Annotated in this window: 102 protein-coding genes, 1 other RNA gene and 3 pseudogenes; 48 read left to right on the top strand and 58 right to left on the bottom strand. The window is 39.9% G+C overall.

Going from position 1 to position 109,435, the window contains the following annotated elements:
- A partial coding sequence (locus ACKI4H_RS05675; protein WP_407304383.1) for a citrate/2-methylcitrate synthase occupies nt 1-646 on the bottom strand: 646 nt, incomplete at its 3' end.
- A 23-nt stretch (nt 647-669) separates the two neighbouring features.
- Entirely contained in the window at nt 670-1,545 is an 876-nt protein-coding gene (gene prpB / locus ACKI4H_RS05670) for a methylisocitrate lyase (RefSeq protein WP_407304382.1), read from the bottom strand.
- A gap of 248 nt (nt 1,546-1,793) precedes the next feature.
- On the opposite strand from prpB, the gene ACKI4H_RS05665 reads away from it, so the two are divergent.
- The 3 genes from ACKI4H_RS05665 (at nt 1,794) to ACKI4H_RS05655 (ending at nt 4,040) form a co-directional block, all read left to right on the top strand.
- Nucleotides 1,794-2,444: a TetR/AcrR family transcriptional regulator gene (locus tag ACKI4H_RS05665; RefSeq protein ID WP_407304380.1), complete on the top strand. Its 651-nt coding sequence runs from the start codon at nt 1,794-1,796 to the stop codon at nt 2,442-2,444.
- A 112-nt stretch (nt 2,445-2,556) separates the two neighbouring features.
- On the top strand, nt 2,557-3,477 hold the full coding sequence (argF, locus tag ACKI4H_RS05660) for an ornithine carbamoyltransferase (RefSeq protein WP_407304379.1): 921 nt from the start codon (nt 2,557-2,559) through the stop codon (nt 3,475-3,477).
- 98 nt (nt 3,478-3,575) lie between these two features.
- On the top strand, nt 3,576-4,040 hold the full coding sequence (locus ACKI4H_RS05655) for a hypothetical protein (RefSeq protein ID WP_407304378.1): 465 nt from the start codon (nt 3,576-3,578) through the stop codon (nt 4,038-4,040).
- A 27-nt stretch (nt 4,041-4,067) separates the two neighbouring features.
- On the opposite strand, the gene ACKI4H_RS05650 is transcribed toward ACKI4H_RS05655, so the two are convergent.
- From ACKI4H_RS05650 to rpiA, 9 genes are all read right to left on the bottom strand, one after another.
- Complete coding sequence (locus ACKI4H_RS05650; protein WP_407304376.1) at nt 4,068-4,421, bottom strand: YnfA family protein; 354 nt, start codon at nt 4,419-4,421, stop codon at nt 4,068-4,070.
- A gap of 113 nt (nt 4,422-4,534) precedes the next feature.
- Entirely contained in the window at nt 4,535-6,811 is a 2,277-nt protein-coding gene (gene clpA / locus ACKI4H_RS05645) for an ATP-dependent Clp protease ATP-binding subunit ClpA (protein ID WP_407304375.1), read from the bottom strand.
- Between the two features lie 9 nt (nt 6,812-6,820).
- Entirely contained in the window at nt 6,821-7,234 is a 414-nt protein-coding gene (gene clpS / locus ACKI4H_RS05640; RefSeq protein WP_407304374.1) for an ATP-dependent Clp protease adapter ClpS, read from the bottom strand.
- A gap of 18 nt (nt 7,235-7,252) precedes the next feature.
- Nucleotides 7,253-8,008, bottom strand: a complete 756-nt coding sequence (locus ACKI4H_RS05635) for a DUF6776 family protein (RefSeq protein ID WP_407304373.1) — start codon at nt 8,006-8,008, stop codon at nt 7,253-7,255.
- Between the two features lie 78 nt (nt 8,009-8,086).
- On the bottom strand, nt 8,087-9,142 hold the full coding sequence (argC, locus tag ACKI4H_RS05630) for an N-acetyl-gamma-glutamyl-phosphate reductase (RefSeq protein WP_407304372.1): 1,056 nt from the start codon (nt 9,140-9,142) through the stop codon (nt 8,087-8,089).
- Between the two features lie 175 nt (nt 9,143-9,317).
- On the bottom strand, nt 9,318-10,913 hold the full coding sequence (locus ACKI4H_RS05625; protein ID WP_407304371.1) for a rhodanese-like domain-containing protein: 1,596 nt from the start codon (nt 10,911-10,913) through the stop codon (nt 9,318-9,320).
- A gap of 71 nt (nt 10,914-10,984) precedes the next feature.
- Nucleotides 10,985-11,977: an aliphatic sulfonate ABC transporter substrate-binding protein gene (locus ACKI4H_RS05620; protein WP_407304370.1), complete on the bottom strand. Its 993-nt coding sequence runs from the start codon at nt 11,975-11,977 to the stop codon at nt 10,985-10,987.
- A 208-nt stretch (nt 11,978-12,185) separates the two neighbouring features.
- Nucleotides 12,186-12,863: a M48 family metallopeptidase gene (locus ACKI4H_RS05615; protein WP_407304369.1), complete on the bottom strand. Its 678-nt coding sequence runs from the start codon at nt 12,861-12,863 to the stop codon at nt 12,186-12,188.
- 128 nt (nt 12,864-12,991) lie between these two features.
- Nucleotides 12,992-13,663, bottom strand: a complete 672-nt coding sequence (gene rpiA, locus ACKI4H_RS05610) for a ribose-5-phosphate isomerase RpiA (RefSeq protein WP_171539367.1) — start codon at nt 13,661-13,663, stop codon at nt 12,992-12,994.
- Between the two features lie 107 nt (nt 13,664-13,770).
- Between rpiA and ilvA the strand changes: the two genes are divergently transcribed.
- From ilvA to ACKI4H_RS05595, 3 genes are all read left to right on the top strand, one after another.
- Nucleotides 13,771-15,309 carry a threonine ammonia-lyase, biosynthetic gene (ilvA, locus tag ACKI4H_RS05605; RefSeq protein ID WP_407304368.1) on the top strand — a complete coding sequence of 513 codons (1,539 nt, stop codon included), beginning with the start codon at nt 13,771-13,773 and terminating at the stop codon, nt 15,307-15,309.
- Nucleotides 15,310-15,898: 589 nt separating this feature from the next.
- Complete coding sequence (locus ACKI4H_RS05600) at nt 15,899-16,549, top strand: potassium channel family protein (RefSeq protein ID WP_407304367.1); 651 nt, start codon at nt 15,899-15,901, stop codon at nt 16,547-16,549.
- A 3-nt stretch (nt 16,550-16,552) separates the two neighbouring features.
- The gene (locus tag ACKI4H_RS05595) at nt 16,553-17,893 is read left to right on the top strand and encodes a TrkH family potassium uptake protein (RefSeq protein WP_407304366.1); all 1,341 of its coding nucleotides are present in this window, start codon (nt 16,553-16,555) and stop codon (nt 17,891-17,893) included.
- Between the two features lie 69 nt (nt 17,894-17,962).
- Here the strand turns inward: ACKI4H_RS05595 and ACKI4H_RS05590 are convergent, their stop codons facing one another.
- From ACKI4H_RS05590 to ACKI4H_RS05580, 3 genes are all read right to left on the bottom strand, one after another.
- Complete coding sequence (locus tag ACKI4H_RS05590; RefSeq protein ID WP_407304365.1) at nt 17,963-19,117, bottom strand: phospholipase A; 1,155 nt, start codon at nt 19,115-19,117, stop codon at nt 17,963-17,965.
- 19 nt (nt 19,118-19,136) lie between these two features.
- On the bottom strand, nt 19,137-22,076 hold the full coding sequence (locus ACKI4H_RS05585; RefSeq protein WP_407304364.1) for an insulinase family protein: 2,940 nt from the start codon (nt 22,074-22,076) through the stop codon (nt 19,137-19,139).
- 641 nt (nt 22,077-22,717) lie between these two features.
- On the bottom strand, nt 22,718-23,167 hold the full coding sequence (locus ACKI4H_RS05580) for a GNAT family N-acetyltransferase (RefSeq protein ID WP_407304363.1): 450 nt from the start codon (nt 23,165-23,167) through the stop codon (nt 22,718-22,720).
- Between the two features lie 137 nt (nt 23,168-23,304).
- Here ACKI4H_RS05580 and ACKI4H_RS05575 point away from each other — a divergent pair, with 137 nt between their 5' ends.
- From ACKI4H_RS05575 to ACKI4H_RS05565, 3 genes are read left to right on the top strand one after another with little or no spacing between them, the layout of a single operon-like run.
- Nucleotides 23,305-24,309 carry an adenosine kinase gene (locus ACKI4H_RS05575; RefSeq protein ID WP_407304362.1) on the top strand — a complete coding sequence of 335 codons (1,005 nt, stop codon included), beginning with the start codon at nt 23,305-23,307 and terminating at the stop codon, nt 24,307-24,309.
- Between the two features lie 14 nt (nt 24,310-24,323).
- Nucleotides 24,324-24,635 (top strand): Rieske 2Fe-2S domain-containing protein, encoded by a 312-nt coding sequence (locus tag ACKI4H_RS05570; RefSeq protein WP_171535016.1) that lies wholly within the window; start codon nt 24,324-24,326, stop codon nt 24,633-24,635.
- A gap of 27 nt (nt 24,636-24,662) precedes the next feature.
- Entirely contained in the window at nt 24,663-25,280 is a 618-nt protein-coding gene (locus ACKI4H_RS05565) for an OB-fold-containig protein (RefSeq protein WP_407304361.1), read from the top strand.
- 93 nt (nt 25,281-25,373) lie between these two features.
- On the opposite strand, the gene ACKI4H_RS05560 is transcribed toward ACKI4H_RS05565, so the two are convergent.
- Complete coding sequence (locus ACKI4H_RS05560) at nt 25,374-26,033, bottom strand: YidB family protein (RefSeq protein ID WP_407304360.1); 660 nt, start codon at nt 26,031-26,033, stop codon at nt 25,374-25,376.
- 110 nt (nt 26,034-26,143) lie between these two features.
- Nucleotides 26,144-26,614: a DUF6231 family protein gene (locus tag ACKI4H_RS05555; protein WP_407304359.1), complete on the bottom strand. Its 471-nt coding sequence runs from the start codon at nt 26,612-26,614 to the stop codon at nt 26,144-26,146.
- Between the two features lie 34 nt (nt 26,615-26,648).
- On the opposite strand from ACKI4H_RS05555, the gene ACKI4H_RS05550 reads away from it, so the two are divergent.
- Complete coding sequence (locus tag ACKI4H_RS05550) at nt 26,649-27,521, top strand: DUF2797 domain-containing protein (RefSeq protein ID WP_407304358.1); 873 nt, start codon at nt 26,649-26,651, stop codon at nt 27,519-27,521.
- A gap of 59 nt (nt 27,522-27,580) precedes the next feature.
- Here ACKI4H_RS05550 and ACKI4H_RS05545 read toward each other — a convergent pair whose 3' ends face one another.
- The 3 genes from ACKI4H_RS05545 to ACKI4H_RS05535 all read right to left on the bottom strand — a co-directional run bounded on the left by ACKI4H_RS05545 (nt 27,581) and on the right by ACKI4H_RS05535 (nt 30,481).
- The gene (locus tag ACKI4H_RS05545; RefSeq protein WP_407304357.1) at nt 27,581-29,449 is read right to left on the bottom strand and encodes a SurA N-terminal domain-containing protein; all 1,869 of its coding nucleotides are present in this window, start codon (nt 29,447-29,449) and stop codon (nt 27,581-27,583) included.
- A gap of 133 nt (nt 29,450-29,582) precedes the next feature.
- On the bottom strand, nt 29,583-29,855 hold the full coding sequence (locus ACKI4H_RS05540; RefSeq protein WP_004651791.1) for an HU family DNA-binding protein: 273 nt from the start codon (nt 29,853-29,855) through the stop codon (nt 29,583-29,585).
- 158 nt (nt 29,856-30,013) lie between these two features.
- Nucleotides 30,014-30,481 (bottom strand): phasin family protein, encoded by a 468-nt coding sequence (locus tag ACKI4H_RS05535; protein WP_407304356.1) that lies wholly within the window; start codon nt 30,479-30,481, stop codon nt 30,014-30,016.
- 192 nt (nt 30,482-30,673) lie between these two features.
- Between ACKI4H_RS05535 and ACKI4H_RS05530 the strand changes: the two genes are divergently transcribed.
- The 8 genes from ACKI4H_RS05530 (at nt 30,674) to fdx (ending at nt 36,832) form a co-directional block, all read left to right on the top strand.
- A complete protein-coding gene (locus ACKI4H_RS05530; RefSeq protein WP_407304355.1) occupies nt 30,674-31,321 on the top strand; it encodes a hypothetical protein in 648 nt (215 codons plus the stop codon).
- A gap of 112 nt (nt 31,322-31,433) precedes the next feature.
- Nucleotides 31,434-31,907 carry an Rrf2 family transcriptional regulator gene (locus ACKI4H_RS05525; RefSeq protein ID WP_131214394.1) on the top strand — a complete coding sequence of 158 codons (474 nt, stop codon included), beginning with the start codon at nt 31,434-31,436 and terminating at the stop codon, nt 31,905-31,907.
- 1 nt (nt 31,908) lies between these two features.
- Nucleotides 31,909-33,126 (top strand): IscS subfamily cysteine desulfurase, encoded by a 1,218-nt coding sequence (locus ACKI4H_RS05520; protein ID WP_407304354.1) that lies wholly within the window; start codon nt 31,909-31,911, stop codon nt 33,124-33,126.
- Between the two features lie 86 nt (nt 33,127-33,212).
- Nucleotides 33,213-33,599, top strand: coding sequence for a Fe-S cluster assembly scaffold IscU (gene iscU, locus ACKI4H_RS05515; RefSeq protein ID WP_086188738.1), 387 nt, complete (start codon nt 33,213-33,215; stop codon nt 33,597-33,599).
- A gap of 37 nt (nt 33,600-33,636) precedes the next feature.
- A complete protein-coding gene (gene iscA, locus ACKI4H_RS05510; RefSeq protein ID WP_407304353.1) occupies nt 33,637-33,957 on the top strand; it encodes an iron-sulfur cluster assembly protein IscA in 321 nt (106 codons plus the stop codon).
- Between the two features lie 106 nt (nt 33,958-34,063).
- Nucleotides 34,064-34,579, top strand: a complete 516-nt coding sequence (gene hscB, locus ACKI4H_RS05505) for a Fe-S protein assembly co-chaperone HscB (protein WP_407304352.1) — start codon at nt 34,064-34,066, stop codon at nt 34,577-34,579.
- A 38-nt stretch (nt 34,580-34,617) separates the two neighbouring features.
- The gene (gene hscA, locus ACKI4H_RS05500; RefSeq protein ID WP_407304351.1) at nt 34,618-36,480 is read left to right on the top strand and encodes a Fe-S protein assembly chaperone HscA; all 1,863 of its coding nucleotides are present in this window, start codon (nt 34,618-34,620) and stop codon (nt 36,478-36,480) included.
- Between the two features lie 13 nt (nt 36,481-36,493).
- Nucleotides 36,494-36,832: an ISC system 2Fe-2S type ferredoxin gene (fdx, locus tag ACKI4H_RS05495; protein WP_407304349.1), complete on the top strand. Its 339-nt coding sequence runs from the start codon at nt 36,494-36,496 to the stop codon at nt 36,830-36,832.
- A gap of 91 nt (nt 36,833-36,923) precedes the next feature.
- Here the strand turns inward: fdx and ACKI4H_RS05490 are convergent, their stop codons facing one another.
- The 6 genes from ACKI4H_RS05490 to ACKI4H_RS05465 all read right to left on the bottom strand — a co-directional run bounded on the left by ACKI4H_RS05490 (nt 36,924) and on the right by ACKI4H_RS05465 (nt 45,768).
- Entirely contained in the window at nt 36,924-38,387 is a 1,464-nt protein-coding gene (locus ACKI4H_RS05490) for an adenylate/guanylate cyclase domain-containing protein (protein ID WP_407304348.1), read from the bottom strand.
- A 65-nt stretch (nt 38,388-38,452) separates the two neighbouring features.
- Complete coding sequence (locus ACKI4H_RS05485; protein WP_407304347.1) at nt 38,453-38,887, bottom strand: HIT domain-containing protein; 435 nt, start codon at nt 38,885-38,887, stop codon at nt 38,453-38,455.
- Nucleotides 38,888-39,120: 233 nt separating this feature from the next.
- Nucleotides 39,121-42,579, bottom strand: a complete 3,459-nt coding sequence (gene mfd / locus ACKI4H_RS05480; protein WP_407304346.1) for a transcription-repair coupling factor — start codon at nt 42,577-42,579, stop codon at nt 39,121-39,123.
- A 135-nt stretch (nt 42,580-42,714) separates the two neighbouring features.
- The gene (locus ACKI4H_RS05475; protein WP_407304345.1) at nt 42,715-43,086 is read right to left on the bottom strand and encodes a hypothetical protein; all 372 of its coding nucleotides are present in this window, start codon (nt 43,084-43,086) and stop codon (nt 42,715-42,717) included.
- A 141-nt stretch (nt 43,087-43,227) separates the two neighbouring features.
- Complete coding sequence (gene aspA / locus ACKI4H_RS05470) at nt 43,228-44,670, bottom strand: aspartate ammonia-lyase (RefSeq protein WP_407304387.1); 1,443 nt, start codon at nt 44,668-44,670, stop codon at nt 43,228-43,230.
- Between the two features lie 606 nt (nt 44,671-45,276).
- Entirely contained in the window at nt 45,277-45,768 is a 492-nt protein-coding gene (locus ACKI4H_RS05465) for an Lrp/AsnC ligand binding domain-containing protein (RefSeq protein ID WP_407304344.1), read from the bottom strand.
- A 119-nt stretch (nt 45,769-45,887) separates the two neighbouring features.
- Between ACKI4H_RS05465 and putA the strand changes: the two genes are divergently transcribed.
- From putA to ACKI4H_RS05445, 4 genes are all read left to right on the top strand, one after another.
- Nucleotides 45,888-49,664 (top strand): trifunctional transcriptional regulator/proline dehydrogenase/L-glutamate gamma-semialdehyde dehydrogenase, encoded by a 3,777-nt coding sequence (gene putA / locus ACKI4H_RS05460; protein WP_407304343.1) that lies wholly within the window; start codon nt 45,888-45,890, stop codon nt 49,662-49,664.
- A gap of 301 nt (nt 49,665-49,965) precedes the next feature.
- Nucleotides 49,966-51,048: a tRNA (uridine(54)-C5)-methyltransferase TrmA gene (gene trmA, locus ACKI4H_RS05455; protein ID WP_407304342.1), complete on the top strand. Its 1,083-nt coding sequence runs from the start codon at nt 49,966-49,968 to the stop codon at nt 51,046-51,048.
- 251 nt (nt 51,049-51,299) lie between these two features.
- Entirely contained in the window at nt 51,300-51,527 is a 228-nt protein-coding gene (locus ACKI4H_RS05450; RefSeq protein ID WP_407304341.1) for a hypothetical protein, read from the top strand.
- Nucleotides 51,528-51,750: 223 nt separating this feature from the next.
- On the top strand, nt 51,751-52,995 hold the full coding sequence (locus ACKI4H_RS05445; protein ID WP_407304340.1) for an outer membrane protein transport protein: 1,245 nt from the start codon (nt 51,751-51,753) through the stop codon (nt 52,993-52,995).
- 166 nt (nt 52,996-53,161) lie between these two features.
- Here the strand turns inward: ACKI4H_RS05445 and ACKI4H_RS05440 are convergent, their stop codons facing one another.
- On the bottom strand, nt 53,162-53,920 hold the full coding sequence (locus ACKI4H_RS05440; RefSeq protein WP_407304339.1) for a phosphodiester glycosidase family protein: 759 nt from the start codon (nt 53,918-53,920) through the stop codon (nt 53,162-53,164).
- A 162-nt stretch (nt 53,921-54,082) separates the two neighbouring features.
- On the opposite strand from ACKI4H_RS05440, the gene ACKI4H_RS05435 reads away from it, so the two are divergent.
- Nucleotides 54,083-54,619: a lecithin retinol acyltransferase family protein gene (locus tag ACKI4H_RS05435; protein WP_407304338.1), complete on the top strand. Its 537-nt coding sequence runs from the start codon at nt 54,083-54,085 to the stop codon at nt 54,617-54,619.
- A 185-nt stretch (nt 54,620-54,804) separates the two neighbouring features.
- Here ACKI4H_RS05435 and ACKI4H_RS05430 read toward each other — a convergent pair whose 3' ends face one another.
- On the bottom strand, nt 54,805-55,254 hold the full coding sequence (locus tag ACKI4H_RS05430) for an SRPBCC domain-containing protein (RefSeq protein WP_407304337.1): 450 nt from the start codon (nt 55,252-55,254) through the stop codon (nt 54,805-54,807).
- A 191-nt stretch (nt 55,255-55,445) separates the two neighbouring features.
- Nucleotides 55,446-57,170, bottom strand: coding sequence for a glutamine--tRNA ligase/YqeY domain fusion protein (locus ACKI4H_RS05425; protein WP_407304336.1), 1,725 nt, complete (start codon nt 57,168-57,170; stop codon nt 55,446-55,448).
- A gap of 166 nt (nt 57,171-57,336) precedes the next feature.
- Here ACKI4H_RS05425 and ACKI4H_RS05420 point away from each other — a divergent pair, with 166 nt between their 5' ends.
- From ACKI4H_RS05420 to ACKI4H_RS05410, 3 genes are all read left to right on the top strand, one after another.
- Nucleotides 57,337-57,846, top strand: coding sequence for a peptidylprolyl isomerase (locus tag ACKI4H_RS05420; protein ID WP_171539389.1), 510 nt, complete (start codon nt 57,337-57,339; stop codon nt 57,844-57,846).
- Between the two features lie 118 nt (nt 57,847-57,964).
- Complete coding sequence (locus ACKI4H_RS05415; protein ID WP_407304334.1) at nt 57,965-58,684, top strand: UDP-2,3-diacylglucosamine diphosphatase; 720 nt, start codon at nt 57,965-57,967, stop codon at nt 58,682-58,684.
- A 177-nt stretch (nt 58,685-58,861) separates the two neighbouring features.
- Complete coding sequence (locus ACKI4H_RS05410; RefSeq protein ID WP_407304333.1) at nt 58,862-59,281, top strand: hypothetical protein; 420 nt, start codon at nt 58,862-58,864, stop codon at nt 59,279-59,281.
- Between the two features lie 75 nt (nt 59,282-59,356).
- On the opposite strand, the gene hpaI is transcribed toward ACKI4H_RS05410, so the two are convergent.
- A complete protein-coding gene (gene hpaI, locus ACKI4H_RS05405; RefSeq protein ID WP_407304331.1) occupies nt 59,357-60,151 on the bottom strand; it encodes a 4-hydroxy-2-oxoheptanedioate aldolase in 795 nt (264 codons plus the stop codon).
- A 346-nt stretch (nt 60,152-60,497) separates the two neighbouring features.
- Between hpaI and nfsB the strand changes: the two genes are divergently transcribed.
- The gene (gene nfsB, locus ACKI4H_RS05400; protein ID WP_407304330.1) at nt 60,498-61,151 is read left to right on the top strand and encodes an oxygen-insensitive NAD(P)H nitroreductase; all 654 of its coding nucleotides are present in this window, start codon (nt 60,498-60,500) and stop codon (nt 61,149-61,151) included.
- Nucleotides 61,152-61,461: 310 nt separating this feature from the next.
- Here nfsB and ACKI4H_RS05395 read toward each other — a convergent pair whose 3' ends face one another.
- The 4 genes from ACKI4H_RS05395 to ACKI4H_RS05380 form a co-directional block, all read right to left on the bottom strand.
- The gene (locus tag ACKI4H_RS05395; RefSeq protein WP_407304329.1) at nt 61,462-62,325 is read right to left on the bottom strand and encodes an EamA family transporter; all 864 of its coding nucleotides are present in this window, start codon (nt 62,323-62,325) and stop codon (nt 61,462-61,464) included.
- Between the two features lie 96 nt (nt 62,326-62,421).
- Nucleotides 62,422-63,459, bottom strand: a complete 1,038-nt coding sequence (gene fba / locus ACKI4H_RS05390; RefSeq protein WP_407304328.1) for a class II fructose-bisphosphate aldolase — start codon at nt 63,457-63,459, stop codon at nt 62,422-62,424.
- 121 nt (nt 63,460-63,580) lie between these two features.
- Nucleotides 63,581-63,853: a hypothetical protein gene (locus tag ACKI4H_RS05385; RefSeq protein WP_407304326.1), complete on the bottom strand. Its 273-nt coding sequence runs from the start codon at nt 63,851-63,853 to the stop codon at nt 63,581-63,583.
- Between the two features lie 165 nt (nt 63,854-64,018).
- Nucleotides 64,019-65,206: a phosphoglycerate kinase gene (locus tag ACKI4H_RS05380; protein WP_407304324.1), complete on the bottom strand. Its 1,188-nt coding sequence runs from the start codon at nt 65,204-65,206 to the stop codon at nt 64,019-64,021.
- A 140-nt stretch (nt 65,207-65,346) separates the two neighbouring features.
- On the opposite strand from ACKI4H_RS05380, the gene ACKI4H_RS05375 reads away from it, so the two are divergent.
- Genes ACKI4H_RS05375 through ACKI4H_RS05365 form a run of 3 tightly spaced genes read left to right on the top strand, consistent with a single transcriptional unit; the run spans nt 65,347 to nt 67,508 of the window.
- Nucleotides 65,347-65,730, top strand: a complete 384-nt coding sequence (locus ACKI4H_RS05375; RefSeq protein ID WP_407304386.1) for a DUF2237 family protein — start codon at nt 65,347-65,349, stop codon at nt 65,728-65,730.
- A complete protein-coding gene (locus ACKI4H_RS05370) occupies nt 65,730-66,323 on the top strand; it encodes a Maf family protein (protein ID WP_407304323.1) in 594 nt (197 codons plus the stop codon). The genes ACKI4H_RS05375 and ACKI4H_RS05370 overlap by 1 nt, the downstream gene beginning before the upstream one ends.
- A gap of 15 nt (nt 66,324-66,338) precedes the next feature.
- Nucleotides 66,339-67,508 carry a JmjC domain-containing protein gene (locus ACKI4H_RS05365; RefSeq protein ID WP_407304321.1) on the top strand — a complete coding sequence of 390 codons (1,170 nt, stop codon included), beginning with the start codon at nt 66,339-66,341 and terminating at the stop codon, nt 67,506-67,508.
- A gap of 115 nt (nt 67,509-67,623) precedes the next feature.
- Here ACKI4H_RS05365 and ACKI4H_RS05360 read toward each other — a convergent pair whose 3' ends face one another.
- From ACKI4H_RS05360 to ACKI4H_RS05335, 6 genes and pseudogenes are all read right to left on the bottom strand, one after another.
- Entirely contained in the window at nt 67,624-68,085 is a 462-nt protein-coding gene (locus ACKI4H_RS05360) for a hypothetical protein (protein ID WP_407304319.1), read from the bottom strand.
- A gap of 110 nt (nt 68,086-68,195) precedes the next feature.
- Nucleotides 68,196-70,075, bottom strand: a pseudogene (locus ACKI4H_RS05355) (ATP-binding protein).
- A pseudogene (locus ACKI4H_RS05350) lies at nt 70,072-70,755 on the bottom strand (response regulator). Before ACKI4H_RS05350 ends, ACKI4H_RS05355 begins: the two co-directional pseudogenes overlap by 4 nt.
- Nucleotides 70,756-71,065: 310 nt before the next feature.
- Nucleotides 71,066-71,842 (bottom strand): glutathione S-transferase N-terminal domain-containing protein, encoded by a 777-nt coding sequence (locus tag ACKI4H_RS05345; RefSeq protein ID WP_407304317.1) that lies wholly within the window; start codon nt 71,840-71,842, stop codon nt 71,066-71,068.
- Between the two features lie 22 nt (nt 71,843-71,864).
- Nucleotides 71,865-72,377 (bottom strand): ribonuclease E activity regulator RraA, encoded by a 513-nt coding sequence (rraA, locus tag ACKI4H_RS05340; protein WP_407304316.1) that lies wholly within the window; start codon nt 72,375-72,377, stop codon nt 71,865-71,867.
- Nucleotides 72,378-72,389: 12 nt separating this feature from the next.
- Nucleotides 72,390-73,055 carry a nucleoside-diphosphate sugar epimerase gene (locus tag ACKI4H_RS05335; RefSeq protein WP_407304315.1) on the bottom strand — a complete coding sequence of 222 codons (666 nt, stop codon included), beginning with the start codon at nt 73,053-73,055 and terminating at the stop codon, nt 72,390-72,392.
- 215 nt (nt 73,056-73,270) lie between these two features.
- On the opposite strand from ACKI4H_RS05335, the gene rpsT reads away from it, so the two are divergent.
- Together rpsT and ACKI4H_RS05325 are read left to right on the top strand one after the other, a co-directional pair.
- Nucleotides 73,271-73,537 carry a 30S ribosomal protein S20 gene (gene rpsT, locus ACKI4H_RS05330; RefSeq protein WP_067724582.1) on the top strand — a complete coding sequence of 89 codons (267 nt, stop codon included), beginning with the start codon at nt 73,271-73,273 and terminating at the stop codon, nt 73,535-73,537.
- 400 nt (nt 73,538-73,937) lie between these two features.
- Nucleotides 73,938-74,381 carry an META domain-containing protein gene (locus tag ACKI4H_RS05325; protein WP_407304313.1) on the top strand — a complete coding sequence of 148 codons (444 nt, stop codon included), beginning with the start codon at nt 73,938-73,940 and terminating at the stop codon, nt 74,379-74,381.
- A 398-nt stretch (nt 74,382-74,779) separates the two neighbouring features.
- Here the strand turns inward: ACKI4H_RS05325 and ACKI4H_RS05320 are convergent, their stop codons facing one another.
- Together ACKI4H_RS05320 and ACKI4H_RS05315 are read right to left on the bottom strand one after the other, a co-directional pair.
- Nucleotides 74,780-75,517: a histidine phosphatase family protein gene (locus tag ACKI4H_RS05320; RefSeq protein ID WP_407304312.1), complete on the bottom strand. Its 738-nt coding sequence runs from the start codon at nt 75,515-75,517 to the stop codon at nt 74,780-74,782.
- Nucleotides 75,518-75,573: 56 nt separating this feature from the next.
- On the bottom strand, nt 75,574-76,428 hold the full coding sequence (locus ACKI4H_RS05315; RefSeq protein WP_407304311.1) for a 3'(2'),5'-bisphosphate nucleotidase CysQ: 855 nt from the start codon (nt 76,426-76,428) through the stop codon (nt 75,574-75,576).
- 13 nt (nt 76,429-76,441) lie between these two features.
- Here ACKI4H_RS05315 and ACKI4H_RS05310 point away from each other — a divergent pair, with 13 nt between their 5' ends.
- The 4 genes from ACKI4H_RS05310 to ACKI4H_RS05295 all read left to right on the top strand — a co-directional run bounded on the left by ACKI4H_RS05310 (nt 76,442) and on the right by ACKI4H_RS05295 (nt 79,439).
- Complete coding sequence (locus ACKI4H_RS05310; protein WP_407304310.1) at nt 76,442-77,128, top strand: HAD-IA family hydrolase; 687 nt, start codon at nt 76,442-76,444, stop codon at nt 77,126-77,128.
- Entirely contained in the window at nt 77,121-77,561 is a 441-nt protein-coding gene (locus tag ACKI4H_RS05305; protein WP_407304308.1) for an RNA-binding S4 domain-containing protein, read from the top strand. The genes ACKI4H_RS05310 and ACKI4H_RS05305 overlap by 8 nt, the downstream gene beginning before the upstream one ends.
- A 144-nt stretch (nt 77,562-77,705) precedes the next feature.
- Nucleotides 77,706-78,749, top strand: coding sequence for a recombinase RecA (recA, locus tag ACKI4H_RS05300; RefSeq protein ID WP_407304307.1), 1,044 nt, complete (start codon nt 77,706-77,708; stop codon nt 78,747-78,749).
- An 87-nt stretch (nt 78,750-78,836) separates the two neighbouring features.
- On the top strand, nt 78,837-79,439 hold the full coding sequence (locus ACKI4H_RS05295) for a regulatory protein RecX (RefSeq protein WP_407304306.1): 603 nt from the start codon (nt 78,837-78,839) through the stop codon (nt 79,437-79,439).
- Between the two features lie 44 nt (nt 79,440-79,483).
- Here ACKI4H_RS05295 and ffs read toward each other — a convergent pair.
- An RNA gene (ffs, locus tag ACKI4H_RS05290) (signal recognition particle sRNA small type) lies at nt 79,484-79,580 on the bottom strand.
- A gap of 295 nt (nt 79,581-79,875) precedes the next feature.
- Between ffs and ACKI4H_RS05285 the strand changes: the two genes are divergently transcribed.
- Nucleotides 79,876-80,739: a YbgF trimerization domain-containing protein gene (locus tag ACKI4H_RS05285; protein ID WP_407304385.1), complete on the top strand. Its 864-nt coding sequence runs from the start codon at nt 79,876-79,878 to the stop codon at nt 80,737-80,739.
- Nucleotides 80,740-80,792: 53 nt separating this feature from the next.
- Here ACKI4H_RS05285 and lpxA read toward each other — a convergent pair whose 3' ends face one another.
- The 12 genes from lpxA to rimO all read right to left on the bottom strand — a co-directional run bounded on the left by lpxA (nt 80,793) and on the right by rimO (nt 93,190).
- Nucleotides 80,793-81,581, bottom strand: a complete 789-nt coding sequence (lpxA, locus tag ACKI4H_RS05280) for an acyl-ACP--UDP-N-acetylglucosamine O-acyltransferase (protein WP_407304304.1) — start codon at nt 81,579-81,581, stop codon at nt 80,793-80,795.
- Nucleotides 81,578-82,063 (bottom strand): 3-hydroxyacyl-ACP dehydratase FabZ, encoded by a 486-nt coding sequence (gene fabZ, locus ACKI4H_RS05275; RefSeq protein WP_171458399.1) that lies wholly within the window; start codon nt 82,061-82,063, stop codon nt 81,578-81,580. Before fabZ ends, lpxA begins: the two co-directional genes overlap by 4 nt.
- A 6-nt stretch (nt 82,064-82,069) precedes the next feature.
- Complete coding sequence (lpxD, locus tag ACKI4H_RS05270) at nt 82,070-83,137, bottom strand: UDP-3-O-(3-hydroxymyristoyl)glucosamine N-acyltransferase (RefSeq protein ID WP_407304303.1); 1,068 nt, start codon at nt 83,135-83,137, stop codon at nt 82,070-82,072.
- Between the two features lie 3 nt (nt 83,138-83,140).
- A complete protein-coding gene (locus tag ACKI4H_RS05265; RefSeq protein ID WP_407304302.1) occupies nt 83,141-83,638 on the bottom strand; it encodes an OmpH family outer membrane protein in 498 nt (165 codons plus the stop codon).
- A gap of 76 nt (nt 83,639-83,714) precedes the next feature.
- Nucleotides 83,715-86,198 carry an outer membrane protein assembly factor BamA gene (gene bamA / locus ACKI4H_RS05260; RefSeq protein ID WP_407304384.1) on the bottom strand — a complete coding sequence of 828 codons (2,484 nt, stop codon included), beginning with the start codon at nt 86,196-86,198 and terminating at the stop codon, nt 83,715-83,717.
- Nucleotides 86,199-86,284: 86 nt separating this feature from the next.
- A complete protein-coding gene (rseP, locus tag ACKI4H_RS05255) occupies nt 86,285-87,640 on the bottom strand; it encodes an RIP metalloprotease RseP (RefSeq protein WP_407304300.1) in 1,356 nt (451 codons plus the stop codon).
- Between the two features lie 3 nt (nt 87,641-87,643).
- Nucleotides 87,644-88,840, bottom strand: coding sequence for a 1-deoxy-D-xylulose-5-phosphate reductoisomerase (gene ispC / locus ACKI4H_RS05250; RefSeq protein WP_407304298.1), 1,197 nt, complete (start codon nt 88,838-88,840; stop codon nt 87,644-87,646).
- The gene (locus ACKI4H_RS05245; RefSeq protein WP_407304296.1) at nt 88,841-89,665 is read right to left on the bottom strand and encodes a phosphatidate cytidylyltransferase; all 825 of its coding nucleotides are present in this window, start codon (nt 89,663-89,665) and stop codon (nt 88,841-88,843) included. It lies immediately after the preceding gene.
- A gap of 3 nt (nt 89,666-89,668) precedes the next feature.
- Entirely contained in the window at nt 89,669-90,421 is a 753-nt protein-coding gene (uppS, locus tag ACKI4H_RS05240; protein ID WP_407304294.1) for a polyprenyl diphosphate synthase, read from the bottom strand.
- 6 nt (nt 90,422-90,427) lie between these two features.
- Nucleotides 90,428-90,982 carry a ribosome recycling factor gene (gene frr / locus ACKI4H_RS05235; RefSeq protein WP_067724542.1) on the bottom strand — a complete coding sequence of 185 codons (555 nt, stop codon included), beginning with the start codon at nt 90,980-90,982 and terminating at the stop codon, nt 90,428-90,430.
- Nucleotides 90,983-91,059: 77 nt separating this feature from the next.
- Entirely contained in the window at nt 91,060-91,788 is a 729-nt protein-coding gene (gene pyrH, locus ACKI4H_RS05230; RefSeq protein ID WP_407304292.1) for a UMP kinase, read from the bottom strand.
- A 58-nt stretch (nt 91,789-91,846) separates the two neighbouring features.
- On the bottom strand, nt 91,847-93,190 hold the full coding sequence (gene rimO, locus ACKI4H_RS05225; protein WP_407304290.1) for a 30S ribosomal protein S12 methylthiotransferase RimO: 1,344 nt from the start codon (nt 93,188-93,190) through the stop codon (nt 91,847-91,849).
- A 360-nt stretch (nt 93,191-93,550) separates the two neighbouring features.
- On the opposite strand from rimO, the gene glnL reads away from it, so the two are divergent.
- Together glnL and glnG are read left to right on the top strand one after the other, a co-directional pair.
- A complete protein-coding gene (gene glnL, locus ACKI4H_RS05220; RefSeq protein WP_407304288.1) occupies nt 93,551-94,660 on the top strand; it encodes a nitrogen regulation protein NR(II) in 1,110 nt (369 codons plus the stop codon).
- The gene (glnG, locus tag ACKI4H_RS05215) at nt 94,647-96,128 is read left to right on the top strand and encodes a nitrogen regulation protein NR(I) (RefSeq protein ID WP_407304286.1); all 1,482 of its coding nucleotides are present in this window, start codon (nt 94,647-94,649) and stop codon (nt 96,126-96,128) included. The genes glnL and glnG overlap by 14 nt, the downstream gene beginning before the upstream one ends.
- Nucleotides 96,129-96,186: 58 nt before the next feature.
- On the opposite strand, the gene ACKI4H_RS05210 is transcribed toward glnG, so the two are convergent.
- The 3 genes from ACKI4H_RS05210 to mnmG form a co-directional block, all read right to left on the bottom strand.
- Nucleotides 96,187-96,513, bottom strand: coding sequence for a hypothetical protein (locus ACKI4H_RS05210; RefSeq protein WP_407304284.1), 327 nt, complete (start codon nt 96,511-96,513; stop codon nt 96,187-96,189).
- A gap of 149 nt (nt 96,514-96,662) precedes the next feature.
- On the bottom strand, nt 96,663-97,868 hold the full coding sequence (gene mhpT, locus ACKI4H_RS05205; protein ID WP_407304282.1) for a 3-(3-hydroxy-phenyl)propionate transporter MhpT: 1,206 nt from the start codon (nt 97,866-97,868) through the stop codon (nt 96,663-96,665).
- Between the two features lie 315 nt (nt 97,869-98,183).
- Nucleotides 98,184-100,064 (bottom strand): tRNA uridine-5-carboxymethylaminomethyl(34) synthesis enzyme MnmG, encoded by a 1,881-nt coding sequence (gene mnmG / locus ACKI4H_RS05200; protein WP_407304280.1) that lies wholly within the window; start codon nt 100,062-100,064, stop codon nt 98,184-98,186.
- Nucleotides 100,065-100,319: 255 nt separating this feature from the next.
- Here mnmG and ACKI4H_RS05195 point away from each other — a divergent pair, with 255 nt between their 5' ends.
- From ACKI4H_RS05195 to ACKI4H_RS05155, 9 genes are all read left to right on the top strand, one after another.
- On the top strand, nt 100,320-100,748 hold the full coding sequence (locus tag ACKI4H_RS05195; protein ID WP_407304278.1) for a hypothetical protein: 429 nt from the start codon (nt 100,320-100,322) through the stop codon (nt 100,746-100,748).
- Nucleotides 100,749-100,911: 163 nt separating this feature from the next.
- Nucleotides 100,912-101,802 (top strand): bile acid:sodium symporter family protein, encoded by an 891-nt coding sequence (locus ACKI4H_RS05190; protein ID WP_407304276.1) that lies wholly within the window; start codon nt 100,912-100,914, stop codon nt 101,800-101,802.
- A 285-nt stretch (nt 101,803-102,087) separates the two neighbouring features.
- The gene (locus ACKI4H_RS05185) at nt 102,088-102,966 is read left to right on the top strand and encodes a bile acid:sodium symporter family protein (protein ID WP_407304274.1); all 879 of its coding nucleotides are present in this window, start codon (nt 102,088-102,090) and stop codon (nt 102,964-102,966) included.
- Between the two features lie 134 nt (nt 102,967-103,100).
- Nucleotides 103,101-104,006 (top strand): 50S ribosomal protein L11 methyltransferase, encoded by a 906-nt coding sequence (gene prmA / locus ACKI4H_RS05180; protein ID WP_407304272.1) that lies wholly within the window; start codon nt 103,101-103,103, stop codon nt 104,004-104,006.
- Between the two features lie 15 nt (nt 104,007-104,021).
- Nucleotides 104,022-104,903, top strand: coding sequence for a DUF3426 domain-containing protein (locus tag ACKI4H_RS05175; protein WP_407304270.1), 882 nt, complete (start codon nt 104,022-104,024; stop codon nt 104,901-104,903).
- Nucleotides 104,904-105,288: 385 nt separating this feature from the next.
- Entirely contained in the window at nt 105,289-105,558 is a 270-nt protein-coding gene (gene fis, locus ACKI4H_RS05170) for a DNA-binding transcriptional regulator Fis (protein ID WP_001086304.1), read from the top strand.
- A gap of 94 nt (nt 105,559-105,652) precedes the next feature.
- Nucleotides 105,653-107,227, top strand: coding sequence for a bifunctional phosphoribosylaminoimidazolecarboxamide formyltransferase/IMP cyclohydrolase (gene purH / locus ACKI4H_RS05165; protein ID WP_407304268.1), 1,575 nt, complete (start codon nt 105,653-105,655; stop codon nt 107,225-107,227).
- 131 nt (nt 107,228-107,358) lie between these two features.
- Nucleotides 107,359-108,642 carry a phosphoribosylamine--glycine ligase gene (purD, locus tag ACKI4H_RS05160; protein ID WP_407304267.1) on the top strand — a complete coding sequence of 428 codons (1,284 nt, stop codon included), beginning with the start codon at nt 107,359-107,361 and terminating at the stop codon, nt 108,640-108,642.
- A 129-nt stretch (nt 108,643-108,771) separates the two neighbouring features.
- A complete protein-coding gene (locus ACKI4H_RS05155) occupies nt 108,772-109,329 on the top strand; it encodes a hypothetical protein (RefSeq protein WP_407304265.1) in 558 nt (185 codons plus the stop codon).
- Here the strand turns inward: ACKI4H_RS05155 and ACKI4H_RS05150 are convergent.
- A pseudogene (locus ACKI4H_RS05150) lies at nt 109,307-109,435 on the bottom strand (IS5/IS1182 family transposase); the annotation flags it as partial. The gene ACKI4H_RS05155 and the pseudogene ACKI4H_RS05150 sit on opposite strands and share 23 nt — an antisense overlap.

Below are 109,435 nucleotides of genomic sequence, written 5' to 3'. Positions count from 1 at the left end.
AACCAATCGCACCGGTAATACATGAATGCATATCAGATAAGGTCGAAGCACATACACGTGCAGTAAATGTTGAAGCGTTAAATTCATGCTCAGCATAAAGAATCAGCGATACATTCATCACCTGTTCATGCAATTCATTCGGCTTTTCCCCACGAAGTAAATGCAGGAATTGCGCGCCGATTGAATCATCATCAGTATTTTCTTCGATACGTATGCCATCGTGGCTAAAACGGTACCAATAGCAAATGATTGCAGGCAAAGTCGCTAAAATACGATCTGCAACATCTTGCTGCTCATCGAAAGATTTTTCTGTTTCCAGATTACCGAGCATAGAAACACCGGTACGCATCACATCCATGGGATGCGAATCTGCTGGAATACGTTCCAATACTTCTTTCAATGCCTGTGGAATCGCACGTAAAGATTTTAATTTGGCTTTATAAGCGGCAAGCTGTTCTGCTGTTGGCAATTCACCAAAGAAAATCAGGTAAGCCACTTCTTCAAATTGACAGTTTTCAGCCAGATCTTGCACATCATAACCACGATAAGTTAAGCCTGCGCCGCTCTTACCCACTGTGGATAGTGCTGTTTTACCTGCCACTTGTCCGCGCAATCCTGCACCTGTCAGTACTTTTCCTTCAGCCATTTTAATTCTCCATTTTGAATTATTTATTTAAACAATTTATCCAAAGTATTTTCAAAGGTATGATAATCAAGGAATTCATACAGCTCTTTACGTTGTTGCATCTTGTCCAGTACGTTGACTTGCGTACCATTTTCACGAATAGAGCGCATCACTTCCAATGCTGCTTTTTGCATTGCACGTGTTGCAGAAAGTGGATAAAGCACCATGCTGATGCCTTGTTCACCCAGCTCATCGACGGTGTAATAAGGTGTATCACCAAATTCGGTAATGTTTGCCAATACTGGAACACCGACCGCATCACAGACTGTGCGATACATGGTAATGTCAGTCATTGCTTCAGCAAAAATAGCATCCGCACCGGCTTCAACACAGGCACAGGCACGGTCAATGACCGCTTGCAAGCCTTCTTTTTGTAAGGCATCTGTACGTGCCATCACCACAAAGTTTGAATCGGTTTTGGCATCTACCGCTGCTTTAATACGATCGACCATTTCTTGCTGGGTGACGATTTCCTTGTTTGGTCGGTGACCACAACGTTTTTGTGCCACCTGGTCTTCAATATGAACTGCGGCCGCGCCAGCTGCAATCATTTGCTTAACACTGCGGGCAATATTGAATGCCCCGCCCCAACCCGTATCTATATCCACCAACAAGGGAGTATCTACCCGTTCAGTAATACGTCGGACATCTTCCAGAACATTGTCTAAACTGGTCATCCCCAAATCGGGTAAACCATAAGAATAATTGGCAACACCTGCACCCGAAACATAAATCGCTTTGTAACCCACTTCCTTCGCCATCATGGCTGCGTAGGCATTTACTGTGCCGATAATTTGTAATGGTTTTTCCACTTCCAGTGCTTGTCTAAATCTTAAGCCTGCAGACATTTGTTGTGTCATATTCCTTTCCACAGTTTTCACTTTACTTATCGAAATCCGAGTATATCTATAAACATCCTCATATCTATGGCTATTTAGAACTTATACTCTAAAACTTTAGTCAAATATTCACCAAAGCTATAGTATTATTTTGATTCTTCATAATTGGGAGAAAATAAGACAAAACAGTTATTTTAAAAAAATGTGTAAATATTTTTGCTATCATTGCAAATGATTTCATTTCTTTGATTATTGACGCTATAGCCCATATGCAAGAACTCGCTCAGTTAGAACCATTAGGTCGCGACATACCACAAACCAAACGTGGTCATGAACGATGCATGGCACTTTTGCTTAGCGCAAATGAGCTATTTCTAGAACGCGGTTATGATGCGGTATCTTTAGATGATATTGTCAATCATGCCGGAGGCTCAAAAGCATCAATCTATAAATTTTTTGGCAATAAAGAAGGCTTGTTTACTGCTATTTGTGATTATCGCCGTGAGCAATTTTTTAAAGATATCTGCCTACCATTTGAACAAGATAAAGATAATCTAAGATCCTATCTGATTAATACCTTGCTTAATTTTCATAATCATTTATTACAACCAGAAAATGCAGCATTTATGCGCCTGATTTTAGAACGTACCCAGCATAGTTCAGAACTTGCCCTGTATATTCATGAACAAGGCCCGAAACATATTCAAACGGCTATTGCTTGTGCCTTGGAAAAGGCGCATAACAAGGGTCTATTGAAATGTGAAAACCCTATTTATTCTGCCCAATTCTATTTTGGTATTTTACGAAATCTGGAATGGCGGATTTTAATGGGCATTCCAATTCAAGAAAATGATCAGGAAACGTTCAAATACATCGAATATTGTGTTGATCGCTTCCTAGAAGGCCATCAAAAAGTCTAGTTTTTTTGCAATTCTGCTCGCTTATAGTATATTAATCGATTCCCTTTTTACTTAACCAACCAACAACTAATTGTTGTTTTGTTTTCTATTCAGCAATTATTGTGGAGTAACCATGGCTCTACGTCACTTTCTGACCTTACGCGATTTATCGACTTTAGAACTTAACCAAATTTTGCAGCGCGCGATTGAACTTAAACGCAAACAACAGAGCAATGAGGTGTTCCAACCTTTTGTCGGTAAAGTTATGGGCATGATTTTTGAAAAATCGAGTACCCGCACACGTGTTTCGTTCGAAGCAGGTATGAGTCAATTCGGTGGCAGTGCAATTTTCCTTTCTTCTCGCGATACCCAACTAGGTCGTGGCGAGCCGATTGAAGATTCTGCACGCGTGATTTCAAGCATGCTTGATATTATTATGATCCGTACTTTTGGTCATGACATCGTAGAACGCTTTGCTTCTTATTCAAAAGTGCCGATCATCAATGCATTAACTGATGATCATCATCCTTGCCAGCTGCTTGCAGACATGCAAACTTATTTAGAACACCGTGGTTCTATTGAAGGTAAAACGGTTGCATGGATTGGTGATGGCAACAATATGTGTAACTCTTATATTGAAGCCGCACATATGTGGGGCTTTAAATTAAAAGTCGCTGCACCTAAAGGCTATGAACCACAAGAGAGATTCTTGTCTGAGTTTGCACACTGTGTAGAACTTGTTGATTCAGCTGAAGATGCCGCTGTGAATGCCGACCTGATCGTGACTGACGTTTGGGCAAGCATGGGGCAAGAAGAAGAGCAAAAAATTCGTGAAAAAGCATTTGCTGACTTCCAGGTCAATGAAAAACTCATGGATTTAGCACATCCAGATTGCCTGTTCATGCACTGCTTGCCTGCTCACCGCGGTGAAGAAATTTCTGAAAACATGCTTGATCATAAAAATGCAGTAGTTTGGGATGAAGCAGAAAACCGTTTACATGCTCAAAAAGCTTTGGTTGAATTTTTACTGAATGAAAATTTAAAGAAAGACTAATTGATTAGAAAAAACCTTAAAAATTAAGCACCTTCGGGTGCTTTTTTAAATTCAAATGACTACAATAAATCACATAAAATTTATAAGTGTTTATAACCATGTCTTTAAAAATAATCGTTTTATACCTCAGCAGTTTACTGTTAGCCACTTCAACACAAGCCACAGAATTTGACCAATATTTAGTTAAAAAACAAATTCTTGACCAAACTTATAAAATTAAAGACACCAAAGCATTGAATGAAATTTTAGATGTCATCAATAGTGAAGACTCTCGTACCATGCCCTATCAAGTTGATCAAAATACGGTGATTGAACAATTGCGTCTATATACCGATCATATAGATCTTCAAGGCATCATTACGACATCAGATTTCACTCAGTTTGCTGAAGATTTGGGTGATAAAAAAGTAAAAAACCTGATTAAAAAAAATTTAATGCAAAATTGTCATTTATTCTTTGAGCATGAATTCCAACGTATAAATCCCTATCATGTGGCAATCAAACTCAGTTCAGATAACAAAAATTATAAGCTGAAAATTAAAAATGATGAGTGTAAGCTTTAATTTTTTCAGTATTGATACGTTAGCTCTCTAACGTATCAAACCTTGCGGTTGTAAAATAATCATCAGTGCTCCCAACAGGACAACTAGCCCACCCAACAAATCCCAGCGCGTTAAGACTATCTGATCGACATAACGTAGCCACATCAAGGCGGTAAAAATATAAATTCCGCCATAAGCTGCATAAATTCGACCTGATGCAGCAGGATGCAAAGTTAGTAACCATACGAACATTGCCAAACTTAAAGCCGTAGGAAGCCAGAACCAGTGCGATTTCCCCTGATTTAAAATGAGATAAGGAAAATAACAGCCTAAAATTTCTGCGATTGCTGTAATAAAAAAAAGAAAAAAAGTGGTAACCACCTTAGTAATTTGAATATCCATAAATTCTTATATCATTTTGATTCGCTTCCTCTCGCTTGCGAGAAGGTCGAAATAAGGGTGGATTGAAACAAAATAACCCGTGCGAGCACGGGTTATTTTTGAAATAAGAGCGATTATGCAGGTTCAGCAGTTTGATCTTCAAACACTTCCAGTTTCAAGCCGACTGCTTTACCATTTTCTTTCTTCACAGAAACAGCAACATTACCACCGTGTTCAGCGAGCTCACCAAATAAAATCATCTCAGCAAGCGGTTTCTTCAAATGTTCCTGAATCAAACGTTGCATTGGGCGCGCACCCATCAACCGGTCATAACCATGTTCTGCCATCCATTCACGTGCACTCTGATCGACTTCAAGAATCACTTTTTTATCATCAAGTTGTGCTTGAAGTTCAGTTAGGAATTTATCCACCACATTTTCAATAACCGTGGTTGGTAATGCATTGAACTGAATCACACCATCTAGACGGTTGCGGAATTCAGGCGAAAATGCTTTTTTCATTGCATCTTTATTATCATTACTGTTGTCTTGTTCCATAAATCCGATACTCGCGCGAGAAATACTTTCTGCACCAATGTTGGTAGTGAGAACAAGAATCACATTACGGAAATCAGACTTGCGACCATTGTTATCGGTCAATGCACCATGATCCATAATTTGCAATAACAGATTAAATACATCGGGATGTGCTTTTTCAATTTCATCGAGTAGTAATACGCAATGTGGATTTTTATGAATCGCATCTGTCAGCAAACCACCCTGATCGAAACCAACATAACCTGGAGGTGCACCGATTAAACGCGAAACAGCATGACGTTCCATATATTCAGACATATCGAAACGAACCAGCTCCACACCCAACAGTTTAGCTAACTGCTTAGTGACTTCAGTTTTACCCACCCCAGTAGGACCTGCAAATATAAAGCTACCGACCGGTTTATCTGGTGATTTTAAGCCTGCACGCGACAATTTAATCGCAGAACTAAGCGCTTGAATTGCATCGTCCTGGCCAAATACCACACGTTTAAGATCACGCTCAAGATTACTCAATACAGTTTTGTCATCTTTCGATACGGTTTTCGGTGGAATACGCGCAATTTTAGAGATGATATCTTCAATATTTTCAACTGTAATTAACGTATCATCCTGCTCTGCTTTCAAACGGCGCTGTGCACCGGCTTCATCAATCACATCAATGGCTTTATCCGGCAGGAAGCGGTCATTGATAAATTTCGCTGACAACTCTACTGCTGCAACCAAGGACTTATCGTCATATTCAACATGGTGAAAATCTTCAAACTTAGACTTTAAGCCACGTAAAATATCAATCGTTTCAGCAATAGAGGGCTCATTAACATCAATCTTTTGGAAACGGCGTGATAAAGCATGATCTTTTTCAAACACTTGACGATATTCTTGAAAAGTCGTTGAACCGATGCAACGCAATGAACCATTCGACAAGGCAGGTTTAATCAGGTTTGATGCATCCATGGTACTGCCCATACTTGAGCCTGCACCAATAATCATGTGAATTTCATCGATAAACAGAATCGCTTCTGGTTTCTTTTTCAACGCATTCAACAATTGTTTCAAGCGTTTTTCAAAGTCACCACGGTATTTTGTACCTGCAACCAATGCGCCAATATCCAGGCTATACACTTCTGCATGCGCAAGTGGTTTAGGTGCTTTACCATTCACAATCAGCCAAGCCAAACCTTCAGCAATCGAGGTTTTACCCACACCCGGATCACCGACCAACAAAGGATTATTTTTGCGACGGCGACATAAAATTTGGGCAGTACGTTCGATTTCTTTTTCACGCCCAATTAAAGGATCGGTTTTTCCTTTTTGAGCTTCAACATTTAAATTAGTGGTATATAAATCCAGGGGTCCTGCATTTGAAGAACCCGATGTTTCACCATCTAACTCTTCCACTTCTTCTTCGGCTTGTGCTTCTTCTTTGCGCGTACCGTGAGATAAATATTGAGTTAAAGTTAAGCGGTTAATTTGATGACGTTTAAGCAAATAAACAGCAAAAGAATCTCGTTCAGAATACATTGCAACCAGAATGTCTGCACCTTCCACAGTTCGATCACCACCGCTGGATTGCACATGAAAAATCGCACGCTGCAGAATACGATCAAAACTTTCAGTCGGATGTGGCGCCTGATCACTATGTTCGCTTAATTTAGGGGTGTGCTGTTCAACGTATTCTTCTAGCTCTTTACGAAGAACGATAATGTCCGCACCACACGCTTTAAGCGCATTTACAGCAGAGTCATTATCAAGTAAAGCCAACAATAAATGTTCAACCGTGAGAAACTCATGTCTCTTTTGACGAGCCATGCTTACAGCCAAACGTAAAGATACTTCTAATTGACGACTGAGCATGTAATCCCCTTAATCTTTTGGCTCAATCTGACAAAGCAATGGATGGCCTTGTGACCGAGCGTAATTATTGACTTGGTTCGCTTTCGTTTCCGCAATGTCTCGTGGATAAACGCCTGCAACACCTTTCCCTTCATAATGTACAGTTAGCATTACTTGGGTCGCTTGGTCAAGATTCAAAGCAAAGTATTGTTGTAAAATTTCAATTACAAAATCCATTGGAGTGTAATCATCGTTCATCAAAACAACAGCATACATAGGCGGACGTTTTAATTCGGGTGGTGCAGTCTGTATCGCGATTTCACCCTCAGAATCATCTTGCGAGTCATTGCTCAAGCGTGGACTAATATGCCAATCGACATATCCTGATTGATGAAAAGAACTTTTGATGGCATTTAAACAATTTTGACGCTTATTCATTCGCATAGGATTTAAAATTCACATTTATTGTGCATTTGCTTCTGCTTGAGGAATTTCAGAAATAAATGCAGATTGACTCTCAATCGGTTTACCACGGCCCCAACTAAAACGTTTAATTACCGGCGTACTGGTTCCACCTGTTAAACGGACTTCAATAAATTGTGGAGTAAAACCTTTAGGCATAGTCCAGCGCCCAGTTAAACGCTCATAATCCTGAAAATTAAAGTTCTTGTCTTCCATTGGAACAACCAGAACTTCTATCCCCTGAATCAAGCGCAATTCCACCGCTCCAGAGATGCTACGTTTATTCGGGCTAACCTGGACCAAATCCAGCTGATATTCATAAGCATTGTCGGGCAAAGGTTTAATTCCGATATTCTGGATCGTCAAGCTTAAACCACCTCGTTGGCGGAGTACTTCACGATAAATCGCACCTAAACCTTCAGCCTGAGCTTTATCTTCACGAGCCTGATTCAGCGCAGTAAACAGATCATTTGAATTACTCACGGCAACATCACGCTCTTGCACAGCCAGATTCAAATTTTTATTCAATGTTTCCAAGCTGGCCTTTTGCTTTTGCACAACTTCAACCAGTTGTTCAGCATCTGCCTCATAGCCAACAACAGTCAAACCTTGCCGATGCCCAACTGAATAGCCCAACACGCTACTCCCCGCAACCAGAATTGCAGCCCCAATGGCTAAAGGTAAATTACCCTTAGCAAAAAGCTTTTTACTCAGTAGAGCATGTTGTGAGGAAGTATTTGATTCAGTGTTCGACATCGTCATCTCTTATTTTGATTCATTCAAAACACACATTTAAATCCAAATCCAAATGTGTGGGAAGCTGAAAAACGTTTTTTATGGTAATAAACCAATCCCTGCCAGACCGGTATTTTCAGTAAAACCGAACATCAAGTTCATATTTTGCACAGCTTGACCCGCAGCGCCTTTCACTAAATTATCCTGTACAGATAAAACAACCAGTTTTTTCGGCTGTGGTTTATACAAAGCAATTCGAAGCTGGTTTGCACCGCGCACAGAACGCGTTTCAGGTGAACTGTTTGCTGGCATCACATCAACAAATTGTTCATTAGCATAGAACTGTTCATATAAGCTTTGAAGATCTGCTGCATCGCCTGCATCGGTTAAATCGACATAAATGGTACTAAGCATGCCACGAATCATAGGAACCAAATGCGGCACAAATAAAATGTGATTAAACACATCTTTAAGACCAGAAATATTTTCCAGGGCTTCCACAATCTCAGGATGGTGACGGTGACCTGCCACGCCATAAGCTTTGAAGTTATCGGCATTTTCAGAATAAATCATGCCGAGGCTTGCTTTACGACCTGCACCAGAAACACCAGATTTCGCATCAATAATAATGCTTTCAGGTTTTACTAACACCTCAGCTTGTTTAAATAATGGCGCAAGACCCAGTTGTACCGTAGTTGGATAGCAACCCGGGTTACCAATCACGCTGGCTTGTTTGATTTTGTCACGATTGAGTTCTGATAAACCGTAAACTGAATCTTTTAAAATATCTGGGCAGGCATGTTCAAGGCCATACCATTTTTCAAACTGTTCTAAGTTCTGCAAGCGGAAATCCGCTGCCAAGTCGATGACTTTAGTATTTGCTGCAACCAGTTCTGCCGCATGTTTCATTGCCACGCCATGAGGGGTTGCAAAGAAAACCACATCGCATTTTTTTAGTTCATCAATGCTTAAATCTGAATATTCAAGATCGGTATGACCGCGTAGGCTTGGGAACATATCATCTACACGGCGACCTTTTTCGGTACGTGATGTTAGTACATTGACTTGCACATTTGGGTGTCGTAGTAAAAGACGCAACAATTCAACGCCTGTATAACCTGTACCACCGACAATACCAACAGTAATCACGATCACTACCTCAAATTTAAAGTGTTCATTTCATAACTGCGTAGTATGACAGGAAGTTTTGGTTTTCTGAACTGTTTTAGGGGTAATTGGCTGTTTTATTAGCAATACAAAAATTGAGATGAGTCGTTTGATTAACTCAAAAAGAATCAAGCCGCTTCAAAGCGGCTTGATGATGACTCGGTTAGACGACAAAGAAACCATGTGTTCCATCTTTTTTAAGTTGATCCACTAGACCATATTCCCAATCCAAATAGGCTTGCATAGCTTCTTTAGAATTATCCGTGCCTTCATAAGGACGTTTATAACGGTCAATTTGCGCTGACAATGCAATAACAGTGTTTTCAATTAACTCAAACCCAGCCGCTTTCCAAGCTGTATTTCCTCCTTGAAGTACATACAGTTCTTGATTTTTTGCTAGATACGGCGCGACGTCTTCAGCAGCAAACTTCGCTAAATTTGATTTACCACATGTCAATACAATCGCTTCTTTGGCTTGCCATTCTGGCTTTTGAATCAGCTTAATAGCATCGACTTTAAGTAACCATGCAGCATCTGGAATATGTCCTTTTTTGTACTGTGCAAAAGGTAAGACATCCCAGATTGCAATATTTTGCTGTTGTTGCAGCTCAAACAATTGCTGTGGCGTAATGATCTGGATGTGCTTTAAAGCAGGAACATTAGGTTGCCAAGCACCTTGTTCTGTGAGCGCGGTTTTAAAATCGTTTTCTAAGACGTAGACTTCCCAATTCATCTGTCCTAACCAAGAAGCAGTCATATAGGCACGAATCAGTTGATCATCCACAAGAACAATACGTGCCCCGCGAACAGCAGCATTATGATCGACTTCTTGAACGAGCTGACCACCTGCTACCCAACGTGAATTCGCTAAATGCCCTGCAATATATTCATCTTCATCACGTACATCAAAAATATAGGTTGTACGTGTTCGATCTGCTTTTAAGGTATTTAACTCTTCTAGAGAAATGGTTTTGACATTCGCATGCTTAGCCAAATCTTTAGCATTATCTAATAGCTCAGGTCTAAGCTGAGTTTCTTTATCTTTAAAAGATTGCTGCTGTCCATGCGCTAGTTTCTGTCCAGCAAGTGTCCAACCGATTGTTCCATTTCTAAGTGCATATACAGGATGATTGATCTGTGCATTCACTAAAGATTGCGTACCAATAATGCTGCGTGTACGCCCTGCACAATTGACGATAATGGTGGTATTTTCATTATTTACCAATGATGGCGCACGAAGCACCAACTCAGCACCCGGTACACTTTGCCCCGTTGGAATACTCATGGTGTTGTATTCATCAAAACGGCGCGCATCTAAAATGACAATATTTTCGTGAGCATCTATCTTTGCCTGAACTTCTTCAGCACTCAATGACGGTGTATTTTTAAAGTACTCAACCCATTCACCAAAAGCTTTGGTTGCAGAGTTCACATCAATAAAAAGCTCTCCACCATCTCGCTGCCAAGCTTCTACACCGCCATTTAACACGTACACTTGACTATAGCCATAACGTAATAATTTTTCATATGCACGTTCTACTCGACCATCACCATCATCGTAGATTACTATTGTCGTGTCTAAACGTGGAATACGGTTAAGTACTTCGACTTCTAATCGAGAAAGTGAGATATTACTGGTAAATAAAGGATGCGCTTGGGCATAAATATGCTCTTCACGTAAATCGACGATGGCGATCTCTTCGCGTGAGAGTAATTTTTCTCGGATTTGAACAAAGTTCAGTTCAGGAAGGTTAGACATGGAAAATCTCTAATTTGCTTAGGCTATTTATGTGAGTTGAAAAGCCTCGAATGATTCGAGGCTGAGTTAAATTACTGAATGTGAAAAATATCTGAGGATTTAGCATCAATGGTATTGGGAATCAATTTTTCATTGAAAAATGCATCTGCAATTTTTTGCTGTTCAGGCATATCTTCCAATACAACGCCTTGTACATCGTAACTACGGTTGGCATTGGCTTTGAGTACCACCCCTTGAGGTAAATCCCCCCAAAGCGGTGCAAGTACTTTCGCGGCATCATCAGGATGTTGTTTTACCCAAGTGGCTTTTTCTTTTAATGTGTTGACAATATCATTCAAAATTGCTGGATTATCCTGAGCAAATTGATGTCCTGTTAAGTAGTAACGGGTATAACTTGCCAAGCCCTGACCTGATGCTAAAATTTTGGCATGCTGTACCACCGTGCCGCTAGATACATAAGGCTCCCAAGTCACCCATGCATCTACACCACCATGTTCAAATGCTGCACGACCATCGGCTGGGCTTAACCAAGCAGGTTGAATGTCTTTAAAGTTCAAACCCGCTTGATTTAATGCAGCAATGAGTAAGTAATGACTCCCTGCCGCTTTGGTGACTGCAATTTTCTTACCTTTTAAATCTCCAATCGTTTGAATTGTTGAGTTTTTAGGAATTAAAATCGCCTGTGCATTTGGCGATGCCGTTTCTTTTGCATAATAGGTCAGATTGGCTTTAGCTGCTTGCGCAAATACAGGAACGGTATCCGCCACATCTGCTGTAACATCTACACTGCCCACATTGAGTGCTTCTGCAAGCGGTTGACCACTGGTAAATTCATGCCAACTCACTTTCACTTTCTTATCTGCTAATTTCTGTTCCAGTTCGCCACTTTCTTTCAGTAATGTCATCAAGGTCGATGAACGCTGATAGCCAATACGCACGGTATCGGCTTTATAACTTGCTTCAGCCACTTGTTCATTTGCTTGTGGTGCTTCTGTGTTATTACACGCTGTTAAAAATAAACTCGAAATAATTGAAAAAGTGAATAATAGCTTTGATCGAACCACGACTTAACCCCTTTAAAGCACATTTGAATGAGCACTCTTATTTTTCAAATCAATAACTAAGAAATGCTCCATTTGGCGCTATTCTAGAAAAGGCGAGATTGATTTAAAAACAATCAAAACAGATAAGTTATGAAGAATTTATTCCATGGCGAGTTATATTTTATTGTCGTTTTTTTAGCACTAAAAATGCTTTAGTACTATTAACCACTTATGATTCACACCACCAATATGGCATGGGTGTTTTTCTTAATATTTGGCGGTGTTGTTTATACTGTGGATCAAACTTTTCAACCAATGACCAAAAGCGCGCACTATGATCAAAATGTCTAGTATGCGCAAGCTCATGTACACAAACATAACGCGCGACATGCTTCGGAAATAACACCAAAGCACTATTCAACATAATGTCATGCTTGGAGGTACAACTCCCCCAACGTGTTTTGGGTTGACGAATCGCACATTTACCAAAACTCAGATTACATTCTTGACTTGTTTGATCTAAACAAATAGGCAAATGATGCTTGGCATAATCAATCACAAAAGCTTTCAAATATTGTTCGGGCTGATGATCGCTAATTAAAAGTTGATTTTTTACTTCATCAAAAATAAATGACTGCTTTTGGGTTTCATAAACAATTTGTAAAGGCTGATCTAGATTAAAAAGCTTTAATTCTTTGGGTAAAGTCTGTTGCTGTATATTCTGTGTTTGTTGTTGCCAGGTCTTTAGCAACCATTCTTCGGCTTGATCAATAAAATTTTGAATTTTTCGTTTGCTGCAAAGTACCGGTACAGTTAAACGAATTTGAGTCGAGTCAACACGTAAGCGTAAACATTTCGCTCGCGCATGACGGACAATTTTAATTTCTGGTAATTCGTTTAGAGTCATTTTTCTTTTATTTAGAGTTGTCTAAATCCTCCCAACCCTGAGCAAATGTTAAAGTATTGCTTTAACATTTAGCGCAAGGAAAAGAGGAGCTCCCCCCTTTTTTACAAAGAAGGCTCAGGGAGGATTTATTAAATCGCAGTACGTTCTTCAATACCATTATCAGTTGCAACAACAGCAATATCCGCTTTATTAATCGCGAAAATACCGTTACACACCACACCCGGAATGTTATTGAGGGTTTTTTCTAGTTCAAGCGCATTCAAGATATTGAAATTATGCACATCTAAAATCACGTTACCGTTATCAGTTACTACACCTTCACGGTAAACCGGATCACCACCGAGAGACACAATTTTACGTGCTACAGCAGAACGCGCCATTGGAATGACTTCTACAGGTAATGGGAAATCATGACCCAATTGTTCAACCCATTTGGAATCATCAACGATACACACGAATTTTTTCGCAATTGAAGCGACAATTTTTTCGCGAGTTAGCGCAGCACCACCGCCTTTAATCATATGCATATGACGGTCAATTTCATCTGCACCATCTACATACGCATCCAAACCGCCAACCGAGTTCATGTCGACCACTTCAATACCTAATTTTTTAAGGCGTTGTGCAGTCGCTTCAGAACTTGCCACCGCAGCTTCCAATTGCAATTCAGGTAATAATTCAATGAGGAAGTTCACAGTACTTCCTGTACCTACACCCAAAATCCCGCCTTTAGGCAAGTGCTTTAAAGCAGCTTTCGCGGCAGCTTGTTTCTTTTCATCTTGGGTCGCATACAGACTCATAACTTGGCTCAACTATTTTTTGACATTTGTTGCTGATTAAGCAGGCCAAATGTACAGGGGTTTGTTACAATAAAGGCCTATTTTAAACTGTTAGATGGAAAATTAACATGCTGTCTCGTTTGGTTCGACAAATATTACAAGCAACGGTGTATGACGTTGCAATCGAAACTCCACTCGAAGCAGCGCCACGAATTAGTGAGAAGCTAAACAATAACATTCGCTTTAAACGTGAAGATTTACAACCTGTCTTTTCCTTTAAACTACGCGGTGCCTATAACCGTATTAGTCAATTACCGAAATCTCAGTTGCAACGTGGCGTTATTACAGCTTCAGCAGGCAACCATGCGCAAGGTGTGGCTCTATCTGGTAAAAAACTGGGAATTCGTGCAATTATCGTAATGCCAAAAACCACCCCTGACATTAAAGTCCAAGCAGTAAAACGCTTAGGTGGCGAAGTGGTATTACATGGCGATTCTTTCGATGTTGCCAATAAATATGCCATTCAGTGTGCGCAAGATGAAGGCATGACTTTTATTCCGCCTTATGACGATGAACTGGTCATGGCGGGTCAAGGCACCATTGCCAATGAAATTTTGCGTCAATGGCGTGATGTTGAATATGTATTCGTTGCTGTAGGTGGTGGCGGTTTAATTGCGGGTGTTGCTGCTTACCTGGGCGATGTTGCGCCACATGTCAAAGTCATTCCTGTGGAATATGATGAATCTGCGTGTTTAAAAGCAGCCTTTGAAGCCAATGAACGTGTGATTCTGCCATCTGTAGGTTTATTTGCTGATGGTACGGCGGTAGCACAAATTGGTGCAAAACCATTCGACGTGATTCGCCTGCAAAAATCAGATAATTCAGGTCCAATTGTTGAACGCGATGTGGTCTTGGTCAACACAGATGAAATCTGTGCAGCCATTAAAGACACTTATGATGAATGCCGTAGTATTGTTGAACCTTCTGGTGCTATGGCACTTGCAGGAATCAAGAAATATGTAGCTGAACATGGCTTAGAACATAAAAATATGGTGTCAATTGTTTGTGGTGCCAACATGAACTTTGACCGTTTACGTTATATTGCTGAACGTACTGAACTGGGTGAACGCAAAGAAGCTATTTTTGCAGTCACTATTCCTGAAGAAAAAGGTTCATTCCTGAACTTCTGCCGTGCTCTGCAAGGTCGCAATATCACTGAGTTTAACTACCGTGCCAGCACGTCTAGTGCCGCTCAAGTGTTTGTCGGGATCAGCTTAAAAGGTGGCGAAAAGGAACGTCATGACATTTATGACACCTTGGCAGCGCAATATGATGTTGATGATTTGTCTGATGATGAAGTGGCAAAACTGCATATCCGCTATTTGGTCGGTGGTCATGCGGATATTGAAAATGAGCGTTTATTCCGTGTCGAGTTCCCGGAACGTCCAGGCGCATTACTGACTTTCCTTGAACGCCTGGGTCCAACACATAACATTACCCTATTCCACTACCGCAACCATGGCGCAGCGGAAGGACGGGTACTCGTTGGCTTGGAAGCAAGCGATGCAAAACAGAATCCGGATGGTTTAATTGAAACATTGGAAAATATCACTTATCCATATGCAGAAATTACCAATAACTTGGGTTATCAGCGTTTCTTAAAATAAGACTTAGAGATTAAGAAAAGAGCCAAAAAAATGGCTCTTTTCTTATTTTTATGTTGATATTACGCTACGGTAAAACATCTCAGCCCTATCCATTTCCATAAGGCTTTTCAGACTTTATACACCATTAATATCTGGACATGCTTAGCCCTTTTTTCTGCTGCACTTTACGCCAAACACAGTACTGAAAGATATTCTGGTTTTCCTCTTTTAGATTTCCAGCTGCTCCCCCCAGCAAGAATCCTGCCTGTCATATCTTAAAAATCAGTTTAGCGTCGATATTAACGTGTTATAAAAATAGAAAATTATTTGTATAAAATATTACGTTTTTTTGAAGCTTTTATCAGCTTATTTAATCAGCAAACACATCTTTATCTGCATAAATAATTAAGCAATAAAAATTTCAAATACTTATAAAGTCCTGCATATTAATATTGTCCGCATGTGATTCTATTCATTTAGAAATAAACCGTTGTTATATGCAATTTTGTAAGCCTGATAGCTGAATAAATAATAAAATTATAAAATGAATGCAGAATTACATACCCCTCTTGAATCAAATCCACAAAAAATGGGTTAAGGAATACTTCGAATGGCATTATTTGCAGTCATTGGTTTAGGTAGTTTTGGTGCCACCGTTGCAACCCAATTGGTCAGTTTAAATCACGATGTGATTGGGATCGACAACAACAAAAAATATGTGGAAAACATTTCAGATCAAATTACTCATGCTGTGATTGCAGATGCCACCGATGAACATGTGCTCAAAGAACTCAATATTCAAAACTGTGAAGCCGTTGTGGTAGCAATTGGCGAGGACATAGAAGCCAGTATTTTATGTGTGCTGCATTTAAAAAATATGGGAATGAACAAGATTTGGGCCAAGGCTAAATCCAAAGCCCACCACATGATTCTCACCCATCTTGGCATCAATAAAATCATTCATCCAGAAGAAGATATGGGCACCCGTATTGCCCAGTCTTTAAGCTACCCGATGGTCAGTCGTTATATGGATTTGGAAGACAATCATTTCATTGTCAAAATCGAAATCAAGGCTAGCCTGCAAGGTAAACATTTTAATCATTTAATGGATCATGCTTCGGAAATAAAAACACTTTTATTTAAACGTGGCAATCAAGTTCTGTTTAATATTGATCCCGATTTAATTCTGCAAGAAGGTGATATTGTGGTGGTTGAAGGTGAGCTCGAGCCTTTACGAAAACTATCTGCCCGGTTTAAATAAAATATGAATCAACCCCAGAACAACAAATCTCGTAATGTCAATTTAAGCCCCCCCAGCTTACTTGCCTTTGGGTTCTTGAGTTTTATCTTTATAGGCACATTATTACTCAAACTCCCCATTTCTCATCATGGGGAATTAAGCTGGCTCAATGCCTTATTTACTGCGACCTCTGCCGTGACCATTACCGGACTTTCTGTGGTCAATGTTGGAGAGGCTTATACCACCTTTGGCCAAGTGGTGATTATGCTTTTATTGCAGATTGGCGGCTTGGGTTTTATGACGTTTGCCATCCTTGCCGCACTCAGCCTGTCTTCCAATATCAAATTGAAACAGCAAATGATGGCGCAAGAAACCATTGGTCAAACCAGTCTGGCCAAAGTATCTTTCACCATTAAGGGCGTGCTTCTATATTCCCTGTTTTTTGAAGCTGTAGGTACAGTTATTCTTACCATTGCCTGGATGCAGGAATATGATTTCTCCCATGCCTTTTTTTATGCCGCTTTTTATAGTGTTTCTGCCTTTAATAACGGCGGCTTTTCCCTATTCCCGAATAGCTTGATGAGTTTTACCGATCAGTATTTGATTACTTTTACCATTAGCATGCTCTACATTATTGGCGGAATTGGCTTTGTAGTACTGATGGACATTAAACGTGCCCATCGCTGGAGAAAATTGAGTACCAATAGCAAATTAATCCTCTCCACTATTGCAGGGCTAAACCTGGCTGCCTTTATCGTCATTTGGGCACTGGAAGCAAATAATCCTCTAACACTGGCCAGCATGAGCTTGGGCGATCAAGCGATAAATGCCTGGTTCCATGCTACCGTTCCACGATCATCAGGCTTTAACAGCTTGGATATGTCTAGCATGACCGATGCTTCAACCTTGGTCACCATGATCTTGATGTTTATTGGCGGAGGTTCTTTAAGTACAGCGGGCGGGATTAAAGTCGGTACTTTTATTATTGTGGTTTTAAGCGTGATCACTTTTTTACGCCGTTCTGAAGAGTTGCGGATCTTTAACCACTCAGTGCCCAACACCACCTCATTTAAAGCCTTAGCCGTCGTTTCAATCACAGCAATTTTAATCTTTTGTGGATTTTTTACCCTGCTTATTTTAGAACGCGATAAAAACTTCCTGGATTTACTCTTTGAGGCGGTTTCTGCTGCATGTACCGTCGGTTTATCCCGGGGCATCACCAGTGAACTTCAACCTGCAAGCTTGATTGCTTTAATCCTGTTAATGTTCGCAGGCCGTTTAGGACCGCTGACCTTAGCCTACCTGATTGCCACGCCTAAAAAGAGCCATTTGAAACATCCTTCGGCAGATATTCAAATTGGTTAACTGCTCTTAATTTTCAATATAAAAAACCACTCTTTCGAATGGTTTTTTATATTGATGTATTGATAAATTTTAGTACCAGTTCATCAATGACACACCTAACCCTACATAAGTGGCGCGGTGGTTATAATCAATCAGGCTTTCACCATAACCATCAAATAACTGGAAATGGCCACGCAACTTGCCACTAATCGGGAATGCCCAATCAAACTGGGCAGCCCCATGGGCATCATCACCGCCTTTAAGCGAGTGACGCAGCATCAGTGAAAATTCATGATCATTTTTACGATAGAAGGCAGTTAAATCACCACGTCCGATGTAGTTTTTAATGTCGGGATTGTTATCGTCTTTGGCATCTTCTTCAATGCGATACCAAGGACGCACCATCAAGGCAAAGTTGTTGCGCTCAAAGCCCAAGTTCAACATCACGCGATTCCAGCTACGAGATAAAGGATCTGCGCGCCCATTAGACTGGTGGTTCAAGGTTAAACCCAATAATCGTGCATTTAATCCCAATATTTCATAATTGGTGCGAAAAATCAGGCTGGCTTCAGGTTCATAGTTAGTTTCACGAAAAGGACGAGATTCATCCACATTATAAACCTGCCAACGTGAGGATTGCGTATAACCAAACCAGATATCACCATTATCACCAAACAGGTTTTCAACTGCTTTGGTTTTTAATGACAACTGGAATTTTGCTTCCACCGATTTTAGATTTTGTTCCTCCCCCACTTGTACCGTATTATTTTCATTCGGACTGGAAGGACGTTCATTTTTATCAGAGGTCCAAAACCCGGGCATTAGATAAACGGGTTGATGCGCACGAATGTTCCAGGTACCCAGTTTACTGTCGGAAGATAATTCCCAACGCTTATCGAGCAACGATCGATTTGGGTCTATTTTCGGGCCCTCAGCAGAAAATACGCTACTTACCCCATGACTTATTTTTTCCTGAATGGTTTCCGGTTCAGTGGGTTTAGGCGCAATTTCATTGGCTGCTTGGCGTTCGGAAAGCAGCGGTGTTTTATTGTCCTCCGAAACTTTAAACAAAGTATCGTAACAAGCCAACCGATCGGCATTGGAGTCTAATGCCACACAGGCTTCAGGACTAGCTGGAGTAATCAAAGATTCTGGATTTACCGCATTTACATTCGTCACATACAAAGAACTGAGCATGATCATGCTCAGTTGCAAAGTAGTGCGTTCAATTGTTTTGAACGCCATATGGTCTTACCTCAATTTTTTAATTTACTTGTTTTATATCAAAGCCAAGTTCAAGCAATATATCTCGTTTTGCAACGGGCGCAACCACAGCCTTTACAGGTTTTTGCTGCACCAGATAGTGTTCTGCAACGCGTTTTAAATCATCCAAAGTGACAGCAAGCAAACGTGTACGCAATTGTTTTCGAACTGCTGGCGTACGTGCATGCAATAAGGCATAGCAAGCACTAATAGCTTCACCCGCAGGAGAACCCGGTTTATCCATGCTCGCAACCAAGCCCAAAATTGCTTCTTCAAGTTGATGCTCTAAATGCTCAATATTCAACAACCAGTCAATGCTTGCTTCAAAGTCTTTAAATGTTTCTGTCAAGCGTGGATCACGGTAGCTATAAAAACGGAACGAACACGCATTACCGTCATAACTCGCACCACCACCATACGCCCCACCTTTTTCACGAATCGCACTATGTAAGAAGCCATTACGCAAATATGCAGCCAACACCATTAAAGGTGCTGCATCAGGATGAGAAATTTCTACAGCAGGATAAGCTGTAGCACAAAATTGAACATTGGCCTGAATCAACCATGCTTCGTCTTTATTGCTATTTTCCGTGAAAACTGGCGTTAATTCTACTGGGGTTTTATCAACAGCCAACTTATCCCAAACATCTTGAATTTCTTCAATCAAACGATCTGATTGATGCTCTTCACAGACCAGCACGAACTGTTTTGGTGCTTGTAAAAGTAGACGATGAATGGCTTTTAATTCCGCAATTAAAGCATCGTATGCAGCTTCATCATTTTCAATTTTAGCCACCAATTCAGTTAACCAGTTCAGTGCACCCAAACCGGTATTTTGATAATCGCGCTGTGCCAAAGCACTGCAATTACGTGATGCAATTTGCATTGCATAACTATGACCCGAACCTGAAATACGTGATTGCCAACGTGTTTTACGTTGTTGCAATAATTCAATAATACGGTCTTTTTCATCAAAACGCAGTTGTTCAAATGCCAACTTCAATATGCGGATCGCTTCGAAATTATTCACCAGCGATTTGGTGGTCAAGGTTAACCATGCGCTAATTTTATTTTTATCATCCACTTTTGAACGTAAAGATGCTCCCATCCCAACACCACCGCTTACCGCTGTTTGCAGTTGCTGAAGTTCAAGATAATCGTACTCGCCAGCACCGACTTCACCCAATAATACAGACAGCAAGGTGAAATATGGCGATTGCACCACTTCATCTGGAATTTTAACCGTCACTTGCTGATAATAAATACCATTGGTGCCGGCATGGTACAAATTCAAAGGGGTATCGTGATTATTACTGATAATTTCACGCAACTGACCCTGTACAATATGCAGATCAGCAGGTACATCTTCCAGTCCTACTTTCGGCAACAGGTTCATGTCATCCGGCGTATCTTGACGAACTTTTAATGCTTCAGTTTGCTTGATAATTTCAGTTTTTTGCTCATCAGTCAGTTTGGCCCCAATTTCAGCTAAACGTGCTTTTTCTGCTTCCGCTTCTTTTGCAGATTTAGTTGCATCGGGTACCAACGTCATTTGCACACGATGTGGATTATCAAGCAAATGTTCTTGAATCAGATTCGACAACCACATTGGATCTTTGAGCTCTTCCTTGACTTGCTCAATCGCGGCATCCACATCCCAGACATGAATCGGGTCACTGTGATGAATCACGCTGCCCAAGCCATTTAAAATCAGGCTTAAACCATATGGCATGCCGTCGCCATTAATTTCACGTTGATGCAATTCAATCTGATGCAAAATGGCATCGACCATTGCTGAATCGACAGGTTTAGAGGCAACATCTTGCAGAATCTTAAATACGCCATCTTTAAATTCTTGTGCATGTTCAGGATTTGACCCTTGAACGCCACAGAAAAAATTCATTTCAAAGTTAGAATCATCTACCCCCATAAGTGGGCCAGTAGACTGTGCGTAACCACAGGTTTCCAGATAATGACGTAATGGCGAAGCGGAATCTTCAAGCAAAATCCCTTCAACCAGACGCATGCCTAGGCGCAATTTAATATCGCTCGCTTCCGGCAATAACCATGAAATCACATGATAAGTTTTATCTGTTAAATCTTCTGCATCTAATGCATAAGTTTCTGTAACTTCAACTGGTGCAGTCAAGCGTGTTTCAGGTGTTGAATAGAGCGTTTGGCCTTTCTCAAATTTAGACAAGGCTAAAGTTTCAAATTGTTCTTGTAAGTGATAGGCAGATTGATCACCAAAGGTCATAAATACTGCATTACTGGGATGATAGTGTGACTTGTAGAAATTGACTAACTCTGGGTAAGTTAAATCAGGAATATCTTTGGGATCGCCACCTGAATTGTAATGATAAGTGGTTTTCGGAAATAAATGATGCGCCAATTGATGATACAGCTGATCTGAAGGAGAACTCATCGCTCCTTTCATTTCATTAAAGACCACGCCTTTATAGACTGGCTGACCATCTTCAAGCTCAATACGAATACCTTCTTGAGCAAAGTCCAGTTCGTTTAAATTAGCAGCAAAAGCAGCATCTAAATACACTTCCAGCAAGTTTTGAAAGTCTTTTTTGTTTTGCGTCGCAAATGGATAAGCTGTCCAGTCAGCTGAGGTAAACGCATTCATAAAAGTGTTCAGTGAACGGCGAATCATCAGAAAGAATGGGTCACGAACAGGGAATTTTTCAGAACCGCATAATACGGTATGTTCTAAAATATGCGCCTCACCTTTTGAATCCATCGGTTGAGTACGGAACGCCACCAGAAAGACATTTTCGTCCAGATCACTTGCAAGATGATAATGCGTTGCACCTGTCACTTTATGTTTATATTCAGAAACGAAAACGTCTAAGGCCTCAACATGGTGTTGACGTATCAACTGAAACGCGGGATGAACAGTTTGAGTAATGGTTTCAGTGACATCTACAGTCATGTGATCTCCTCATGTATACATATTTATCAGATGTATTGATTATACCTGAATCTTCAACTATATGGATTCGTACAGTTACGAAATTCCAAGCATTTTAGTCCAGTTTCAACCTTGTTCTTTTTTAATGAAAATTATCACTGTTTTCAATACAAAAAATACAACTAATCATTTTTTAAATCACGTTATCAAATATCTAGATATCTTTAAGATCTGTTTTTCAGGCAATTTTATTGCTTACATATATAATAAATAGCCATAAATATCACAGCCCAAGCCAGGGAGCCGCATAAATAAAAATTGCTCAAAAACCACAAAAGACAATCGGTATATCCAGAATCTCCCCGTTTCCCCCAAATTGTGACAATAGTGTTAAGTAAGTCACTAAAGCACGATGACTGAGGAGTTTTATCAATGTAAGCTGCAATATTTATTATTAATTTTTCAACCCACCCCATCAAAATTATTGTTGATCTTTTCAACTGATGCGCTTAATTCAAGATTAAAATTTAAAGTTATTTTTTAATTTTATAAAATCTATTCAAATAATTTAAGACTCATTTTAAGAATTAAAATTAAGCGTAATCATGATGCTGATGCATCTACTCGAGTACCACAGCATCATAACAAAATGTAATCAATAACTAGAGCAGATATTTGAAGTAACTATAATTCGGATGATTCTCAACAAACACATAATTTTGTTTCTGATAAAAATTTGCTGCAGATTTTGTGTCGGTATTCAAGCAAAGTGCAGAAAAATCTGTACGGGCATTTTTTTCCAGATGCTGCAAAAGCTGTTTACCCACACCATGCTTACGGTATTTCGGCAATACGTAAAAACGACGTACACGACCAATACGGGCATCAATTTCGTTTTCATTCCATTGCTGATTTAAGCCACCACAGGCGATCAGTTTCTCATCATCATAAACAAAAAGAAGAAATTCTCCGGGCTGATCAAACCTATTTTTGCCACTTACATACTCTTCGATCAATTCATCAATAAGCAGGAATCCTTCTTTATGAGCTTGCTTGGCTAATTCTGTGATTTGTGCAGGTAATTGTTCAGCTTTAGCAATCGTAATATTCATCTAACCTTCCTAATCCTTGCCTATTGTGCATTTTGTACGAATAAATCAGCCATATATTGAATTTTATTCATCAATCTACAGCAATCATGAGCATTGGTGTAAACTTAGTGCTTTAATTTAAAATGTGAATGAAAGACATGGCAACTGTTGATCTTTTTGCAATTGGTAATGCATTAATTGACCAAGAATTTAAAGTCTCTGACGATTTCCTGATTCAACAAAATTTGCAAAAAGGCACTATGCAGTTGACTGATGGTGAAACACAAGCAAATTTATATAATAATTTAAAAGAAACGCAAGTATACAAAGGTCAAGCATCAGGCGGATCTGCTGCAAATACCACCGTTGCTTTTAGCGCTTTAGGCAGTAAAGCATTCTATGGATGCCGTGTTGGTAATGATGAACTTGGCCGCATTTATCTCCAAGGCTTAAATGAAGCCGGTATTCAAACCACTGAAAAATCAGTCAGTGAAGGTGTAACCGGTACCTGTATGGTTCTGGTTAGCCCGGATTCTGAACGTACCATGCACACTTTCCTCGGAATTACTGCAGAACTCAGTGAAGAACAAATCAATTTTGAGCCCTTAAAAACAGCAAAATGGCTGTATATTGAAGGTTATTTATCGACCAGTGATTCTGCACGTAAAGCGGTTAAACAGGCACGTGAAATTGCCAAAGCCAATGGTGTAAAAATCGCTTTAACTTTATCTGATCCAGCGATGGTGCAATATGCCCGTCAAGGTTTAGATGAATTGCTTGATGATGGCGTAAATCTATTGCTGTGTAATCAGCATGAAGCTTTGATGTATACAGAAACCGATTCAATAGAAGCGGCATTGGCTAAATTACAATTGAAAAGCAAATACACCGTCATTACACTATCTGCAGAAGGTGCTTTAATTTCCGATTCAGAACAAAGCTTTAAAGTTCCAGGTCGTACAGTAACAGCAGTCGATGCCAATGGTGCCGGAGATGCCTTTGCGGGTGCTTTCCTTTATGCATTGAATGCTGGATTAAGCCTTAAAACTGCTGCTGAACTGGCAATTTTGATTTCAAGTGAAGTGGTCTCACAATTTGGCCCACGGCTAAATGTCGAAAGTTACGCGGAATTATTAAATAACTTTCAAAAGGAATGTGCATAATGATTAAAATTGCGATGATGGAAGAAATTCCTGAACGTGAAGCGCGTTCATACGAAACGCCGAATGGTGACACCATTTTTATTACCCAGCGTGACGGTGCATTTTATGCCTATCAGAATCTCTGTCCGCATTTGCAGGTTGAACTGGAGTTTTTAGAAAATCAGTTCTTGGACCGCGATCAGGAATTTATCGAATGCTCCACCCATGGAGCACTATTTCTGGTTGAAACAGGTGAATGTATTTCTGGTCCTTGCCAGGGACAATCACTTGAAAAAGTAGCGATCAACGTACATTCTGATGGTGGAATTTACCTCAACGAAGAATAAATAAAATACCCTCAATGGAATCTTGCCATGCTTGAGTTTTTACAGAACTATGACTTAATCCCGTTTCATTTAAGCTTACTGGCTTTAGTTTTACTCAGCATGGCAGAAACCATTGGTTATTACTTTAATATTCGCCCTACAAAATATCTAAAGAGACTGTCTCCAAAAAAAATCTCTGAATCACCCTTACTGAATGTTAAATTTTCCAAAACACTGATTGTTGTATTTTTACTGATGAACTTTAGTTTCTCAGGCTATTTTCTTCAGCTTTGTGTTTATGCCCAACATCAAAAATTTCTACCAGCTTTCTACCTGGTAATCCCCGCACTCATCATTGCGATTTTCTTCACCGTTTTTATGATTCATTGTCTTGATCAAGTTATTAAACCCACACTCACCAGACAACAGGTTAGTCTGCTTGGACGCCTCGCAACAATATCAAGCGGCAATGCCCGCCCGGGATTTTCTGCACAGGCACGGGTAAGAGATAGTTTCGGGCAACTGCATTATGTTCAAGTTGAGCCAGAATTTGGTGAATTGGAATTTCAATCGCAGATTATTTTAATTCGCTTAAAAAAATCCCACTATATTGCTAAAAAAATATCTAAATCCAATTCCCTTTTTAGTATGGAAAATTATCAGTAACATTTGAGTAATTTAACTAAATTATCAAAATTAATTTTTAAATATAAAAATCCAGTCAAGTCATCAACTTAACTGGACTCAAAAGCTACAACATTAACGTTTAAGCAAGCCAGAAATCGTGTTCATCACTTGTTGAATATCTGCATTAGCTTCTTGTTTATTGGTTTGCTCACCCTGGGGAGTTAAGGAATCAATAATTTGCGGTAAAACTGTTGAAATCGCACTATAAATATCTTGTTTAGGGACATGTGCTTCTTGGGCAACCTGCTCTACTTCCTGCTCATCAAATAAGCTTTGAACCTGTTGCTGATTCACACTTGCATTTTCACCCGGGCCTGTAGACACCCAGTCATCTACCTGCTTATTTAAGCCCATGCCTTTTAGTTTATCCAAAGCGCCTTGTATACCACCTTGCTTTTGAATCCATGCTAAAATCAAAGGTAAAACTGCAATTAATAAAGTTTTTGTACCACCACCGCCTAAACCGCCAGTTTGTTGCCTAGGCTGATTTTGTGGTGAACCACTTAAATGCCCTAATACTGATCCTAAAATTCCACCTAGACCGCCTTGTTGATGTTGTCGGGATTGCTGGTTAGGCTGAGATTGTTGCTGCGTATTATTGCCACCCAACTGCCCCAATACTGAAGCTAAAATCCCACCTAAGCCGCCTTGTTGAGGTTGTGACTGATTTTTCGGGTTACCACCTAAAGCCTGTTTAGCCAGTATTTCCACAATATTACTCAGATTTGTCATCGTATCGTCCTTTTATCGGCTTAAGAAAAGCATACGATGCTTTCAAAACCTGTAATGCGGGCAAATTGTTAAGTTTTGCAAGATTTAGAAAAGAAAGAAACAGTGGAGCCTTACCAGCGAAATTTATTCCAGTTTTCCGGATTCGCCCAAAACTTGGAATTAAACCAGTCTGGTATATGCTTATAGGTCAGGATATTAAATTGCCACAAAGCAAAATTGCGATCATGTTGGGTTTTATCAATCAGCTGGGTAAACCCTAAAGCACGCAATAATTTCTCATCTTGTAACTGGCTCACTACCACAATACGTTTTGCCATCAAATCACGTAGCTTGACGAGTAGTTGCGATTTTTGAACATTTGAAATATCAAGTAACTCTGATGAATCAAGCAATACCATACCCAAGTCATATCGCTGTGTAAAAGGCAGACTTAAAAACTCAGTTACGGTAAAATAGTGCCATTGAATTGATTGATTGTTGTCGTATTGTGCAAGATTTTGGCCAATACACAATGCAGTTTGAATAGGCTGTTCTTTAGATAAATCGTCTAGCATTGAAGCAATGACATTTTGTTCAGCCATAACTGCATCCTTATTATTTGAGAGAGTATTCTTCATGGAACTACAAGGCATTTGCCATAAAATGCATGCAGGTTTAAAGGACCCTATTGTAACTGATCAACAGACCTGTAAGGCAAATGTAGAATATAAATTTGTACTGGATCGCGCTGCAATTGATCTTCCATTTACGTTGGGACAAGAAGTCGAAATTGAATGGACAGGTAATATTTACTGTGTTTCCTGTGAAAATAAAACGCCCAAATCCTATGCACAAGGTCACTGCTTTAAATGCTTTAAAACTCAAGCTTCATGCGACATGTGTATTATGAAGCCTGAAACATGTCACTATCATTTGGGTACCTGCCGTCAAAATAGTTTTGCACATGACGTTTGTTTTCAGCCCCATATTGTTTATCTGGCCAATTCCAGTGCATTAAAAGTAGGCATTACCCGTCAAGGACAAATGCCGACACGCTGGCTTGATCAAGGTGCAACTCAAGCCCTTCCAATTATGAAAGTCGGGTCACGCCGCCTATCCGGTCAACTGGAAATCATGTTTGGAACCCAAGTCGCTGACAAAACTGACTGGCGAAAACTACTGAAAGGGGAAGCTGAACCACTCAATTTAATAGAAGTTCGTGAGCAACTGATTGAAGAATTTGCACCGAAAATTCAAACCATTCGTGATGAATTTAGTCAAAACCTTGAATTTAATGAAACTGTTGAAGTGATGGAAGATGAGCTTCCACGTGAGTTTGTTTATCCAGTCGATGAATATCCTGAGAAAATCAAATCACATAATCTGGACAAAACTCCGATCATTCGCGGAAAATTATTGGGCATCAAAGGTCAATACCTGATCTTGGATACCGGGGTGATTAATATTCGTAAATACTCCGGCTATGAACTAAAGCTACGTGCTGAATAAAACTTGAATGAGTCCATAAAAAACCTGCATAAATGCAGGTTTTTTTATTTCATACGAAATTATTTAATTTTGGCATGCGCTTTTAGATATTCAGTGTAATCATCAAGTTCTTGTTGACCACGAAGCTGTTGATACAACTTAGACAATTCATTCAACTGATCATCCGTTAAAGCATTCGACATGGTCTTGTTCACATTCGACACAGCCACAACCACTAACTCATCTGGTAAAGAAGCTGTTGTAACCGACCACATGCCTGCTTTTGGTGCCGGGACACTAAATGCTGCACGTTCAATCTCACGTTTCAAACCTTGTGAACGTGTAAATACACCTGCATTTTCAAATGTGATGTTACTTTGAGCTAAGGCAGTTGCAGCAGGTTGTGATTTAAAGCTATTTAAAGCAGTTTGAATTTTGGCTTTTGCAGCATCAGTTGCTTTTTGTTCAATCAGTTTAGCTTTAACACGAGGTGTTGCTTCTGCCAAAGTTTGCACTCCAGCCGCATGATAATTACGTACTTTTACCCAAACGGTATCACCATTGGCTAACTGGATACTGCTTGAAGCATTACGGTCACCATTTTTCACATCATCATTAAATAGCTTAACTTTTACATTCGCATCGCTCAATACAGGATGCTGAGTCGATAAAGTCATACCCTTGATTGATTGTACGGTTACCCCCTTCACTTCTTGGGCTACTACATCCAGCGCATCACTCCCTACCACCATTTCATTCAGCGCATTTACAGTATCTGAAAAGGCATTTGCAGACTTGTTCTTTTGCAATTCAGCCAGCAAACGTGGTTTTTCCGTTTCAAACGTTGGAAGCTTAACCGAAGCCGCTTCTGTTTCAATTAAATGATAACCATACTGTGTTTTAACAGGAGCGGAAACTTGCGCTGATTTCAAAGAAGTTACAGCTTGGTCAAATGCATCACCAAATACACCTTTGGCATATGCGTCTACCACACCACCTTTGGCTTTGGATTCGGTATCATCTGAATATTGCGCAGCAGCTTGAGCAAAGCTCATCCCTGCTTTAATTTTTGCAGCCACATCATTGGCTAATTTCTTTGCTTCTGCATCTGAACGCGTATCTGCCGAAATTAAAATATGCTTCACCAGTGGTTTAGCATCTTTCTTTTGCGCTTCCACAAATGCTGCATAAGCTTGCTGTAATTCAGCCTCTGTGACTTGCGTATTCACCGGTGCTACATTCGCTGGTGTCAACACAACATAATCTACATCCACACTTGCAACTTGTTTAAATGAATTTTGATGTTTGTTGTAATAAGCCGCAATTTCTTGAGGAGTTACTTTTACATTTTTTTTATAGTCATCCAGTTTAATGCTCGCAAGATGTAATGTACGTTGTTCAGTTTGCAAGTTTGCAATTTGTTCAATATCAAGCTTACTCACCAAAGCATAATCCATAAATGTTGAAGTCAACATTTTTAAGGCATGGTCTTGACGCAAATTTGCAATTAAAGCTTGACTGGTCATACCCACTGAACGCAAATAGTTTGCATACAAGCTTTCAGAAAATTTACCATTTTCTTGAAAGTTAGGTTGTTGGGCAACCATTTGTTCAATCTGTGCATCACTTAAAGAAATCCCTAACTTTTCTGCTTGTTGCAATAACAAGGTACGAGCCACCAGGGTATCCATCGCTTTATTTTGAATAAAAGATTGATTCAATAAAGTTTCATCGCCATTGGCATACGCCAGATACTGTTCTTTAAATGATTTAGTCAGTGTTTCTAGTTCTTTTTTAGAAATTTCTTGGCCATTGACTAATTTTGCCGTGTCTTCCGACTTCCCGCCACTAAAATATCCTTCAATACCTACAAGTGCTAAAGGGGTCAAAAACAATACAAGCAGAACTTTGCCTAACCAACCCTTAATAACTTTACGAAAAGATTCCATAAGTATTCCAATATTTTATTTGTGAGGGATTTTACCCGAAAACCCACAATGAATGAATGCGTTCAACTTGAAAATTGCCACTATTAATAAAAAAACGCGCCTAATGCGGCGCGTTTATCGGTTTTAAAAAAGATTAAGCAACAGAATCTTTTAAACCTTTACCAGCTTTAAAGCTAGGTACTTTGCTTGCTTTAATTTCTAAAGCTGCACCAGTCTGTGGGTTACGACCAGTACGTGCTGCACGTTCTTTTACATTGAATGTACCAAAACCAACAAGTGTTACAGTATCACCAGATTTAAGTGCTTCAGTAATTGAAGCAATTGTCGCATCTAAGGCTTTACCTGCATCAGTCTTAGACAATCCCCCTTTCTCTGCAATTGCATCGATTAATTCTGATTTATTCATGAAGATTACGTCCTCTTAATATCGTTTATTTAAGGTCTAAGGATTCCATAACACCTTTATAGCAATGGTGCAGGGCAAAACGCAATACTCCGGATATCAAATTCTGCAAAATAAATGCGAAAAAAATTGTTGAAAAATGCAGAAAAAGCAAAATTGTTTCATTTTTTTACAATTTTCGCTTTTAAAAGCTTGTTTTCTTCAACCAAAAAATCGACCTTGCTATGTAGCTGTAATATGAGACTTTCTAGATGTTGAATATCTTTTACCGTAACCAAACCAATCCGGTTTAAAGAATGGTTCACACTATGGTCAATTAGCTTCTCAACTTTATCTTTAGTATCCGTGACTGACTCTTTGGCTTTTTCTGAGACTTTTTCTACCGTTTGATCAGCAATTTCCGTGGTTTTAGACTCCAGCTCTTCACCAACCTTGACTAAAGAGTCAAATAATTTATTTCCTTCTTCTTCTGCACGTGAAAAAGCACCTAAACCGGCGAGCCAGATTTGTTGAGTATATTTACGAAAATCCAGTCCTGACTTACGCCCTACCCGTAATCTATTCTTTGTTTTATCAGTATTTTCCTGTATTTGTTGATCCTCATCCTGATCTTTTATTTGCTTATCCATTAATCCTTATCTCCTGATTGTTTTATGCACTGTTAAACATATTTATCCACAAAATACACTCATAATAGCAAATTAAATACTTGATCGATTTGTTAAACTGTTCTACAAAGCAAGATTATTATATATTTGGCGTAAGTCCTGAAGCATATTTTACGAGCTGGGATGCTCTATTTCAGGTAAGGATTGAGTTTTATGAGTGAATCGCAACAAAATCAAAAGCAAAAGCATTTGTTGCTCACAATGGCTATGATTGTTCTTGAAACAATTTTCACACTCATTTTGAAGCATGATCACGTTATTGGTTTACAGGCTAAAAAATTTATAGATCAAAAAGTTGCGATTAAAATTAATAGTTATTTGCCTTACTTTGATTTTTACATCCAATTTAATGAACATGGAATTTTATTTGATACAAAAGCGCCAGAGTATCCCGTTGATCTGGATATTCGCACCACCCTTATGGATTTAATAAAAGTCTTTGTGTTTGCCAATCGCAGCAGTCTCAAAAAAATGCGTATTGATGGCGACCTGACTTTAAAAGATGAGTTCCGTGATTTAGCTTTGCTCTTCAGCTTTCCAAAAGTTTTATCGGACTGGAAACAGTGGTTAACTGAACCTACTGATCAACAAGACATTGTTGCGTCTAAAAAACGCATCGCACCGCTTTTAGAAAAAATTGACCTCCAACGTTCAAAAATCAATAGCTTAGAAGTGGAAGTTAAACAATACCGAAATCGGATTCGTCGCATCGAACAAAAACAGAAGAGAACCAATATATCGTTTATTGTAACGACCGTCCTTTTGATTGCGTTATTAGTGTATAATTTATGGCTAGCATAAATATATAATTTTTCTTATAAAAAGAAACAATTTAAAGCCGCATAAAAAACTTGACTATTTTAGTCAGGATTCTTAAAATCAACACATCTAGTCTTAACATGTGTATCGAATCATGCGTCTTACTACTCGCGGTCGCTACGCAGTGACTGCTCTACTTGATTTAGCTTTGCAGCCAACTGAACAAACGATCACGCTCGCTGAAATTGCAGCCCGTCAAACTATTTCTGTAGCTTATCTTGAGCAGTTATTTGCAAAATTAAAGCGTCACGGCTTAGTTTCTAGTGTACGTGGTGCCAACGGTGGCTACCATCTTGCTCGTCGCGCTGATGAAATCACTGTGTTAGAAATTATTGAAGCTGTAAACGAAACCGTCGATGCAACGCGTTGTGACCATAAAGGCAACTGTCAAAATGGTGCAATGTGCTTGACTCATGATTTATGGCAAGAACTCTCCCACCACATTGCCGATTATTTAGCAAAAATTACGCTTGCTGATCTTGTAGCACGTGACAACGTACAAACCGTTGCAATCCGCCAAAATTCACCAAGTTTTGATTCAGCCCTTTTATCGGTTACAGGTATTTGACATGAAACGTCCGATTTATCTTGATTATGCAGCAACCACTCCTGTAGATCCTCAAGTTGCAGAACGTATGATGGAGTGCTTAACATTCGATGGTACTTTCGGCAATGCTGCATCTCGTTCTCATGCTTACGGGTGGCAAGCGGAAGAAAAAGTAGAATATGCACGTGAACAAGTTGCTAATTTAATCAAAGCAGATCCACGTGAAATTGTGTGGACCTCTGGCGCAACCGAATCTGATAACCTTGCATTAAAAGGTGTTGCACAATTCTATGCCTCTAAAGGCAAACACATCATTACCAGTAAAATTGAACATAAAGCAATTTTAGATACTTGCCGTGAACTCGAAGAAGAAGGTTTTGAAATCACCTATCTTGAGCCAGAACCAAAAACCGGTTTAATCACCGCGGAAATGGTTAAAGCTGCGATTCGTCCAGATACCATTCTTGTTTCCCTGATGATGGTGAACAACGAAATTGGTACCGTGACTGATGTTGCTGCAATTGGTGAAATCACCCGCGCAAATAAAACCTATTTCCACGTCGATGCGGCTCAAGCTGCGGGTAAAGTTGAAATTGATCTTTCAACCATGAAAATTGATTTAATGAGTTTCTCTGCGCATAAAATTTATGGCCCCAAAGGTATAGGCGCACTGTTTGTACGTCGTAGCCCACGTGTTCGTCTTAAAGCTCAAATGCATGGTGGCGGTCATGAACGCGGTATGCGCTCGGGTACACTTGCAACCCATCAAATCGTGGGTATGGGTGAAGCATTTGAACTTGCAGGCAAAAACCTAGAATCTGAACAAAAACGCATTCGTGTATTACGTGACAAACTTTGGAATGGTTTACAAGGTTTGGAACAAGTGTTCTTAAATGGCCACCCTGAATACAACGTTGCAAACTACCTCAATGTCAGCTTCAACTTTGTTGAAGGCGAATCATTGATGATGGCATTGAAAGATGCTGCTGTATCATCGGGTTCTGCTTGTACTTCTGCAACACTTGAGCCTTCTTATGTGCTTCGTGCATTAGGTCTGTCTGATGAGCTTGCTCACAGTTCGATTCGTTTCAGCTTCGGTAAATATACCACTGAAGAAGATATCGACCATGTACTTGAAGTGACCAAAGCTGCTGTACAAAAATTACGTGATCTTTCTCCTCTTTGGGATATGTACAAAGATGGCGTGGATCTGTCTACAGTAGAATGGGCTGAACACTAATTTATTCTTGGCATCTTATAGAATTTCAGTAAGATGCCCCCATATTAATTCTTATCAAGGCTGACCCCGAGGTTTGGAGACGCATCATGGCTTATAGTGAAAAAGTAATTGATCATTACGAAAACCCCCGTAATGTTGGTGTTTTAGATAAAAACGCTGAAAATGTTGGTACAGGTATGGTTGGTGCACCCGCTTGTGGTGACGTTATGCGTCTTCAAATTCAAGTGGATGACAACGGAATTATTGAACAGGCACGTTTCAAAACTTATGGTTGCGGATCTGCTATTGCATCAAGTTCGCTTGTCACTGAATGGCTTAAAGGTAAAACTTTAGATCAAGCACAAGCAATCAAGAACATTGATATTGCAACTGAACTCGCGCTTCCTCCAGTAAAAGTACACTGTTCTGTACTTGCTGAAGATGCTATTAAAGCTGCTGTTGAAGACTACCGCAGCAAAAAAGCTAAAGCCTAATCGCTTTAAGTTTTGAATAAGGAATAACGGAGTTTTCATGATTCACTTAACTGAAAATGCTGCAACTCATATCAGCAATTACTTAAAAAATCGCGGTAAGGGTGAAGGCATTCGCGTTGGCGTGAAAACTTCAGGCTGTTCTGGCTTGGCATATGTACTCGAATTCGTTGATGAAATTGACACACATGATCAAGTGTTTGAACAGCTTGGTGTTAAGGTTTTCGTTGATCCCAAAAGCAGTGTCTATTTAGAAGGTTTGGAAATGGACTATGTAAAAAATGGCTTAAACGAAGGCTTCGAATTTAACAATCCCAATAAAAAAGGTGAATGTGGTTGCGGTGAATCTTTCACTGTTTAATCAACCTCATCCCTTCTTTTAAAAATTAAAACAGTGTGAAATACACTGTTTTAATTACATTTATATTTGCAGTTATTTTATAGAACTTTTGCGGATCAAATCTCCCATGAATCATTTTGAGTTGTTCAATCTTCCTGTAGCACTCGATATTGATTTAGCAGCTTTAAAAAATGAATTTTTAAAATTGCAGCAACAATATCATCCCGATAAAGCTGAAGACAAAGATCAGGCATTAATCAAGTCAAGTGAAATCAATCAGGCATTTAAAGTTTTATCTCAAGTTGATAGTCGTGCGGGATATTTGCTTTCGTTGAAAAAGCAAGATCATCTACTTGATCAGTCCATCAGCGATTTTGAATTCTTGCAATCTGCGCTAGAAATTCGTGAACAGTTAGATGAAGCTCACGCTGCCGACGATTTGATTTCACTTAAACAAGAAGTCCAACAATGGATTGACAGCTTGGTTCGTGAATTTAAAATTGACTATACTGAAGAAGACTGGGCTGAAGCGCGCGATACAGTGCGTAAGTTACGCTTCTTTCAAAAAGTCATGGCGGATATCGACAAAGCTGAGGATCGCTTCTTAGATGATGATTCTTTCGATCTTGATGATGATTTTTAATTTATTTTTACTTTTAGACGTTCAAAGGATGTAACACAATGGCTCTCTTGCAAATTGCAGAACCTGGTCAATCAAGTGCGCCCCACGAACACCGTATTGCCATTGGTATCGATTTAGGTACAACACACTCTTTAGTGGCTACGGTTTTATCAGGCAAAGCCAAAGTTCTTAACGATGAACAAGGTCGCGTGTTACTTCCGTCGATTGTGCATTATGCAGATGACGCAACCCAATATGGTCATGAAGCCAAAGCCTTCATGACCAGCGATCCTAAAAATACCATTGTTTCTGTTAAGCGCTTTATGGGTCGCTCAAAAGCCGATATCAAATTCCAGCATCCATATACTCTGGTGGGTGAAGACCACCAAATGCCAGCTTTTGAAACCAACCAAGGGCGCAAAACCCCGGTTGAAGTTTCGGCTGAAATCTTAAAACAACTGAAAGAACGTGCCGAATCCAGCTTACAAAATCCAATTAATGGTGCAGTCATTACTGTTCCTGCCTATTTTGATGAAGCGCAACGTCAAGCCACGCGTGATGCAGCTCAGCTGGCTGGGTTAAATGTACTACGTTTACTGAATGAACCGACTGCTGCTGCAGTCGCTTATGGTCTAGATCAAGAGAGCAATTTAGCTTCTGATCGCAACTATGTGATTTATGACCTAGGCGGTGGTACTTTTGACGTTTCGATCTTGCGTTTTACTCAAGGCGTATTCGAAGTTTTAGCGACGGGTGGTCATACCGCACTTGGCGGTGACGATTTAGACCGCTTGATTGTAAAATGGGTGAAGAAACAGCTCAATATTGAAAGCTTGAATGATTCAGATCACGCACATCTGATGGTTGCAGCACGTACTGCCAAAGAAGCATTAACAGAGTTAGAGTCTGTTGAACTTCAGGCGCTAGATCAAGTCTTGACTTTAGATCGTGAAACATTTGAAGACATCATTAAAATTGCTTTAGATAAAACCATTAGCGTATGTAAACGCGTGATGCGCGATGCCAAGATTGAACTGGCCGATATTCAAAATGTCGTTCTAGTGGGTGGATCAACCCGTTCATATGCGGTCCAAAAAGCAGTTCGCGATGTGTTCAATCAAGAGCCTTTATGCACAATCAATCCAGATGAAGTGGTTGCCATTGGTGCCGCTATTACTGCAGACCAGCTGATTGGTAACAGCAAAGATGGTTCGCTACTACTGGATGTTACCCCACTCTCTTTAGGTTTAGAGACCATGGGTGGTCTGGTTGAACGCCTGATTTCACGTAATACCGCTATTCCCGTAGCACGTCGCCAAGAGTTCACTACCTATCAAGATGGTCAAACTGCAATGCTGATTCACGTGGTACAAGGTGAACGTGATCTGGTTGAACATTGCCGAAGTTTGGGGCGTTTTGTTTTACATGGCATTCCACCGATGACTGCAGGCCAGGCACGTATTGAAGTGACTTTTCAGGTTGACGCAGATGGCTTACTGACTGTTTCTGCCAAAGAGACCACCTCTGGCGTGCATGCACAAATTGATATTAAACCATCTTATGGCCTATCAGATTCTGATACTGAACGCTTATTGATTGAAAGTTTTAAATTTGCTGAAGAAGATAAAAATCTTCGTCACTTGCAAGAAACCAAAGTTGAAGCACAACGTGAACTAGAAGCCCTCACCCAAGCATTAAAAGTTGATTCAAACCTACTTAGCACTGAACAACTTGTTGCTTTAGAGCAAGCCAAAACTCAACTTGAAAATCAGTTATCAACGACTGATATCAAGACGATTGAAGAAGCAATACAACAGCTTAAAATACATAGCGATGCCTTTGCTGCAGTACGTATGAATCAACATATTGATGCTGCGCTTAAAGGTACTCAACTTGATGACTGGTCAAACTCACCCGAATAAATAGGTAAAAATTATGCCACGTATTAAAGTTCTTCCACATGCGCAAATTTGCCCGAACGGTGCTGAGTTTGAAGTCGAACAGAATGCCAATCTTTGTGAAAGCTTATTGAAAAATGGCATCAAGATTGAGCATGCCTGTGACATGTCTTGTGCATGTACCACTTGTCATGTTGTGGTTCGCAAAGGTTTTGATAGCCTAGAAGAAATGACTGATGTCGAAGCCGATTTACTTGATCGCGCCTGGGGTCTTGAGCCTGACTCACGTCTTTCATGCCAGGTTAAAATTGTGGATGAAGATTTGGAAGTTGAAATTCCAAAATACACCATCAATCATGCTTCTGAGAAGCATTAATTGATTTAAGGATTCATAAAAAACCACGCTTAGCGTGGTTTTTTATATGGAGCTTAGTATGTTTTTATATGAAATTTCATAGTAAAGATGCTTAATGATATTGCTCATCTTTCTGATCTTCAATTATTTCATCTTCTAAATTCAGCTTAACAATGCCTTGAGAGTTGGTCATTTTTTGCTGTTTTTGTATGCGCTTGATCATTTTTTCCAGAACATTGATCAGCTCTGGATATTCGTAATTTTGCACTTCATCCAGATTCAGCAATAAATGGAAACCTTTATACTCATAATCAAACCAGCGCTGATAATCCGATTTACGTGAAGTATATTTCTCCATCACTTGCCAGGTGTTTACCGGACCTTGAATACCTTTCAGCTTAATTGGGGCTTTAGGTGCACACAAATAATCATTTTTAATTAAATTATAGGTATCATCAGAAATTAATATTTCATCGATTTCTGCCGCACTTTGCAAACGTGCCGCCAAATTCGCATCACGCCCAACGATGGTATATGCCATACGATGAGCCGCACCATAATTCCCAACGTGACAATATCCAGTACTGATTCCCATACGAATATGTAAAGCCGGATAGCCCATTTTAATCCAGCGCTCTCTTAATAATTTCATTTGCTGACGCATATCAATCGCCATGTCCAAACAAGTTTTTGCATCTTGTTCAACACCTTGCGAAATTGGATCACCAAAGAATATTAAAATCGCATCTCCCATAAACTTATCCACAGTCGCTTCATACTGTTTCGCAATTTCTGTCATATGACTTAAATAGTCATTGAGCAAGAATGCCAAGTCATCCGGGATAAGGGTTTCAGAAAGCTCGGTAAAACCTTGAATGTCTGAAAAGAAAATGGTCATTTTCTTACGTTTGTATTCAATTTTGGCTTCCGACTCACCCTTCATGATCGATTGCCACAATTGTACCGGTGCATAACGGCTGAGCTGGTTGGCAAATTCCATATAACGATTCATTTGCTCATAATAATAAGCTTTACGATCGGTAATATACTGGATTTGGCTACGTTGATAAAAACTTCCCACACCCAAATAAGTGATGAGACAAATAAAGCCCAGAACGGTTAATTCACCTGTCGTTTGTTCAAAATATTCGCCAAATCCAAAAATAAAGATGTTACACAGATAGAAAATTGCGATTCCAATCAGACTCGCCAACGACACCATGAGAAATGAAATTTTATTACTGATTGCTGTATACAGAATGGCAAAAAGTGAAATAAACGTCAGCACCAAGTTTAAATGAATGGCCGATAAAATAACTGAAATAGCTACAACATCAACCAGAAATAATAAACTGCGTTTTGTTTTGGAATTATAACGGTACAACAGTCCATTCGATAACTTTGGAGTAATTAGCAGGACAAACAATAAGAATACCGGAACATAAATCTGATAGTGCGTATCAGAAGTAGTGTAATGATAGACAATGATGAGTAAAGACAACATGATATATCCCATCAAACGATGAAAATATTCAAATTGTCTCGGCTCTTTTCTAATCCAGTCGTCTAATGGCACTCAATCGCTCCGGTCCCAGTATTCACACCCAACATTCCCTGTCTGGCTTCTTAAATCGCTTCGAATTAGTCCATACGCCAGTCAAATGGCATATCACCTTGACCACGTAGCGCAAGCATTAAAGTTTGGCGCATATGAGCAAGGACTTCATTGCTATAAGGAATAGCAGGTGTGCCCCAGACTGGCTTTGGCCAAGCCACGTCATTCTGGTAACGCACGACATGATGAAAATGTAATTGTGGAACCATATTGCCTAAAGCCGCAACATTCATTTTATCTGCACGAAATACACGTGCCAATTGGCTGGATAACCAGCTAGATTCACGAAGGAACTGTTCTTGGTCAGCCTGACTTAATTCATATAATTCGCTAATACCCGGTACGCGCGGAATTAATATGAGCCACGGAAATTGCATATCATTCATCAAACGACATGTTGACAGTGGGAAGTCGCCTACAAAAAAAGTATCTTGAGCAAGTTGTGGATGCAAACTAAACATATCTTTATAAATTATGCAAAATTAGAATGATGGCTAATACTATCACATCCAATGGGACGTGAATATTCTATGCAATGTGTTTCATTACAAATAAACCACTATTTGCTTTGAAGACCCAGGCGCAGATAAATTTAATAAATTCCCTTAAAAATTCAAGTATTTCTTTTCAATAAATCTCAAATTATCGGTCAATTCAGCAGTGAGCGCATATTATTTACTCACCCACTTTTTCATCAGTGAATTTCTTTTAACAAACTCGCGAGCAAATCCGAAATAAACTGAATTCTTTTTTGATAATCTTCCAGCATTACCCTCACTTTCAAACGCTGCCCCCCCTCCATACGGAAAAAAGTCGGATGCTTTTGCATCATTTGAATGATGCTCACGGCTTGAACGGGGGTGTCAGGTGAAAACTCGATATGACCACCATGGGAGCTGATATCTACCTTGGTAATCCCCAACTGCTCTGCTTTTAAGCGGAGGTGATGCACTGCGAATAATTGCTTCACAGGCTGGGGGGGCACACCAAAACGGTCAATCAGTTCCATCCGGATATTATCGAGTTTTTCCTCACTATCGGTATTACTGATTCGTTTATAGAACATCAAACGTTGGTGTACATCGCCTAAATATTCATCTGGAATCAATGCCGGCATATGCAGATTAATTTCAGCCGTTAACGATAAGGGTGCATCGAAATTCGGGGTTTTACCTTTTTGAATGGCTTTAGTCGCTTTTTCAAGCATTTCCATATACAGGCTATATCCAATCGCGTGCATCGAACCACTTTGTTGCTCACCCAGAAGTTCACCTGCGCCACGAATTTCTAGATCTTCTGTGGCAAGCATAAAACCGGCACCTAAATTTGATGCACGCTGGATGGCATCCAGCCGTTTTTCTGCATCGCCTTTTAAGCCTTTAATTGAAGGCACAAGCAAATAGGCATAGGCTTGATGGTGCGAACGCCCGACACGCCCTCTCAATTGATGTAATTGCGCGAGCCCCAGTTTGTCTGCACGTTCAATCAAAATGGTATTGGCATTTGGCACATCAATTCCGGTTTCAATAATGGTTGAACACACCAAAACATTGTATTCTTTGTGATAGAACTGCTGCATCACCTGTTCTAGTTCACGTTCGCGCATTTGTCCATGGGCAACCGCGACACGTGCTTCAGGAACCAGCTCTCGAATACTGGCTGCAGCACGTTCAATCGAATCGACTTCATTATGTAAAAAGTAAACCTGCCCACCACGAAGCAATTCACGCAAAATGGCTTCTTTAATGGATTCACTGGTGTGTTCTTGCACAAAAGTTTTGACGGCCAAACGACGTGCTGGTGGCGTGGCAATAATGGATAAATCGCGCATCCCGCTAAAAGCCATATTCAAGGTACGCGGGATTGGGGTTGCCGTCAGGGTCAGCATATCGACATCAGCGCGCATGGCTTTAATCCGTTCTTTATCGCGCACCCCAAAACGATGCTCTTCATCGACAATCATCAAACCCAAGTCTTTAAACTGGATACTTTCCTGCAAAATTTTATGTGTCCCGATCACAATATCGACTTTACCGTCAGCCAAGTCTTCGGTAATTTTTAAATGGGTTTTATTAGAACCAAAACGCGAAAGTACTTCAATCCGAATCGGCCAATCAGCAAAACGGTCTTTAAAGGATTCATAATGCTGTTGTGCCAGCAAGGTCGTCGGCACTAAAACAGCGACTTGCTTATTGTTTTGCACCGCTAAAAATGCTGCTCGCATTGCGACTTCGGTCTTACCAAAACCAACATCACCACAGACCAGACGATCCATCGGTTTGGCAAGTTGCATATCATGCAATGTCGCTTCAATTGCATTGGCTTGATCTAGAGTTTCCTCATAAGCAAAGCCGCTGGCAAATTGCATATACGGACTTTGCTCAAGTTCAAAACTAAAGCCGGGTTTTGCCTGACGACGCGCCTGAATATGCAACAGTTCAGCGGCGACATCATGTATCTGTTCCAAGGCCTTACGTTTTGCCTTGTTCCAGGCATCGGTGCCTAATTTATGTAATGGCGCTAAATCGGGATCACCGCCGCTATAACGGCTGATCAAATGTAAGTTGGTGACCGGAACATATACTTTGGCAGCATCGGCATAATCCAGCTGTAAAAATTCATGATCCTGATCATCAATACTTAAAGTGATTAAACCTGCATAACGCCCTACACCATAATCAATATGCACCACCGGTGCACCAATACTGAGTTCAGTTAAACTACGGATTAAAAATTCTTCCGACACTTCCTGCTGACGTTTACGACGGCGCTGAACCACACGATGCTCATAGAGTTGATTTTCAGAAATCACGGTGAGGTGATCAGGAATTACCAACCCACGATCTAGTGGCGCACTAGTAATAGCTATGGCATGGAGTGATTTTCTAAACTCTGCAAAATTTTCGACACTCGGAATATCACCCAAGGCAGGACGTAAAGCATCCTTTAAGGTTTCACGGCGACCGGCACTTTCAGCAACTAAAAGTACAGGATGATTTACAGCATCAATATATTTTTTAACCGCCGAGAAAGGTTTTTCCTGTTTCGGATCGACGGGTAAACGCGGTGGCACTTCCGTATTGAGATTCAGAACACCGGTTTTTTCGATAAATTCTTCGTTTGAAGCAATGATTCGGGCAAAGTGATTCAGCTGTTCCAAAACCTGATTCGGTTGCAGGAATATTTCTTCTGGCGGCAAAATCGGATGATCGATATTATGGCGACGGTCTTCATAACGTCGAACCACATCCTTCCAAAAACTAGTTAAACCTTCATCCAGATGCTTATCTGTAATGACAATGCCATTCTTTGGTAAGTACGCCATCAGGGTACTTTGTGTTTGCATCGCTTCTTTGTTAAAGAATAAAGGAAAATAGAACTCTAAGCCTGGGGAAGCAATGCCTTCCAAGACATCCTGATAAACTGGATTTTTCTTCGGATTGGCATTCGGGAAACTTTCTGCATAACGGTCCCGGAAAGTTGAACGCCCCTCTTTAAGTGGAAATTCCTTGGCAGGTAATACCGAAAACTGTTGCAAATTTTGTGTGGTTCTTTGAGTTTCAGGATCAAAGAACTTTAAGCTTTCAATTTCATTGTCAAATAAATCAATGCGGATCGGTGAATTTTGCCCAGATGCATAAATGTCCATAATGCTGCCGCGTACCGCAAATTCACCATGATCATAAACGGTATCGACCAGATGATAGCCCGCCTGAATCAAACGCAGTTTTTGCTGTTCCAGTTCAAATTTTTGTCCAACTTTAATATCGAAATGCTCACCCAACACCCATGAAGTGGGCGCAACACGCTGTACTAACGTTGAGGCAGATAAAAGCAAAATGCCTTGCTTCGGCATATTCGATAAAATTGAAAGTCGCTCTGACACGATATCTTGATGAGGCGATAAACGGTCATAAGGCAAAATTTCCCAATCCGGGAAAATGGTCGGTTTTATCCCGTAAAATTCTAATTCACTTTCCAACTGTCCCAAATGCTGATTATTTCTGGCAACCAAAATGAATAACTGCTTGCTTTGCATCGCTATTTCTTTGAACAATAAAGATGCAGATGAGCCTTGTAAATTACCGACCCAGCGTTTTTCGCCTGCTTTTAATTGCTGCAGATTTAATTGGGAAATTTGTTGTTGGAACATGTATATAGCTTTTGGTCTAAATGACATGAGCAGTATATTAACATGGGTTTTTCCCGGTTGAGTTATTTTTATATGCGACCGATTTTTCCCTTTCCATCCTGTTAGATGTCTTGTCTTTAAATCCTGTTTTCCCCTTTATTTTTCGCGTAAGAAATGACGATAATACTGATTTAGCTTTTGAATGATCTGCTTTAATTGCAACAGGTTTTCTTCAGTATTGCCTAAACGCGCTACAAAACGCTGACTGGCAATTTCCAGATCAATTTTTTCATTAATAATCATGGACGTGAAATATAACGATTTTAAATCATCAAACTGGGTTAATTTTCGATTGGAGAAATACGACAGCCGTTCTGACAGTTCATTAACCACAATACCATCGACGATATAACCCTGTTCTGAATGGAACCAGATATTATTTTCTTCGAGAAAAAGTTGTTCAGCAGATGGCTTTGAACTTTTAAATAGTCTTGAACTTGTAAATAGTTCAGCGAGTTTATTCAACATAAGCATTACAATGATTAAAAATCATGACTATTTTAACCCTGCACTGCTTTATATTCAGCATTATTTTTCATAAAAAAGGCAGCGATTTTAACTTGCTGCCTTTTCAATATTATAGATGGTTAAATTCTTACTCAAAGCAAATTAACTCACTTGTGCGAAAAGCTCATGTTGTGCGGTCACTTCTGAAACCAGATTGCTAAAGGCAAAGATTTCATCTAACTGTTCTTGGGTCAGTAATTCCTGCTCCAATACAATCTGCTGAATGGTCTTGTTTTCTGCAATACATTGCTTGCCAATTTCATCACATTTGGCATGTCCTAAAATTGGATCAAGTAAAGTAACAATACCCACACTTCGCATCACAGCGTCATAACACACCTGCTCATTGGCCTGAATACCTTGAATACATTTGGTATCCAAACTCGAAATGGCTTGTATTAACAATTCAATCGATTCATTAATTGCAATCGCGATAACCGGTTCCATCACGTTTAACTGTAATTGCCCGGCTTCTGCAGCCATGGTTACGGTTAAATCATTCCCTATCACTCTATAAGCTATTTGATTTACCACTTCAGGAATTACGGGATTAATTTTAGCTGGCATAATTGATGAACCAGCTTGTAATTCTGGTAAGCGAATTTCGGCTAACCCCGTACGCGGTCCCGAACTCAACAAGCGCAAGTCGTTACAGATTTTTGAAAGTTTCACTGCAAGGCGTTTAAGCGTACTGGATAAGATAATAAAGACGCCACAATCACTGGTGGCTTCCACATAGTCTTCCGCACCGGTTAAATTCAGGCCGGTGATTTTATTTAAAGAGTGAATCACCTCGTGTGCATACCCTTGAGGTGTGTTTATTCCCGTACCAATAGCAGTGGCGCCCAAATTCACTTCCAGTAAAAGTTCACGTGTCCGTTGAATCAGCCGGATATCTTCTTTTAACAAGGTTGCAAAAGCACGAAACTCTTGTCCCAACGTCATGGGAACTGCATCTTGTAATTGGGTACGTCCCATTTTCAATACAAACTGAAACTCTGCCACCTTGATATTCAGGGTATCAATCATTTTTTGGATCTGAAGCAATAAATCATCCAGACTATAATAGGTTGCCAAGCGTAATGCAGTTGGATACACGTCATTGGTTGATTGTGATTTATTGACATGATCATTGGGGTGAATATGATCATATTGCCCCTTATAAAAACCCAAATGCTCCAATGCAATATTGGCCAATACCTCGTTGGTATTCATATTAATAGACGTACCTGCTCCGCCTTGATAAACATCTAAAGGAAAAGCATCGCTCCATTTTTCTGGAGATTCGATTAATTTATTACAAGCCAGCTGAATCGCCTGGCTGACCTGTTCAGAAATTTTGTTAAATTTTAAATTGGTTTGTGCAGAAGCTTTTTTGACTTGAGCCAAAGCACGAATAAAATAAGGATAATTCCCGACTGTCTGATGAGAGATTTGAAAATTCTCTAAAGCCCGTACAGTATGAATGCCGTAATAACATGCTGCAGGAACTTCCTTAGCTCCCAACAAATCACGCTCTATTCTTGTATTATCCAGTTGACTCATAGACACTTTAAATATACTCACATTTATGCACCAGAATTGTGCAACTGAACAAATATTAAACCTTTGCTCTTTTTTAGATATTGTAAAAAGATATTTATTTAGCAATGCTATATAACCAATTACCCTAACTTTGTAGCTAGTGTAAATTTCTGTAAACTCCTTTTTCTATCCCTTGTACTTTCAATTTTTTTTCATCCAAAAATAAAACTCAAAAGACCTTTCTGACGGATTTTCAATTCAGAGTAAGCCTGTAGATTGGCTTTATAAATAATATTAAACGCCATGTTTATAATTGATTCATTTTCTTCGTTTTTATCAATTCTATCTAAAAGCACATTCCCCTACACAACCTGCTATGAAATCCCTTTAGAGGACTGTATAAAATCATCCCCGGTTTTATTCTGTAATTCCTCCCTATTATTCTGGTGAGCTGATTAGAAAAGTGCTATCTCAAGAAGTGCTGCAACCTTTTGAACACATAAATGATTTATACAAAAAATAAAGGGCAGAATTAAATAAATGGAATGTCTGCTATTTCTAAAAAACCTTAATAAAATTTAGATAAAACTGCATTGATTAAAGAGGCATTGTGCCTTTTCTTCAATTTTATTTTTGTACTTTGGTTTTCAGATTGATTTTTGAACTTTCTTTAATTACTTCCATGACCGGATAGCTTCGGGTTTCTTTAACGCCCGGAAGTTGCCACAACACTTGCCCTGAAATTTTGCGGAATTCTCCCATACTGGCGCAGCGTATTTTCACCACAAAATCAAAACCTCCACTGATCATATGACATTCCACAATTTCAGGATATTGCATCACTGCATCTGAAAATTCATCCAAGACATTGGGTGTAGTTTTATCCAGTAAAATCTCCACAAAAACTACAAAACTGGCATTCAACATGTCGGGGTTCAGCTTGGCTTCATAGCCTAAAATAAAACCATCTTTCATCAATTTCTGTACGCGGGCCAACGCTGCTGTAGCCGATAAATTCACCGCTTCAGCCAGTTTGATATTTGAAATTCGTCCATCATTTTGCAGAATATCTAAAATTTTGATATCGGTTCTATCCAATGTAAAAATCGGGCTCGTCATCTGAATTATTCTCTAAAATGAATAAAAATTATAGTGAGTTATTCGGTGTTCTTTCTGTAATCATAAATTATACAAGGTATTTGACTCTACAAAAAAATTGGCAGTCACAGGACGTTGGCATGAATATGATGGATACAGAAACCCGCTTCAATCTGGCAAAACCTCACTTTGAATATATTACTGAATTTAAAGAAAAGAATGATTATGAAGTTGAGGTTAATACCGCCTGGCGCCGTGCTGAACCCGAGTGTGTTGAAAACCTGCTTGAACATAGCCAGATTTCTGAACAACTGAATCAGCGTATTTACAACCTAGCTTTTAACCTGGCTCACACATTGCGTGAACGTAAAAGCTCTAATGGTAAAGCGGGAATCGTTCAGGGTTTATTGCAAGAATTTTCATTATCCTCTCAGGAAGGCATTGTCTTGATGTGTCTGGCCGAAGCTTTGCTTCGTATTCCGGACAGTGCCACCCGTGACCTGCTGATTCGCGATAAAATTAATCAGGGCAACTGGAAAGAACATGTCGGACAAAGTAGCCTGATGTTTGTCAACGCCGCGGCTTGGGGTCTCATGTTGACCGGCAAACTGATGGAAACACCAGAACAAAAAAGTCTATCCAGTGTCCTGACCGGGCTTTTGGCACGCAGTGGTCGCGGCATTATCCGTAAAGCGGTAGATGTAGCGATGCGTATAATGGGTGAACAGTTCGTTACTGGTGAAACCATTCAAGAAGCGCTAGAACATGCCGAACCTTTAGAGGACAAAGGTTTCCGATATTCCTATGACATGCTAGGTGAAGCAGCACTTACAGAACATGATGCTGAACGTTATTTTCAGGATTATAGCAATGCCATCCATGCCATTGGCCAGTCCTCCAAAAACAAAGATGTCTACGACGGTCCCGGCATTTCAATCAAGCTTTCTGCCCTGCATCCGCGCTATCAACGTGCGCAGCTTGACCGTGTGCATAAGGAATTATATCCAAAAGTGCTGCAATTGGCGGAACTCTCAAAACGCTATAATATTGGTCTAAATATTGATGCCGAAGAATCTGAACGTCTGGAAATATCTTTAGAATTGTTAGAGCGTCTGTGTTTTGAACCTAGCCTTGCCGACTGGAAAGGTATTGGCTTTGTGATTCAGGCTTATCAAAAGCGTTGCTTCAACGTGGTCGATTACGTGGTGAATCTGGCAAAACGCAGTCAAAAACGCTTGATGATTCGTCTGGTCAAAGGTGCTTACTGGGATAGCGAAATCAAGAAAGCCCAGATTGATGGCATGACCGACTATCCGGTGTTTACCCGTAAAGTGCATACTGATTTATCTTATATTGCCTGTGCCAAAAAACTCCTGGCTGCCCCACAGCAGATTTATCCGCAGTTTGCTACACACAATGCTCAAACGCTTGCCACGATTTACCATCTGGCCGATCCAAACCAATATTACAGCGGTCAATATGAATTCCAGTGTCTGCATGGCATGGGCGAACCACTATATGAGCAAGTGGTGGGCGATAAAATGGATAACAAACTGAGCGTGCCTTGCCGTATTTATGCGCCAGTGGGGAATCATGAAACTTTACTGGCGTATCTGGTACGACGTTTACTGGAAAACGGCGCCAATACCTCTTTCGTCAACCGTATTGCAGATAAATCCTTAAAAATTGAAGATCTGATTGAAAATCCATATTCAGAAATTTTGAAAAATGCAGCCAAAGAATCACAAATAGGCCAAAAGCATCCGGCCATTCCTTTAGCACCCGACTTATACGGCAATATTCGTCCGAACTCTATGGGCTTAGATTTAGCCAATGATCATGAGTTAATGCTGCTGAATCAAAGTGTACAAAATTTCAGTCAGCAGCAATGGCAAGCTCAGGCTTTAGGTAAAAACATAAGTCATGCAAATTCGCTTGTTGATGATAATCCGCAGCCCATCGCAATTTTAAATCCTGCCAATCATGTGGATCTTGTCGGCCATGTGCAAGAAGCAACTGCTATACAAGTGAATCTGGCATTAGATAATGCAGTCAATGCCCAAGTTGAATGGACAAATACGCCAAAAAATATACGTGCCGCTTGTTTGCAACGCGCTGCAGATATGATGCAAGCATGTTTGCAAGAACTGATGATTTTACTGTGCCGCGAAAGTGGTAAAACCTACGCCAATGCCATTGCAGAGGTTCGTGAAGCCATCGACTTCCTGCGCTATTATGCCGCTCAAATCATAGATCTGGATGATGATACGGTCATTCAACCACTCGGTCCCGTATTATGTATCAGTCCATGGAATTTCCCATTGGCTATTTTCACCGGACAAATTGCAGCAGCGTTGGTTGCCGGAAATACCGTACTTGCAAAACCGGCTGAACAAACACCACTGATTGCCGCGCAAGCGATTCAAATTTTATGGCAAGCCGGTATTCCTCAAGATGTACTGCAACTGCTTCCCGGACAAGGTGAAACAGTCGGTGTGCAATTGAGTGGGGATGCGCGTATTCAAGGCATCATGTTTACCGGCTCAACTGACGTTGCCAAAATTCTGCAAAAAACTCTGGCACAACGACTGAGTCAGTCTGGCCAGCCCATTCCACTGATTGCAGAAACTGGTGGGCAAAATGCCATGATTGCCGATTCATCTGCATTGACTGAACAAGTGATTCTAGATGTGGTGAGTTCAGCTTATGACAGTGCGGGTCAACGTTGTTCTGCTTTACGTGTGCTCTGCGTTCAAGAAGATAATGCAGATAGTGTCATCAATATGCTAAAAGGTGCGATGCAACAACTGCGTGTCGGTAATCCGTTCCTGTTAAAAACCGATATTGGCCCTGTCATTGATCTTGAGGCACAAAGCAATATTCAAAAACATATTGACCAGATGCGTAGTAAAGGCCATCCCGTCCATCAGCTCATGTTGAATCCTGAACAGGATCAAGCTTTAACCGAAGGTACTTTTATTCCGCCCACTTTAATTGAGTTACCGAATCTGAATGATTTGCAACGTGAAGTTTTTGGTCCGGTCCTACATGTGATTCATTATAAATATGGTCAATTAGAACAGTTACTTGAACAAATCAATACCAAAGGTTATGGCCTGACCATGGGACTGCACACCCGTATTGATGAAACCATTCAAACCGTGATTGCACATGCAGAAGTCGGCAACTTATATATCAACCGTAATATTGTCGGGGCTGTGGTCGGGGTTCAGCCCTTTGGCGGTGAAGGTTTATCCGGTACCGGTCCTAAAGCGGGCGGCCCAATTTATCTGTACCGTTTAATGCAACACTGCTCAGCGAAAAAACTGGCAACTCCTTTTGCAACACAGTCAACAGCAACACAGCCAGCGCACCAGCCTTTATATGAACTGTTTTATCGCTGGGCTGAAAAAAACTTTCCTCAATATCAACTTACACCCTGCCCAATTTTTTGCTCTGGTCATCATTATGACTTGCAAGGCCCGACCGGTGAAAGTAATCAATATGTCGTGTTGCCAAGAAAACGTGTGCTGTCTTTGGCCGATCAAGAGCAGGATCAGATTCAGCAATTGGCTGCAATTTTTGCGGTCGGCAGTCAGCCTATCGTTCTGACTGAGAATACTTTTGTGCTCAAATATCTATCAAAAATGCCGAAAGAAATTGCTGATCGTTTTACTTTTATTCAAAATATTGAGGCTGATGATTTTGATGCGGTGCTACATCACGGCACTCAAGCACAACTGCAAAAGTTGCAAACCCAAATTTCCTCGCTCCAAGGGGCAATTGTCGGCATCACGCATTTAAAACCACTTGATCATGATATCCATTTAGAGCGCTTGGTTATTGAACGCGTGATTAGTATTAACACTGCCGCCACAGGAGGGAATACCAGCTTGATGACCTTGACTTCAATCTAAGATAAAAACTTAATTTCAGCACTTAACCCTGTAACTGGATGTTTTCCTCTTTACCACGCAATCCCTTCCTTTGGGACAGGTGAGTTTGGTTTTTTTCTTATGTTTAGATTCATCCTAACTCTGCAACGCTTTATTGAATTGATAAGACAAACCTAAAAAGTCATAAATAAGTCCTCTATATATCTCGCCAGAATTTTGGCTGAAACGATATTTCTTCCGCTGAATGGGCAATAAGTTTAGTCATCTTATGCAAACTTTGTTACCATCCCTGTTTTCAATGTGTTCGTGATTTTTACTGCATATGACTTCAGCTTATCAGTTACAACTTGATGCCAAGATTGCACGTATTTCTGCTCAATTTGCCGAGTTTAATCCCCCATCTTTAGACGTATTTCAGTCACCTGAACAAAACTTCCGTATGCGCGCAGAGTTCCGGATTTGGCATACTGACGATGATATGTTCTATGCCATGTTTGAACGCAGCGAAGATAACCAGAAACAAGTGATTCGCATTGACGAATTCCCGATTGCAGATAGCAGCATTAATCAGTTGATGCCTGTTTTGCTGCAAGAACTAAAAAGTAATACAGTATTATCTAAACGTTTATTTGAAGTTCATTTTCTGGCGACTTTAAAAGGCGAAATGCTGGTGTCAATGATTTATCGCTGCCCACTGGATGAGGAATGGGAAACCTTAGCCAAACAACTGGCTGAAAAACTGAATATCAAACTGATTGGTCGTAGCCGCGGTCAAAAAGTAGTATTAAGCGACGAATTTGTGGTTGAAAAACTGCAAGTATTTGACCGTACCTATCAATACAAGCAAATTGAAAGCAGCTTTACCCAGCCAAATGCACAAGTCTGCCAAAAGATGCTGGAATGGGCATGTAATGCGGCTGAACAGTCCGACAAAGACTTACTCGAACTGTACTGTGGGAATGGTAACTTCACCCTGCCGCTTTCGACCAAGTTCAATCGCGTACTTGCGACCGAACTGGCTAAGTCCTCTGTCTATGCTGCGCAGTGGAATATTGAACAGAACCAGATTGACAATATTCAGGTTGCGCGTCTTTCGGCTGAAGATTTCACCCAAGCCTATAATGGGGAACGTGAATTCCGCCGTCTACAGGAAGCAGAGATTGATATCTCCAGCTATGATTTTGATACTGTATTTGTTGATCCACCGCGCGCGGGGATTGATGATGAAACGTTAAAACTGATTCAACGTTTTGAACGAATCATTTATATTTCATGTAATCCTGACACCTTACAGGACAACTTAAAAACCCTATCAACCACGCATAAAGTGACCAAATTTGCGATGTTTGACCAGTTCCCCTATACCCACCATGTAGAATCAGGTGTATTACTGGAAAAAATTTAAACAATTTATTTCATTGTTAAGTTTGTATCGCTTGTTATCTAAATGAAGTTCAGTTGAGCTTCATTTTTATTTATTTTAAAATCAATAAAATGTAAAAAATTCTAAATAGTAAATCTTATAATATCGTTAAACTTACTATCTATTATCGGAAAATTTAAAGTTCAAATGCTGCTTTTATCACTGATATAGGCTTGTAATATTTACAGGATTGGATATATTTCGAACTATGTTAAGTTGTGTATGAAGGCTCTATGAGTTTTTGGCAAAAGCTGTTTTCTGCTAATCAACAGCAAAACGAACACAAGAATCAAATCTCTTGTGTCGAAAATGATTACTCTTGTAAATCGAATGAACAACTGATCCAATCTTTAGCAAAGGCAACAGATGAAGATGTCATCATTGGAATTAAAAAGGTTCTAGCTTCTCGAGGTTATAGCCGTAAAGAGTTAAACAAATTACAGCATCTACCCCTCCAATAGTAGAGTCCCTAAAAAGGCATTTAGTGAACTAAATGCCTTTTTTATTTACTTCTTAAAACTGGCTATGCTCAGATTTTAATACTTCGAAACATACTTCTCTCAATTCATCTAGAAATCTCTGTCCCCCTCTATTTAAAAGTGCTTTACTCATCTTTGAAATATTTTAATAAATAGAATAAGCATGACTTAAAAATAAAAATGAGTCGAATAAAAAGGAAAATATATGGGACGGTATTATCCTGGACTGACAATATTATGCAGCCTGATCTCAAGTCATGGCATGGCCGCAGCTTTAGATCAATCAGGTCAATCCTTGCTGCCTTTTCTGGAAAGTGGGCATTATTTTGAAGCCTCCATAACCGCGGCTGATCCCGAAGTGTCAGGACACACTTTAGGCACACGACCAGATCTGGTCAATTCAGGTGTTAAGGACTATTCAACCGATAATATTAGCCAGAATTTCCAATATTATAGTGCTGCCCTTAAACTTCAATTAAAACCGGAATTCTCTTTCGGCATCCTTTACGATCAGCCATTTGGCGTAGACCTCCAGTATCCACTCAAGGACAATGGCAGCTTTTCCGATCCCAAACTCAGCAAACAAGGTACACAGATCAATGTGGATAGCCAACATCTCAGTCTGGTTTTAGGCTATCAACCTTTTAAAAATTTTAATCTTTATGCAGGACCTGCCTTTCAAACTATTAAAGGTCAGGTTTCACTTCACGGATTGGTTTATGCAGATCTTGATGGTTATAACGCTGTTTTCAAAGAAGATGCTGCCATCGGCTGGCTGGCTGGTTTCGCTTACCAAATTCCTGACTTTGCATTAAAAGCCGCATTGACCTATCACTCCACAATAGATCACAAAATCAATGGCTCTGAAAATGTATTGGGAACACCGCTGCTTTTGGCTGATGAAACTAAAACCAAAATTTCTACACCTCAGTCTATGAACCTCGATTTTCAAACCACGCTTACGGTCAGCACGTTGCTTTACACCAATATTCGTTGGGTCAACTGGAAAGATTTTGTGATTCGTCCCGCCCAATTCGGGGCATTATCAGAACGGGTAACGGCTACGATGAGTGACGGAACTTATAGGGGTGGATTTAATCTGGATGACTATCAAAAAGATCAATGGAGCGCGACTGTCGGTGTGGCAAAAAAATGGACCCCACAATGGTCAGGTGCTTTTGATCTTGGCTGGGATTCTGGTACAGGTAATCCGGCATCCATCTTTAATCCCACTAAAGGATATTGGGGAGTTGGCTTAGCATTACAGTACAATCCCGCACCTGATTATTTTATTTCAGGCGGGGTGAAATACTTCTGGTTGGGAGATGTAACCACACAGGATGGAACTTATGATTTGCCACTTCCCGGCGTCTCAGAAGCTTCAAAAGTGGGGGAATTTGATGACAATCACGCTATAGGGTATGGTTTAAAAATTGGATATCATTTTTAACTTATGCATAATCTAGTTCAAAGTACAAAATTTGTTTTATACCTGGTGCTCGGGTAAAAATTTACATTATAAAAATCAGGCTTAAAATTATTTTAAATAGATGCAGCATAATAAAAACAGTCAAACTATAAGGTACATGGATAGATAATTCTAACACTTCAAAGTCTTAGTCTTTTTGACAGTTTTGCGCATCAATATACGCAATCATGGGACCAAGCTTAAAAAATGAATCCGTACGTTTTAATTGTGGTATATATGCGCTTGAAATTGAGCCATCCAGATACAATGCATTTTGCACACTCAACTGCTGTTGGAAAAATTGTGCAAATTGATAAAAACTCACAGCGGTATTGCTAATCACAAAATACAGGGTTTGATCTTTAATCCCCACACCATTACGAATTTTAAATGAGTCTGAATGCTCTAAAAAGTTTGGATTAATTTTCCCATTAATCACCAGCATTGGCCCAGATTGGGTCGCATAATCTGCATTAAACTTTATCTTGGCATAGTCATCTGTAGTGATAATCAGACTTTTATTCTGATTCCAGGCCAGCACACCATTCGGCTGAATATGAAAATTGCCGAACCCCTGCTTGACCGTGTTTAATTTCTGCTTATGTTGGGATGCTTCTACATATAAACCGACTGCAGAATAATCTGAGTGATACATCCCGGCATTCATGGCAAATAACAGCTTTTCACAAGACCTTAATTGTTTCTGAACTGCATCAAATTTATGCAGCAGCTGATTTGTTTTGGCCGTATTTAAAAATAAACGCAAGTTTTGAGGGTGTTCTACCTTGACCACATCTACATCAAAAGCATCCTTTTTCCAATGCTCGGCGTAAACTCCTGCATGGCTGATTGAAGTCAGATGTAAAGCAAAAATTACGGCACATTTTAATAAAAATTGATTCTTCATTTTTATCTTTTCCAAACAACTTAGGATTAAGCCAAAATTTTATCCCACTGCTATAACTTTTATAAAATAGTCATTAAGTCAGTGAAATAGTCGATTATTTCACAAAGAAGCAGTAAACTACGTCAACAAAATACATCTGTCATTTTATTGATTAAGTCTGGAATGCAACAGCAGAACATCCGGTTTCCTTTAGGAACCCATCTTATTGTTAAACACTTAGGCTATTCCCATCATGGCATTTATGCAGGGCGTGGCCGGGTAATTCATTATTCGGGTTTTGCTCACCTGTTTAAAAAACGTCCGATTGAGATAACATCAATAGAAAAGTTCAGTTTTGGCAAAACCATTATTGTTCAACATTACAACAATCCCAAATTCATGGGTCGTAAAGTTGTACGGCGCATGCGTTCTCGTATGAACGAAAACAACTATCATCTGATTATTAATAATTGTGAACATTTATGCACCTGGGCCATTACGGGTGTTGAAAGCAGTCCACAAGTTATTCGCATGATGAACCGTCTGACCACAATTGGCTATGTCAGCTCAATCATGAGTTATATGAACAGCATGTTGTTGACCATCACCACAACCTGTTTTGCTTTGGTGTTGTACATCAAGAAAAAATTACGTGATAAAGCAAAAAAACGTCTGCCACCCTCTTTATTATTAAAAGAACCCGAACAGGAAAATCCTTGATTTTGAGTTCGACCCATATCTATAAAAGATAAAAGGCCCCATATAGATGGGGCATAAAAAAGAATTAAAGAGAGGTATTGCTCAATTCGTATTATTCAACTGTAAACTCTCGAGAAATAAGCACAATGAAAATTTAATTTTGCTCAGTTGATAAAATGCTTATCTTTAAAAATTTATCAAAACCTTTAATCAAAGGGGGGAAGTCTGTCATTGACCAAGTTCAGTTGTGCGCCATATTCCAAGTAGGCTTTAGCACCATCTAACAGCGTGGTGAAATCATTGGTCCGTTTAATCACAAAAGCAATTAACTCCGAACCTTCTAAAGGAATCTCGTAGTTACGGATTCTAAGAAAGGTTTCATTCTCGGATATTTTTTCAAAAATAAAATCTAGCGTAGACTTTGGTTCGCCCCACTTGATCTGGATTAATTGATTATTAATTAACTGTTCCACAAAAATACTGGTCGTCACCTCATATTTTTCCCAATACCAATCTATGTTTTTGTTTTCCATTAATGCTCCCGTAGAGGAAGTAAACCAAAATTTGCTGGTGATTTCTGGATCAATAAAGGCATTGAACACTTCAGCAACCGGTTTACGAATTAACATCTGTGTCTCGATAACGACATTATTCATTTTTCTTAGCCTCATCTTTTTGCAGTGATAATTTCTATACTTTCGCATTGATGAAAGGTTTTAGGGCAGAAAAAAGGATAGATTTTATAAGATTACATAAGAAACTATACACAGTTAAAACCAATTCTTGCTTGGATGCCACAAAAAAGCCCAACCGAAGTTGAGCTTTTTTTAATCAAATCACAATTAAATTATTTACCTGGCTTAAAACTATCTTTTAAATCCAAAATACGGTTAAACACCGGCTTATCGCTTGTATGATCATATTGATCTGCCACGAAGTAACCTTCACGTTCAAACTGGAAACGATCTTCAGCTTGAGCTTCTGCCAAAGCAGGTTCAATCATCGCCTGAAGCACAGTTAAAGATTCCGGGTTTAAGTGCGCCAAGAAATCGTCATCTGCATCAGGGGCAGCTTCTGTAAACAAACGATCATAAACACGAACTTCAGCAGGCACACCCTTGGTTGCAGATACCCAATGCACCACACCTTTGACTTTACGGCCTTCAGGATTTTTACCTAAGGTTTCAGGGTCAATTGAACATTTCAGTTCAACCACTTCACCCTGGGCATCTTTAATGACTTCGTCACATTTGATCACATAGGCATGACGTAAACGCACTTCACCTTCTGGAATTAAACGTTTAAAGCCTTTAGGCGGAACTTCTTCAAAGTCTTTACGATCGATATAAATTTCTTTAGATAAAGGAATAATACGATCGCCCATGTCTACGTTCGGATGACGTGCATGTGGCAAATCCATATCTTCAGGCAAATTGGTCAAGGTCACTTTCAGTGGATTTAACACCGCCATACCACGTGCAGCGGTATTTTCCAAAGACTGACGGATACAGTATTCAAGCATTGCAACATCAACAATACTGCCATCAACTTTAGACACGCCTACACGCTTACAGAAATCACGCAGACCTTCCGGGGTAAAACCACGACGACGCATACCGACTACGGTTGGCATACGTGGGTCATCCCAGCCATTAACATGATTGCCTTCAACCAATTTACGCAATTTACGTTTTGAGGTAATGGTGTAATCGACATTTAAACGGCTAGATTCGTACTGATGCGGAACAGATGGCGATTTAACTTTCTCAACCACCCAGTCATAAAACGGACGGTGATCCTGGAATTCCAAAGTACACAGTGAATGGGTAATGCCTTCAATCGCATCTGATAATGGATGCGCATAATCGTACATTGGGTACATTTTCCATTTATCACCGGTTTGGTGATGTTCAGAATGTAGTACGCGGTACAAAATAGGATCACGCATATGTACGTTTGGAGATGCCATATCAATTTTGGCACGAAGAACAGCTTGCCCTTCACCCAAATCGCCATTATTCATCTTTTCAAAGTTTGCCAGGTTTTCATCTACAGATGCTTCACGGTAAGGAGAGTTTTTACCTGGCTCTTTGAAATTACCACGGTTTAACTTGATTTCTTCAGGCGTTTGCAAATCGACATAAGCATCGCCCTGTTGAATCAATTGAATTGCCCAAGCATGCAATTGATCAAAATAACTTGATGCGTAGCGAGGTTCACCATTCCAGTTAAAACCTAACCATTTTACGTCGTTGGCAATACCGTCTACATATTCTTGTTCTTCTGCATCCGGATTGGTATCGTCAAAACGCAGGTTACATACGCCATCAAATTCTTGGGCAATGCCAAAATTCAGACAAATGGCTTTTACGTGACCAATATGTAAATAACCATTTGGTTCTGGCGGGAAACGTGTTACCACTTGTTGTACACGGCCTGCTGCTAGGTCGTCAGTAATCACTTGGCGTACAAAGTCTAAGCCAGGCTGTTGTTCTTGCTGCGCAGCATCGACAGATTGATTTTGAGTTGTCGGGTTATTTGGCAGGGATGAAACAACATCATTCGGCTTCATAGTTGATAAATCACTTCTATAAGATAAAATAGGATAATTAAAACGCTTTTCTCAGTTTTTAACAAAGAAAGTAACATTTTTGCTTGCCTTGTAGTTTACAGTTTGCTTATGCTTCTCTCAACCAAAAACCCATGGCTTTTTTTGTCCATGATTAGGAGATTATAAAATGAGTTTTCCTCAAGTCGAATTAAACACCAATAAAGGACGTATTGTTCTTGAATTAAACTCTGAAAAAGCACCTAAGACTGTTGCTAACTTTTTAGAGTATGTTCGTGACGGTTTTTATGATGGCGTAATTTTCCACCGTGTTATTGACGGTTTCATGATCCAGGGCGGTGGCATGGATGAAAACTTCAAAGAAAAAGCAACACGTGACGCGATTGAAAACGAAGCGGATAACGGCTTAACTAACGATTTGGGTACTATTGCAATGGCACGTACTCAAGCGCCTCATTCTGCATCTGCTCAGTTCTTCATTAACGTGGGTAACAATGCATTCCTGAACCACTCTGGCAAAAATGCTCAGGGCTGGGGCTATGCAGTATTTGGTAAAGTAACTGAAGGTCTTGACGTAGTTAACGAAATTAAAGGCGTTCGCACCGGTAACCGTGGCCACCACGCTGACGTTCCTTTAGAAAACGTTGTAATCGAATCTGCTAAAATTATTTCTGAATAAAAAACCTCCTCTGCATCTTTAATGAGTTTTAAGACCCTGCTTTAAAACGGAATAATATTAAGGATATAGTCCACCTAACCATTCGATGGACTTTAAGAGGAAATATTAAGGAAAATACGTGACCTATCTGTTTATCGCTGATTTACATTTGTCACCTGAACACCCTCGACTCGTTCGGGGGTTTTTAGATTTATTAGATTACTATAAAAATAAATACACCCAGCTCTATATTTTGGGGGACTGGTTTAATGCCTGGATTGGGGATGACTACTCTGCTCCATGGTTAGATGAAATTATTAGCGCTCTCCAACAATTTACTCAAGCCGGCAACCATATTTACTTTCAAGTTGGCAATCGCGACTTTGCACTCGGTCAACGCTTCTTAAAGCGGTTTAATGGCTCCTTGTTGCCTGAGGTGGATACCTTAAACATTGGTGAGCTTCAGATCCGTCTTGAACATGGCGACCTGCTTTGCACCGATGATGTGTCCTACCAAAAATTCCGTAAAATCATTCGTAATCCGCTAGTTCTAGGTTTTCTTAAAAGCATGCCATTAAGTTTTCGTCAAAAACTGGCAAATGGTTTCCGCAAAAAAAGCGCCCAAACCAAGCAAGTGAAGTCTTATCAGATTATGGATGTAAATCAACAAGCCGTTGAACAATCACTTCAAGTAGTGGATTTATTGATTCATGGACATACCCACCGCCCTAATATCCATAATGAAAATGGTAAATTACGAATTGTGTTAGGCGACTGGCGCGAACATGAAGCACAGGTTTTAGAAATTGATTCTAAACAGATTCATCAAACCTTAGCATTAAAGACTTGGAGCTATTAATTTAAATTGCTCAAGCCTTTCGGTTAATATAAAAGCGAAATCCTTTACGGCGCCTCACCCCTCTCATTCGTTGTTTATTTATACTGAATACAATCAACCCACCCAATCGTTTCTTGATTTGTAAAACAATTCAAACATAATCAGCAGATATCATTTTATTTAATTTTAGAGATCTGCATGTCTGATTTTAGCAATATCACAGTGGCCCATCATGATGACGACAAAGTTGCACTTTTAGTCAATGGAAAACCTATTTCCGAACGCTACGCTGTGCAATTTGAAAGTAATATTGTGGATGAATTAAAAGCACTACAAGATGGCAAGGCACTAAAATTATTTGACCAGTTTATCTTTTCACATAGCGACTTAAATTTTGAACATGCTTATAGCTATGTAACTTGCATGGTTAAAGCAGATTCTCATTATAAAGTGGTATGTAACTTCGTTTATAAAATTACTACTGCTGGTCAAGCCCCTATGGAACACGTGATTACCAAGCAAGGCCAACCTATGACTAGTGATGATATCCGTGAATTCATTGACAAGCATGTAGCAATGTCACTGAATGAATATACCGATTTAAAATACGCCTATTAATAAAAAAGCCCCTGCTCTCAATCAGAAGTAAGGGGCTTTCTGTCTAGTTGAAGCAAATATTCCACACTATTTAAATTAATACCCATCCGAAACTTTAGGTACATCTACCCCATTTTTATATGTGGCCAAAAGTTCGCGAAGTGAATTCATCAACACACTGGTATCGACACCCACTGCCACAAACTCTGTACCAAGTTCCAAATATTGCTGAGTGGCTTCATGCTGTGTTGATAAAATCCCAGCGGCTTTACCCGCTGCACGAATACGCTGAATCGCATCCACCACAGCTTTTTGAACCTCTGGATGGTTTGGATTACCTTGATAACCCATGGTTGCGGACAAATCAACAGCACCAATGAATACCCCATCAATGCCACCAACTTTTAAAATATCATCCAGGTTTTCTAAGCCTGTGACCGATTCAATCTGAATCAACAGACAAATATTTTCATGGGCTGTTTGGTAGTAATCCGGAATACTGTTCCAGCGGGTTGCTCTTGCTAAAGCTGCACCTACGCCACGGATGCCTTCAGGTGGATAACGCACGGCCTTGACCATCAGTTCTGCTTGTTCTACTGTTTCCACCATCGGAATCAATAAAGTTTGTGCGCCAATATCTAACAATTGTTTAATCAGCTGTACACTGCCAATGGGTGGACGCACTACGGCTTGCGAGGGATATGCTGCGATACTTTGCAGTTGCGAAAGCGTAGTTCTTAAATCACTGGGTGCATGTTCACCATCAATGAGTAGCCAGTCGTATCCGGCATTGGCCGAAATTTCTGTAGCGTAGGCATCTGCCAAACCGACCCATAACCCAATTTGCTGTTGGGTTTTTAGTTTTCTTTTAAAGTGATTGCTAAAGTCCATACGCCTGCTCTCGGAATGGTCATATATTTAACTTAATATTGATTAAACGCTTTTTTTCTACAAGTACCAATATTGAAAACGTATTTCTTGATCGGCTAAAACTCTTAATTTATTGAAAGATACCCACTCTTCATTTTATAAAATTATTGATGACATTTGAAATGCCGGCTAAACAGGATACAAATACTGCTTTATACAAAATGTAATAAATTGAGTGAAGCATGCTATTTAATACACAACTTTTTTATCATGCCAAAAGTCTAAAGCGAGATCGATTTGTTATAAACTATTTGGATAGCGTTTCAGCTAAAATGACAAACATAATTTATAAGTGGAGTAATCATTCATGGATCTTTTAAACGTCTCGAAAACCCGTTATACTACCAAAGCCTATGATCCTATTCGAAAAATCCCCAAGGAACAGGTGGCACGTTTATTAGAAATCTTACGTTTGACTCCATCTTCCATCAATATCCAACCTTGGCATTTTTTTATTGCTGATAATCAGGCGGCCAAAGAACGGATCGCCAAAGCCTTGGTGGGGAAATATGCCTATAACGCACCTAAAGTGCTAGATTCTTCCCATACTATTTTGTTCTGTACCAAAGCAGATATCAGCGAACAGCATTTAGATAACTTGCTCACTCAAGATGACATCAGTGGTCGTTTTAAAGATGAAAAAGCCAAACAGGGCCAAAAAGACAGCCGCTCCGGTTATGTCAATTATTACCGCAATGAAAAAGGTGACATCCAGCGCTGGGCGGAAAATCAAACCTTTATTGCTTTGGGTCAAATTTTGCTAGCTGCCGGTATTGAAGGCATTGATGCGACACCAATTGGTGGATTTGATGAACAAATCATTAGTGATGAGTTGCAGTTAACAGAAAAAGGCTTTGTTCCTTCGGTATTACTGACACTGGGTTATCGTAGTGAAAATGATTTCAATGCCCAACTGCCAAAATCGCGTTTAGACAAAGAACAGATTTTCACTCAGCTGTAATTAACGATTCATTACAATAAAAGGGCCTATAAGCCCTTTTATTGTCATTTCGGGCCTTATTTTTGCAATGATATTGAGGTATATTTGCGCAAAAAATAAAAGGTGGTTCACATCATGATTTCTGCTACAACTAAAATGCCAATGAAATTTGAATGCACACACTGCAATAAAATTTATATGCATCAATATTCCACAAATGCGATTTCCTTTTACCCCACCTGTCCAGACTGCAAGCAGGCTGGCTTGCTGCTAGGTACAGCCGATAGCATAGACATCGTGAAACATCCAAAGACTTTTGCAAAAACACTGTTCAAGCAGATATCGCATAAGCTAGGCAAAGCACACTAGTCATACCTAAAAGCAACCCTACAGCGGTAGCGGGTTTTAATTTTTCTTTAAAAATAATTAAGCCACTTAATGCACCAAATAGCACCACAAGAATATTCATACCTGCAAACACAATTGCAGGTGTGTCTTTCAATAAAATATGCGCTTTGACATACAGTGCGATATTGGCAAAATTCAGCACACCCAAGCCTAGTCCAGCCAGAATATTCTTTTTGCTCCCCGCGGTTTTTGCGGTAATCGCAATATAAGCCAATGAAAACATAAAGGCACAGATAAACATTAAATTTAAGGCAACGGCAAACTGTACGCCTAAGCCGGTAGTGTACTTGAGCAACACATCAATTAAGGCATAGCCAAACCATACCAATGCAAGATATAACATCGCCTGTTTTGAAGAGAACTGTCCTGTTTCGGCTTTTTGATGTGAAAATAAAATACTCAGTACCGCTAAAATACCCAAACCAATACCGATAATTTTGAGTATATTGAACTGTTCCTGAAAAATGAAAAATGCTGACAATAGCGATAAAACCACAGATAAACGCTGGGCAATCTCGGTTTTAATAATGCCGGCATATTGCAATGATTTAGCTAAGCATAAAAAAATACTCGGCAGCAAAATACCTAAGGCAATAATCAACCACCACGGCGTATTTGGTATGGAAATATGCTGTAAATCTGGCTTAAACCATAGAAAGCACAGCAGACTGGCTGAAGCATAGTTCCAGACAATCATCTGTAATGCATTAAAACCTTTGGCTTTAGCGAGCTTTAAAAGTATTGAAATGACCACACTACAGCATGCCGCAGCAAATATAAGTTCCATCTTTTGCCTTATTTTCCTGATTTATAATGGTTTAGGGTTAGATACAAAAAAGCCCACAACAGATGTGGGCTTTTAATTATAGATAATCTTTAACGATTATTTATAACGATTCACCATTTTCTCTAAAGAAATTGGACGAATCTGGTCTGCATGACCGGCAGTGCCAAATGCTGTGTAACGATCTACACAGATTTGTTTCATTGCATCTACAGTTGCAGAGAAGAATTTACGTGGATCGAATTCGCTTGGTTTTTCCGCCATCATACGACGCATTGCACCAGTAGACGCCAAACGCAAGTCAGTGTCGATATTGATTTTACGAACACCGTGTTTGATTGCTTCAACCAGTTGCTCAACAGGCACACCATAGGTTTCTTTGATGTCGCCGCCAAATTCATTGATCACAGCCAGCCATTCTTGTGGCACAGAGCTTGAACCGTGCATTACAAGATGGGTATTTGGCAACGCCGCATGAATTTCTTTAATGCGGTCAATCGCTAAAATATCACCTGTAGGTGGACGTGTAAATTTGTACGCACCGTGTGAAGTACCCACTGCAATTGCCAAAGCATCGACATTTGTATCTGCTACAAACTGAGTTGCTTCTTCAACTGAAGTTAAAAGCTGAGAATGGTCAAGAATGCCTTCAGCGCCTACGCCATCTTCTTCACCCGCCATACCGGTTTCAAGGCTACCCAGGCAACCAATTTCACCTTCAACTGAAACACCGCAAGCATGCGCCATTTGAACTGTACGACGTGTTACATCTACATTATATTCATAACTTGTAGGTGTCTTACCGTCCGCACCTAATGAACCGTCCATCATGACTGATGAAAAGCCCAACTGGATCGAGCGTTGGCATACATCAGGGTCTGTACCATGATCTTGATGCATAACCACTGGAATATGTGGCCACTCTTCAATTGCTGCCAAAATCAAATGACGTAAGAACGGAGCGCCTGCATATTTACGAGCACCCGCAGATGCTTGAACAATAACAGGTGAATTTGTTTCGTCTGCGGCTAACATAATTGCGCGCATTTGTTCTAAGTTGTTTACGTTAAACGCTGGTACGCCGTAATTGTGTTCGCCGGCGTGATCCAAGAGCTGGCGCAATGAGATAAGTGCCATAATGTCCTCCCAGGTAATGCCCATATTCTACATGCTGATTGCTTTCAATTCAGCAAGAAAAAACACTATTTCAAAAAAAATCCCTGCATTTGCAGGGACTTTTAAATAAAACACGACAAACTTAATGCGCAGTCGCTTCAGAAGCCGACTCGGAAGCTGCAGCTGTGGCTTCATCTGCATTTGCATTCGCTATTTCCGCCGGTACATCTGTATTTTTTTCATCCAGAATCGGTTGGTCAATTGAATCAATTGCTGCTTGTTGCTCAGGGCTAATTTTTTCTTCTACTATTGCTGTTTCTGCTGCGTCATTTTTGGGAGCTTCATCTTTCTTGGCACAAGCAGTTAAAGCCAAAGGTGCAATAAGAAGTGCTGCAAGGGTTAATTTCAAGTTCATCAGATTGTCCTGGCACAGGAGGTTTAATGAAGGTCATCTTATTGCAGATATATTTCATTTTGATGACTGGAATATGTACCCCAAAATGACAAAAGGCTGACCCTAGTCAACCTTTTGTGATATTTACTTTAGACTTAATCTGATTTAAAGATTCTGATCTAAAGATTAAGCACGTTCAAGTAATACAGCAACTGCAGGAAGTGTTTTGCCTTCTACAAACTCAAGGAAAGCACCACCACCGGTAGAGATATAACCAATTTTGTCAGCTACTTCGTATTTGTCGATTGCAGCCAAGGTATCACCACCGCCCGCGATAGAGAAACCAGCCGATTCAGCGATTGCTAAAGACAAGGCTTTAGTACCTTCACCGAACTGATCGACCTCAAACACACCCACTGGACCATTCCAAAGAATCGTTTTTGAAGTTTTAATAATTTCAGCAAAGGCTTTCGCTGTTTCTGGACCCACATCTAAGATCATGTCGTTGTCGGTTACATCCGCAACGTTTTTAACCACTGCTTTGGCTTGAGCCAATGAACCCAAGAAATCGGCAAAGTCAATTTCAGCTGCATCTGCAACCACAACGTCTGTTGGAAGTGGAACTGATACTTTTGCAGCAATGGCTTTCGCTGTGTCGATCAAATCATTTTCACACAATGATTTACCCACGTTGTAGCCAGCAGCGGCCAGAAACGTATTGGCAATACCACCACCCACAATAATTTGGTCACAAATGCCAGAAAGCGAAGTTAACACGTCAAGCTTAGTTGACACTTTAGAACCTGCAACAATGGCAACCATTGGGGTTTCTGGAGTTTTAAGTGCACGACCTAGAGCATCCAGTTCAGCTGCAAGTAACGGTCCTGCTGCTGCAACTGCGGCAAAACGCGCTACGCCTTCAGTCGATGCTTCTGCACGATGCGCAGTACCAAATGCATCCATCACGAATACATCGCAAAGTGCTGCATATTTTTGTGCAAGTTCAGGATTGTTTTTCTTTTCACCCGGGTTGAAACGCACGTTTTCAAGCAATACCACCTTACCTGCGGCAACTTCAACACCATCTAGGTAGTCAGTCAATAATTTAACATCTTGACCCAAAGCTTGAGTCAAATAAGCAGCAACAGGAGCTAAAGACTGTTCTGGTTTAGGTTCACCTTCAACGGGACGACCTAGGTGAGAACAAACCATTACCGCAGCGCCTTTTTCTACCGCTGCTTTAATTGTAGGAAGCGCCGCGCGTAAACGTGCATCACTTGTAATTTCACCATTTTTTACAGGTACGTTTAAATCTTCACGAATAAGAACGCGTTTACCTGTTAAATCGAGGTCAGTCATACGCTGAAAATTCATGTATAGCTCTCTTTATAGATATAAAAACCGCCCGATTTTAAATGATTATGCAGAAAAAGGTTAGCTTCTTTTGTATAAAAGCTGTCGAAAGGCAAAGTTTTGATTATCATAGTCAAAAGCCACTCCATGATTTAGAGCTTATGTCTATTCACCCAGATCCAAATATCAATCGTTTAAATGTTTTAGGCGAACCCATGGCTAGCTGTTGCTATGCTCCTATCACCGGATATTTTCGTAACGGCTTTTGTCATACTGCTACAACAGATCTAGGTCAGCATACAATGTGTGTACAGATGACCGCTGAGTTTCTTAATTTTTCACAAAAAGTAGGTAATGACTTGATCACACCATTACCAGAAGTTGATTTCCCGGGTTTAGAGCCGGGTGATTTTTGGTGTGTTTGTGTGACCCGTTGGGTTGAAGCATACCAGGCCGGTATCGCCCCTCCCATTAAAATTCAAGCTTGCCATCAAGCTGTGCTCTCCTACGTTCCGCTTGATGTGCTTATGGAATATGCAGTGTAATGAGTACTCCCCAAATTATTTTGGCTTCAAGCAGCCAAACCCGCAAAGACTTAATGAACCGCCTTCGCATCGATTATCAAAGCATTGTGCCTGATATTGATGAATCCCCCCGTGGTGAAAATCATGCGGATCATTTGGCCAAACGACTGGCATTTGAAAAGGCCAAAACCATTTCAGAACAATATCCAGAAGCGGTTGTGATTGGATCAGACCAAGTCGCTTGGCGTGAAGGCGCGCCGGATATTTTTATTGGCAAGCCGCTGACTGTTGAAAAAGCAGTAAAACAGTTACAAGCCAATTCAGATAAAATCGTCTATTTCAGTACCGCATTAAGTGTGCAGCAACTTTCCACAGGTTTTGAACGCACGCTGGTTGAACATTATAAAGTCAAATTCCGCAAACTCGATCTTGCCGAAATTGAGCGTTATATTGAAGTAGAACAACCTTTAATGTGTGCCGGCAGCTTTAAATGTGAAAGCTTAGGGATTAGCCTGTTTGAGCAAATGAATGGGCAAGACCAAACCACATTAATGGGCATGCCGATGATTCAGCTTTGCCATATCCTGCGTCAATTGAATATTTTAGTTCCTTAATTTTAGGCTGTATTTATGTCTCAACCTTTAGATGTATTAGGCGGAATTACCGCTGAACAATTTCTTGCCGAATATTGGCAAAAAAAACCCTTACTGGTCCGTAATGCGCTTCCTGAAATTGCGAATCTTTTAGAGCCTGGCGATGTCATGGAACTCGCGCTGGATGAAAATATCAGTGCCCGTCTAATTAAACAAAAAGATAAAGATCCAAAGCAATGGTCTGTGAAATCATCACCTTTAACAAAAGCTGATTTCCAGAAAATGCCAAAGCTTTGGACACTGCTTGTTCAAGCTGTGGATCATTACTCTTTTGATCTGGCTGAACTTTGGAAAAAATTTCCGTTTATTCCGCAGTGGCGTCGTGATGACATCATGGTGTCCTATGCCCAAAAAGGCGGCTCAGTCGGTAAACATTTTGACTTTTATGATGTGTTTTTAGTGCAAGGGCATGGACACCGCCGCTGGCAGCTGGGACAAATGTGTGATGCCGAAAGTGAGGTTGTTGCGGGTCAACCATTAAAACTGCTGCCAGAAATGGAAGTTCATTTCGATGAAGTTTTAGCACCGGGCGACTTGCTCTATGTACCACCAGGCTTGTCTCATTACGGTGTAGCGGAAGATGACTGTCTGACTTACTCGTTTGGTTTCCGTATGCCAAATATTGCTGAAATGATGGATCGTGTCAGTGATAAATTTGCTGATGATCAATTACTTAAAAATCCGCTGACTGACATTATACGCGACAAAATCAGCCCGATTGGTCAAATCAGTCAGATAGAACTTGAGTATTTAAAAGCAGAACTTTTAGCACAATTGCAGAATCCAACCGTGCTTGAAGATGCGCTCATGAGCCTGCTGTCGGAACCGAAATATCCGGAAAACATTCCAGAGGCTGAAGCACTTGGTACAGGTGATTTAGAAGAAGCTTTAGATCAAGGATATTCACTTACTCTTGAACCAGCTTCGCGTCTGCTCTATACCGAAGATGAAGATGAATTGCTTTTCTGGGCCAATGGTGAAGGTATTTGTATTTCAGATGCATTTGCACCAATTTTAAAGCAATTGGCTGATGGCAATCCTGTATTACTCGATGATAAGCTTTATGATCCAGATATGCTGGAAGACATCGTAAACCTGTTAAATGAATCAATTCTGATGTTGTTACCTGCTGCAGATGAAGAATAAATAAAGCAAAAAGGGGAAATTATCATTTCCCCTTTTTTTAGTATCAACTTGATACGTGCATATAAAATTCCAAGTTTAATAATGAATAATAATTTTTAATGTTCCCTACTTTTATTTAAATTTTAGAAAAATCAAAAGCAAAATAACTAACAAATTTTAATTTTTTACCCATTCGATAATATGAAGTTGCCAGATAAATATGCGTATCTATCTGTACCATTTCATCATGATAGTGTCTTACCCAATTGGGATTAATAGATAAATCATGATTAATAATCAAAACCTGTTGATCACTAAATAATGATTTCCCGATACGGGCATTAAATTGATATCTTTGCGTTTCTAGTTTACCTATCCCTATTCGGTTAAATCCTGTTAATTCTCCTGTAGAAGCAAGATTAAATACCTTACCTCGCCAAAAATTTAAACGCTGAAACCAAGCGGGTTTAATCACCATTCCTTTTGCACTGCCATTTAAAGCTTCAATCTTGGGACAGTGACCTGTTTTAAATAGTTGGTTCAACGCTTTTAGATTTAAATTTTTTAAATCATCGAGTTTCTGGATATTAGAATTCATAATTTCGTTCTTAACTGATTTATGTTATTTATTTTTAAAAATTTAAGATCATTTAATAATGGCTTATGGCTTATTTAAGGATACCTAGCGACAACAAGACTCCTGTTCAATCATTTAAGCTGAACAATCGCCTGGACTATTATACAACCCTGTTCAGAAGATAAGTTAAGTTCCGCCCCTATGCGTTCCAAGCGCATTTTCATGCTGCGCATCCCAATACTTAATCCCTGTTGTGCCACGCAATCCGTATTAAAACCCACACCATCATCTTGTATGGTTAAAATTAACTGATTTTCAAAAAGATAAGTCATCGACACATTCACATTTTTTGCCTGACTGTGTTTAATCACATTGGTCAAGCTTTCCTCCAACACACGAATCAGGGTCAAACACTGTAGCGCTGTGGGTACAGCTTGCCATTCCCGCGGAAAAGCCCATTTAGAATGAATATCCAACTCATCCATCAGCTGGCTAAAACGGTGTCTGACCGGTGCAACCCACATAACAGGACTGACTGGAATTTTATTATCCGCAGATGAGCCACTATCAATAATTTGTCTTAAATCATCCCTTAATAATTTGAGCATCGATAGAAATTGCTGATTCGGAATATCATGTGCACTTTGATCCACTAAAATCATGAAACGCACCAGTGATGCGCCCAAACCATCATGTAAATCATGGGATAGATGGATTCTTTCCTGCAAGCGGACATTTTCAAGCTCTAACTGATATTTCTCATTCAGGCTTGAACTTAAGTCTTCACCCGCCTGTTTAACTTTGACTTCTAATGCTGCATTAAAGGTTTCTACTTTTTTTACATTTCTTGCCAATCTCGTGCCCAATATAACCACCACAAAAAAGGTAATAACCGGTCCGGTATAAGGAGATAATAGCCGTGCATCAGATATGGAGTCCGATAATAACAATAAAATATCGAATACAGCAAAGCTGAAAATTCCGCTTAGGCAAATCGCTAAAAAAATATAATCTGATCGTCGAGATTTAATGGCCCGATAGCTAATATATAAATAGGTGAGGAAAAACAAGCCCACATAGATTAAAAATATCAGTGGAAAGACCCAAAAAATAGAGTGTTGAGGCGTAAAAAAATACCGGCAATGACAAGTCCAGTCACAAAATAAATCGAAGCTTCAATTTTGGCTAAATGAGTTTCAATAAATCGAAGTAAATAAATACAGAAACTCAGGATATACAGGACAAAGAACACCAAATTTGCTTGGGTTGCCATTAAACTGGTTGGATATGGAAATGTTTCTGTTGCCAGTACATTGGAAATAAATAACACCCACAACAATGAACTTAATGCGAACCATCCAAAGGTGGTTTCTTTGCGTCTTAATGACCAGATCACAAGACAGATGATGCCAAAAGTGATCGATAAAATGAGGTTTATTTGAAATAAAGTTCTACGGTTCCAAATTTTGCTTTGATGGATTTCATAATTGCTTTGCACGTTATTAAAGGAGATATTACCCAGCCCTGGAGACTGAAAAGCAAAACCATTCACATAAATCAAGATTTCATTTTGATCAGATCTTAATCCCGATACGGGTAAAATCCAATAACGTGGCATATTCCAGCTTTTAGACAAAGGTTCCTGTAAATTTTGATCCCGCCAAAGTAAATCACCATTTAAAAAAACCGCACCCGCTGAATTAATATAATCAATTGAAAAAGCAATCGGCTCTGCTAACCTAGCATTATTTCCACATGACCAGTTCCATTCAATCTTATACCAGACACCACCATTATAATTTTTCCAGTGATTGGTCCATTTATCTGGCAACTGTACCGACTGCCAGCCTTGCGCGGGTAAAACGGTCTGTGAAGGTGTTTTCACCGCAGAAACAGAATTGATATATACAGAACATTGTTGATTAATACTTTGATTTATTTCTGCATAAGCTATACGGCTAAATAAACCCAGCAAAAATATGCAAAATAAATGCAGTACGGAATGCTTCATAAAATCCCTAAGGATCGTGCTGCACTGACCGCTTTGGTTCGTTTTGTCACCGCCAATTTTCGGTAAATATGTTTAATATGACTTTCAACCGGATATTTAGAGACAAACAACTGTTCTGCTATTTCTTTATTACTCATTCCTTGGGCGACCAAGTTTAAAATTTCTGTTTCACGATTGGTCAAAAGTGCCGTTTCAGACTCTAATGATTTATCCTCATTTGAGCCTGTAATCACGGAAGCTGAAATCTGCTTTAAAATTTCTTGTGCAATAAAAGGATCAATGGGTGCGCCACCACGCAAAATGCTGCGGATGGATAACCGCACTTCCGCATCATCCCGTTCTTTCAAGACATAACCTGTCGCACCCGCTTTAATCGCTGCAAATAGACTTGCTTGCGTACTCCACGCTGAAATGACCAGAATTACGACACTGCTATCGAGACTACGCAGCTTTTCTATCAGTTCTATCCCATTTCCATCCGGAAGTCCGAGATCGACCTATGCTAAAGAAATCGGTTGTTGTTCTATTTGCAGGAAGGCTTGTTTTAGATTCTTGGCAAAAATGAGCACATCATTGTCATAGCCCAATTCGGTCAATATATTTTTTAGTCGTTCACAAATGAGATCTTCATCTTCAACAATCAAGACTGGTACAGGTAAAATCGTTTCTATTCCCGACACACACTACCCCTTTTTTTATTGGGCCAATTTAAGGGGAAAACAATTAAAAAATATCCCTAAAACCAAGTAATTTTATGACTTTTATACTAATAATTAAAATTCTAGTTAAGTATTTTAAGACTTATTTTCTTAATTTAATACGATAAAATAAAAATGCTCATGATTCAATGGATGATTAATACTTGATTAATAAATTAAATCGTCTCAACAAATTCAGTTTGTATGATTGCCGAAGCTAAAGAAAAATTGATTGATTGAGATAAAAAAGAAACAGCTGATCTCGCTGTTTCTTTTTTGCAGTTTTGATTATTCAGCTATATTGTTTTTTCAAATATTTCACAATATCCGCTGACTCAAACATTTTCACTCCAGTATTCGGATCGACCAAATAAGGAACCTGGATATCACGCCCCATAAGCTCAACCACTCTTTCGCGCTTGCCCCCTTTTAGAGCTTGATATTTTCCTGGCTTGAGGCGTAAAGCTGCCGGCCCCATATCTTGCCAGCGCTCTTTAGGGACATTATGGAATATGAATGGAAGTTCCAGTTCAGTTAATACCCCACGTACCACCCGTGTAAATGGGCTTGCTTCAAAACCCCATAATTCTAAAAGTTGTGCGGGTGCTTCACGATCCGTAATTTTTTTATTAATCCAAACTCCACGTGCGCCATTAATGAGGGTTCCAGCAAAGGCAGCCACAGGAATTTTGGGATACTGGGCAAATTTTTTCGGTGTTTTTCTAGTTTTGCCATAATGTTTAAATAAATAATGGATGATCTCTTGTGACTCATACATTTGAGTACCAGAGTTTTCATCAATAAAAAATGGAAATTGTTTTTTCCCACCTTTTTCTTTGACAATTTTTCGGTACTTCTGTCCACCTTTTGGACAAGGATAGACTTCATAATCCAAATTCAACAAAGTCATGACTTCACGTACACGACGGCAAAATGGCGAACCTTCAAACTCGTAAAGTTTGAGTGATTTTTCCGGTTGTTTCGGAAATGCAGTACCACTGACTCCACGTCCACCTTCAGTCAAGGCTGAAGCTAAAGCCTGTACAACTTTAATTTGATGATTCACCATTTTTATCCTTATGCTATTGTCGTTATAAATCGACTAATTTTTCTTTTGCAATCACAATCCCATTGTTATCTGCATAGATATAATCGCCAGGATGGATGCTTACACCCCCAAAATACAAAGTTAAACCCATCTCGCCAATGCCTTTGCGATTACTTTTTTGTGGAATTGCAGCCAATGCATGCACGCCCAGATCCAATTCGGCAATCGCATCTACATCGCGTACACAACCGTAGATGACGACCCCATTCCACTGATTCTTAACCGCGGACTCTGCAATCATATCGCCCATCAAGGCACAGCGCATTGAAGCCCCACCATCTACCACCAGCACTTTACCGGCACCATCAGTCGCAAGCAGCTCTTTTACCCGCGAATTATCTTCAAAGCATTTAACTGTCACGGCCTGACCCGCAAAACTTTTACGCGCACCATAGCTTTTAAATAATTTACCATCCATGGACGGTGTCATCACCTGAATGTGTTTCTCTGGATGATCATCAAGTAAATCACAAGTTACAAATGCTGCATTAGCCACTTTCCAACTCCATCATTTAGAATTTTGTATACGTAAATTATCATAAATTACAAACTTTTCAGTTTGTAATTGTGCTGCCTCGACCATAGTATGAGCCACTTGCGTCGCTGTCACTGGCTTATATTTAAATGAGTTGGGAACCAAATGCGAGAATTTTTGGTAGAGTTTCTGGGTCATATCTTCCAGACTTCTTTGTTCTGGCCGCTCACCTAACAGTAATGACGGACGCAAAATCGACACACATTGCAGATTTAAACTCTGGATATGCTTTTCCAGTTCACCTTTCACTCTATTATAGAAAAAATTTGAGTGGATATTTGCACCCATTGCGCTGATCAGCAAGTAATGCGTATCGGTCGATTCAAATAAATCGGCAAAATGGGCATTAATTTCATAATCAATATCATGAAATCTTTGCTTGGATCCCGCTTTCTTCAACGTCGTACCCAAACAACTAAATGCATGGCTATACCCATTCACATCTTGGTCATTGAGTAATAAAAAATCATCCAGAATGAATTGTTGTACTTTTTCCAAGCGTTTGAGTGAAGAATCTTCATGACGTACAACCGCAGTAATTTTCTGGCAACTTTCTATACGATTAAGTTGATTTAATAGCTCACGACCTACTAAACCTGTCGCTCCAATCACAATCGCACTTTTAATTGATTTAGTCATTTTTTAAGCAATCCCTATAGGTTATTACTAATCTAACGGTTTCTTTAGAATTTTTATGCATCTAAAATGTTGTCAAAGCAAGTCAAGACTTGACTTAACGTCATAGTTTAATCACAATATGGCACTTGTTTACGGGCTGGTGATAATTCTTCTGATGAAGGTTTTCAGTTGCAATTTCAGCCCGCCCAGACCAATCTAATTCAAGGAGTGCACGAGTGGCAAACTCTGCTCAAGCTAAAAAACGTGCCCGTCAAAACGTTAAAGCACGCAAACACAACGCTAGCTTACGTTCAATGGTTCGTACTTATATCAAACGTACAGTAGCTGCTATCGCTGCTGGTGATTATGCAGTTGCTACAGAAGCTTATAAAGCAACTGTACCTGTAATCGATCGTATGGCTGATAAAGGCATCATCCATAAAAACAAAGCTGCTCGTCATAAGAGCCGTTTAAATGCACAAGTTAAAGCGTTAGCTAACTAAGTTGTTGCATTGAAAAAAGCCCGTTAAGGGCTTTTTTTACGCCTGAAATTTGATCATTTACAGTGAAAGTATCTTAATTTATTGTACTTAGAATTCTTTGACTCATTAAAGTTAACTTGTAATTAATTCAAAAAGTTAGTTGGTGAAATACTGTTAAGATTATTTATATAATAAATATGTGATTAACAAATCATTTTAACCCCCCTTATAATTGAGTTTATGGGTATTTTATTTTTTTAATATCTCCTGTTTACTTAAAACAATAGATGTTTATTTTCCGATCAAATCTTGTAGATAATTAGTTAATAATTAAATGAATTCAAAGAATATTTCATAAAATACAATTTGTTTTGACTGCTTCACAATTATCTTTAGATTTAAAATTAATTGGAGAAAAGCAATGTTAAGAAAAATTATTCTAGCCACCAGTATAATAACTTCTTTAACGCTGGCAGGTTGTAATACATCCACGCCAAATCCATCTACTGATCGAAATTTAGCTCAACTGCAAAATAAAAATTGGGTCTTAACCGAGATCAACCAGGTTGTTTATAAAGCCGACCCGACCAGGTCTGCTGTTCCAACCATGACATTTGATAATCATGAAGTAAGTGGTACCGATGGATGTAACCAATTCATGGGAGGTTATGCGGTGATGGGAACTCAGATTAAATTTGCAAATCTAAAAACAGTAGAAAATAATGTGTGTTCAACTGCGACCGATTTGCCTCTAAAGTTCTCTCAGGCATTAAGTCAGGTTATTAGCTATGATGCTACCAGAACAGAATTAAAGTTGCTTGATAGCAATAACAGAGCTGTGATCAAGTTTAAAAATCTTAAATAGATATCACTTAGCCCTCATTTGAGGGCCTTTTTATTGATTAAAATAATTTTGCAAGCAATAGAGCATAAAATATTAAGTCTGAATATCTAAATTTAACCATTCTTCATTTTGAATGACCGTAACAAAAAAAGAGGCAAAATATTTTTTCGTTGAATCTTATATTTATATGTTCATAAAGTGAGAGTCTGATAGAAAATTTACGGATAAGAAATATTTGAATTAAGAACTTCAAGTTTTAAAAGTTGGGGAACATACACATATTCATATTACTTGAGCTATGGCCAATACAGATCAGATATTTAAAATTTCAGAAGATAAAATGAATGAATCACTTTTAAATAGAACCTCATTCTGGCAGATTATAAATGTAAGTTAAATTTTTATTATAAATAACACTTTTATTTTTCTAATTTCTGAAATTCTTGAATTGAAAGTTCATTGACTTTACCGCGCCAAATCCATTTAAGTTTCGATTCCAAAAACTTATCGCCTTCAAACCAGACAAATAGGCCTTCCATCATTTTCGGCCAATCTTCCTGACTCACCGTATGACGACCAGAAATTACCGCAATGATTGCCGCTAAAATCGTATCATGACTGACTGCCAAACTTAGACCAAAATGATCCTGTGGATGAGTCTTATAAATAAGCTCTAGTACGTCCACCACGCCCGTAATCGGATGCTTCATTCCCGGCAAGGCATTATTAACAAAACTATTAATAAAACCTAAAGCGCCCTGTTTTCTAAAATATGGACCTGCCTGTTTGATATCCAGTACAAAACTTCCCGGTTCAACCAACAAGCCTTGCTCGACAATTTCAATACAATGCGTATTTTGCGCAAGAGTACTGAAATCTGCACCTTGAATCATTAAAGCTGCTGTATCGACACAACGTTGAATGGGGCTGGAAATACAGTGCTGAATACTTCGGTCTGTATTCTCTATTAAATATGTTCCCCACGCTTGTGCCAAATCGCGACCTTGTGAGGTTAACTGCAAATCGTAGCCAGCCAAACCCTGCCCAGCCACTAATTCACGAATAGAGTGGCGAGTAAATAAAGTCACAGGTGTTTTTGCATCGGGCAATAAATCAATTGCCTTGAGCATACTTGCAGGGAGTAGGTCTAACGCCATGATGCAGCCAAAAAATAAACATGGTTCGGTACACTATAGCATGTTAGAACACCAGCTCAATGTATGTTCGTCATAAGTTCTAGAGCCTGAAATGCTAATTTTTTCATTTTGATATTTTTAAATGCAATAAAGCCGCCGTTCAACAAATTATCCCGTTGATTGTATAAAAAAGGGCGTCCTTGCAAATCCACCAACCCACCGCCAATACGCTCAATCAAACATTGACCTGCGCTGGTATCCCACTCGCTGGTCGGATGGAATCGTGGATAAATATCGACCTTTCCTTCAAGCATCATACAAAATTTATAGGCACTGCCCGCCTTGAACTCAATAATGCCCACTTTCTGTTTTAATAGTTCCAAGTATTCAGCATATTTGGATCGCCCTTGACTACTTTGACTTAAACCCACCTGAATGGCTGCACCAGGTTCATCTTCTGCATATTCCAGCCATTGCCCGGTTCGAGTGTCAAATTTTAACGGTAAGCCTTGCTTCGGACAAATATAAATCGTCTGCTCGGCCGGAATGGCCAACATCGCAAAAGTAGTATGTGCACCTTCCACCAAACTTAAGTTAATGGTAAATTCAGGCCGCTTATGCAGAAATTCTTTGGTTCCATCTAAGGGATCAAGCAACCAAAATTTTTGCCATTGCTTGCGCTCGGTATGATCACCTTCTTCGGACAATAAAGGAATCTGTGGAAAACTTTTCTGTAATGATGTCGTGATAAAATCATTAACCCGATAATCGGCTTGAGTCACAGGAGAATTGTCACTTTTCTGCTCGACATCAAAAGTTCCACCTACACAATAGGCCTGATATTCCACTCGCAAAATTTCACATGCCTGTGTCACAATAGGTATAAGTTGTAAAATTAAAGCATCTTGTGGTGCTGTTGTTATTTTGAACATAGATTACCTGTATATGCCGAATTACTCAGAAAAACCAACCATCATCTTTGATATGGATGGGACGCTCCTTGACCTTGCTTATGATGATTTTATCTGGAATCATCAACTTCCGATTCGATATGCAGCCACGCATGACTGCACGCTCGAACAGAGCACTGAATCGTTATTTCAGTTCTATCAGCAACACAATCATACTCTAAATTGGTACTCAACCCGGTTCTGGAGCGCAAAAGTTGGTGTCGACACCTTGGCACTGCAACATGAATTTAAACATAAGGTTGCGCTGCGTGCAGGCTGCCTAGAGTTACTCGATTATTTAAAAAACAATGGTTATCCATGCTGGATTGCGACCAATGCAGATTGCGAAGGTTTAAAGTTTAAACTGGAACAAACTCAACTGGCCGATTATTTTGATGTGATTATCAGCAGTGAAAGTATCGGTTATGCCAAGGAGTCGATTAAATTCTGGCAAACACTACAAGCACTCCACCCATTCCCAATCAATCAAGCCTATTTTATTGATGACACAGAAAAAGTACTCAACAACGCAAAAAAATTTGGTATTGGTAATTTAATTACCATTGCCCAGCCCTCATCTAAAGGAAAGATACGGATTGAAAGTCCTTATCCTATTTTACAAGACTTGACCGATTTAATCGTCATGTTAGAACAAGCTGAGGATCTGAAAAAATATGCCTAATCCCTCTCAACAAAGCACTGTTGAAAGTATGCGTGTTGATAAATGGCTGTGGGCGGCACGTTTTTTTAAAACACGCTCTCTATCCAAAGCTGCTATTGAAGGCGGAAAAGTCCACCATAATGGTGAGCGCGTTAAAGTGTCTAAAGAAGTTCGCGTTGGCATGGAACTGACCATTCAGCAAGGTTTTGATCGGAAAACTATTGTGATCAAGGCATTGTCAGCAAACCGTGGGGCAGCCCCGATTGCCCAACAACTGTATGATGAAACGGAAGTCAGTGTTGCACGACGAGAGTTGCTTACAACACAAAGAAAGTTGCATAATCTAGCCCGACCTGAACATCGGCCAAGTAAAAAAGATCGCCGACAAATCAGTAAATTCAAACAAGATAATGATCAACAGTTTGGCCAAGACTGGTCATACAGCGATGATTAATTTAAGCGTCATATTCTGTCGTACTCGACCGAAGTGATATAGAACATAAAGAATGAATCTGTCACTATACTCGAGTGGAACACGTTTTAAAGTAACTCATCCACTTAAGTTAATATTTTTGTGACATCGTTTTGAGGTTGTGAGATGGATGATAATAAAAGTAAGGCGCTGAATGCTGCCCTAAGCCAAATTGAAAAACAATTTGGTAAAAATACAGTGATGCGTCTTGGTGATAACACCGTACTGGCTGTTGAAGCAGTGTCCACTGGTTCTTTAACACTGGACATTGCACTCGGTATTGGTGGCTTACCGAAAGGTCGTATCGTGGAAATCTACGGACCTGAATCTTCAGGTAAAACTACGATGACCTTGCAAGCAATTGCACAATGTCAAAAAGCCGGTGGTACCTGTGCCTTTATCGATGCTGAACATGCGCTTGACCCTCAATATGCACGCAAGCTGGGTGTAGACCTTGACAACCTGTTGGTTTCTCAGCCAGACAATGGTGAACAGGCACTTGAAATTGCCGACATGCTGGTTCGCTCTGGCGCGGTGGATATGATTGTTGTCGATTCCGTAGCTGCATTGACCCCTCGCGCAGAAATTGAAGGCGAAATGGGCGACTCACACATGGGCTTACAGGCACGTTTGATGAGCCAGGCATTACGTAAAATTACCGGTAATGCAAAACGCTCTAACTGCATGGTCATCTTCATTAACCAGATTCGTATGAAAATTGGTGTAATGTTCGGTAGCCCTGAAACCACAACCGGTGGTAATGCACTTAAATTCTATGCTTCTATACGTCTGGATATCCGTCGTATTGGTCAAGTGAAAGAAGGCGATGAAATTGTCGGTTCTGAAACACGTGTTAAAGTCGTGAAGAACAAAATGGCACCTCCATTCAAAGAAGCGTTATTCCAGATTTTGTATGGTAAAGGTGTAAATCAGCTGGGCGAACTGGTTGATCTTGCAGTTGCCCAAGAACTGGTACAAAAAGCAGGTGCCTGGTATTCATATCAAGGCAATAAAATTGGTCAGGGTAAAAACAATGTTATCCGCCATTTAGAGGAAAATCCTCAAATTGCACAGGAACTTGATCGCCTGATTCGCGAAAAGCTGTTAACACCGATCACCAAACCAATTGAAGAGAAAGACGAAGAAGAGCCAGACTTGCTAGATGCTTAAATAGCATGATGTTAAAGTCGAATTTTTCGAGTTAAACTGTAAAACGCCCTACGGGGCGTTTTTTATTTGATGTGATCGATACACAATATGAGTAATCCCAAATTTCCCAAAATGCTTGACTATGCGGCTATCAAACAACAATTTGATGATTCATCGCCAGAATCAACATCAGACTCCTTCTCCGCTCCCATAGAATCAAACGCTTTACACTTTGAAGATGAATCACAGCCCAAGCCAAAAGGTCTTACAGGCTCCCGTTTACGCTCTTATGCATTTGCAGTACTGACACGCCGGGAATACTCAAAAGCCGACCTGATTGAGAAGCTTGCGCTCTACGCCATGGATCGTGATGAAGTTTTAAAGCTGGTTGATGAGCTGGCAAGAGAAAATTATCAGAGTGACCAACGTGTCGCAGAAATCATGCTGTCTAGTCAAAAACGCAAAGGCAAAGGTCCAAACCGGATTAAACTGGCGTTAAAATCAAAAAAAATTGATGCGAGCTTAATTCAGGAAGAATTAAAAGAAACCGATTGGAATGAACAGGCGTATCAACTAAAAGTAAAAAAATATGGCGTAAAAGTAGAAAAAGAGCCAAAATTAAAAGCCAAGCAAATTCGCTTCTTGATGTATCGGGGTTTTGAAATGGATGCGATTATCAAAGCAATTACAAGAAAAGAAGATGAGTTTTAAGAGAAGAGTATAACTAGAATTATTATTTTAGAAACTGGTGGCAACCCCACTAGCAAAACTTCGGCACATCATAGTTCTGTTACCGTTGCTACCTTCCGGTCCTGGCGGGGTTCACAGAGTACAATTGCGAAGCCACCAGCGGGGCTACCATTGCAAGATCAGAGTATAGAGATTTTTATTTAACTTGCAAGTCTTGCAACCACTTTTCATGTTACATCGCTTTTATTTGATTATTAAAAAAACAATATTGATTAAAAACAGCATTTTTGTATATTTTTTATCAAAACTATCAATTACTTTAAACCTACCACAAGTTTGTAAATGCATATTGCATTTAACCGCATGGACGTTTTTAATGTGGTCAGATCTTTTAAACAGGTGCATTCCAAATCTTGCAAATTTTGAATATGCCCAAGAATACCAAATGGATGTTTTTATGACGCTCAAACCGCATGTTTTATGTGTAGTACTCGCTTTATTTAGCTCAGCTTCACTTTATGCCAATATTCCAATTGAATCTCGCGGTTTAAGCCAAAACAGCATCGAACCCAGTGCCAATAATGTCGCAATTGATTCAGGTGCAATATCTGCCAATGTACCGACCAATTTGAACTGGCAAATCATGCAGAAAAATCAGCAATTAGAAAATGATATTCGTGCATTACGTGGCAAAATTGAAGAACAAGACAATGAAATTGAAAAACTCAAACATGAACTTACCAATCGCTATACTGACCTGGATCAGCGCCTAGAACTCCTGCAGCAAAAAGTAGATCCGGAAAGTGCAACGCCAGAGGAGGATAACCAAGAGGATACGTCTCCCAGCACCATAAACACCCCAACACCAGTAGTTGCAGCAAAGACAGTCCCTACTCAGCCAGCAGCTGTTACGACTCAAACAGCTGCAACGAAAACCCAAACCGCCTCTTCAGCTGATCTGGACAAAGCTGCTTATACCGTTGCTTTAGATGCCTATAAACAAGGTGGTGCAAAAAAAGCTATTGCCCCAATGAAGAACTTTATTAAACATAATCCCAACAGCGTTTATATCAGTAATGCCTATTTCTGGTTAGCAGAATTCAACCTAGCCATTGAACCCACCAACTACACTGAAGCGAAAAAGAATTACAATATTGTCATCAGTCAATATCCGAATTCAGCTAAAGCAGCTCGAGCGCTCTACCAGCTTCACAGTATCGCCAAGGATGTCGATCATAATACAACGCTTGCCAATCAATTTAAAAACAAGCTCATTAAAGATTATCCAAGGTCCGAAGAAACAGGTTATTTCAAAAAATAAAAATAAAAAAAGACACCGGCGAGAGTGTCTTTTTTATGCAATAGCAGGTTCGATTAACGAACAATACCACGCTTGGATTGCTCTAAAGAATCAATCAGCAACTGGACTTCTGGAACTTCTGGAAGAATTTCTGCACGAATCTGTTGAATCGCCTGTTCAGTGGTTAAACCGGCTTTGTAAATCAATTTAAATGCCTGGCGTAGTGCTTGGATTACATCCTTAGACCAACCTTTACGACGCATGCCTTCTACATTCATCGCAAAAGCATGTGCTGGATTACCTGAAACCATCACATAAGCAGGTACATCTTTCAGAATTAATGAAGCACCGCCAATCATACTGAAAGAATCAATTTTACAGAATTGATGAATCCCTGAGTTTCCACCCACTACTACATAGTCACCGACATGAACATGTCCAGCAACACCAACATTATTGGCAAAAATATTATAATCACCCACTACACAATCATGTGCAATATGGGTATTCACCATCAATAAATTATGGCTGCCAATTTTAGTGATGCCCTGATCTTGGGTCGTACCACGATGCAAACTGCAATGTTCACGAATCGAGTTGTGATCGCCAATTTCAAGCCAGGTTTCTTCGCCAGCATATTTTAAATCCTGACATACTTCACCCACACTCGCGAACTGGAATATTTCGTTGTTTTTCCCAATGCGAGTATAGCCACCGACAACTACATGTGAATGTAGCTTGGTGCCTTCACCAATGCTGACCTGTGGCCCAATAATACAATAAGGACCAATTTGTACATCTGAAGCAATAACTGCAGATGAGTCAATAATGGCGGTTGGGTGAATTAAATCGTTATTACTCATGCCTGCTCTATTTTCTGATGCGAAACCATAATTTCCGCGGTAGTTGCTACAACGCCATCAACGGTGGCTATACAATTATATTTGTAAATCCCACGTTTGTGCATAACCAGCTCAGATTTTAAAACGAGCTGGTCACCAGGAACAACTTGTTTCTTGAAACGGACTTTTTCTGCACCCGCAAAAAGAAACAAAGAACCTTCACTTGGCTTCTCATTATTCATGATAAAACCAAGTATACCAGAGACTTGAGCTAATGCCTCAACAATCAGTACCCCAGGCATAATTGGATAACCTGGGAAATGTCCCTGTAAAAACTCTTCATTGATCGAAACATTTTTATAAGCAACGATACCATTTTCAGTCACATCAACGACTCGATCGACCAATAAAAATGGATAGCGGTGAGGTAAATATTCACGAATTTGTTGAATATGCATTGGCAATTCAGGTTTCGTAAATGCAGGAGTATTCGACTCAGTCATCATATTCTATTTGCGCTTAAAAGTTGATTCAAGGGACTCTATTTGAGCCTGTATATGATCAAGCCGTTTCACCAGTTGGGTCAATGGCACATCTGCTAATTGTTTAAAGCGTACCGCAGCGCGTTTCCAGTGCAAGCTTTCCAACATTGGCGTGCCAGAAGAATAACTCCCTGCCTCAGAAATATTTTTTGTGACCATTGACATGCCGGTAATTGTGACATTATCCGCAATATTAATGTGACCTACTACCCCGACCGCACCTGCAAATACACAGTTTTTGCCAATTGTGGTACTACCCGCAATCCCACATTTTGCTGCCAGCGCAGTATTAGCACCAATCTTGACGTTATGTGCAATTTGCACAAGATTATCAATAATCACGCCATCTGCTAGAATTGTGTCATCTAATGCACCACGATCAATACTGCAATTTGATCCGATTCGTACGTCATTCCCAATTTTAACTGAGCCTAATTGTGCAATACGATGCCATTTACCTTGATATGGCGCAAAGCCAAAACCTTCGCCACCAATCACCGTATTGGCATGAATACGTACTCGATTGCCTACTTTAGTTTCACCCGTTAAAGTAACGTGGGAATCAATAAAACATTGTTTGCCAATTTCCACATCATCATCGATTTTCACGTGAGAGTGAATGACAGTTTCATCTCCCACCACACAGTTCTCACCAATGACCACATAATGTCCAATATAAGCACTATCAGCAACAATTGCAGAAGAATGAATTTGAGCTGTACTTTCAATACCCTGTTGCGTATGTTTCTTCTCAAAGACATGCGTCAGAATTGCGAAAGCAAGATAAGGATTATCGACAATAATAAAATTATTATGTGTATCTAACTGTGATTTTAAAGCTGCAGTAACAATTAAGGCACCTGCTTTTGAGGCACGTGCATGATCTAAATATTTGTCAGCATTTACAAATGCAATGTGTTTGGCTTGAGCGACATCTAAGCTTGCCAATCCTTCTAAGATTAAATCAGATTGACCGACATACTCGCCCTGTACAAGGCGAGCAAGATCTTCTAAGCGAAATTGTCTAGGATTCATTGATTACTTAATAACATTGACCTTTTGAATCATTTTATCAGTTAAATCATATTTAGGGTCATAAGCAAGCGCTGAATTTTTATTTAAAACAACATCCATGTTATTTTCTTTACGCAATTGTTCGGCCGCTTGCTTTACCCGTGCATCAAAAACAGTGCGAATTTGTTGAATCGAACTTTGAACACTACCCTGAACGGATTGTTGCAATTGATTCAACTCTTGAAATTTGGCTTGGTATTGTGCCGAAAGTTTTTGCTTCTCTGCATCTGTAAATTTGGTGTTGGATTGTGCTCGTTGCTGTAATACTTCAAGCTCTTTAGACAGCTGCTCAATTTTAGTGGTTTGCGGCTGAATTTTTTGCTGTACAGCGGTGTTTTGCTGTTTTAAGTAGCTACTATTTTCCACAAGACGTTCTAAATCAATCACCCCATAACCGGCAGCCTGTGTCAAAGACGTTATGCTTGCCAAAGCGATACCCATCGCTATTATCATCTTTTGCATCATTTTCTCTTTAAATTTGGCTGTGTCAATACATCCGATAATGCATTAACACAACCTGAATTATTCTTAGGCAATCTTAGAAAGTACGGCCGATTTCAAACTGAATATTTTTAGTTTCATCACCCGGTTTATCATTTAACGGGTATGCATAGCTGAGTGAAAGTGGCCCAATCATGGTGATCCAAGTAAAACCGACACCAACACTATAACGGAAGTTTTCAGCGTCAAAGCCAAAATTGTCTTCACAATATTGTTTAGCATCAACACCAGCATTACCATTTAAATACAGGTTCCCGCTAGGAACACTACATTGTGTATCAAAAACTTGTGCGCCCTCAGCAAAGATTACTGGTCGAACCTGACGTGTCCAGTCGCCCTTAAATGGTAAGGGTAAAGCGAGTTCCGCACCAAATTGTACTAGAGCATTACCACCGACTTCTTCTGGATCAAGGTCTTGAGTTTTTGACTCATTATACGTTACACCCGGATATTTTGGACCCAATGTGCTGTTGTCATAACCACGTACCGAACCGAAACCACCTGCATAGAAGTTTTTATAGAATGGCAAGTCATTACCATAACCTAACTTACCATAGCCACGAAGTACAAAATCATACGGCAATGGTAAGAATGCTTGAGCATCATAAGTTAATTTTTGGTATTCAACATCACTACCTGGTAATGCAATTTCACCATTCACACGATGTGACATACCATTGGTTGGGAATACCGGACGGTTTAAAGTGTTATATGACCAGCCTAAATTAAGGTTATAAGTTAAAAATTCGCCCTTAAATTTATTATCAAAATCTACTAATGGAACATCACAAACAACTTCTTTTATACCTTTTGTTGGATCTGTAGGATCATTGTAAACAATTGTCTGGGTACCAGTACATACACCTTCAGCTCGGCCTGTAGCCTTACCACCATTTGCTAACAAGTAATCTCGAACATAAGTTGATACATAAGGACCAGTAGTCACTTCTGTCTGGTCAATATTCAGACCCGCGCTTACACTTTGGTTCTCATCAATTGGATAACCAAATGTAATGCCACCACCCAAACTGTCCGTCACATAGTTGTTGACGTTATAGTCATCATCCAGCTTGGTTTTACGGTAGTACATGTTATAGCCGCGACGCACACCATCAATGGTGAAGTACGGATCAGTCACACTTAAATTATAATAATCTTGCGTTTCTGAACGGGATAAATCAATCGAAACACTATTTCCTGTACCCAGGAAGTTGGTTTGACTTAAACCTGCTTGGAATGTCACACCACCACTTTGCGAGAAACCAACAGCCAACGTACTAGTACCCGAATGCTGTTCTTCAACATTGACATTTAAATCCACCTGATCAGGCACATTCGGAATACGAGTCGGTTTAATATCTACAGTTTTAAAGAACCCGGTACGTTCCAAACGAACTTTAGACAAGTCAATTTTTTCATTGCTGGCTAAGGCACCTTCCATTTGACGCATTTCACGACGTAATACTTCATCCGCAGTTTTGGTATTACCGGTAAAGTTAATACGACGTACAGTGACTTGCTGACCTGGATTAAGGTAATAATTCAAGTTAACCTGTTTGGTTTCTTCATTAATTTCAGGAACCATGTTCACTTCGGCATAGTAATAACCTGCATTACCATACTTGCGAAGTAAAAGTTGTTTGACTGCATTTACTTTTTGTTGAGAATAAATTTCACCATCTTTGTAAATTTGCAGAGCTTTCAGTTCTTCTGGTTTATAAAGCGCATCACCCAGAAACTTGGTTTCACCAAACTTGAACTGCTCACCTTCTTCCACTGCAACTTCAACGAAAATATTCTTTTTATCTTCACTCAAGTTCAAGCTTGAGTTTGTAATATTAAAGTTGATATAGCCTTTATTTAAATACAATGCGCGTAAAGCTTCCAGGCTGGCTGCCATTTTTTCACGGGCATAGCGATCATTACGGGTAACAATTGAACTCCAGCTACTTTCTTTAACCGCAAACGCTTGCTTGATTTCACTTTCTTTAAAAACAGTGTTGCCAATAATATTAATATCAACAACTTTAGCTGCTTTGCCTTCCACAAACTCGATTGTTAAATCAACACGGTTGTTTGGTCTAGCCACCGTTTTAACGCTTACATCTGCGTCATAACGACCTTGTTGCATATATTGTTGTTCAAGCTCGGTTTCAATAGTTTGCAGGGCAGATTTTTTTAAAACCTCACCTTCTGTAATACCCATTTTTTTCAGCCCGTCTTCAAGGGCTTCTTTAGGAATCAGTTTATTTCCTTTGAACTCCACTTTTGAAATCAATGGACGTTCTACCACAGTAAAAATGAGTGTATCCGCTTCTCTTGATGCTTTGATATCATCAAATAGGCCAGTGGCATACAAAGCACGAATCGAATTTGCAATAGTCGTATCATCGACACGATCGCCAGCATTGACCGGTAACATCCCATAGACATTTGTTGGCGTTAAACGAACGAGCCCGTTAATTTTAATATCGCGGACAATGAATTCATCTGCTGCATATACTTGTTGTACTGCTGCCATTGCACTAATGAGTGCCAAAGGCATAAATAAATGTGTGTGCTGCATGCCAGTCTTTTCCGATGTTAATTTATTTCGTATTTACGTTGTTATAAACGCATGAAGTCATTGAATAATGCAAGGAGCATCATGCTACCGAGCAGTACCATACCAATTTTCAAACCAACCAATTGTATTTGTTCAGAAACAGGTTTACCACGAATCAGCTCAATAAAATAGTAAACTAGATGTCCACCATCCAGCATAGGAATCGGTAATAAATTTAAAATACCTAAACTTACGCTCATTAAAGCCATAAAAGAGATAAAGGTCTGCCAACCCATTTCCGCACTTTGTCCTGCCACTTTGGCAATGGTGATTGGACCGGATAAATTATCCAGACCAATTAAACCACGAAACATTTTGACGATCGAGTTCAAAATCATACCTGAAATTTGACCCGTTTTATCAACCGCCATCACAAATGCTTCAGTCGGACTATATTGAATTAGTTGTTTATAATCTGCAGGAATGTTTATTTTCCCGGGGATATTCTGTATACCAAGCACACCTGAAACATTCCCCATACTGTCACGTTTAGCTTGTGGCATCACTTCTAAATGTATCAACTGATTTTGACGCAAGATATCTATTTTTAACAATTTTTCTGGTGAAGCCTGAACGACTTGAACAACATCGAACCAATCATTCATTTTCACCCCATCAATCGCAATAATTTTATCGCCTTCTTTCATCCCTTGGCGTATTGCTGCGCCATCTTCATTAAGTTTAGCGGCAATGGCTGGAATATGTGGACGATATGGCATAAAGCCTAAACTATCTAAAGCAGATTGATTTTGATTTTTTAAGAAATCTTGGATGGGTAACTGAAAGGTTTTAACCTGTCCATCACGATCTGCCTGAATTTCGATTGAACCTGTTTCACCAACACGGTCAACCAAAGCAAAATTCAGTTTTTCCCAAGTAGGGGTTTCAGTACCATCTACTGTGGTAATTTTGTCACCCACTTGCATTTGCACCGTTGCAGCAGGCGTATCGGGTAACACTTTGCCAACCCGTGTATTCAGTTGTTCTTGTGAGGGGATAAATAAAATCCAGAATAACACTACAGCAAAAACTAAATTAATCAATGGGCCTGCAGCAACAATCGCAATTCGCTTCCAGGGATGCTGGCGATTAAATGCTCTAGGTAAGTCTTCTTCCGCGACCTTAGCTTCGCGCTCATCCAACATTTTTACATAGCCCCCTAACGGCAATGCAGAAAGCTGATATTGAATGCCAGACTTTTTAGATGTCCATTTTAGCAAAGTTGGTCCAAAACCAATCGAATAAACTAAAACTTTCACACCAAGTTTACGCGCAACAATATAATGCCCAAACTCATGAATCGCAATAAGCGGTCCAAGTAAAAGAATGGCTGCCACAATAATAAACAAGGCACTCATGATTTAGTTTCCTTTACTGATGACAATTTGCTGTGCCACAGAACGGGCCGCCCTGTCAGCTTGTAAAATAAAATCGATCGATTCCGCAGTCCCACTTTCAACCTGATTCAAAGTCTGCTCAACCACTTGAGGAATGTCAGTAAAGCCAATGCTATTTTTTAAGAATGCAGCAACAGCAATCTCATTGGCAGCATTTAAAATTGCAGGTGCCAAACCACCACTTTGCATCGCTTGTCGCGCCAGTTTCAATGCGGGGAAGCGTGTGGTATCAGGTTCTTGAAAATCCAAGTGTGGGTTCATAAACAGGTCAAGTGCAGGCACATGAGTTTGAATACGCTCAGGCCATGCAAGCGCATGTGCAATTGGGGTACACATATCCGGATTGCCCATTTGCGCCAAAGTCGAACCATCCACGTATTGAACCATAGAGTGAATAATACTCTGCGGATGAACCACAACTGTTACAAAATGTTCTGAAATTGCAAAAAGATGACAGGCTTCAATTAATTCCAAGCCTTTATTCATGAGGGTGGCAGAATCTACAGAGATTTTTTGCCCCATAGACCAATTTGGATGCTTGCATGCTTGGGCAGGTGTCACACTTTGTAATTGTTCAAGACTATGGTTTAAAAATGGACCGCCAGAGGCAGTGAGTAAAATACGCGACACACCCTGCTTCGGTTGGCCATTTCGTTCAGTCTGAAAGTAATTTTGAGGCAAACATTGGAAAATAGCATTATGTTCAGAGTCCACTGGAAGCAACTCTGCATGATAATCATGTGCAGCTTGCATCATCAGCTCACCCGACATCACCAGTGCTTCTTTATTGGCAAGCAGGACACGTTTACCGGCTTTAACCGCAGCCAATGTGGGCAACAAACCTGCCGCCCCAACAATTGCTGCCATCACCACATCGACATCAACGTGTTCAGCAACAGCAACTAAACCTGCTTCATCGCTCAGAATTTCAATAGTATTAATATTTTGATTTTGAAAATGTTGTTTTAGTTCATCAACTTTACTGGAGGGAACAACTGCAATTTTCGGTCGATACTGTTTGCATATTTCAACAAGCTCCACAATTCGACTATGTGCCGTGACTGCGAATACAGAATATTTTTCAGGATGTTGTTGCAGAATTCTTAAGGTACTTTGACCAATCGAACCCGTTACACCTAATATACAAACAGATTGTGACATCTATAAATCTACACCAATAAGTTTTAACACATATATGCCTGCAGCAAAAATTGGAGCAGCTGCAAGCAATGAATCAATACGGTCCAGTACTCCACCATGTCCTGGCAGGATACGACCTGAATCTTTAATTCCTGCACGACGCTTGATCATAGACTCGAACAAATCACCTAATACAGAACTGAATACTGTGACTACAGATAAAATTAGAAACAGAATATGCTGAGCTAAAGTTAAATCTAGATAAAGCACTTCTACCGCTACCACAATAATCATTGCAGTAACGATACCACCGTATAAACCTTCAACCGACTTATTGGGACTGACATCGGGTGCAAGTTTTTTCTTACCCAACTTACGTCCGACAAAATAAGCTCCGGTATCTGCACCCCATACCAGTAAAAACAGGTACATGAGCCACCATGGTGAACTATTCCAAACCGAGAAAATTGCGGTAACCGCAGCAGAAATAAGAATAAAGCCAATCACATTTAAGCTTTGATTATACCACCCATCATAACCTGGATATGATTTAACCCAAAAGATGCTTAAAATCCAAGTAAAAATGGATGCTGCCCAGAGTAATAGAGCGATATCATTAAAATATAATGCCAAAGTTGCCAATGCTGCTGTCGCTAATCCATACCCCCAAGCCAATGGCTTCAACAGATTTTTATTTTTTCTTGGCATAAGTTTAAACCACTCATACCCTGCGACCCCCGCGGCAACAATCATCAGCACAAACATTGGATACTGAGACTGTGTAGCAAACATACAACTGAGTACGACTGCCACCAATACCAATGCGGTTATAATCCGCTCTAACATTTATTAATTCTCGATTTTCTCTTGTTGGATTTGCTCTGAAGTTTTACCAAAACGACGCTCACGGCCAGCAAAGACTGCCAACGCATCATCGAATTCTTCAACGGTAAATTCAGGCCATAAGGTGGGGGTAAAATACAGCTCAGCATAAGCGGCTTGCCAAAGTAAAAAATTCGACAAACGATAATCACCACCCGTGCGAATCAGCAAATCCACCGCGGGTAAATCCGCCATACTGACATGTTGCCCAAACAACTCAACATTTACATCATCAATTGCGACTTTTTTTGCCAGAACATCGGCTGCAATTTGTTTCGCAGCCTGTGCCATATCCCACATACCACCATAACTAATCGCGATGGTTAAAGTCATGCTGTCGAACTTAGCAGTCCTTTGTTCAGCTTGCAACATTAACTCACGTAAATGCGGAGATAAACGAGAACGATCACCAATAAAACGTAAGCCAATATTAAATTTCTCCATTCGAGGCAGTTGCTCCTGGATTGTTTCTTCCAACAATGCCATGAGTAAATCAACCTCAAATTGGGGACGATTCCAGTTTTCGCTGGAGAATGCAAAAACGGTTAATGCTTGAATTTTATTTTTTCTACAGTGCTCAACAATCGGATCCAGGACATTTTTCCCTTCACGGTGTCCAGCACCCTTTTGCATTTGCATTTTTTTTGCAAAACGATTGTTGCCATCCATAATGATGGCAACATGTTTTGGAAGAGTTAAACTGTCTTCTGATACGGTCATTAAATCTTAGACCTTCATCAATTCAGCTTCTTTCGCAGCAAGACGTTTGTCCACTTCAGCAACGAATTTATCGGTGATTTTCTGGATATCATCTGATGCACGACGGTCATCATCTTCAGAAATTTCTTTTTCTTTCAACAATGCTTTGATGTCGCCCAATACATCACGACGAATGTTACGGATCGCAACCTTGGCATTTTCAGCTTCAGTACGTGCAACTTTCTGCATATCACGGCGTGTTTCTTCAGTCAGTGCAGGCATCGGCACGCGAATAGCATCAGCAGTAATCGGGTTTAAACCCAAACCTGCTTCACGAATGGCCTTATCAATTGCTGACACCATAGTACGTTCAAATGGCTGAACAACAAGCGTACGCGAATCTTCAAGACCCACGTTTGCTACCTGGTTTAAAGGCACATCAGAGCCATAGTAAGGAACCATCACACCATTCAAGATAGATGGATGCGCGCGGCCAGTACGAACTTTAGCGAAACCATGTTCTAAAGACTCTAAAGTCTTGTTCATGCGATCTTCACTGTCTTTTTTAAGATCGTTAATCATATGATCTTCCTTACTTAATTCTAAGAGATGTAATTACTAAATAGCGTGTAGTATAAAGAGCTTTCAGGCTCACGTCATTAATTGGTAACGTGAGTCCCTTCTTTTTCACCCATCACGACCGATAACAATGAACCTGCCTTGTTCATGTCGAATACTTGAAGTGGCACATTGTGATCACGGCATAAACAGATTGCCGTTAAATCCATGACACCTAATTTTTCATCAAGCACTTGATCAAAGGTAAGAGCTTCGTACTTCACAGCATCATCATATTTGCTTGGATCTTTATTATATACGCCGTCAACTTTAGTGGCTTTCAAGATCAAGTTGGCTTCAATTTCAATACCACGCAAGCAAGCTGCTGTATCTGTGGTAAAGAATGGATTACCTGTCCCCGCAACGAATACACACACTTCGCCTTGAGTTAAATGACGGATTGCATCACGGCTTGAATAGGCTTCCACCACTGCACCAATAGGTAAAGCTGACATTAAACGGGTTTTGATATTGCGACGCACCAAAGCATCGCGCAATGCTAAACCGTTCATTACCGTTGCAAGCATACCCATCTGGTCACCTGTTACACGGCCAACCAAACCATCTTTTTGCAACTGGCTACCGCGGTACAAGTTACCACCACCGACTACAATACCGACTTGTACACCCAACCCAACCAAGTGAGCAATAGCTAAAGACATTTGATCGAGTACAGTTGCATCGATACCCATGTCTTTATTTCCAGCAAGTGCTTCACCAGAAAGTTTAAGCAAAATGCGTTCATACCGGGGGTTTTTTGAATCCAACATCAGGAAATCTCCGAATCTTCCAATATCTAAAATTTTATTCGTATACTTTAATGACAAATCAAGCTGCTTTAATTCGAATTAACTTTGCATATAAATCATATTCATCTGCATCGGTAATTTCGACTTCCAGCAAATCGCCTGCTTTAACTTGACTCTTATCAATATCTTCGACAAAGACATTACCATCAATTTCAGGTGCATCTGCATAAGAACGCGCCACAGCCACCGGGAATTCCTCTTCCAGATCATCTACCAGTACCGTCATGGTTTGACCAATACGTTTTTGTAGCTTAGCTGCAGAAATTTCTTGCTGTACTTGCATGAAACGTTCGTAACGGTCTTGTTTGATTTCTTCAGGCACATGATCTGGCAAATCATTCGCTGTCGCACCTTCTACAGGTGAATAGGTAAAGCAGCCTACCCGATCAAGCTGTGCTTCTTTGAGCCACTCAAGCAGAACTTGGAAATCTTCTTCAGTTTCACCCGGAAAACCCACAACAAAGGTTGAACGAATCACCAAATCTGGACATTTTTCGCGCCAAAGTTTAAGGCGTTCAAGTGTATTTTCACTATGTGCTGGTCGTTTCATCAATTTTAAGATGCGCGGACTGGCATGTTGAAAAGGAATGTCTAGATATGGCAAGATTTTACCTTGCGCCATCAAGTCAATTACAGCATCGACATGTGGATATGGATAAACGTAATGTAAACGTATCCAAATACCAAGTTGACCTAATGCTTCACACATGTCGAAGAATTTGGTTTTAACCGGCTGACCGTTCCAGAAATCGAGTTTGTATTTAGTGTCTAAACCATAAGCAGAGGTATCTTGAGAAATGACCAGAACTTCTTTTACGCCTGCACGTTTCAACGCTGCAGCTTCGTCAAGCACCGAACCGACTGGACGAGAAACCAGATCACCACGCATGCTTGGAATAATACAGAAGGTACAACGATGGTTGCAGCCTTCCGATATTTTCAAATAAGCATAATGTTTAGGGGTCAGACGAATCCCTTGTTCAGGAACAAGGTCAATATAAGGGTTATGTTTTGGTGGTTCAGGTACGTACTGATGTACGGCCTCCATCACTTCTTGATATGCCGCGGCACCGGTCACTTTAAGGACATTCGGGTGCATTTTACGAATTTTATCTTCATCTTTACCCAGACAGCCGGTCACAATGACACGACCATTTGAGCTCATAGCTTCACCAATGGCATCTAACGATTCTTGTACTGCAGATTCAATAAAACCACAAGTATTAACAACAACCAAATCAGCACCATCATAATCTGATGCTACATCATAACCTTCAGTCTTCAACTGAGTTAAAATTCGTTCGGAATCTACCAATGCCTTAGGACAACCTAAAGAAACAAAACCGACTTTGGGGGATTTCATGAATCTGCACTCCACTATAATGCGCGTATTGTATGTCTTTTCCGATCATAAAAATAGGTAGAAAGCCGACTCTTTGCATAACGCACCAAAATACGTCCAATTTCTTACTAAATATTTTATGTGCACCATTTTGGTTCACTAATATTTTTAATTACTTTATTATGCAAGATAAATTCTGTACGCCAATCACAAAAAGTACACTTTTGTAGCATCAGAATTTTTATTTACACATATGCTCAAAGTTGGCGTGCATTTTGCTTTATTTCGACAACGTTTAACTCGTTGAATGTCCCATAACAGGGAGAAATGACAAGAAGTACAGATATCATTGCGCTATTTTAATACAGGATGCTTTCACTAATGGATCAACCCGCCGGGATCGACTATCGCCTTTTAGTGGATAACTTAACCACCGCTATTTTACTGGTCGATAATCAGCTGAATATTTTTTATTTAAATTCTTCTTGTGAATCTTTATTTGACATTAGTTTGCTGCGTGCTTCAGGTCAACCTGTATTAAATTTACTGCATATGCCGAATGATGAATTCAACACCCAAGAAGCATTATTAAATACCTTCACCACAGGACAACCTTATACCCGCCGTGAAGCAACCATTAGTGTAAACTTTAAAGACATGCATGTGGATTATACGGTTTCACAAATAAACGCTCAAAAACCATATCACCCGCTGCTACTGATAGAATTAAATCCGATTGACCGGATGTTAAAAATCTCTAAAGAAGAAAACCTGATTCAGCAACATCAGGTTGCACGGCAATTGATTCGTGGTGTGGCACACGAAATTAAAAACCCTTTAGGCGGTATTCGTGGTGCCACCCAATTATTGGCGCGCAGTTTAAATGATCCTCAATATTCAGAATTCACCGATATTATTATTAGTGAAGTCGATCGCTTGCGTAATCTGGCAGACACCATGCTCGGGTCTCGTCAGTTACCAAGTTATGAGTTGGTTAATGTACATGAGCCACTCGAACGGGTCCGTTCACTGATTACTAATCAAACTAAAAAGAAAATCAAGATCACCCGTGACTATGATTTGTCTTTACCCGATGTCATGGCAGACCGCGATCAACTGATTCAGGTCATGCTCAACATTAGTGTAAATGCAGTCCAAGCCATGATGGAAAATAAAGAATTCTTTGTCGACCATCAACCTGAACTTATTTTGCGAACACGCATTCAGCGTCTAGTCACCATTAATGGTGTTTTAAAGCGCTCTGCTGTTCGTATTGATATTGAAGACAATGGCCCGGGTGTACCGGAAGAAATTTTAGAATCGGTGTTTTACCCGCTGGTCACAGGACGTGCTAAAGGCACAGGGCTCGGTTTGAGCATTGCACAGAATATCATGCACCAACATAGTGGAATGATTGAATGCCAGTCAGTTCCAGGAAAAACAGTTTTTAGCTTATATTTACCTTGGGAGTTTAACCATGTCGCGAAATAAAATATGGGTAATTGATGATGATCGCGCCATGCGCTGGGTACTCGAAAAAACATTTAAAGAAGAAGGTTTTGACGTTACCAGTTTTGAAGAAGCACAATCGGCACTTGATCAACTGAGTATAGATGCCCCTGATGTGATTTTGACCGATATTCGCATGCCAGGAATTGATGGTCTGACCTTCTTGGGCAAAGTCAAAACCAGTCACCCTGACCTACCCGTCATTATTATGACAGCACATTCAGATTTGGAATCTGCGGTATCAAGCTATCAAACCGGTGCTTTTGAATATTTGCCAAAACCCTTTGATATTGATGAAGCATTAGCATTGGTCAATCGCGCAATTTTGCACATTGCTAAGTTGCAACAACAAGAATCGGCTAAAACAGCTCCACCTATTCAAACGACTGAAATTATTGGTGAATCACCTGCCATGCAGGAAGTTTTCCGTGCGATTGGCCGTTTGTCACAGTCGCATATCACTGTACTGATTAATGGGGAATCTGGTACGGGCAAGGAACTGGTTGCACATGCCCTGCATCGCCACTCACCTCGTAGCAGCAAGCCTTTTATTGCCTTAAATATGGCAGCTATTCCAAAAGACCTGATTGAAACTGAACTTTTCGGTCACGAGAAAGGTGCATTTACCGGTGCAAACTCGCAGCGCCAAGGTCGTTTTGAACAGGCCAATGGCGGTACGCTATTCTTAGATGAAATTGGGGACATGCCCTTTGAAACACAAACACGTTTATTGCGTGTTTTGGCCGATGGTGAATTCTATCGTGTGGGTGGACACATCCCGGTCAAAGTCGATGTACGCATTGTGGCAGCAACGCATCAAGACTTGGAAAAACTGGTTCATGATGGTCGCTTCCGTGAAGATTTATATCATCGTTTGAACGTGATCCGTATTCATATTCCAAAACTGGCCCATCGCAGTGAAGACATTCCGATGTTGGCGCAGCATTTCTTGGCACGTGCAGGCAAAGAATTAGGAGTGAATCCTAAAATATTGCGCCCCGAAACCCAAGAATACATGCAAAAACTCCCTTGGCAAGGCAACGTCCGTCAGCTAGAAAACACCTGTCGCTGGTTAACGGTGATGATTACTGGACGTGAAGTTTATCCTGAGGACTTACCATCTGAATTGAAACAAATTCCAATTCAACACTCTGGTGATGAAGCGCAACCACACAATAATTTTGATCGTGTTTCACTACATCATTGGGATGAATTATTAGCACAATGGGCCATTCAAAAGCTTAAAAATGGTGAAATGAAGATTCTGGACATTGCCACACCCATGTTCGAGCGCACTTTAATTACTGCTGCTTTACAGCAAACCCGTGGCCGTAAACGTCATGCCGCTGAATTGCTCGGTTGGGGCCGTAATACGCTGACTCGCAAGCTTAAAGAATTGGGTATGGACACGGCGGATGATGATGTTGAAGAGGAAGTAATTGAAAGCTAAATCTTTTTTATCTCCATAAGAATAAAGCTCCTTCGGGAGCTTTTTTATTAGACCCTATCTATGCAGTGAAACCGACATAACGAGAATATCCCTCTATACCCAAGTCAGATTTAAAAATCAGATAGTCTGGATAAGTAGATTGAGTCAACTCTGCAAACATATTCACCTGATCATCATGCGCATGCAGGTCATCCACAGAACGTGGCATGGTTTGCTCAAATTCATCGGTCATATATTCAAAACCGATATCCATGGCAATAAACAAGGTATGCTCACAGGGCTGCACATACTGCTCTTCAGCCCAATTAATAATATTTTGTTGACAATGTGGACACTGAATATTGTCCGTTGCTTGAATAGATAATGGGATGATTTTATAAGCCATATATAAATAAGTCTGTTTGCTATACACGCATTTTAGCAAATTATTTAGAGAACTTTATTTTTTCAATCAAGATTTGTAATAAAAAAAGGAACCTTTCGATTCCCTTTTTTAACTCATGTTTTAATGATTATATTTTTAAGATCGGTATTTTATTTATGTGCAGATTTATAACGCGATAGCACCGTTACCGCCACAGCAGAAATTACCACTGCCGGCAAACTTGCCATTAAAATACCAGTGGTTCCTAAACCGAGTGCCAAGATTTTCCCTGTCAGCAAGGGTCCAGTCATAGCACCCAACCTTCCCAGAGAAATTGCACTGCCCACACCGGTCACTTTACCTGTACCCGAATAGAAGATTGGCGAAATACCGTAAAGAATTGATTGACCACCTGTGGAGAAAATTCCGCCCATCACACCCGCCAGAACCAACATTGGAATAGAAGTGGTGGTGAATAATAGACTCAAGGCGACAAATAAACCAATATAAATAATCACTGCCATCTGCCAAAGTTTTAAGCGGTCAAGCAAATACCCCAAAGCTAAAGTCCCAATCACCGCGCCCACTTGGAATACCAACATCACCATGAATGCTTGTTGTTTTTGCAGACCTTGTTCCATTAACAAGTTTGGCAACCAGCTAATCAAAATATAATTGATCATCAGGGTAAAGAAGAAACCCACCCAAAGTGGCAAGGTATTTTTATATTGCTGGTTTTTAAACAATACTTGTGCCATGCCAGGTACATCTTCTGTCGACACTTGCACTGCAGCTACAGGTTTTGGCTTATCTTTAAGAATAAACGCCATAAATGGAATAAGTGCTAACGGCGTTAAACCCCCAATCAGGAACAAGGTTTGCCATTGGATTTCAGGCAATAAAATCGCAAGACCGGCAACAAAAATTGCGCCAACGGGCAAACCGCAATACATTAGGCTATTTAACTTGCCGCGATTGGCTTCCGTCGCTTCATCACCTACCACTGAAATCATGGTCGGCATGGCTGCACCTAGGCCCAGTCCTGTAAAGAATCGCGCAATATAAAGGATTTCTAAACTTGGTGCGATTGCACTTAAACTAAAAAATATGCCAAAAATACCAATAGATAACATCAGGACTTTCTTTTGTCCCAAATAGTCAGCAATACGCCCCCCAAAGAATGCCCCAAACAGCATTCCAAATACACCCAAACTAAAGATATACCCCATCTGAACCTGATCTAAACCAAATGTCGCGGCAATTCCTTTCGCTGCTATACCCGGTGCTTGAAGATCGAAACCTTCAAAAAATGCGACCCAAAAACACAAAAATATCGTTAAGATTTTTTGTAGTTTCCTTGTGTGTGTTTGTGCCATGATTGATCTCCATCAATAGTATACGAATCGTTTTTACATAACGATTCATCTCACTATTCTCTGCCCAATCGATTGATTGAAATACCACGACAATAGTCGGATTTAATGGCATAAAAATGATAAAAGCCAATCAAATTAGACCTAAAAGATTAAACAAATAGACTTTTTAAATCTTAGTTTTGTTTATTAACACATGTTTTCAAAGACTTATATTTACGGTAGTTATTTATGATCAAACTATAGTCAAAATTTATTCATGAAATTAGGTGATAAAAAAGCCCGCATAAAGCGGGATTTTTTAATAACTTTCAAATATTAAGCCGATTTTTTAGCTTGTGCATTCTTACGAATCGTAATCATGACCAACTGTACTGCAGCAGGTGTAACACCCGGAATACGATTGGCTTGTGCCAAAGTTTCAGGACGTATGTCTTTTAGTTTCAATGTGATTTCACGAGACAGACCGGAAACGATATCATAATCAAAATCTGCAGGAATACGTGTTTCTTCCAGACGTTTCATCTGAGCAACATCTTCATGCTGACGGCTGATATAACCAGCATATTTCACTGCAATTTCAATTTGCTCACCCACAAATGGAGTCACTTCAGAATTGGTTAATTCTCCAATCTGAGCAAAACTGATATTCGGGCGTTTAAGTAAATCAATCGCACTACATTCTTTACTTAAATCTGCACCTGTCATCTCAACGAATTTTTTACCCATTGGATTGTTTGGTGCAGCCCATAAATGCTGCAGACGACCAGTTTCTTTTTCTACTGCTTCCATTTTTTCGCAGTAAGCAGCCCAACGCGTATCATCAACCAAGCCCATTTCACGACCGATTGCAGTTAAACGTTGATCCGCATTATCTTCACGAAGCATCAAACGATATTCGGCACGTGAGGTAAACATACGGTACGGTTCTTTTGTACCGAGCGTAATCAAGTCATCTACAAGAACACCCATATACGCTTCATCACGTTTAGGTGTCCATTGTTCTTGATCCCAGGCACGGCGTGCTGCATTTAAGCCAGCAAGTAAACCTTGTGCACCGGCTTCTTCATAACCCGTAGTACCGTTAATTTGTCCTGCAAAATACAAATTATTAATGGCTTTGGTTTCAAGCGAGAATTTCAAAGCTTGTGGATTGAAATAATCATATTCAATGGCATACCCCGGACGCAAGATGTGTGCGTTTTCCATACCCCGGATTGAACGTACCAATTCAAACTGCACGTCAAATGGTAAAGAAGTTGAAATACCATTTGGATAAAGCTCATGCGTATCCAGACCTTCTGGCTCCAGGAATACCTGGTGAGAATTTTTATCTGCAAATTTATGAATTTTATCTTCAATTGATGGACAATAACGTGGACCTACACCTTCAATTTTACCCGTGTACATAGGTGAGCGGTCGAGTCCACCACGAATAATTTCATGAGTACGTTCGTTAGTATGCGTGATATAGCAGTTTACTTGTTCTGGATGCATTGAAGCATCCCCCATAAATGACATGGTCGGAGATGGAAAATCACCTGGCTGCGGCGTCATCACAGAGAAATCAACTGAACGTGCATCAATACGTGGCGGTGTGCCTGTTTTTAAACGACCGACAGGTAAGTTTAATTCACGTAACCGCGCAGCTAGTGAAATGGAAGGTGGATCACCTGCACGACCACCGCTTGATTTTTCAAGTCCGACATGGATGACACCGCCCAAGAATGTTCCCGTCGTCAATACCACCGTTTTCGCATCAAAGCGAACACCCATTTGAGTCACGACACCTTTAACGGTATCACCTTCAACAATCAGGTCATCAGCCGCTTGCTGGAAAATATCTAAGTTTGCCTGATTTTCTAGAGTTTCACGAATCGCAGCTTTATAGCGAATACGGTCAGCCTGTGCTCGTGTTGCACGTACTGCTGCACCTTTACGTGAATTTAAAATACGGAATTGAATACCGCCTTTATCGGCAGCAAGTGCCATGGCACCGCCTAAAGCATCAATTTCACGAACTAAGTGTGATTTACCAATACCACCGATGGCAGGATTACAGCTCATCTGCCCTAAAGTCTCAATGTTATGAGTTAAGAGCAAAGTCTGGCGACCCATACGCGCTGCAGCAAGTGCTGCTTCGGTACCTGCGTGACCGCCACCGATAACAATGACATCGTAAACTTTAGGATAATGCATAATGGTTTGAGAGATAAAAAAGAATGACGGAGTATTATATCAAAACTGAGAAAGATAAGTGGATAAAATCAGGTGTTTTTCAGAATCCCCTCATGATTCTTTATTCACTCACAAAAACATTGAAATGTAATCATCCTTTGCAGAGTTACTATAGAAATAAACATTTAGTTTGAAAAGTTTACCTGATTGGTGTTGTTTTATTTTAGCTATTTTTTAATCTATAGATTGGCTACATTACAAACAAAGGTATAAAAGATGAATAAGAATATTTTGCTCTCCACTGTCTTAGGTGTTCTATGTGTTGCTCCATTTGCTGCTATCGCAAATGATAAAATTGCGACCAGTTATAATGCTCAAAAGTACCAACAGGTTTGTAAAGGCAAAACCCAAGGTGCTCAAGTCAGTTACAGTACACGCGGGGTTCTCTTTAATGGCACCTGTGAACCACGTTTCTTCCCTGCCGGTAATTCTAGTTCTATCATAGGTGACGAGCCAGAACTTTATACCGCCTGCACAAGCACAAGTGGTACAGCTACCGCCACCATTAACGGTACGCAAATGAGCGGTAAGTGTGCATTAGGCTTTACTCCGCCACATCCTCCTGTATCGCAAATGCAGAATCAGCCAAGCATGCAACAGCAAATGCCTACTCAACAAAAAATGTCTACTCAACCACAAATGTAAAACCAACTCAAACTTCCATCTCAATAATGGACATAAAACACTAATTTCATTAAAATTATTAACGGGTAAAAGGATTACTTTTACCCGTTTTATATATTGCTAATTTAAAAAACCTGTTTAAACTCAAAGCCTATTAAGGATAAAAACATAAAAAGGATATTCCATGGATTCGGGACTATTTACTTTTTTTTTACCCATAGTGCTGGCTATCATGATGACTGGATTAGGGCTAGAACTTACGGTTAAAGATTTTCTTCGGGTACAACGCCATCCTAAAGTTATTTTTTTAGCTTTATTTGCACAGCTGATTATTCTGGTTTTGATTGCTTTTTTTATCTGTATCTTGCTAAAACTGCCACCTCTTTTAGCTGTGGGTTTGATGCTACTTGCGGCTTCGCCAGGTGGACCGACTGCAAATTTAATCAGCTCTCTTTTTAAGGGGGATGTGGCACTTAATCTCACCCTTACCACGATTAACTCCTTGATTTGTACTTTTACCTTACCTTTTATCGTCAATCTGTCGATTCATTATTTTTTAGGCGATTATCCCAAAATTGGCATGCCAACTGAAAAAATCACTCAGGTATTTTTAATTGTTTTTATTCCGGTTTGCTTGGGAATGTTTATTCGTTCAATCTCACCTAACATTGCATTAAGACTGAATAGACCCATGCGCTTATTTTCCGTGCTGGTTTTATTCTTGATTTTCTTTTATGCCATGTATAGAGAAAGATTTAACATGGTTGAATATTTTGCCGATATTGGACTTGCAACTGCACTTTTTTGTTTAATCAGTTTATTGGTTGGGTATCTGGTACCGAATCTGGCGGGAGTTTCTGATAGACAAGCACGTGCATGCACCTTTGAGATAGGCATTCATAACACCTCAGTTGCCATGACGATTGCACTGTCTGTGTTATCGAATACGACCATTGCCCTACCTGCAGGAATCTATTCTATTTTTATGTATATTTTTGCTTTTATATTTGGTTATATTTTAACAAGACGTCCAGAACTACTTAAAGAAGAAAATTCAACCGTAATTAATGATTAAAAAATACCGAATTCGTAGACACACGAGCGGTTTTTAATAGACCTAGGCAGTAATAGGAATCATATCTAAGTAAAATATTGATTCCACCGCTCAATTGTATTAATTCCAAGCAAAAAAGTTTAAAGACGGTTAGCGTTATTACCATGTATTCATCAATGGTTAATTTTTGCTGTTCCATATTCTTTATTTATCCGCTATACACTTAGCAGTATTCAAGTTATATAAATCAGCATAACAAAACTTCATCCACATCAAAAAATAACTAATTTTAAAAGGAAATTTTGAATGGATTCAGGAATCATCACCATTTTATTACCTTTAGCACTTGCCATCATCATGATCGGTTTAGGGCTAGAGCTTACGCTCAAAGATTTTGCTCGCGTAACCCAGCAACCCAAGGTGGTTTTCATTGCGCTGTTTTGCCAATTGGTGGTTTTAGTTAGCCTCGCCTTTATCATTTGCAAGGTTTTAGACCTACCTCCTCTGCTTGCTGTTGGCCTGATGCTACTTGCAGCCTCACCCGGAGGAAGCACAGCCAACTTGTTTAGCTATCTCTTTAAAGGGGATATTGCGCTAAACATTACTTTAACTGCGATTAATTCAGTCATGGCCGCTTTTACCCTGCCTTTTATAGTTAATTTTTCCATTCAATACTTTATGAATGATGGACAACAAATTAGCTTGCAGTTCAGTAAAATATTACAAGTGTTTGCCATCATTATCATTCCTGTGGGTATGGGTATGGTGATTCGACGCTATGCACCGAACTTTACTGCAAAACTGAACAAACCCTTACGTATTTTTGCGGTGAGCTTTCTGATCCTGATTATTATTGGTGCAGTCGCAAAAGAACGCCATCAGATTTTGGAATATTTGGCGCAAGTGGGCTTGGCGACTGTCTTATTCTGCTTGTTTAGCTTAATGATTGGTTATTTTGTTCCGCGCTTGCTGGGCATTAATAGTGCTCAAGCACGTGCTTGTGCTTTTGAAATTGGCATTCATAACAGCACCCTTGCCATGACCATTGCGCTTACTGTCATGGCAAGTTCCACCATTGCCATACCAGCTGCGGTATATTCAATTTTCATGTATGTTTTTGCCGCCGTATTTGGCATGCTACTTAATAAATTTGCACCTCAACCACAACATGCCGCAGTGACTTAACTCACTGGATCTAAATAAAAGGATGGTTCATATACGTCCTTTTATTTTCAGGATAGTTTTTATCAATATATAGTCGTTTAAGCCAGAGTTCCGTTACAATGCTATTTTTAAAAACACAAATTTAGGTTATTTTCGTGAAGTGGTTACAAATTCATATTACTGTTGATCAGGCTCAAGTCGATTTTACTGAAACCCTCCTCAATTCATTAGGCGCTGTTAGCGTAACCTTAGATGATGCGGAAAATCAGGACTTACTTGAACCACTTCCAGGTGAAACTCCACTTTGGAATAAAGTCATTGTGACCGGCATCTACGCCCAAGAAGAAGGCGAAGAAATCGATGTTGATGCTTTAACAACATTTATTAGCGCACAAATGCCTGAAGTACCCTTACGTTATGAATTTCTTGAAGACCAAGAATGGGAACGTACATGGATGGATGCGTATGAACCGATCCAGATTGGTGAAAAATTCTGGATTGTTCCAGAATGGATGGAAGCGCCAGATGCAGATGCTGTAAACATTAAACTTGATCCAGGTCTAGCCTTTGGTACAGGTAACCATGCAAGTACTTTCTTGTGCTTACAATGGCTCGGCCAAACCGATGTTAAAGATAAAATCGTAATCGATTATGGTTGTGGTTCAGGCATTTTAGGCGTAGCCGCACTGTTATTAGGTGCCAAAAAAGTATATGCCACAGATATTGACCCTCAAGCTGTTCTTGCGACTCAACAAAATGCAGAATTGAATGGGGTATTAGGCAACTTATTTGTTGGTTTGCCTAATGAGTTCAATGAAGAGTTTAAAGCGCAAAAAGCAGATGTCTTTGTCGCAAACATTCTTGCGGGTCCGCTAATGGCACTTGCGCCTGAATTCGCAACTTTAGTTAAATCTGAGGGAGAGTTCGCACTTGCCGGCATATTAGAAGAGCAAGTTGCTGATGTTTCTAGTGTTTATTCTGAATTTTTTGATATACTCCAAGTCGAAAAACGCGAAGAACATTGGTGTCGAATTTCGGGAAAACGCCAAAATACCCATTAAAATTTTGAATAGACTATGAGCGAAAAACAAACCTATTGTCCTAACTGTTCTACCAAGTATAAAGTCTCCGTGGCTCAACTGACAGTTGCTCGTGGCATGGTTTGTTGCGCGAAATGTTCGACCAATTTTAATGCGTTAACACATCTTGTAGTAGAAAAAGAGCAATCTACTTCTACTACATCTACATCAACTTCCCATTCAAATCTTGCCAACAAAAATTCTCAACCCAGCGAGATGACCGCTGAGACCTTTATGGCAGATCAGCACCCACAACAACATTTATTAGATATTTTTGATCGTAAAGTAGAAAATTCAAATATTGACTTAAAGACCTATCTCAACAATTTAAATTATTTCAGCACAGACCCGATTGGAACCTACCCGGCTTTGAATTGGTCGGAAAAATCAGAACAAGAGAAGAAACAAAGAAGTACCTTGAGTTATGTTTTATGGGGTACTGTCAATTTAGGCTTGATGAGCTTACTTATTTTTCAATTTTTCTGGTTTAACCCGAAAATTCTAAACAATAGTCCGATCTTTAGCGCTTTATTTAATACTGCATGTCAGGCATTTCATTGTTCGCTTATAGAAGACAATTACCATCTCATATCGACCAATAAGGTTAAAATAAAACAAATTTCCAGGAAAGAGACTCAATTTACCGGTGAGCTCATTAACTATCATTCTAAAAGTTTGGCCCTGCCGATCCTCAAGGTAAATTTAAAAGCGAATGGAGAAATTATTTCTTCTTATTCTTTCCAGCCTTCTGAATATTTGATTGACAGTCTTACAGGAATAAAACGCATTCCACAAAATAGTCCTTTCAAATTTAAGTTTCGCCTTCCTGTAGAACGTAAAAGCTTTGATACTTACAGTTTAGAAATAATTCGTCCTTGATATTGAAAAAAACTATTAAAAAACACAAAAAAATGTAAAAAAAATGCAGTTTTCTTGCTCACTTTTTCTTAGACAATGCTATCATACGCGCCACGAAAGCTTTGTGCTGCAAACTCCTCACTATTTTCACAACAATTATAGTTTAGCTTATATGCGCTTTATCCTGATAATGCGTATTGAGTATATTTTTTTGTTTTGATTTTGGTCTGTAACAAATATTAATCTATTGTTACGCTTAATTTTCGATCAAAAACGTCGAGTTGTGGCAAGCTAAATGTACAAGTTTTAGAACTTCCGTTTTAGGACCTAAAACGGAATTTAAATTTTAGACCACTTTTATATATCCCTTTACCCAAGTGATATTTGATTTTTCGGATTAATTCGCATGAATAGCAAATCTCCTATTTTTACTGCACAATCTGATGTCGCTCTTCGTATTCACGTAGATCGCGCAGTTCGCCATTATTTTGCACAATTGCAAGGCGAGCAACCTTCTCAGGTATATGACATGGTGCTGGCAGAAATGGAGAAACCTCTTCTATCTGTAGTTCTAGAATATACGCGTGGGAATCAGACACGCGCTGCCGAGATTCTCGGACTCAACCGTGGTACTTTACGTAAAAAGTTGAAAGCTCACGGTTTAATGAGTGAATAAATGATAAAATGCTCACGGTTACCGTGGGCATTTTTTTTATCTTATATTTTGCCTGCTGTTTTAATCTAGACCTTTAATATTGTTGACGAAAATCATGACTATTAAACGCGCTTTAATCTCTGTATCTGATAAATCAGGGATCGTTGAATTTGCTAAAAACCTTGTAGCTCTTGGGGTGGAAATTTTATCTACTGGCGGTACATATAAGTTGCTTAAAGACAACAATATCGCTGTAATGGAAGTTTCAGAGCACACTGGGTTCCCGGAAATGATGGATGGCCGTGTAAAAACGCTACATCCAAAAATTCATGGGGGCATCTTGGCCCGTCGTGGTCTGGACGAAGCGGTAATGCTAGAACACAACATCGATGCGATCGATTTAGTTGTTGTTAACCTTTATCCATTTGCGGCAACCGTTGCTAAACCGAACTGCTCATTGGCTGATGCGATTGAAAACATCGACATCGGTGGTCCAACGATGGTTCGTGCTGCTGCGAAAAACCACGCATCTGTCGGTATTGTCGTCAATGCTGCTGATTACGATACTGTGATTGCTGAAATAAAAGCAAATGGTGCGTTATCTTATGAAACTCGTTTCGACTTGGCTGTTAAAGCGTTTGAACATACTGCGCAATATGATGGCATGATTGCTTCTTACCTTGGCGCTCGCGTAGGTGTCGAGGAAGGTCAAGCAGATAAATTCCCACGTACCTTCAATACACAATTGAACAAGGCACAAGATTTACGTTACGGTGAAAACCCACATCAGGCTGCTGCATTCTATGTAGAAAGTACTGCGACTGAAGCTTCTGTTTCAACTGCGAAACAGTTACAAGGTAAAGAACTCTCTTATAACAACATTGCAGATACAGATGCCGCGCTTGAATGTGTTAAATCTTTCGCGAAACCTGCATGTGTGATTGTGAAACATGCGAACCCATGTGGTGTTGCTGTTTCTTTAGACGGTATTAAAGCAGCTTACGATCTCGCTTATGCAACAGATCCTGAATCTGCATTTGGCGGCATTATTGCATTTAACCGTGAATTAGACGTTGCAACTGCTCAAGCTATTGTGGACCGTCAATTCGTTGAAGTGATCATTGCACCAAGCATTGCTGAAGGCGTTCTTGAAGTAACAGGCGCGAAGAAAAACGTACGTGTTTTAGTTTGCGGTGAACTTCCAGCAATCGATGCGCGTCAATCTCAGCTTGACTACAAACGCGTAAATGGTGGTTTATTGGTTCAAGACCAAGATTTAGGCATGATTACTAAAGATGACTTAAAAGTTGTGACCAAACGTGCCCCAACTGAACAAGAAATTGATGACATGATCTTCGCTTGGAAAGTCGCGAAATATGTGAAATCAAATGCGATTGTTTACGCGAAGAACCGTCAAACGATTGGTGTCGGTGCAGGTCAAATGAGCCGTATTAACTCTGCTCGTATTGCTGCAATCAAAGCTGAACATGCTGGTTTAGTTGTTGAAGGTGCAGTTATGGCATCTGATGCATTCTTCCCATTCCGTGATGGTATTGATAACGCTGCTCAAGCAGGGATTAAATGCATTATCCAGCCGGGTGGTTCTATGCGTGATGAAGAAACCATTGCTGCTGCTGATGAAGCAGGTATTGCCATGGTATTCACGGGCATGCGTCACTTCCGTCACTAAGTTGGTGAATTGATCATGACTTATTTACAGTCATACGTGCTACATAAAATAGATTCTTAAATCTTTCATGGAGTCCTCGTCCCCTTTGGGTTGAGGACTTTATGTTATTTCGATTCATGGAGTATGAACCGATGAATATTTTAGTTTTGGGTAATGGTGGTCGTGAACATGCTCTTGCATGGAAAATCGCACAAGATGAAAAAGTTGCAAAAGTATTTGTAGCACCGGGTAATGCAGGCACTGCGACTGAAGCGAAATGTGAAAATGTTGCACTCAACATTTTGGACAATGCCGCGATTATCGAATTTGCTAAAAACAATGCGGTTGATTTAGTGATCGTTGGTCCTGAAGCACCACTTGTGAATGGGGTGGTAGATGCAGGTCGCGCAGCAGGTCTTAAAATTTGGGGTCCAACGCAATTTGCAGCACAGCTTGAAGGCTCTAAAGCTTTTGCCAAGCACTTCTTAAAGCGTCATAACATCCCAACTGCATTTTATGATGTGTTTACAGAAGTAGATGCAGCCAAAGCATTTGTTGAAAAAAATGGCGCACCAATCGTGATCAAGGCTGATGGCCTTGCCGCGGGTAAAGGCGTCATCGTTGCCATGACCAATCAAGAAGCATTTGATGCGATTGATGACATGCTTGCAGGCAACAAATTTGGTGATGCCGGTTCTCGTGTTGTAATCGAAGAATTCCTTGCAGGTGAAGAAGCATCATTCATTTGTATGATTGATGGCGACAACATCTTACCAATGGCAACATCTCAAGACCATAAACGTATTTTTGAAGGCGACCAAGGTCCGAACACTGGTGGTATGGGTGCTTACTCTCCTGCGCCTGTTGTGACGGCTGACGTATTTGAAAAAACCATGAATGAAGTGATGCGTCCTACCGTTGAAGGTATGAAAAAAGACGGTCACGTATATACAGGTTTCTTATACGCTGGTTTGATGATTGATGAACAAGGTCAGCCTAAAGTGATCGAGTTCAACTGCCGTTTTGGTGACCCTGAAACTCAACCCATCATGATGCGTTTAAAATCGTCTTTAGTTGATCTGGTTGAAGCGGGCATTGCTGGCAACCTGCCTGCTGAAGCTGAATGGGATGAGCGTAAGACGGTTGGTATCGTACTGGCATCTAAAGGCTACCCAGAAACTTCAAGCAATGGCGATGTCATTTCAGGTTTAGATACTAAAATGACCGACGCCAAAATATTCCATGCAGGTACAAAAGCCAATGAAAATGGCGAGATTGTAACTGCGGGTGGTCGCGTTCTTTGTGTAACTGCGCTTGGCAATACGATTGGTGAAGCACAGGCGAAAGCATTAGAACTTTGCGAAAAAGTGACTTTTGATGGTGTTCAATACCGTAAAGATATTGGTTACCGTGCAATTGCTCGCGAACAAGCTTAATTTTTATTAAGTTTTAAAAACCCGCCAAGTGCGGGTTTTTTATACTTTTCAATAAGACATATTTTCATAGCTTTACAAATATTTTAATTATATATTCATTATCAAATTTAATAACTTAATAAGATAAAAATGGAAATTTGGAAAAATTTTCGGAACTGTAAACATGAAACTCCTCAAGACAGATTACACTTCAACATATTCCCAAGACCTATAGAGGGTTTTGTAAAAGATAAAATTACTAATAAGGCAACAAATACATGGTCTATCAGCATAGATGCATATCAATTTACACAATGTAAAAAATGTGAAGCCCCATCACTTCACATAGACTCTTATTTCATGAAAGAATTTAATGAAAAGACAGATGAAAAGTTTAAAAAATTAAAGAAAGATCTCAACAATTTTGGCAAATCTGATGAAGATAAATATAAGAGTATGAGCTACCCCAATTTTAGCTATGACTCATTAAAAGATAGAAAATGGTCTTTTAATCTACCTAAAGAAGATATGCTGTTATTTTTTGAAGTTATAGCAGCATGGGAAAATGGCTTATTTACATTGGCACTTTCCGGAATTCGAACATTAATTGATAGATATATCGTAAACAAAGTTGGTGATGTTGGAACATTTCAATCAAAATTAAAAAAAATGTTAGGGCGTGTCCTCATTTGGCTTTGCACCAAATAAACAAGCAAGCTAAGAACAACATGGATTTATAATTACGAGCTAACTTTTCAAAACGAGTGGCAATACCACGAAAGTGCTTTAATCTGGCAAAGGCATTTTCAACAAG

This window comes from Acinetobacter sp., from assembly GCF_045628685.1.
Lineage (GTDB): Bacteria > Pseudomonadota > Gammaproteobacteria > Pseudomonadales > Moraxellaceae > Acinetobacter.
Note: the sequence above shows the minus strand (reverse complement) of the source record. Positions and strands in the feature narration are given on the sequence as shown.

Excerpts from the sequence above, each read along its gene's own strand:
- prpB (WP_407304382.1), bottom strand. The coding sequence starts at position 1,545 with ATGACACAACAAATGTCTGCAGGCTTAAGATTTAGACAAGCACTGGAA.
- ACKI4H_RS05665 (WP_407304380.1), top strand. The coding sequence starts at position 1,794 with ATGCAAGAACTCGCTCAGTTAGAACCATTAGGTCGCGACATACCACAA.
- argF (WP_407304379.1), top strand. The coding sequence starts at position 2,557 with ATGGCTCTACGTCACTTTCTGACCTTACGCGATTTATCGACTTTAGAA.
- ACKI4H_RS05655 (WP_407304378.1), top strand. The coding sequence starts at position 3,576 with ATGTCTTTAAAAATAATCGTTTTATACCTCAGCAGTTTACTGTTAGCC.
- ACKI4H_RS05650 (WP_407304376.1), bottom strand. The coding sequence starts at position 4,421 with ATGGATATTCAAATTACTAAGGTGGTTACCACTTTTTTTCTTTTTTTT.
- clpA (WP_407304375.1), bottom strand. The coding sequence starts at position 6,811 with ATGCTCAGTCGTCAATTAGAAGTATCTTTACGTTTGGCTGTAAGCATG.
- clpS (WP_407304374.1), bottom strand. The coding sequence starts at position 7,234 with ATGCGAATGAATAAGCGTCAAAATTGTTTAAATGCCATCAAAAGTTCT.
- ACKI4H_RS05635 (WP_407304373.1), bottom strand. The coding sequence starts at position 8,008 with ATGTCGAACACTGAATCAAATACTTCCTCACAACATGCTCTACTGAGT.
- ACKI4H_RS05625 (WP_407304371.1), bottom strand. The coding sequence starts at position 10,913 with ATGTCTAACCTTCCTGAACTGAACTTTGTTCAAATCCGAGAAAAATTA.
- ACKI4H_RS05615 (WP_407304369.1), bottom strand. The coding sequence starts at position 12,863 with ATGACTCTAAACGAATTACCAGAAATTAAAATTGTCCGTCATGCGCGA.
- rpiA (WP_171539367.1), bottom strand. The coding sequence starts at position 13,663 with ATGAGTCTGTATGCGACCCAAGATGAAAAGAAACAAGCTGCCGCGAAA.
- ilvA (WP_407304368.1), top strand. The coding sequence starts at position 13,771 with ATGCTGTCTCGTTTGGTTCGACAAATATTACAAGCAACGGTGTATGAC.
- ACKI4H_RS05600 (WP_407304367.1), top strand. The coding sequence starts at position 15,899 with ATGGCATTATTTGCAGTCATTGGTTTAGGTAGTTTTGGTGCCACCGTT.
- ACKI4H_RS05595 (WP_407304366.1), top strand. The coding sequence starts at position 16,553 with ATGAATCAACCCCAGAACAACAAATCTCGTAATGTCAATTTAAGCCCC.
- ACKI4H_RS05590 (WP_407304365.1), bottom strand. The coding sequence starts at position 19,117 with ATGGCGTTCAAAACAATTGAACGCACTACTTTGCAACTGAGCATGATC.
- ACKI4H_RS05585 (WP_407304364.1), bottom strand. The coding sequence starts at position 22,076 with ATGACTGTAGATGTCACTGAAACCATTACTCAAACTGTTCATCCCGCG.
- ACKI4H_RS05580 (WP_407304363.1), bottom strand. The coding sequence starts at position 23,167 with ATGAATATTACGATTGCTAAAGCTGAACAATTACCTGCACAAATCACA.
- ACKI4H_RS05575 (WP_407304362.1), top strand. The coding sequence starts at position 23,305 with ATGGCAACTGTTGATCTTTTTGCAATTGGTAATGCATTAATTGACCAA.
- ACKI4H_RS05570 (WP_171535016.1), top strand. The coding sequence starts at position 24,324 with ATGATGGAAGAAATTCCTGAACGTGAAGCGCGTTCATACGAAACGCCG.
- ACKI4H_RS05565 (WP_407304361.1), top strand. The coding sequence starts at position 24,663 with ATGCTTGAGTTTTTACAGAACTATGACTTAATCCCGTTTCATTTAAGC.
- ACKI4H_RS05560 (WP_407304360.1), bottom strand. The coding sequence starts at position 26,033 with ATGACAAATCTGAGTAATATTGTGGAAATACTGGCTAAACAGGCTTTA.
- ACKI4H_RS05555 (WP_407304359.1), bottom strand. The coding sequence starts at position 26,614 with ATGGCTGAACAAAATGTCATTGCTTCAATGCTAGACGATTTATCTAAA.
- ACKI4H_RS05550 (WP_407304358.1), top strand. The coding sequence starts at position 26,649 with ATGGAACTACAAGGCATTTGCCATAAAATGCATGCAGGTTTAAAGGAC.
- ACKI4H_RS05545 (WP_407304357.1), bottom strand. The coding sequence starts at position 29,449 with ATGGAATCTTTTCGTAAAGTTATTAAGGGTTGGTTAGGCAAAGTTCTG.
- ACKI4H_RS05540 (WP_004651791.1), bottom strand. The coding sequence starts at position 29,855 with ATGAATAAATCAGAATTAATCGATGCAATTGCAGAGAAAGGGGGATTG.
- ACKI4H_RS05535 (WP_407304356.1), bottom strand. The coding sequence starts at position 30,481 with ATGGATAAGCAAATAAAAGATCAGGATGAGGATCAACAAATACAGGAA.
- ACKI4H_RS05530 (WP_407304355.1), top strand. The coding sequence starts at position 30,674 with ATGAGTGAATCGCAACAAAATCAAAAGCAAAAGCATTTGTTGCTCACA.
- ACKI4H_RS05525 (WP_131214394.1), top strand. The coding sequence starts at position 31,434 with ATGCGTCTTACTACTCGCGGTCGCTACGCAGTGACTGCTCTACTTGAT.
- ACKI4H_RS05520 (WP_407304354.1), top strand. The coding sequence starts at position 31,909 with ATGAAACGTCCGATTTATCTTGATTATGCAGCAACCACTCCTGTAGAT.
- iscU (WP_086188738.1), top strand. The coding sequence starts at position 33,213 with ATGGCTTATAGTGAAAAAGTAATTGATCATTACGAAAACCCCCGTAAT.
- iscA (WP_407304353.1), top strand. The coding sequence starts at position 33,637 with ATGATTCACTTAACTGAAAATGCTGCAACTCATATCAGCAATTACTTA.
- hscB (WP_407304352.1), top strand. The coding sequence starts at position 34,064 with ATGAATCATTTTGAGTTGTTCAATCTTCCTGTAGCACTCGATATTGAT.
- hscA (WP_407304351.1), top strand. The coding sequence starts at position 34,618 with ATGGCTCTCTTGCAAATTGCAGAACCTGGTCAATCAAGTGCGCCCCAC.
- fdx (WP_407304349.1), top strand. The coding sequence starts at position 36,494 with ATGCCACGTATTAAAGTTCTTCCACATGCGCAAATTTGCCCGAACGGT.
- ACKI4H_RS05485 (WP_407304347.1), bottom strand. The coding sequence starts at position 38,887 with ATGTTTAGTTTGCATCCACAACTTGCTCAAGATACTTTTTTTGTAGGC.
- mfd (WP_407304346.1), bottom strand. The coding sequence starts at position 42,579 with ATGTTCCAACAACAAATTTCCCAATTAAATCTGCAGCAATTAAAAGCA.
- ACKI4H_RS05475 (WP_407304345.1), bottom strand. The coding sequence starts at position 43,086 with ATGTTGAATAAACTCGCTGAACTATTTACAAGTTCAAGACTATTTAAA.
- aspA (WP_407304387.1), bottom strand. The coding sequence starts at position 44,670 with ATGAGTCAACTGGATAATACAAGAATAGAGCGTGATTTGTTGGGAGCT.
- ACKI4H_RS05465 (WP_407304344.1), bottom strand. The coding sequence starts at position 45,768 with ATGACGAGCCCGATTTTTACATTGGATAGAACCGATATCAAAATTTTA.
- putA (WP_407304343.1), top strand. The coding sequence starts at position 45,888 with ATGAATATGATGGATACAGAAACCCGCTTCAATCTGGCAAAACCTCAC.
- trmA (WP_407304342.1), top strand. The coding sequence starts at position 49,966 with ATGACTTCAGCTTATCAGTTACAACTTGATGCCAAGATTGCACGTATT.
- ACKI4H_RS05450 (WP_407304341.1), top strand. The coding sequence starts at position 51,300 with ATGAGTTTTTGGCAAAAGCTGTTTTCTGCTAATCAACAGCAAAACGAA.
- ACKI4H_RS05445 (WP_407304340.1), top strand. The coding sequence starts at position 51,751 with ATGGGACGGTATTATCCTGGACTGACAATATTATGCAGCCTGATCTCA.
- ACKI4H_RS05440 (WP_407304339.1), bottom strand. The coding sequence starts at position 53,920 with ATGAAGAATCAATTTTTATTAAAATGTGCCGTAATTTTTGCTTTACAT.
- ACKI4H_RS05435 (WP_407304338.1), top strand. The coding sequence starts at position 54,083 with ATGCAACAGCAGAACATCCGGTTTCCTTTAGGAACCCATCTTATTGTT.
- ACKI4H_RS05430 (WP_407304337.1), bottom strand. The coding sequence starts at position 55,254 with ATGAATAATGTCGTTATCGAGACACAGATGTTAATTCGTAAACCGGTT.
- ACKI4H_RS05425 (WP_407304336.1), bottom strand. The coding sequence starts at position 57,170 with ATGAAGCCGAATGATGTTGTTTCATCCCTGCCAAATAACCCGACAACT.
- ACKI4H_RS05420 (WP_171539389.1), top strand. The coding sequence starts at position 57,337 with ATGAGTTTTCCTCAAGTCGAATTAAACACCAATAAAGGACGTATTGTT.
- ACKI4H_RS05410 (WP_407304333.1), top strand. The coding sequence starts at position 58,862 with ATGTCTGATTTTAGCAATATCACAGTGGCCCATCATGATGACGACAAA.
- hpaI (WP_407304331.1), bottom strand. The coding sequence starts at position 60,151 with ATGGACTTTAGCAATCACTTTAAAAGAAAACTAAAAACCCAACAGCAA.
- nfsB (WP_407304330.1), top strand. The coding sequence starts at position 60,498 with ATGGATCTTTTAAACGTCTCGAAAACCCGTTATACTACCAAAGCCTAT.
- ACKI4H_RS05395 (WP_407304329.1), bottom strand. The coding sequence starts at position 62,325 with ATGGAACTTATATTTGCTGCGGCATGCTGTAGTGTGGTCATTTCAATA.
- fba (WP_407304328.1), bottom strand. The coding sequence starts at position 63,459 with ATGGCACTTATCTCATTGCGCCAGCTCTTGGATCACGCCGGCGAACAC.
- ACKI4H_RS05385 (WP_407304326.1), bottom strand. The coding sequence starts at position 63,853 with ATGAACTTGAAATTAACCCTTGCAGCACTTCTTATTGCACCTTTGGCT.
- ACKI4H_RS05380 (WP_407304324.1), bottom strand. The coding sequence starts at position 65,206 with ATGAATTTTCAGCGTATGACTGACCTCGATTTAACAGGTAAACGCGTT.
- ACKI4H_RS05375 (WP_407304386.1), top strand. The coding sequence starts at position 65,347 with ATGTCTATTCACCCAGATCCAAATATCAATCGTTTAAATGTTTTAGGC.
- ACKI4H_RS05370 (WP_407304323.1), top strand. The coding sequence starts at position 65,730 with ATGAGTACTCCCCAAATTATTTTGGCTTCAAGCAGCCAAACCCGCAAA.
- ACKI4H_RS05365 (WP_407304321.1), top strand. The coding sequence starts at position 66,339 with ATGTCTCAACCTTTAGATGTATTAGGCGGAATTACCGCTGAACAATTT.
- ACKI4H_RS05360 (WP_407304319.1), bottom strand. The coding sequence starts at position 68,085 with ATGAATTCTAATATCCAGAAACTCGATGATTTAAAAAATTTAAATCTA.
- ACKI4H_RS05345 (WP_407304317.1), bottom strand. The coding sequence starts at position 71,842 with ATGGTGAATCATCAAATTAAAGTTGTACAGGCTTTAGCTTCAGCCTTG.
- ACKI4H_RS05335 (WP_407304315.1), bottom strand. The coding sequence starts at position 73,055 with ATGACTAAATCAATTAAAAGTGCGATTGTGATTGGAGCGACAGGTTTA.
- ACKI4H_RS05325 (WP_407304313.1), top strand. The coding sequence starts at position 73,938 with ATGTTAAGAAAAATTATTCTAGCCACCAGTATAATAACTTCTTTAACG.
- ACKI4H_RS05320 (WP_407304312.1), bottom strand. The coding sequence starts at position 75,517 with ATGGCGTTAGACCTACTCCCTGCAAGTATGCTCAAGGCAATTGATTTA.
- ACKI4H_RS05315 (WP_407304311.1), bottom strand. The coding sequence starts at position 76,428 with ATGTTCAAAATAACAACAGCACCACAAGATGCTTTAATTTTACAACTT.
- ACKI4H_RS05310 (WP_407304310.1), top strand. The coding sequence starts at position 76,442 with ATGCCGAATTACTCAGAAAAACCAACCATCATCTTTGATATGGATGGG.
- ACKI4H_RS05305 (WP_407304308.1), top strand. The coding sequence starts at position 77,121 with ATGCCTAATCCCTCTCAACAAAGCACTGTTGAAAGTATGCGTGTTGAT.
- recA (WP_407304307.1), top strand. The coding sequence starts at position 77,706 with ATGGATGATAATAAAAGTAAGGCGCTGAATGCTGCCCTAAGCCAAATT.
- ACKI4H_RS05295 (WP_407304306.1), top strand. The coding sequence starts at position 78,837 with ATGAGTAATCCCAAATTTCCCAAAATGCTTGACTATGCGGCTATCAAA.
- ACKI4H_RS05285 (WP_407304385.1), top strand. The coding sequence starts at position 79,876 with ATGACGCTCAAACCGCATGTTTTATGTGTAGTACTCGCTTTATTTAGC.
- lpxA (WP_407304304.1), bottom strand. The coding sequence starts at position 81,581 with ATGAGTAATAACGATTTAATTCACCCAACCGCCATTATTGACTCATCT.
- fabZ (WP_171458399.1), bottom strand. The coding sequence starts at position 82,063 with ATGACTGAGTCGAATACTCCTGCATTTACGAAACCTGAATTGCCAATG.
- lpxD (WP_407304303.1), bottom strand. The coding sequence starts at position 83,137 with ATGAATCCTAGACAATTTCGCTTAGAAGATCTTGCTCGCCTTGTACAG.
- ACKI4H_RS05265 (WP_407304302.1), bottom strand. The coding sequence starts at position 83,638 with ATGCAAAAGATGATAATAGCGATGGGTATCGCTTTGGCAAGCATAACG.
- bamA (WP_407304384.1), bottom strand. The coding sequence starts at position 86,198 with ATGGCAGCAGTACAACAAGTATATGCAGCAGATGAATTCATTGTCCGC.
- rseP (WP_407304300.1), bottom strand. The coding sequence starts at position 87,640 with ATGAGTGCCTTGTTTATTATTGTGGCAGCCATTCTTTTACTTGGACCG.
- ispC (WP_407304298.1), bottom strand. The coding sequence starts at position 88,840 with ATGTCACAATCTGTTTGTATATTAGGTGTAACGGGTTCGATTGGTCAA.
- ACKI4H_RS05245 (WP_407304296.1), bottom strand. The coding sequence starts at position 89,665 with ATGTTAGAGCGGATTATAACCGCATTGGTATTGGTGGCAGTCGTACTC.
- uppS (WP_407304294.1), bottom strand. The coding sequence starts at position 90,421 with ATGACCGTATCAGAAGACAGTTTAACTCTTCCAAAACATGTTGCCATC.
- frr (WP_067724542.1), bottom strand. The coding sequence starts at position 90,982 with ATGATTAACGATCTTAAAAAAGACAGTGAAGATCGCATGAACAAGACT.
- pyrH (WP_407304292.1), bottom strand. The coding sequence starts at position 91,788 with ATGTTGGATTCAAAAAACCCCCGGTATGAACGCATTTTGCTTAAACTT.
- rimO (WP_407304290.1), bottom strand. The coding sequence starts at position 93,190 with ATGAAATCCCCCAAAGTCGGTTTTGTTTCTTTAGGTTGTCCTAAGGCA.
- glnL (WP_407304288.1), top strand. The coding sequence starts at position 93,551 with ATGGATCAACCCGCCGGGATCGACTATCGCCTTTTAGTGGATAACTTA.
- glnG (WP_407304286.1), top strand. The coding sequence starts at position 94,647 with ATGTCGCGAAATAAAATATGGGTAATTGATGATGATCGCGCCATGCGC.
- ACKI4H_RS05210 (WP_407304284.1), bottom strand. The coding sequence starts at position 96,513 with ATGGCTTATAAAATCATCCCATTATCTATTCAAGCAACGGACAATATT.
- mhpT (WP_407304282.1), bottom strand. The coding sequence starts at position 97,868 with ATGGCACAAACACACACAAGGAAACTACAAAAAATCTTAACGATATTT.
- mnmG (WP_407304280.1), bottom strand. The coding sequence starts at position 100,064 with ATGCATTATCCTAAAGTTTACGATGTCATTGTTATCGGTGGCGGTCAC.
- ACKI4H_RS05195 (WP_407304278.1), top strand. The coding sequence starts at position 100,320 with ATGAATAAGAATATTTTGCTCTCCACTGTCTTAGGTGTTCTATGTGTT.
- ACKI4H_RS05190 (WP_407304276.1), top strand. The coding sequence starts at position 100,912 with ATGGATTCGGGACTATTTACTTTTTTTTTACCCATAGTGCTGGCTATC.
- ACKI4H_RS05185 (WP_407304274.1), top strand. The coding sequence starts at position 102,088 with ATGGATTCAGGAATCATCACCATTTTATTACCTTTAGCACTTGCCATC.
- ACKI4H_RS05175 (WP_407304270.1), top strand. The coding sequence starts at position 104,022 with ATGAGCGAAAAACAAACCTATTGTCCTAACTGTTCTACCAAGTATAAA.
- fis (WP_001086304.1), top strand. The coding sequence starts at position 105,289 with ATGAATAGCAAATCTCCTATTTTTACTGCACAATCTGATGTCGCTCTT.
- purH (WP_407304268.1), top strand. The coding sequence starts at position 105,653 with ATGACTATTAAACGCGCTTTAATCTCTGTATCTGATAAATCAGGGATC.
- purD (WP_407304267.1), top strand. The coding sequence starts at position 107,359 with ATGAATATTTTAGTTTTGGGTAATGGTGGTCGTGAACATGCTCTTGCA.
- ACKI4H_RS05155 (WP_407304265.1), top strand. The coding sequence starts at position 108,772 with ATGGAAATTTGGAAAAATTTTCGGAACTGTAAACATGAAACTCCTCAA.